This is a genomic window from Sulfitobacter sp. S190 (genome assembly GCF_025141935.1).
GTDB lineage: Bacteria > Pseudomonadota > Alphaproteobacteria > Rhodobacterales > Rhodobacteraceae > Sulfitobacter.
Map to the genome: position 1 here is coordinate 3,065,001 of NZ_CP081120.1, position 114,750 is coordinate 3,179,750.

Annotated in this window: 106 protein-coding genes and 1 riboswitch (1 of these 107 cut by a window edge); of the genes, 49 read left to right on the forward strand and 57 right to left on the reverse strand. The window is 59.9% G+C overall.

Annotated elements, in window-relative coordinates; all coding sequences use genetic code 11:
- Window positions 1–496 precede the first annotated feature (496 nt).
- The 10 genes from ubiG to K3756_RS15330 all read right to left on the reverse strand — a co-directional run bounded on the left by ubiG (window position 497) and on the right by K3756_RS15330 (window position 15,990).
- Entirely contained in the window at window positions 497–1,213 is a 717-nt protein-coding gene (gene ubiG, locus K3756_RS15285; protein WP_259988864.1) for a bifunctional 2-polyprenyl-6-hydroxyphenol methylase/3-demethylubiquinol 3-O-methyltransferase UbiG, read from the reverse strand.
- Between the two features lie 132 nt (window positions 1,214–1,345).
- The gene (gene gcvP, locus K3756_RS15290; protein WP_259988866.1) at window positions 1,346–4,189 is read right to left on the reverse strand and encodes an aminomethyl-transferring glycine dehydrogenase; all 2,844 of its coding nucleotides are present in this window, start codon (window positions 4,187–4,189) and stop codon (window positions 1,346–1,348) included.
- A gap of 15 nt (window positions 4,190–4,204) precedes the next feature.
- Window positions 4,205–4,564, reverse strand: coding sequence for a glycine cleavage system protein GcvH (gene gcvH, locus K3756_RS15295; RefSeq protein WP_259988868.1), 360 nt, complete (start codon window positions 4,562–4,564; stop codon window positions 4,205–4,207).
- 19 nt (window positions 4,565–4,583) lie between these two features.
- Complete coding sequence (gene gcvT, locus K3756_RS15300; protein ID WP_259988870.1) at window positions 4,584–5,705, reverse strand: glycine cleavage system aminomethyltransferase GcvT; 1,122 nt, start codon at window positions 5,703–5,705, stop codon at window positions 4,584–4,586.
- Between the two features lie 166 nt (window positions 5,706–5,871).
- Window positions 5,872–5,956, reverse strand: a riboswitch (glycine riboswitch).
- 65 nt (window positions 5,957–6,021) lie between these two features.
- Window positions 6,022–6,960 (reverse strand): MYG1 family protein, encoded by a 939-nt coding sequence (locus K3756_RS15305; protein WP_259988872.1) that lies wholly within the window; start codon window positions 6,958–6,960, stop codon window positions 6,022–6,024.
- Between the two features lie 102 nt (window positions 6,961–7,062).
- Window positions 7,063–7,371 (reverse strand): Dabb family protein, encoded by a 309-nt coding sequence (locus tag K3756_RS15310; protein WP_259988874.1) that lies wholly within the window; start codon window positions 7,369–7,371, stop codon window positions 7,063–7,065.
- 33 nt (window positions 7,372–7,404) lie between these two features.
- Window positions 7,405–8,091 carry a D-lyxose/D-mannose family sugar isomerase gene (locus K3756_RS15315; protein ID WP_259988876.1) on the reverse strand — a complete coding sequence of 229 codons (687 nt, stop codon included), beginning with the start codon at window positions 8,089–8,091 and terminating at the stop codon, window positions 7,405–7,407.
- Window positions 8,092–8,174: 83 nt separating this feature from the next.
- Window positions 8,175–13,118 (reverse strand): DUF4214 domain-containing protein, encoded by a 4,944-nt coding sequence (locus K3756_RS15320; RefSeq protein WP_259988878.1) that lies wholly within the window; start codon window positions 13,116–13,118, stop codon window positions 8,175–8,177.
- A gap of 366 nt (window positions 13,119–13,484) precedes the next feature.
- Window positions 13,485–14,378 (reverse strand): GTP-binding protein, encoded by an 894-nt coding sequence (locus K3756_RS15325; protein WP_259988880.1) that lies wholly within the window; start codon window positions 14,376–14,378, stop codon window positions 13,485–13,487.
- A gap of 10 nt (window positions 14,379–14,388) precedes the next feature.
- Entirely contained in the window at window positions 14,389–15,990 is a 1,602-nt protein-coding gene (locus K3756_RS15330; protein ID WP_259988882.1) for an amidohydrolase, read from the reverse strand.
- Window positions 15,991–16,176: 186 nt separating this feature from the next.
- Between K3756_RS15330 and K3756_RS15335 the strand changes: the two genes are divergently transcribed.
- The 5 genes from K3756_RS15335 to K3756_RS15355 all read left to right on the forward strand — a co-directional run bounded on the left by K3756_RS15335 (window position 16,177) and on the right by K3756_RS15355 (window position 21,672).
- A complete protein-coding gene (locus tag K3756_RS15335) occupies window positions 16,177–17,748 on the forward strand; it encodes an ABC transporter substrate-binding protein (RefSeq protein WP_259988884.1) in 1,572 nt (523 codons plus the stop codon).
- 74 nt (window positions 17,749–17,822) lie between these two features.
- Complete coding sequence (locus K3756_RS15340; RefSeq protein ID WP_259988886.1) at window positions 17,823–18,800, forward strand: ABC transporter permease; 978 nt, start codon at window positions 17,823–17,825, stop codon at window positions 18,798–18,800.
- A 9-nt stretch (window positions 18,801–18,809) separates the two neighbouring features.
- The gene (locus tag K3756_RS15345; RefSeq protein ID WP_259988889.1) at window positions 18,810–19,697 is read left to right on the forward strand and encodes an ABC transporter permease; all 888 of its coding nucleotides are present in this window, start codon (window positions 18,810–18,812) and stop codon (window positions 19,695–19,697) included.
- Window positions 19,697–20,692 carry an ABC transporter ATP-binding protein gene (locus tag K3756_RS15350; RefSeq protein WP_259988891.1) on the forward strand — a complete coding sequence of 332 codons (996 nt, stop codon included), beginning with the start codon at window positions 19,697–19,699 and terminating at the stop codon, window positions 20,690–20,692. The genes K3756_RS15345 and K3756_RS15350 overlap by 1 nt, the downstream gene beginning before the upstream one ends.
- Entirely contained in the window at window positions 20,689–21,672 is a 984-nt protein-coding gene (locus K3756_RS15355) for an ABC transporter ATP-binding protein (protein WP_259988893.1), read from the forward strand. The genes K3756_RS15350 and K3756_RS15355 overlap by 4 nt, the downstream gene beginning before the upstream one ends.
- A gap of 43 nt (window positions 21,673–21,715) precedes the next feature.
- On the opposite strand, the gene K3756_RS15360 is transcribed toward K3756_RS15355, so the two are convergent.
- Window positions 21,716–22,027, reverse strand: a complete 312-nt coding sequence (locus tag K3756_RS15360) for an ETC complex I subunit (RefSeq protein WP_259988895.1) — start codon at window positions 22,025–22,027, stop codon at window positions 21,716–21,718.
- Window positions 22,028–22,193: 166 nt separating this feature from the next.
- Between K3756_RS15360 and uvrB the strand changes: the two genes are divergently transcribed.
- The 3 genes from uvrB (at window position 22,194) to K3756_RS15375 (ending at window position 25,514) form a co-directional block, all read left to right on the forward strand.
- Window positions 22,194–24,398 carry an excinuclease ABC subunit UvrB gene (gene uvrB / locus K3756_RS15365; RefSeq protein WP_311201702.1) on the forward strand — a complete coding sequence of 735 codons (2,205 nt, stop codon included), beginning with the start codon at window positions 22,194–22,196 and terminating at the stop codon, window positions 24,396–24,398.
- Window positions 24,399–24,536: 138 nt separating this feature from the next.
- A complete protein-coding gene (locus K3756_RS15370; protein ID WP_259988897.1) occupies window positions 24,537–24,722 on the forward strand; it encodes a PLD nuclease N-terminal domain-containing protein in 186 nt (61 codons plus the stop codon).
- A gap of 120 nt (window positions 24,723–24,842) precedes the next feature.
- Window positions 24,843–25,514, forward strand: a complete 672-nt coding sequence (locus K3756_RS15375) for a hypothetical protein (protein WP_259988900.1) — start codon at window positions 24,843–24,845, stop codon at window positions 25,512–25,514.
- Between the two features lie 42 nt (window positions 25,515–25,556).
- Here the strand turns inward: K3756_RS15375 and K3756_RS15380 are convergent, their stop codons facing one another.
- From K3756_RS15380 to K3756_RS15390, 3 genes are all read right to left on the reverse strand, one after another.
- A complete protein-coding gene (locus K3756_RS15380; RefSeq protein ID WP_259988902.1) occupies window positions 25,557–27,851 on the reverse strand; it encodes a glycosyl hydrolase family 28-related protein in 2,295 nt (764 codons plus the stop codon).
- Window positions 27,852–27,958: 107 nt separating this feature from the next.
- The gene (locus K3756_RS15385) at window positions 27,959–28,360 is read right to left on the reverse strand and encodes a DUF4864 domain-containing protein (protein ID WP_259988904.1); all 402 of its coding nucleotides are present in this window, start codon (window positions 28,358–28,360) and stop codon (window positions 27,959–27,961) included.
- A 60-nt stretch (window positions 28,361–28,420) separates the two neighbouring features.
- On the reverse strand, window positions 28,421–30,001 hold the full coding sequence (locus K3756_RS15390) for a lysine--tRNA ligase (RefSeq protein ID WP_259988906.1): 1,581 nt from the start codon (window positions 29,999–30,001) through the stop codon (window positions 28,421–28,423).
- A gap of 123 nt (window positions 30,002–30,124) precedes the next feature.
- Here K3756_RS15390 and K3756_RS15395 point away from each other — a divergent pair, with 123 nt between their 5' ends.
- Window positions 30,125–30,547, forward strand: coding sequence for a tellurite resistance TerB family protein (locus K3756_RS15395; protein ID WP_259988908.1), 423 nt, complete (start codon window positions 30,125–30,127; stop codon window positions 30,545–30,547).
- A 12-nt stretch (window positions 30,548–30,559) separates the two neighbouring features.
- On the opposite strand, the gene dacB is transcribed toward K3756_RS15395, so the two are convergent.
- Window positions 30,560–32,065: a D-alanyl-D-alanine carboxypeptidase/D-alanyl-D-alanine-endopeptidase gene (dacB, locus tag K3756_RS15400; RefSeq protein WP_259988910.1), complete on the reverse strand. Its 1,506-nt coding sequence runs from the start codon at window positions 32,063–32,065 to the stop codon at window positions 30,560–30,562.
- Window positions 32,066–32,152: 87 nt separating this feature from the next.
- On the opposite strand from dacB, the gene K3756_RS15405 reads away from it, so the two are divergent.
- On the forward strand, window positions 32,153–32,977 hold the full coding sequence (locus tag K3756_RS15405; RefSeq protein WP_259988913.1) for a DMT family transporter: 825 nt from the start codon (window positions 32,153–32,155) through the stop codon (window positions 32,975–32,977).
- Here the strand turns inward: K3756_RS15405 and K3756_RS15410 are convergent.
- The 4 genes from K3756_RS15410 to K3756_RS15425 all read right to left on the reverse strand — a co-directional run bounded on the left by K3756_RS15410 (window position 32,960) and on the right by K3756_RS15425 (window position 37,124).
- A complete protein-coding gene (locus K3756_RS15410; protein WP_259988915.1) occupies window positions 32,960–33,571 on the reverse strand; it encodes a nicotinate-nucleotide adenylyltransferase in 612 nt (203 codons plus the stop codon). The genes K3756_RS15405 and K3756_RS15410 overlap by 18 nt on opposite strands.
- 68 nt (window positions 33,572–33,639) lie before the next feature.
- Entirely contained in the window at window positions 33,640–35,190 is a 1,551-nt protein-coding gene (locus K3756_RS15415; RefSeq protein ID WP_259988917.1) for a sodium:alanine symporter family protein, read from the reverse strand.
- Window positions 35,191–35,204: 14 nt separating this feature from the next.
- Window positions 35,205–35,645, reverse strand: coding sequence for a universal stress protein (locus tag K3756_RS15420; protein WP_259988919.1), 441 nt, complete (start codon window positions 35,643–35,645; stop codon window positions 35,205–35,207).
- A gap of 189 nt (window positions 35,646–35,834) precedes the next feature.
- Window positions 35,835–37,124: an alpha/beta hydrolase gene (locus tag K3756_RS15425; RefSeq protein WP_259988921.1), complete on the reverse strand. Its 1,290-nt coding sequence runs from the start codon at window positions 37,122–37,124 to the stop codon at window positions 35,835–35,837.
- Window positions 37,125–37,208: 84 nt separating this feature from the next.
- Here K3756_RS15425 and ettA point away from each other — a divergent pair, with 84 nt between their 5' ends.
- A complete protein-coding gene (ettA, locus tag K3756_RS15430; RefSeq protein WP_259988923.1) occupies window positions 37,209–38,864 on the forward strand; it encodes an energy-dependent translational throttle protein EttA in 1,656 nt (551 codons plus the stop codon).
- Window positions 38,865–38,979: 115 nt separating this feature from the next.
- The gene (locus K3756_RS15435) at window positions 38,980–39,384 is read left to right on the forward strand and encodes a twin-arginine translocation signal domain-containing protein (protein ID WP_259988925.1); all 405 of its coding nucleotides are present in this window, start codon (window positions 38,980–38,982) and stop codon (window positions 39,382–39,384) included.
- Here the strand turns inward: K3756_RS15435 and K3756_RS15440 are convergent.
- Together K3756_RS15440 and K3756_RS15445 are read right to left on the reverse strand one after the other, a co-directional pair.
- Window positions 39,381–40,352: a PleD family two-component system response regulator gene (locus K3756_RS15440; protein WP_259988927.1), complete on the reverse strand. Its 972-nt coding sequence runs from the start codon at window positions 40,350–40,352 to the stop codon at window positions 39,381–39,383. The genes K3756_RS15435 and K3756_RS15440 overlap by 4 nt on opposite strands.
- A gap of 154 nt (window positions 40,353–40,506) precedes the next feature.
- Complete coding sequence (locus tag K3756_RS15445; RefSeq protein WP_259988929.1) at window positions 40,507–41,484, reverse strand: aldose epimerase family protein; 978 nt, start codon at window positions 41,482–41,484, stop codon at window positions 40,507–40,509.
- A gap of 401 nt (window positions 41,485–41,885) precedes the next feature.
- Between K3756_RS15445 and K3756_RS15450 the strand changes: the two genes are divergently transcribed.
- Window positions 41,886–42,437 (forward strand): L,D-transpeptidase, encoded by a 552-nt coding sequence (locus tag K3756_RS15450; protein ID WP_259988931.1) that lies wholly within the window; start codon window positions 41,886–41,888, stop codon window positions 42,435–42,437.
- A gap of 63 nt (window positions 42,438–42,500) precedes the next feature.
- On the opposite strand, the gene K3756_RS15455 is transcribed toward K3756_RS15450, so the two are convergent.
- The gene (locus K3756_RS15455; RefSeq protein ID WP_259988932.1) at window positions 42,501–42,953 is read right to left on the reverse strand and encodes a MarR family winged helix-turn-helix transcriptional regulator; all 453 of its coding nucleotides are present in this window, start codon (window positions 42,951–42,953) and stop codon (window positions 42,501–42,503) included.
- 77 nt (window positions 42,954–43,030) lie between these two features.
- Between K3756_RS15455 and K3756_RS15460 the strand changes: the two genes are divergently transcribed.
- Entirely contained in the window at window positions 43,031–43,621 is a 591-nt protein-coding gene (locus K3756_RS15460; RefSeq protein WP_259988934.1) for an SRPBCC family protein, read from the forward strand.
- Window positions 43,622–43,679: 58 nt separating this feature from the next.
- Here the strand turns inward: K3756_RS15460 and K3756_RS15465 are convergent, their stop codons facing one another.
- The 6 genes from K3756_RS15465 to K3756_RS15490 all read right to left on the reverse strand — a co-directional run bounded on the left by K3756_RS15465 (window position 43,680) and on the right by K3756_RS15490 (window position 50,157).
- The gene (locus K3756_RS15465) at window positions 43,680–44,675 is read right to left on the reverse strand and encodes an ABC transporter substrate-binding protein (RefSeq protein ID WP_259993576.1); all 996 of its coding nucleotides are present in this window, start codon (window positions 44,673–44,675) and stop codon (window positions 43,680–43,682) included.
- Between the two features lie 58 nt (window positions 44,676–44,733).
- Window positions 44,734–45,576: an ABC transporter permease gene (locus K3756_RS15470; RefSeq protein WP_259988936.1), complete on the reverse strand. Its 843-nt coding sequence runs from the start codon at window positions 45,574–45,576 to the stop codon at window positions 44,734–44,736.
- The gene (locus K3756_RS15475; protein ID WP_259988937.1) at window positions 45,573–46,493 is read right to left on the reverse strand and encodes an ABC transporter permease; all 921 of its coding nucleotides are present in this window, start codon (window positions 46,491–46,493) and stop codon (window positions 45,573–45,575) included. Before K3756_RS15475 ends, K3756_RS15470 begins: the two co-directional genes overlap by 4 nt.
- 30 nt (window positions 46,494–46,523) lie before the next feature.
- Window positions 46,524–47,309 (reverse strand): ABC transporter ATP-binding protein, encoded by a 786-nt coding sequence (locus K3756_RS15480; protein WP_259988939.1) that lies wholly within the window; start codon window positions 47,307–47,309, stop codon window positions 46,524–46,526.
- A gap of 37 nt (window positions 47,310–47,346) precedes the next feature.
- A complete protein-coding gene (hydA, locus tag K3756_RS15485) occupies window positions 47,347–48,807 on the reverse strand; it encodes a dihydropyrimidinase (protein WP_259988940.1) in 1,461 nt (486 codons plus the stop codon).
- 99 nt (window positions 48,808–48,906) lie between these two features.
- Window positions 48,907–50,157 carry a Zn-dependent hydrolase gene (locus K3756_RS15490; RefSeq protein WP_259988942.1) on the reverse strand — a complete coding sequence of 417 codons (1,251 nt, stop codon included), beginning with the start codon at window positions 50,155–50,157 and terminating at the stop codon, window positions 48,907–48,909.
- A gap of 209 nt (window positions 50,158–50,366) precedes the next feature.
- On the opposite strand from K3756_RS15490, the gene K3756_RS15495 reads away from it, so the two are divergent.
- Both K3756_RS15495 and K3756_RS15500 read left to right on the forward strand, forming a co-directional pair.
- The gene (locus K3756_RS15495; RefSeq protein WP_259993578.1) at window positions 50,367–50,954 is read left to right on the forward strand and encodes a TetR/AcrR family transcriptional regulator; all 588 of its coding nucleotides are present in this window, start codon (window positions 50,367–50,369) and stop codon (window positions 50,952–50,954) included.
- A 102-nt stretch (window positions 50,955–51,056) separates the two neighbouring features.
- The gene (locus K3756_RS15500; RefSeq protein WP_259988944.1) at window positions 51,057–51,428 is read left to right on the forward strand and encodes a hypothetical protein; all 372 of its coding nucleotides are present in this window, start codon (window positions 51,057–51,059) and stop codon (window positions 51,426–51,428) included.
- 4 nt (window positions 51,429–51,432) lie between these two features.
- On the opposite strand, the gene preA is transcribed toward K3756_RS15500, so the two are convergent.
- The 4 genes from preA to K3756_RS15520 form a co-directional block, all read right to left on the reverse strand.
- Window positions 51,433–52,737, reverse strand: a complete 1,305-nt coding sequence (gene preA, locus K3756_RS15505) for an NAD-dependent dihydropyrimidine dehydrogenase subunit PreA (RefSeq protein WP_259988945.1) — start codon at window positions 52,735–52,737, stop codon at window positions 51,433–51,435.
- 30 nt (window positions 52,738–52,767) lie between these two features.
- Window positions 52,768–53,553: an Fpg/Nei family DNA glycosylase gene (locus K3756_RS15510; RefSeq protein WP_259988947.1), complete on the reverse strand. Its 786-nt coding sequence runs from the start codon at window positions 53,551–53,553 to the stop codon at window positions 52,768–52,770.
- Window positions 53,546–54,877 (reverse strand): NAD(P)-dependent oxidoreductase, encoded by a 1,332-nt coding sequence (locus tag K3756_RS15515; protein WP_259988949.1) that lies wholly within the window; start codon window positions 54,875–54,877, stop codon window positions 53,546–53,548. Before K3756_RS15515 ends, K3756_RS15510 begins: the two co-directional genes overlap by 8 nt.
- Window positions 54,878–55,005: 128 nt before the next feature.
- Window positions 55,006–55,650 carry an arylesterase gene (locus K3756_RS15520; protein WP_259988951.1) on the reverse strand — a complete coding sequence of 215 codons (645 nt, stop codon included), beginning with the start codon at window positions 55,648–55,650 and terminating at the stop codon, window positions 55,006–55,008.
- Between the two features lie 49 nt (window positions 55,651–55,699).
- Here K3756_RS15520 and K3756_RS15525 point away from each other — a divergent pair, with 49 nt between their 5' ends.
- Genes K3756_RS15525 through K3756_RS15535 form a run of 3 tightly spaced genes read left to right on the forward strand, consistent with a single transcriptional unit; the run spans window position 55,700 to window position 59,836 of the window.
- Window positions 55,700–56,368 (forward strand): ABC transporter ATP-binding protein, encoded by a 669-nt coding sequence (locus K3756_RS15525; RefSeq protein ID WP_259988953.1) that lies wholly within the window; start codon window positions 55,700–55,702, stop codon window positions 56,366–56,368.
- Window positions 56,365–58,881 (forward strand): ABC transporter permease, encoded by a 2,517-nt coding sequence (locus K3756_RS15530; RefSeq protein WP_259988955.1) that lies wholly within the window; start codon window positions 56,365–56,367, stop codon window positions 58,879–58,881. Before K3756_RS15525 ends, K3756_RS15530 begins: the two co-directional genes overlap by 4 nt.
- 58 nt (window positions 58,882–58,939) lie before the next feature.
- Complete coding sequence (locus K3756_RS15535) at window positions 58,940–59,836, forward strand: inositol monophosphatase (RefSeq protein ID WP_259988957.1); 897 nt, start codon at window positions 58,940–58,942, stop codon at window positions 59,834–59,836.
- Here K3756_RS15535 and K3756_RS15540 read toward each other — a convergent pair.
- On the reverse strand, window positions 59,833–60,198 hold the full coding sequence (locus K3756_RS15540; RefSeq protein ID WP_259988960.1) for a glycine cleavage system protein H: 366 nt from the start codon (window positions 60,196–60,198) through the stop codon (window positions 59,833–59,835). The two genes, K3756_RS15535 and K3756_RS15540, sit on opposite strands and share 4 nt — an antisense overlap.
- Window positions 60,199–60,326: 128 nt before the next feature.
- Here K3756_RS15540 and K3756_RS15545 point away from each other — a divergent pair, with 128 nt between their 5' ends.
- Complete coding sequence (locus K3756_RS15545) at window positions 60,327–60,881, forward strand: gamma-glutamylcyclotransferase family protein (RefSeq protein ID WP_259988962.1); 555 nt, start codon at window positions 60,327–60,329, stop codon at window positions 60,879–60,881.
- Between the two features lie 44 nt (window positions 60,882–60,925).
- Here the strand turns inward: K3756_RS15545 and gltX are convergent, their stop codons facing one another.
- Window positions 60,926–62,266 (reverse strand): glutamate--tRNA ligase, encoded by a 1,341-nt coding sequence (gene gltX, locus K3756_RS15550; protein WP_259988964.1) that lies wholly within the window; start codon window positions 62,264–62,266, stop codon window positions 60,926–60,928.
- Window positions 62,267–62,414: 148 nt separating this feature from the next.
- Between gltX and K3756_RS15555 the strand changes: the two genes are divergently transcribed.
- Window positions 62,415–63,341 carry an MBL fold metallo-hydrolase gene (locus K3756_RS15555; protein ID WP_259988966.1) on the forward strand — a complete coding sequence of 309 codons (927 nt, stop codon included), beginning with the start codon at window positions 62,415–62,417 and terminating at the stop codon, window positions 63,339–63,341.
- 19 nt (window positions 63,342–63,360) lie between these two features.
- Here K3756_RS15555 and K3756_RS15560 read toward each other — a convergent pair whose 3' ends face one another.
- Window positions 63,361–64,170, reverse strand: coding sequence for a PHB depolymerase family esterase (locus K3756_RS15560; protein WP_259988968.1), 810 nt, complete (start codon window positions 64,168–64,170; stop codon window positions 63,361–63,363).
- Between the two features lie 76 nt (window positions 64,171–64,246).
- On the reverse strand, window positions 64,247–65,905 hold the full coding sequence (locus tag K3756_RS15565; protein WP_259988970.1) for an NAD+ synthase: 1,659 nt from the start codon (window positions 65,903–65,905) through the stop codon (window positions 64,247–64,249).
- 170 nt (window positions 65,906–66,075) lie between these two features.
- Here K3756_RS15565 and K3756_RS15570 point away from each other — a divergent pair, with 170 nt between their 5' ends.
- Window positions 66,076–67,524, forward strand: coding sequence for an MORN repeat-containing protein (locus K3756_RS15570; RefSeq protein ID WP_259988972.1), 1,449 nt, complete (start codon window positions 66,076–66,078; stop codon window positions 67,522–67,524).
- Window positions 67,525–67,582: 58 nt separating this feature from the next.
- Window positions 67,583–68,770 carry an MFS transporter gene (locus K3756_RS15575; RefSeq protein WP_259988973.1) on the forward strand — a complete coding sequence of 396 codons (1,188 nt, stop codon included), beginning with the start codon at window positions 67,583–67,585 and terminating at the stop codon, window positions 68,768–68,770.
- Here K3756_RS15575 and K3756_RS15580 read toward each other — a convergent pair.
- Window positions 68,723–69,451 carry a helix-turn-helix transcriptional regulator gene (locus K3756_RS15580; protein ID WP_259988974.1) on the reverse strand — a complete coding sequence of 243 codons (729 nt, stop codon included), beginning with the start codon at window positions 69,449–69,451 and terminating at the stop codon, window positions 68,723–68,725. The genes K3756_RS15575 and K3756_RS15580 overlap by 48 nt on opposite strands.
- Window positions 69,452–69,530: 79 nt before the next feature.
- Between K3756_RS15580 and K3756_RS15585 the strand changes: the two genes are divergently transcribed.
- The 3 genes from K3756_RS15585 to K3756_RS15595 are packed head-to-tail and all read left to right on the forward strand — an operon-like array spanning window position 69,531 to window position 70,667.
- Window positions 69,531–69,854, forward strand: coding sequence for an NIPSNAP family protein (locus tag K3756_RS15585; RefSeq protein ID WP_259988976.1), 324 nt, complete (start codon window positions 69,531–69,533; stop codon window positions 69,852–69,854).
- On the forward strand, window positions 69,851–70,195 hold the full coding sequence (locus K3756_RS15590; protein ID WP_259988978.1) for an antibiotic biosynthesis monooxygenase: 345 nt from the start codon (window positions 69,851–69,853) through the stop codon (window positions 70,193–70,195). The genes K3756_RS15585 and K3756_RS15590 overlap by 4 nt, the downstream gene beginning before the upstream one ends.
- A 55-nt stretch (window positions 70,196–70,250) precedes the next feature.
- Window positions 70,251–70,667, forward strand: coding sequence for a thioesterase family protein (locus K3756_RS15595; protein WP_259988980.1), 417 nt, complete (start codon window positions 70,251–70,253; stop codon window positions 70,665–70,667).
- Window positions 70,668–70,687: 20 nt separating this feature from the next.
- On the opposite strand, the gene K3756_RS15600 is transcribed toward K3756_RS15595, so the two are convergent.
- Together K3756_RS15600 and K3756_RS15605 are read right to left on the reverse strand one after the other, a co-directional pair.
- Window positions 70,688–72,214 carry a cryptochrome/photolyase family protein gene (locus tag K3756_RS15600; protein ID WP_259988981.1) on the reverse strand — a complete coding sequence of 509 codons (1,527 nt, stop codon included), beginning with the start codon at window positions 72,212–72,214 and terminating at the stop codon, window positions 70,688–70,690.
- Window positions 72,211–72,876 carry an SDR family NAD(P)-dependent oxidoreductase gene (locus K3756_RS15605; RefSeq protein WP_259988983.1) on the reverse strand — a complete coding sequence of 222 codons (666 nt, stop codon included), beginning with the start codon at window positions 72,874–72,876 and terminating at the stop codon, window positions 72,211–72,213. Before K3756_RS15605 ends, K3756_RS15600 begins: the two co-directional genes overlap by 4 nt.
- A 328-nt stretch (window positions 72,877–73,204) precedes the next feature.
- Here K3756_RS15605 and K3756_RS15610 point away from each other — a divergent pair, with 328 nt between their 5' ends.
- Window positions 73,205–74,770, forward strand: a complete 1,566-nt coding sequence (locus K3756_RS15610; protein ID WP_259988984.1) for a 2-isopropylmalate synthase — start codon at window positions 73,205–73,207, stop codon at window positions 74,768–74,770.
- 42 nt (window positions 74,771–74,812) lie between these two features.
- Here the strand turns inward: K3756_RS15610 and K3756_RS15615 are convergent, their stop codons facing one another.
- Window positions 74,813–75,397: a VOC family protein gene (locus tag K3756_RS15615; RefSeq protein ID WP_259988986.1), complete on the reverse strand. Its 585-nt coding sequence runs from the start codon at window positions 75,395–75,397 to the stop codon at window positions 74,813–74,815.
- A gap of 182 nt (window positions 75,398–75,579) precedes the next feature.
- On the opposite strand from K3756_RS15615, the gene K3756_RS15620 reads away from it, so the two are divergent.
- From K3756_RS15620 to K3756_RS15645, 6 genes are read left to right on the forward strand one after another with little or no spacing between them, the layout of a single operon-like run.
- On the forward strand, window positions 75,580–76,626 hold the full coding sequence (locus K3756_RS15620) for a rod shape-determining protein (protein WP_259988988.1): 1,047 nt from the start codon (window positions 75,580–75,582) through the stop codon (window positions 76,624–76,626).
- 30 nt (window positions 76,627–76,656) lie between these two features.
- Complete coding sequence (gene mreC / locus K3756_RS15625) at window positions 76,657–77,559, forward strand: rod shape-determining protein MreC (RefSeq protein ID WP_259988991.1); 903 nt, start codon at window positions 76,657–76,659, stop codon at window positions 77,557–77,559.
- Window positions 77,556–78,095 (forward strand): rod shape-determining protein MreD, encoded by a 540-nt coding sequence (locus tag K3756_RS15630; RefSeq protein WP_259988993.1) that lies wholly within the window; start codon window positions 77,556–77,558, stop codon window positions 78,093–78,095. Before mreC ends, K3756_RS15630 begins: the two co-directional genes overlap by 4 nt.
- Before the next feature lie 16 nt (window positions 78,096–78,111).
- The gene (gene mrdA / locus K3756_RS15635) at window positions 78,112–80,040 is read left to right on the forward strand and encodes a penicillin-binding protein 2 (protein ID WP_259988995.1); all 1,929 of its coding nucleotides are present in this window, start codon (window positions 78,112–78,114) and stop codon (window positions 80,038–80,040) included.
- Window positions 80,037–81,176, forward strand: coding sequence for a rod shape-determining protein RodA (gene rodA / locus K3756_RS15640; RefSeq protein ID WP_259988996.1), 1,140 nt, complete (start codon window positions 80,037–80,039; stop codon window positions 81,174–81,176). The genes mrdA and rodA overlap by 4 nt, the downstream gene beginning before the upstream one ends.
- A 40-nt stretch (window positions 81,177–81,216) precedes the next feature.
- On the forward strand, window positions 81,217–82,146 hold the full coding sequence (locus tag K3756_RS15645; protein WP_259988998.1) for a glyoxylate/hydroxypyruvate reductase A: 930 nt from the start codon (window positions 81,217–81,219) through the stop codon (window positions 82,144–82,146).
- 6 nt (window positions 82,147–82,152) lie between these two features.
- Here the strand turns inward: K3756_RS15645 and K3756_RS15650 are convergent, their stop codons facing one another.
- The 6 genes from K3756_RS15650 to K3756_RS15675 form a co-directional block, all read right to left on the reverse strand.
- The gene (locus tag K3756_RS15650; protein WP_259989000.1) at window positions 82,153–84,168 is read right to left on the reverse strand and encodes a M3 family metallopeptidase; all 2,016 of its coding nucleotides are present in this window, start codon (window positions 84,166–84,168) and stop codon (window positions 82,153–82,155) included.
- Between the two features lie 54 nt (window positions 84,169–84,222).
- Window positions 84,223–85,272, reverse strand: a complete 1,050-nt coding sequence (locus tag K3756_RS15655) for a molybdopterin-synthase adenylyltransferase MoeB (protein WP_259989002.1) — start codon at window positions 85,270–85,272, stop codon at window positions 84,223–84,225.
- A gap of 2 nt (window positions 85,273–85,274) precedes the next feature.
- Complete coding sequence (gene dut / locus K3756_RS15660; protein WP_259989004.1) at window positions 85,275–85,733, reverse strand: dUTP diphosphatase; 459 nt, start codon at window positions 85,731–85,733, stop codon at window positions 85,275–85,277.
- Window positions 85,730–86,926, reverse strand: a complete 1,197-nt coding sequence (gene coaBC, locus K3756_RS15665; RefSeq protein ID WP_259989006.1) for a bifunctional phosphopantothenoylcysteine decarboxylase/phosphopantothenate--cysteine ligase CoaBC — start codon at window positions 86,924–86,926, stop codon at window positions 85,730–85,732. Before coaBC ends, dut begins: the two co-directional genes overlap by 4 nt.
- A 69-nt stretch (window positions 86,927–86,995) precedes the next feature.
- Window positions 86,996–87,751 carry a ChaN family lipoprotein gene (locus K3756_RS15670; RefSeq protein ID WP_409202444.1) on the reverse strand — a complete coding sequence of 252 codons (756 nt, stop codon included), beginning with the start codon at window positions 87,749–87,751 and terminating at the stop codon, window positions 86,996–86,998.
- A 53-nt stretch (window positions 87,752–87,804) separates the two neighbouring features.
- On the reverse strand, window positions 87,805–88,683 hold the full coding sequence (locus K3756_RS15675) for an RNA polymerase factor sigma-32 (protein WP_259989010.1): 879 nt from the start codon (window positions 88,681–88,683) through the stop codon (window positions 87,805–87,807).
- A gap of 145 nt (window positions 88,684–88,828) precedes the next feature.
- On the opposite strand from K3756_RS15675, the gene K3756_RS15680 reads away from it, so the two are divergent.
- From K3756_RS15680 to K3756_RS15695, 4 genes are all read left to right on the forward strand, one after another.
- Window positions 88,829–89,299 (forward strand): bifunctional adenosylcobinamide kinase/adenosylcobinamide-phosphate guanylyltransferase, encoded by a 471-nt coding sequence (locus K3756_RS15680; protein WP_409202405.1) that lies wholly within the window; start codon window positions 88,829–88,831, stop codon window positions 89,297–89,299.
- Window positions 89,296–89,874 (forward strand): histidine phosphatase family protein, encoded by a 579-nt coding sequence (locus tag K3756_RS15685; RefSeq protein WP_259989012.1) that lies wholly within the window; start codon window positions 89,296–89,298, stop codon window positions 89,872–89,874. The genes K3756_RS15680 and K3756_RS15685 overlap by 4 nt, the downstream gene beginning before the upstream one ends.
- A gap of 59 nt (window positions 89,875–89,933) precedes the next feature.
- Window positions 89,934–90,611, forward strand: a complete 678-nt coding sequence (locus tag K3756_RS15690; RefSeq protein ID WP_259989014.1) for a glutathione S-transferase — start codon at window positions 89,934–89,936, stop codon at window positions 90,609–90,611.
- An 81-nt stretch (window positions 90,612–90,692) separates the two neighbouring features.
- Window positions 90,693–92,207 carry a YifB family Mg chelatase-like AAA ATPase gene (locus K3756_RS15695; RefSeq protein WP_259989015.1) on the forward strand — a complete coding sequence of 505 codons (1,515 nt, stop codon included), beginning with the start codon at window positions 90,693–90,695 and terminating at the stop codon, window positions 92,205–92,207.
- Here the strand turns inward: K3756_RS15695 and K3756_RS15700 are convergent.
- From K3756_RS15700 to rsmI, 4 genes are read right to left on the reverse strand one after another with little or no spacing between them, the layout of a single operon-like run.
- Window positions 92,173–93,087, reverse strand: coding sequence for an alpha/beta hydrolase fold domain-containing protein (locus K3756_RS15700; RefSeq protein WP_259989017.1), 915 nt, complete (start codon window positions 93,085–93,087; stop codon window positions 92,173–92,175). The genes K3756_RS15695 and K3756_RS15700 overlap by 35 nt on opposite strands.
- Window positions 93,084–94,019 (reverse strand): glutathione synthase, encoded by a 936-nt coding sequence (gene gshB, locus K3756_RS15705; protein ID WP_259989018.1) that lies wholly within the window; start codon window positions 94,017–94,019, stop codon window positions 93,084–93,086. Before gshB ends, K3756_RS15700 begins: the two co-directional genes overlap by 4 nt.
- A 58-nt stretch (window positions 94,020–94,077) precedes the next feature.
- Window positions 94,078–94,452, reverse strand: coding sequence for a YraN family protein (locus K3756_RS15710; RefSeq protein ID WP_259989019.1), 375 nt, complete (start codon window positions 94,450–94,452; stop codon window positions 94,078–94,080).
- 3 nt (window positions 94,453–94,455) lie between these two features.
- The gene (rsmI, locus tag K3756_RS15715) at window positions 94,456–95,319 is read right to left on the reverse strand and encodes a 16S rRNA (cytidine(1402)-2'-O)-methyltransferase (protein ID WP_259989020.1); all 864 of its coding nucleotides are present in this window, start codon (window positions 95,317–95,319) and stop codon (window positions 94,456–94,458) included.
- 88 nt (window positions 95,320–95,407) lie between these two features.
- Between rsmI and K3756_RS15720 the strand changes: the two genes are divergently transcribed.
- From K3756_RS15720 to K3756_RS15730, 3 genes are all read left to right on the forward strand, one after another.
- A complete protein-coding gene (locus K3756_RS15720; RefSeq protein ID WP_259989022.1) occupies window positions 95,408–96,592 on the forward strand; it encodes a penicillin-binding protein activator in 1,185 nt (394 codons plus the stop codon).
- Between the two features lie 11 nt (window positions 96,593–96,603).
- Entirely contained in the window at window positions 96,604–99,369 is a 2,766-nt protein-coding gene (locus K3756_RS15725) for a [protein-PII] uridylyltransferase (protein WP_259989024.1), read from the forward strand.
- A gap of 66 nt (window positions 99,370–99,435) precedes the next feature.
- Window positions 99,436–100,644 (forward strand): MFS transporter, encoded by a 1,209-nt coding sequence (locus tag K3756_RS15730; RefSeq protein WP_259989026.1) that lies wholly within the window; start codon window positions 99,436–99,438, stop codon window positions 100,642–100,644.
- Here the strand turns inward: K3756_RS15730 and K3756_RS15735 are convergent.
- Complete coding sequence (locus K3756_RS15735; protein WP_259989028.1) at window positions 100,629–101,594, reverse strand: NAD(P)H-binding protein; 966 nt, start codon at window positions 101,592–101,594, stop codon at window positions 100,629–100,631. The genes K3756_RS15730 and K3756_RS15735 overlap by 16 nt on opposite strands.
- A 126-nt stretch (window positions 101,595–101,720) precedes the next feature.
- Between K3756_RS15735 and murJ the strand changes: the two genes are divergently transcribed.
- Window positions 101,721–103,265, forward strand: a complete 1,545-nt coding sequence (murJ, locus tag K3756_RS15740) for a murein biosynthesis integral membrane protein MurJ (protein WP_259989030.1) — start codon at window positions 101,721–101,723, stop codon at window positions 103,263–103,265.
- 3 nt (window positions 103,266–103,268) lie between these two features.
- On the opposite strand, the gene K3756_RS15745 is transcribed toward murJ, so the two are convergent.
- Window positions 103,269–103,958 carry a rhomboid family intramembrane serine protease gene (locus K3756_RS15745; RefSeq protein ID WP_259989032.1) on the reverse strand — a complete coding sequence of 230 codons (690 nt, stop codon included), beginning with the start codon at window positions 103,956–103,958 and terminating at the stop codon, window positions 103,269–103,271.
- A gap of 91 nt (window positions 103,959–104,049) precedes the next feature.
- On the opposite strand from K3756_RS15745, the gene trpS reads away from it, so the two are divergent.
- The 5 genes from trpS (at window position 104,050) to K3756_RS15770 (ending at window position 108,182) form a co-directional block, all read left to right on the forward strand.
- Complete coding sequence (gene trpS, locus K3756_RS15750) at window positions 104,050–105,069, forward strand: tryptophan--tRNA ligase (protein WP_259989034.1); 1,020 nt, start codon at window positions 104,050–104,052, stop codon at window positions 105,067–105,069.
- A gap of 157 nt (window positions 105,070–105,226) precedes the next feature.
- Entirely contained in the window at window positions 105,227–105,697 is a 471-nt protein-coding gene (locus K3756_RS15755) for a VOC family protein (protein WP_259989036.1), read from the forward strand.
- 74 nt (window positions 105,698–105,771) lie between these two features.
- Window positions 105,772–106,878 carry a class II histone deacetylase gene (locus K3756_RS15760; protein WP_259989038.1) on the forward strand — a complete coding sequence of 369 codons (1,107 nt, stop codon included), beginning with the start codon at window positions 105,772–105,774 and terminating at the stop codon, window positions 106,876–106,878.
- A 3-nt stretch (window positions 106,879–106,881) separates the two neighbouring features.
- Window positions 106,882–107,454 (forward strand): nitroreductase, encoded by a 573-nt coding sequence (locus K3756_RS15765; protein WP_259989040.1) that lies wholly within the window; start codon window positions 106,882–106,884, stop codon window positions 107,452–107,454.
- On the forward strand, window positions 107,445–108,182 hold the full coding sequence (locus tag K3756_RS15770; protein ID WP_259989042.1) for an EI24 domain-containing protein: 738 nt from the start codon (window positions 107,445–107,447) through the stop codon (window positions 108,180–108,182). The genes K3756_RS15765 and K3756_RS15770 overlap by 10 nt, the downstream gene beginning before the upstream one ends.
- Here the strand turns inward: K3756_RS15770 and K3756_RS15775 are convergent.
- Both K3756_RS15775 and mce read right to left on the reverse strand, forming a co-directional pair.
- Complete coding sequence (locus K3756_RS15775; RefSeq protein ID WP_259989044.1) at window positions 108,112–108,408, reverse strand: DUF1467 family protein; 297 nt, start codon at window positions 108,406–108,408, stop codon at window positions 108,112–108,114. The genes K3756_RS15770 and K3756_RS15775 overlap by 71 nt on opposite strands.
- A gap of 2 nt (window positions 108,409–108,410) precedes the next feature.
- On the reverse strand, window positions 108,411–108,815 hold the full coding sequence (mce, locus tag K3756_RS15780; RefSeq protein ID WP_259989046.1) for a methylmalonyl-CoA epimerase: 405 nt from the start codon (window positions 108,813–108,815) through the stop codon (window positions 108,411–108,413).
- Between the two features lie 133 nt (window positions 108,816–108,948).
- Here mce and K3756_RS15785 point away from each other — a divergent pair, with 133 nt between their 5' ends.
- Complete coding sequence (locus tag K3756_RS15785) at window positions 108,949–109,668, forward strand: response regulator (RefSeq protein ID WP_259989048.1); 720 nt, start codon at window positions 108,949–108,951, stop codon at window positions 109,666–109,668.
- A gap of 3 nt (window positions 109,669–109,671) precedes the next feature.
- Here K3756_RS15785 and K3756_RS15790 read toward each other — a convergent pair whose 3' ends face one another.
- Complete coding sequence (locus K3756_RS15790) at window positions 109,672–110,397, reverse strand: GNAT family N-acetyltransferase (RefSeq protein ID WP_259989051.1); 726 nt, start codon at window positions 110,395–110,397, stop codon at window positions 109,672–109,674.
- Window positions 110,398–110,549: 152 nt separating this feature from the next.
- Here K3756_RS15790 and K3756_RS15795 point away from each other — a divergent pair, with 152 nt between their 5' ends.
- Window positions 110,550–110,744 carry a hypothetical protein gene (locus K3756_RS15795; RefSeq protein WP_259989053.1) on the forward strand — a complete coding sequence of 65 codons (195 nt, stop codon included), beginning with the start codon at window positions 110,550–110,552 and terminating at the stop codon, window positions 110,742–110,744.
- A 59-nt stretch (window positions 110,745–110,803) separates the two neighbouring features.
- Window positions 110,804–111,280 carry a hemerythrin domain-containing protein gene (locus K3756_RS15800; protein WP_259989055.1) on the forward strand — a complete coding sequence of 159 codons (477 nt, stop codon included), beginning with the start codon at window positions 110,804–110,806 and terminating at the stop codon, window positions 111,278–111,280.
- 87 nt (window positions 111,281–111,367) lie between these two features.
- On the opposite strand, the gene aspS is transcribed toward K3756_RS15800, so the two are convergent.
- Together aspS and K3756_RS15810 are read right to left on the reverse strand one after the other, a co-directional pair.
- On the reverse strand, window positions 111,368–113,146 hold the full coding sequence (gene aspS / locus K3756_RS15805) for an aspartate--tRNA ligase (protein WP_259989057.1): 1,779 nt from the start codon (window positions 113,144–113,146) through the stop codon (window positions 111,368–111,370).
- A gap of 328 nt (window positions 113,147–113,474) precedes the next feature.
- A protein-coding gene (locus K3756_RS15810; RefSeq protein WP_311201710.1) for a DUF4214 domain-containing protein crosses the window boundary here: on the reverse strand, window positions 113,475–114,750 show its 3' portion. The gene runs 428 nt beyond the window's last position; 1,276 of the gene's 1,704 nt are visible here — the last part of the coding sequence; the start codon falls outside the window, past its right edge — the gene reads right to left on this strand; the stop codon is at window positions 113,475–113,477.

The following is a 114,750-nucleotide window of genomic DNA, read 5'->3' on the forward strand; positions in this document are numbered from 1 at the left end:
CTCTTACTCTGATATTCACCCCGAAGACACTCCGAAGCATCCGCTCCGTCCCGCCTCCGTGGCGCCCCGGTGCGCCTCAGCGCCGCCGGTGAAGGGGGTTCTAAGCCCAACAAACAAAACCCGCAAGCGCTTTTTTAATGGAAAATGACCAAAAGGTCGAAATTCCTCATCCGGCCCCGACGACTAAGCCCCAAACCCCATATTTATATAGGCTTATCGCCATTCAGGCACATGCTTTTGCATGCATAAAACTGCACAGGAAGCCGTCATTCGGGGCTTGGGCGCCTCTCGCAGCGCCTCAATCACGGCCCAAAAGGCTGCTGCCTGCCTGTCGTGCCTCTGAATCGGGATGAATCATCGTCGGAATCATCGGAATCGCGCCCCGTGATCTTTGGCGACTCGTTCCTTCGGGGCGAATCCGTTGGGCAACCCGGCTTTGCCTGCCTGTGGCCCGACTGTTCCCTTCTTCCGGGGAAGGCCACAGACTGCGCCGTCTTCAGCCTCCCGTGTTGCGCGTCGCAGTCCCCATGTAGATGATCCCCGTCATTGGCAGCCGACCGAATGTCAGGTCTCCGCGGCGGTTCACCCCGCGGGGTCCCAGACCGGTGAAGGTCTCGGGCGTGAAACCCGCAGCCCGCAGGCTTGCGCGCAGTTCGTCCGGTTTGATGAACATCTGCGGATCATGTGTCCCCTTGGGCAACAACCGCAGGACGTCTTCCGCCATGGTGATGGTGGCAAGGCGCGCCAGCGGATTGCGGTTGATGGTGTCAAAGAGGTATCGCCCCCCCGGCACCAGAACCCGAGCCACTTCGCGGTTGACCTGATCGAGGTCCTGCACGTGTTCCAGCACATCGACACAGACCACGGCATCAAAGCTGTCGTCATCATAGGGCAGTGCTTCGCCGACGCCGACATCATAGGTAATTGCATGGCCTTCGCTTGCGGCATGTGTTCGGGCGGCTTCGATCGCATCGCGGGCGGGATCAATACCCGTAACGGTAGCGCCGCGTTCGGCAAGCGCTTCGGCCATGAAGCCACCGGCGCATCCCAGATCGAGAACCCGTTTGCCGGCCCAGTCGATTTTCGTATCGAACCACGACAAACGGCCCGGCACCATGTTCTTGAGCGTGCGGACCCAGCGGATGTCGTCTGACCACCAGTTGGCGGCCACGTCGTCATAGATGTCGAGATTGTTGCGTGCGGTCTGTGCCATCGGGGTGCCTCGTCCTTGTGGTGCACTACAAGACCTAGGGCAAAGCCGCCGCAGAACGAGCGTGGCTGCTGCGACAAATCTGAGCAGAATGGCAGAGGCCCGGGGATCTGGTGATGCCCGGGCCTTGTCGTCTTATTCGGCGGCTTCCGCGTAGTCGGTCATGGGAGGACAGGTGCAGGTGAGGTTGCGGTCCCCCCATGCGTTGTCGACCCGGTTGACGGGCGGCCAGTATTTATCGACCCGGAACGCACCGGGCGGGAAGCATCCGGTTTCGCGGTCGTAGGGGCGGTCCCACTCCTTGACCAGATCCTCCATCGTGTGCGGCGCGTTCTTGAGAGGATTGTTGTCGGCGTCGATCTTGCCCTCTTCGATCTGCGCAATCTCGGCCCGAATGGCGAGCATGGCGTCACAGAAACGGTCAAGCTCGGCCTTGGTCTCCGACTCCGTGGGTTCGATCATCAGCGTCCCCGCAACAGGCCAGCTCATCGTGGGGGCGTGGAAGCCGCAGTCGATCAGCCGCTTGGCAATGTCGTCGACGGTCACATGGGCACTGTCGGCGAAGGGCCGGGTGTCAATGATGCACTCATGCGCCACGCGACCGGAAGTCCCGCGGTAAAGAACGTCGAATGCCCCCTCCAGCCGTTTGGCGATGTAGTTCGCGTTAAGTATGGCGACGCGTGTTGCCTGCGTCAGACCCTCGCCGCCCATCATCAGGCAATAGGCCCATGAAATCGGCAGCAGCGACGGCGATCCGTAGGGTGCGGCAGACACGGCCCCTTCCCCGGTGTTGGGATCGCCGGGCAGATGCGGGATCAGGTGATCCTTGACGCCGATGGGGCCCATACCGGGACCACCCCCGCCGTGCGGGATGCAGAACGTCTTGTGCAGGTTGAGGTGGCTGACGTCACCGCCCAGATCGCCGGGACGCGACAGACCCACCATCGCGTTCATGTTGGCCCCGTCGATGTAAACCTGCCCGCCCGCGTCATGGATGATCTGGCACACCTCGATCACGGTTTCTTCGAACACGCCGTGGGTGGAGGGATAAGTGATCATGCAGCCTGCGAGGTTGTCGCGGTGCTGGTCCACCTTGCTACGGAAATCATCAAGGTCGATATCACCGCGATCGTCGGATTTGACCGGCACGACTTTCCAGCCGACCATTTGCGCAGATGCGGGATTGGTGCCGTGGGCGTTCATCGGAATGAGGCAGATGTTGCGGTGCCCTTCGCCGTTGGCGCGGTGGTAGCCCGCGATGGTCAGCAGACCCGCATATTCGCCCTGCGCCCCAGAATTGGGCTGCATGGATATCGCGTCATAGCCGGTCACGTCGCACAGTTTGTCCGACAGATCGGCAATCATCTCGTGGTAGCCCTCGGCCTGATCGCGCGGCACGAAGGGATGCAGCAGGGAAAACTCGTCCCATGACACCGGCATCATCTCTGCGGCGGAGTTCAGCTTCATCGTGCACGACCCCAAGGGGATCATCGCGCGGTCGAGCGCCAGATCACGGTCCGCGAGGCGGCGCATGTAGCGCATCATCTCGGTCTCGGCCCGGTTCATGTGGAATACCGGATGGGTCAGGAAATCAGAGGTGCGGATCAGCTTTTCGGGCATGTGGTAATGCGGGGTGTAGTCCTTGTCCGCACGGTCGATGCCGAAGGCGCGCCAGACCGCTTCGATGGTTGCGGGGCGGGTACGTTCATCGAGCGTGATGCCGACCTGCGTGTCGCCCACGGCACGCAGATTGATGCCTTCGTCGACGGCGGATTTCATCACGGCCTGCTGCAAGGGCCCCACATCGACGGTGATCGTGTCGAAGAAGGCGGCGGGCCGGACATCGAACCCGCCCATTTTCAGACCTTCGGCCAGTCGGGCGGTTTTGCGGTGTATCCGCTGAGCGATGGCGCGCAGGCCCTGAGGCCCGTGGAAAACGGCGTAGAAGCCCGCCATGACCGCCAGAAGCGCCTGCGCGGTGCAGACATTCGATGTCGCCTTTTCGCGCCGGATATGCTGTTCGCGCGTTTGCAGCGACAAACGGTAGGCCCGGTTGCCGTGACTGTCGATGGACACCCCCACGATCCGGCCTGGCATGTTGCGCGCATAGCTCTGGCGCGTCGCCATGTAGGCCGCGTGCGGACCGCCGTAGCCGACCGGCACGCCGAACCGCTGGGTCGTGCCCACGGCAATGTCGGCGCCCATGGCACCGGGTTCCTTGAGCAACGTCAAAGACAGCGGATCCGCCGCAATGATGCCGATGGCCTTGGCCGAATGCAGCGCGTCGATCTGGGGTGTGAAATCGCGCAGATGCCCGTGGGTGCCGGGGAACTGAAAGATCGCGCCGAACACCGTTTCGGCATCCAGATCATTGGGGCTGCCCACAGTGATTTCGATGCCGAGCGGTGCCGCGCGGGTTTTCATCACGGCGATGTTCTGCGGGTGGCAGTTTTCGTCGACGAAAAAGCCCTTGAGTTTGGATTTGGACACCCGTTGCGCCATGGTCATCGCCTCGGCGCAGGCGGTCGCCTCGTCCAGCAGCGAGGCATTGGCGATTTCCAGACCGGTCAGATCGGAGACCATGGTCTGGAAATTCAAGAGCGCCTCGAGCCGGCCCTGAGAGATTTCGGGCTGGTAGGGGGTGTAGGCGGTATACCACGCGGGGTTTTCGAAAATATTGCGCTGGATCGCGGGGGGCGTGACCGTCCCGTGATACCCCTGCCCGATGAGCGAGGTCAGCACCTTGTTCTTGGCTGCCGTCACCTTCATGTGGTGCAGCAGTTCGCGTTCGGATTTCGGCTTGCCAAAATCGAGCGGTTCTTTCTGACGAATGGCCGGTGGCAGCGTATCGTCGATGAGCGCGTCGAGATCTTTCGCCCCCACCGTATCGAGCATCTGCGCCATCTCATCGGGTGATGGACCGATGTGCCGACGGTTGGCAAAGTCGTAGGGAAGATAGTCGGTGGGGGTAAATGTCATCTGGTGGCCCTCAGCTTAACCAATCATTGCCTTGTAGGCGTCTTCGTCCATGTAATCGTCCATCTGGGACGGATCGGACGGCTTGATCTTGAAAAACCAGCCTTCGCCGGTGGCGTCTTCGTTGGCCAGCGCGGGGTTGTCGCCCAAGGCTTCATTCACAGCGGTGATTTCACCGTCGAGCGGGGCCATGATGTCAGACGCGGCCTTCACGGATTCAATGACGACGATTTCGTCATCCTTTTCCACGGTCGTGCCGACGTCGGGCAATTCGACAAAAACGATGTCGCCCAGCTGTTCGGTGGCGTGGGCGGTGATGCCCACCACGATCACATCGCCTTCGGTGCGCAGCCATTCGTGTTCTTCTGTGTATTTCATGGTCGTGTCTCTCTGTTGGTTATCGTTTGAAGTTCGCGGGCGTGAAGGGCATGGCGACCACGCGCAGCGGCAGGCGTCTGCCGCGCAGATCGCCATAGACCGTTGTGCCGATTTCGGCGTGACCAAGGTCAACGTAACCCATCGCAACCGGCCCCCCTACCGTCGGACCAAAGCCGCCGGACGTAATCTGGCCGATGGGATCTGCCGCGGTGTCATCGGCATAGAGCGCAACGCCTTCGCGCATCGGTGCGCGGCCCTCGGGCAACAGGCCCACGCGTTTGCGCCCCGCGCCCCCCTGCATCTGGGCAAAGATGTATTCGGCACCGGGAAAGCCACCTGCCCGCGCGCCATCCGGGCGGCGCACCTTCTGGACGGCCCAGGTCAGCGCGGCTTCGACCGGGGTGGTTTCGGTGTCGATGTCGTGACCGTAGAGGCATAGCCCCGCCTCCAGCCGCAGCGAATCCCGTGCGCCAAGGCCGATCGGTTCGACATCGGGATGCGCCAGAAGCGTTCTGGCCAGCGCCACCGCGTCTGTGGCGGGGACCGAAATCTCGTAGCCGTCCTCACCGGTGTAGCCCGAGCGCGAAACCCAGCAGTCGGACCCGTCAAGCGTCAGGGTGGCCACATCCATGAAACGCATCTGCGCGGCGGCGGGATCAAGCTGCGACAGGACGGCCTGCGCGGACGGTCCCTGCAAAGCCAAGAGCGCGCGGTCGGTCACCTCTGTCACCTCGATGCCCGGCATGGCGCCGGCCATATGCGCGATGTCATCGGATTTGCACGCGGCATTCACCACGACAAAGACGTGGTCGCCCCGGTTGGCCAGCATCAGGTCGTCGGTGATGCCGCCCGCGTCATTGGTAAAAAAACCATACCGCTGGCGGTTTTCGCCCAGACCCAGCACATCGACCGGCACAAGGGCCTCGAGCGCCGTGGCAGCCTGTTCGTAGTCACGGCCCTTCACGATGACCTGCCCCATGTGGCTGACATCGAACAAACCGGCCTTGGTGCGGGTGTGATTGTGTTCTTTCATCACGCCAAGGGGATATTGCACCGGCATCGCGTAGCCTGCGAAGGGCACCATTTTCGCGCCGAGTTCCACGTGCAGATCGTGCAGCGGCGTTTCCAGCAAATCAGACATCTTGTGCCTTTCGTCTTTTGCCGGGTCGATCAGGAAAATCGGTCGGCACCACAGGATGCAAAGGCGTTTGGCCCTTGCTGCGATGCCTCCTCTGTCTTTGCGCCGTTGGCGCGCCTGAGATTGCTATCCCTTCGGCGGGTGCGGCTGCACCACTCTCCAGAGTTTTGGTTCAATGTCGGTCCTGTGGCCTGAGAGTTTCCGAGGCAGTTGCTCCTTCGGCACCAGTAAACTGGTTCTCCCGACATCGTTCTTATGGGCGCTATTTGCGGCGCTTTGTGCGGCGCTGTCAACCGTTATGCTGCGCGGTGGGGCGCGATCAGGAAGCGGTGTCTGCCTCGGCAGTATGCAGCGCGCGCGCGGCCATCGCCACGATTGCATCGCGGTCGCGGGCGACGGCGATGAAGCGGCCATTGTGACAGAACCGCGCGCCCTCGACGCCGCTCGCCGCTTCGAGAGCCGCATCGGTCAGGCCGGCCCACGCGGCGGGAAGATCGGCGCGGGTGTCGAATGTATCGTCCCCAGTGCGGATCGTGGTCAGCGCCCAATCTCCCCCGTCGCGTGGATGAATGACGAACAGAAGGTGATCGGCACCCGCTTCTTCGATTCCGGCGCGGAACGGCATGCCCATCGGCAGTTCGAGCACACGCGCATCGCCCGCCTGCGCGATGGCCTGCGCCACGATTTCCTGTGCACGCAGTTTCGCGGCCTTGCGGCGCACGGACGCTTCGACAAATGCACGCGCCACCGGCAGGGCCTGTGCAAAGGCGGTGTCATCGGCACCCGGCTCGCGCGCATCGAACACGGGTTTGAGTGTTTCCAGCAACACAGGCAGGGTAAGGCCCGTAAATAGGGGACCGGCCTCGGACGCATCAACCGCGCCATTGTCGATCAGATCGACCGGCAGCACGAACTGCGCGTCAAAGCTGGCGAGCACCGTCTCGATGTCGGCATCGGGTACGTCCATGGCGCGCAGGTAGTCACGGCCGAAGTGCGCCCAGATCAGCCCAAACGCGCTATAGGGCTGGCCGGTGTCGCGCAGCGGATTGGGGCGTTGGTGATGGTCGAAGATCATCGCAGCCGCATCGAAATCGCGGCCCACGTCGTAGATGATCTTGCCCTCGCCCGGTGTGATCCAGTCCGCATCCCGGCTTCGGATCAGCGCCGCATCGGGATAGAGCCGGGCCAGAATGACCGTCGACAGCAATTCATCGGCATGAAAGCCGCCCGAATGGGTCACGAGATGTGTAATGGTCATGGTCTGGCCCCCGCAGGAAAGGTGCAATGTCGCGATGCTTTTGCGCGTCTAGGGGAAAACTGCGTTGCCGTACAAGCCCTTTCGGCGCGGTGGCAGCGGTGGTCACACGTCGATATCGAGCACAAGCAGCCCGTCGATGCCGCCTTTGGCATGCTCGACCAGTTGCGCGCCAAGCGCCTTGTGTCGCGGATGGTCGGCGTATTGTTGCAGGGCTTCCCAGTCGTCAAAATCAATGACAAAGCCGTGGTTGTATCCGCGCTCGATCTGCTCGGGGCTTTGGGAACGACCACCAGTGAACCCCTGCGCCCCCGGCATATCGCTCACCAACTGCGAGAGATCACCGTAAATCTGCGCAATTGCGCTTTCGGGTACGTCAGGTTTGAATTTGGTCAGTACGATATGACGGATCATGGGACGGTCCTGTGGCAAATGCCGGGGTACCGGTCAGTCAAGGTGGGTCGCGTAATCGCTGACAAGCAGATGGAGCGGGTCCACGTCCTCTTCGATCTGCGCGAAACGTCCGATCGGATCCTTGAAGATGTTGTCGGTTTCATCGTCATTGACGGTCGATACCTCGCCGATCAGCACATCGCCCCCTTCCCCCCAGAACGCGTGCCAGTCTCCGGGGCGCAGGGTGACACTCTGGCCGGGCGCCAGCACCAGCTTTTCGCCCGGCGCATAGGGCATTACCACTCCGTCGCACATCACGGTGCCGCCACGGTCCTGCGCAAAGTTGCCATCGTCGTCGGAGCCGAAAAGTTCGACCACAAGATCGGCGCCGCCCCGGTTGATGATATCTTCGGCCTTGATCACATGGGTGTGCATCGGCGAAAGCTGATCGCGCCGCGAGATCAACAGCTTTTCGGCGTAACACATGCCGCCTCCGGCCCGCAGATCGGACAGGATGCCGTTGCGCAGGGTGAACAGGAAAAGCCCCATCCGGTCAAAATCGCCAGCGCCATAATCGGTGATATCCCAACCGCACCGCGCGTCGATGACATGCCGCGCGGCAGTTGCGTTCTGGCGAAACTCGGCTGGCGTCCAATAGGCGAACGGCGGCAGCACCTGACCGAAGCTGCGCATCATGTCGTCAGCTTCGGTCAGGATCTTGTTGATGTCGGATCGCTTCACGGCGCGTGCCCTCCTGCGCAAGGTCTGCGCGACGCTTGCGCAAAAGGGCGTGAGCCGTCAAGCGGAGCCGTGAGCGCGGATGATCAGATCAGGATCATATCGTCCGAAATCTGCGCCAGATTGGTGTCATGGAACACCACAGATACGTTGTCATGGGCAAAGATCACCTTGTCGCCCGCTTGGGCCATTGCATCTTTCGCATCTGTAATGCTGTCAAAGTCAAAGGCCTGCAGATCGATCGTATCCCACGCTTCGAGGTCCACCACCGTGTTCATGCTTGCCGCATCAGTGGGCCGGAATACAAAGATGTCCGACCCCTTGCCGCCCACTAGGATGTTGGTGCCCGCTCCTGCGTCGAGCCGGTCATCAACGCCCTGTGCGCGCATCCAAGCAGCAAGGTCATCGGCGCTTTCGCGGATGAACTCGAGGCTTTGTGAAAACGCTTCGACGACCGCCTCGCGGCTCCAGCTGTCGCTGGCCAATCTGGCGGTCCAGCCATCGAGGCCCTGCGCATCGGGGCTGCGGTCCAGCACGTTTTGGTAAAGCAGCGTCACGAATTCGGCGTCGGTCGTATCGGAATAGGTCTGCTGGAACTCGCGGCTGCCGGTAAAGCCCGCGACGGCATCGCCCATCGCCATGCCTTCGGCCAGTTTACCGCTCCATCCGTCAAAACCGGCAGCGTCCGGTGCGCGCCCCAGTGTCGCCTGATACAGGCGGAACACATCGTCGCTGAAGCTCGCTTGCAGCAGGGGTTCGCTGACCCCCATCGCATCGATTTCGGTCTTCTGGATGAACTCGGGACTTTGCGCCATGCCCAATACGATGTCTGCGCGGCTCGCCTGCCCGCTATCAAGCGCCTGCGTCCAGCCGGCGAACCCTGCCGCATCCGGTTCCCGGCCCAGCACATTGTTGTAAAGCAAGCTGACAAATTCGCCCGTATCGAGGGGCCCGTAGCGGTTAGAGAACTCCGGCGAGGCGGTGATGAGGCCCGCGAGATCGATGAGATCGCGGTCGCCCGATGTCAGCTGATCCACCCAGTCGCGCAGGCCGACGACATCGGGTTCGCGCCCCAGTGTGGCCTGATAAAGCCGGTAAAGCTGTGCGGCCGCCGTATCGAAAGCGGTATCTGTCTGCTCTGCAATGAGGACGTCATCGCCGTCGGTGCCGATCATCACGTCGGCAGAGGCCGTACCGGTCATCAGGCCTTCGGGCATTGTTTCCGCAGCAGGTGCGCCGCCGCGACCAAGCTGTCCCGCGTCGCCGGTGCCGAAACCCGCGGCGCGCTGGTCTGCCGCGCTGATCACGCTGTCGAAGATGACAAAATCGCTGATCGTTCCGTTGAAATGGCTGTGGATACGGTCGGCACTGCCCGAGATATTGTTTGCGCCACTGCCGCCGACAATCAGATACTCTTTGTTGTTGAGCATGTTGTAGGACACGTCGGGCTTATAGGCGACGCGCGCGCCGTCGAGCATGACTTCGACGCCCGCGGGCCCGAATGTCACGGCCAGATCATAGGCCACGCCCGCCTCGATCAGACCCTGCGCCTCGAGATAGTAGGACTTCTCCGCGTCCTGCACCCGCAGTTGCAACGTGCCCACATTATTCAACGACGCGATAATGTGCCCGCCGTTGCCCTTGTCGGTGGCGTCCTTGGAAAAGAGCACCTGATAGTCCGTCAGCGCGTCGGCCACGAAATTCATGGCGATGGTGCCGCTGTCGAGGGCCAGCGCGTCGGCATGGGCGAAGGTCAAAGGCGCCCGCGCATCGGTCGTAAAGCTGTGGCTGCCGCCCGCGGCAAAGACCGGCGCGGGCAAACCGTCGATGCTCAGGTCCGCCGCGCGCATCACCCCACTAGGGGGGGCCTGGTTGGGGGCGTTTGTGCCGTTTGTTTGTGGGCTGAGGGCTTCTTGCAGGTCGTCGATGGTGTGCACGATGCCGTAGGCGGGGGCGGCGGTGTGTTCGATGTCGCTGAGTTTGACGAGATCGCCGTAAACCGTGATCTGGCCCAGCTGGTCGTCGTTATGCGCGCCGCCGTTCTTGCCCTGATCGGAGTAGAGCGCGATCACCGAGTGGTCCATCACACCATCGCCGTTCACGTCGCCGTAGGTGATCGAGGCGATCTGCGTCGTGTGGCCCTCGATCACCAGCCGGTCGCCGTCGGCGCGGCTGAAGTCGGTGACCATGTCGTTGCCGATCACGTCAACCCAGTGGTCGTGCAGCTTGTCGTTTTCGCCCGCCACGCCGTGCCAGTTGATCGTGCCATCGTCGCGCGTGTGCTTTTCGATGTAGCGTTCCTTGGCGTTGATCAGCGTCTGGAAGTAGAAAATATCCGCCCCCGCGCCGCCCGTCAGCACGTCATCCGCCGGGATCGGCTGATCGGGGTAGAGCTTGCCGTTGGTCAGCTCGCCCAGCGGGTCGCCTTCGTCGCGGTCGGGATCGTAGAAGATCGCGCCCTCGCGGCCGTCCGCACGGCTGATCAGCAGATCGTCGCCCGCGCCGCCGTTCAACCGGTCCTCGCCGTGCCCGCCATCCAGAATGTCGCGCCCGGTGCCGCCGTTGAGCGTGTCGTTGCCGTAGTCGCCCTGCAGGATGTCATCGCCGCCCGCGCCGACCAGCCGGTCGTTGCCGCCGCCCCCGTTCAGCCCGTCCGCACCGGTCGTGCCGTCCAGCGTGCCGGCTTGCCCGCCGTCCACCTGTAGCGCGGGCATCCGGGTCATATGGCCATGATGGGTCGCACCATAGGACATCATGATCGCCTTGAGCGTGTCGGATGCGTGATGCACATCGCCCAGCACCGGCAGCAGATCCTCCATCATCGCGGCCATGCGCGCGGGATCGTCCAGCGCCGGATCGACCGCCTGCGCCAGCGCGAGAATCTGCTGCTCGCCCAGCTGCTGGCCAAAGATCATGACGTTGCCGATGTCGCCCTCGAACAGGCTGTGCGCGTCGCGGTCATCGGTTTCGTGCCAGGCGCGGCTGCCGCCGATCACCAGCGCGCGGTCGTTGGCCGAAATGCCCATCTTGAACTGCGGCTCGGCGGCGACAAGCTCACCGTCCAGCCAGATCTTGAGCCCCTCCGTGCCGAAGGTCACCGCAAGCTGGTAGGTCTGCTGCGCGCTCAGCACCAGATCTGGCACCTTGAGCCACTCCGTCTCGCCCGCGCTTTCCTGTGTCACCACCAGCGTGCCGTCCTGCACCCAGACCGTCAGATGCCCGCCGTCCTCGCGGCCCCGACCGTCCTTGGACAAAACCGCATGCATCCCCGGCAGGTTGTCGAGCGAAAAACTCAACGAAACCGTCCCGCCCCCAAGCTCCAGACTGCGCTGATGACCAACGTCCATATAATCACCGGCCGCGCCGGAAAATGTATGCGTGCCCTCGATCGCGAAGGCCGGTGTCGGCACACCGGCAACCCTGACGTCGCCAAGCTGTGGCACCCCGTTCGGGGGGGCCTGGTTCGGGGCGTTTGTGCCGTTTGTTTGCGGGCTGAGGGCTTCTTGCAGGTCGTCGATGGTGTGCACGATGCCGTAGGCGGGGGCGGCGGTGTGTTCGATGTCGCTGAGTTTGACGAGATCGCCGTAAACCGTGATCTGGCCCAGCTGGTCGTCGTTATGCGCGCCGCCGTTCTTGCCCTGATCGGAGTAGAGCGCGATCACCGAGTGGTCCATCACGCCATCGCCGTTCACGTCACCGTAGGTGATCGAGGCGATCTGCGTCGTGTGGCCCTCGATCACCAGCCGGTCGCCGTCGGCGCGGCTGAAGTCGGTGACCATGTCGTTGCCGATCACGTCGACCCAGTGGTCGTGCAGCTTGTCGTTTTCGCCCGCCACGCCGTGCCAGTTGATCGTGCCATCGTCGCGCGTGTGCTTTTCGATGTAGCGTTCCTTGGCGTTGATCAGCGTCTGGAAGTAGAAAATATCCGCCCCCGCGCCGCCCGTCAGCACGTCATCCGCCGGGATCGGCTGATCGGGGTAGAGCTTGCCGTTGGTCAGCTCGCCCAGCGGGTCGCCTTCGTCGCGGTCGGGATCGTAGAAGATCGCGCCCTCGCGGCCGTCCGCACGGCTGATCAGCAGATCGTCGCCCGCGCCGCCGTTCAACCGGTCCTCGCCGTGCCCGCCGTCCAGAATATCGCGCCCGGTGCCGCCGTTGAGCGTGTCGTTGCCGTAGTCGCCCTGCAGGATGTCATCGCCGCCCGCGCCGACCAGCCGGTCGTTGCCGCCGCCCCCGTTCAGCCCGTCCGCACCGGTCGTGCCGTCCAGCGTGCCGGCTTGCCCGCCGTCCACCTGCAGCGCGGGCATCCGGGTCATATGGCCGTGATGGGTCGCACCGTAGGACATCATGATCGCCTTGAGCGTGTCGGATGCGTGGTGCACATCGCCCAGCACCGGCAGCAGATCCTCCATCATCGCGGCCATGCGCGCGGGATCGTCCAGCGCCGGATCGACCGCCTGCGCCAGCGCGAGAATCTGCTGCTCGCCCAGCTGCTGGCCAAAGATCATGACGTTGCCGATGTCGCCCTCGAACAGGCTGTGCGCGTCGCGGTCATCGGTTTCGTGCCAGGCGCGGCTGCCGCCGATCACCAGCGCACGGTCGTTGGCCGAAATGCCCATCTTGAACTGCGGCTCGGCGGCGACAAGCTCACCGTCCAGCCAGATCTTGAGCCCCTCCGTGCCGAAGGTCACCGCAAGCTGGTAGGTCTGCTGCGCGCTCAGCACCAGATCGGGCACCTTGAGCCACTCCGTCTCGCCCGCGCTTTCCTGCGTCACAACCAGCGTGCCGTCCTGCACCCAGACCGTCAGATGCCCGCCGTCCTCGCGGCCCCGACCGTCCTTGGACAAAACCGCATGCATCCCCGGCAGGTTGTCGAGCGAAAAACTCAGCGAAACCGTCCCGCCCCCAAGCTCCAGACTGTGCTGATGACCAACGTCCATATAATCTCCGGCAGCGCCGGAATAGCTGCGGGTTTCGAGATCTTCGTATACGGGCGTGAGGGACAGCGGGTTTTGCGGAGCGGTCTGGGCCATCGGGGATCCTTGAGTTTGTCAGCGTGGTAATGGCATAGCCATTGAATCTGGATAGAATGCGGCAGAAGTGTTAATAAAAAGGGGGTCGCGGCCCATACGGCGGGAGTTCGCCAATGGGGGTCTAAAAAATTGTAATCAAATGGTTTTTATTATTCCGGCGCACCGAAGATCACAGCGCAAAGCAATTTTTTGCCACTAAATAGTCGGAATTGCGTTAATCCGCCGACCAATTGCGGCAACGTAATTCGCCGAATTGCCCGATGCTGAATGAATTATGTAAATATTGTGCGGTTTATGCCAGCCCGCATTCTCGCCCCAAAAGGTTAATGATCGAATTGCGGATTTGCGCCGGTTGTATATGCCGCCCTATTCCGCGGCGACCCAACGGGATGCCACGGCGGACAGATCCGCGCCCCACTTCTGGGCGATGATCACTACGCCGGGGGTGGCGCCTGCGGGGGCGTCCGAGACAGCCCAGCGCCGCCCGACCGTGTGAATGGCCCGCATGCCTTCGGGCGTCGGGACGAACCCTTTTGCGCGGACCAGATTTTGCTCGGGCGCGGCGAGAAATCTTGCCACTGCCTCGACGTCGCAGTCGGTGTCGAAGCCTATGATACGGCTTTGAAACGCGTCGGCGTGCGGATGGAAATCGGTCAAGGCTTCTCCATCATGGCTTTCGTGGCGCTGCAATACGACCGGATTTGGCACCTTTGCATGGTGGGCTTTCACGACGGTCGCGTTCGGGGCCTTTTCGCCCAGCCAGTTTTGCAGCGCGCCGACGCCGTCCTGTGCGACGAGATCGCATTTGTTCAGAAGCACGAGATCGGCGTCAGACAACTGCCGTTCGATCGTGTCGCCGATATACGCATCGCTTACCTGTGTGCGGATCGTTTCGGCATCCGCGAGCACGACGATCCCGTCTACAGCAAGCCCATCCATGATCGATACGGACGCCGCGATTGCACCGGGCATCGCAACGCCGCTGGCTTCGATGAGAATATGGTCCGGGGTCTGCTCCAGTGCCGACAGATCGAGCATCGCCTGAATGAGGTCATTGCCGTAGCTGCAGCACACGCAGCCGCCCGCGATTGAAATCATCGTCTCGTCCTGCGCCTCGATCAGGTCCGCATCAATCGGCAATGAACCGAATTCATTGACCAGCACGGCGAGCTTCGTTCCGTCCGCGTGGCGCAAAAGGTGGTTCACCAGCGTTGTCTTTCCCGCCCCGAGGTAGCCTCCGATCACCGTTACCGGCAGCATAGCGCGGGCCTCAGACGTCGGCGGCCGCAAACACGCGGCCCGCCTGTACCGTGCCCCAGACACGCACGTCCTTGATGCTGTCGGCCGTGGCTTCGGTCGGGTCGTCCTCGAGCACGGCGAAATCGGCGCGTTTGCCGGCCTCGATGGACCCGATCTCTCCGTCGAGCTTGAGCGTATAGGCCGCGCCCAGCGTGATGGCATGCAGGGCTTCGGGGATGGTGATGCGTTCACTTTCACCCAGAACGCGGCCGGATGCCGTGAGGCGGTTCACGGCACACCACGCGGTAAAGAGCGGACCAAGCGGTGTGATGGGCGCATCGGAGTGGATTCCCATCGGGATCGCGTTGTCGAGAGCCGTTCGGCAGGCGTTCATGCGTTCGGCCCGCTCCGGCCCGACGGTCAGGGCGTAGTGTTCATCCCCCCAATAGAAGTGGTGATTGGCGAACAGATTGACGCACATCCCAAGCTTGGCCATCTGGCGGAATTGCGCGGCATCGGCCAGCTGGCAATGCTGCAGCGTAAAGCGGTGATCGCGGGCCGGATGTTTCTGAAGCGCCTTTTCAAGCGTCTCCAGTGCCAGCTGTGTCGCCTGATCCCCATTGGTATGGGTGTGGACCAGCAAGCCGTGTTCTAGCGCCTTTTCGTAGATGGTCAGCATGTGTTCGGGGGTGATGTACCACAGTCCGTTCGGCGCACCGTTGTAGTAGCCCGGCGCACGCATGCGGGCGGAGAATCCCTGAATGGAGCCGTCTGCCACCACTTTGATCGCGCCGAGCCGGAGCCGGTCCGTGGAGCGATTGCGCAGGGATATCGCATGCTCGATCAGCTCTTCCGTAGTCAGCCCGTGGAAAAAGCGCAGCGCCATCACGCGGGCGGGAAACTTTGGCTCGCCGGTGACCTTGATCATCATGTCTGCCACGTCATCGGACATTCTCGCGGCGAGATCGGTAACCGTGGTCACGCCTGCGCGCACGCACAGCCGGCCGAAGTCGCGCAGGCCGCGTTCGTCACAGGCCAGCATGTCGCGGTTGAACCCCACGTGCGCACCCACCGGTGTCATGATGTCGGGGCCTTTCAGTTCGCCAGTGGGCAGACCGTCATCGCCCAGCGGCACGCCGGGGTGGTTCACGCCGGGCTTGAGCAGTCCCGCCAGTTCGAGTGCCTTTGAATTGACGTTCATGATGTGCCCGGAGGCGTGCAGCACGCCCACGGGGCGGGTTGTCGAGACCTGATCAAGATCGGCGCGGGTCACGCGTTCGTTGTTGAAGTAGATCGGATCGAGCTGCCAGCCGGGCAAGGGAGCATCGGGGTCTTCCCGCGATTGCTCAGCGGCCTTGAGGCGCGCGAGCACGGCATCCTTGTTCTTGAGCCCGTCCCAGACCTTTCCGTCCGGATCCATGCGGTCGAAATAGCCGCAAAAGGTATAGCGCCACAGGGTGCCTTCCATTGTGTGCGCGTGCCCTTCGACAAGTCCGGGCATCAGAACCTTCTGGGCAAACTGTGTATCGAGGGTGTAGTCCCCCCAGCCTTCGAGCTCTTCCAGTGTGCCCGCGCCGATGATCTGGCCGTCCTGCACCGCGACATGGGTGACCGCGGGGCGCGCGGGATTCATGGTTATGATTTTGCGCGCTTGCTAGATCGTGATCACAGATCGGCCCCCATATCTGAGTGTTTTCTTCGCAAAACGTAGAAGGTTTTCGATGAACCGCACGAGATCAGGGCCGAGGTAAATTTTTAAGTGATGGTGCAACCCTGTTCTAGGCTCGGCGCAATAACAGACCAAAGGGAGTGAAATTTTATGAAGCGAATGCTCAGCACACTGGCGACATCCGTCGCGGCAGCCGCCGTCCTGGCGACCTCTGCGATCGCCGAGGATCCAAAGCGTGGCGGCCCGCTGACAATGGCCTTGCAACAAACTCCGCGGCACCTGAACCCCGCAGTCCAGTCTGGCACCGCAACGGGCCAGCCGGGCACACAGCTGTTTGCGTCGCTCCTGCGCTACGACGAGGGATGGGATCCGCAACCCTATTTGGCCGAGACTTGGGAAGTGGCCGAAGACGGCCTGTCCGTGACGATCAATCTGGTCAAGGGAGCCACGTTCCACGACGGGCAGCCGATCACGTCGGAGGATGTTGCGTTCTCCATCGACACCGTCAAGGCGAACCACCCCTTCAAATCGATGTTCGCCCCGGTGACCGAAGTCGAAACACCCGATGCGCATACGGCCGTTATCAAACTGTCCAAGCCGCATCCTGCATTGCTGCTTGCCATGTCGTCACAGCTGCTGTCGATCATCCCCAAGCACGTCTATGGTGACGGACAGGACCCCAAGGCGCACCCTGCCAATTCCAACGATGTTGTCGGTTCGGGGCCGTTCAAGCTGGTCGAATTCAAACCCGGCGAACACGTCATTCTTGAGCGGAACGAAGACTATTTCATCGATGGGCTGCCCTATCTCGACCGTATCGTGATGCGCATTCTTCCCGATGAAACGACGCGCACAATCGCCCTGGAAAGCGGTGAGCTGTTGCTGTCCGGTTTTGAGCAGAACCCGCGCAATATCGTGCGTCTGCAAAAGAACGATGGATTGACGGTAAACGCCGACGGCTATGCCGCGATCGGGCCGGTAAACTGGCTGGCGTTCAACACCAAGGGCGAGAAAACATCCGACCACAAGGTACGTCAGGCGATCGCGTATGCCGTCGATCGCAATTTCATCAACAAGGCGCTGAACCTCGGCACGGCGCCCGACGCGCTCACCGGTATTCACCCCGGCAGCCCGTTCTACGACGCCACGGTCGAGGCCTATGATGTCGATCTGGACAAGGCGAACGCCTTGCTCGATGAGGCGGGTTACGAAAAAGGGTCTGACGGGATGCGTTTTGCGCTGACTGTCGATTACGGCTGGCCGGGCATGAAGCCCTATGCCGAATACATGAAACCCCAGCTGAAAAAGATCGGTATCGATGTTGCGGTGCGCTCTTCTGCGGATTTCCCGACATGGGCCAAGCGCATCTCGACGTGGGATTTCGACATGACGATGGACAACGTGTTCAACTGGGGTGACCCGGTGATCGGCGTGCACCGGACATACTCGTCGGACAACATCAAGGAGGGCGTCATCTGGTCCAATACGCAGCAATACTCCAACGCGCGCGTGGACGAGTTGATGGAAGCTGCCGGCGCGACCAACGACACGGAAGAGCGTAAGAAACTCTATGCCGAGTTCCAGCAGATCATCGCTGATGAGCTGCCGCTGTATCCTTTGTGGGCCTCGCCCTACCACACGATTTCCGCAAGCTCGGTCGGGAATGCGCCGGTCAGCGTCTGGGGCACGTCCAGCCCGCTGGACCGTGTGTATCTGAAGTAGGTTCCTTGCGGACACGCGCCCGGACCGCAGTCGCGGACCGGGCGTTTTCAATTCTCTGAGCAGTGGAATTTCCGATGGGCCTCGGGCAGATTTTGACGAAACGCATCGGCTATGGCGTGCTGTTGCTGATCGCGGTGGTGGTGTTGAACTTTACGCTGATCACAATCGCGCCCGGCGATGTCGCGGATTCAATCGCGGGCGACATGGGCGGTGCAGATGCAGAGGTTCTGGCGGAAATCCGGACCCGCTATGGTCTGGACCAACCTTTTGTGGTGCAGCTGTGGCGTTATGTCAGTAAGGTTGCCGTGCTGGACCTAGGGTATTCCTATTTCTACAACCAGCCGGTCACGGACCTGATCCTGCAACGCCTGCCTGCCACGCTTTTGCTGGTGTTTGCCTCGCAGTTTCTGGCGATCACCGTGGGGTTGCTTTTGGGGGTGATGGCGGCGCGCAGGCCAAACAGTGTGCCGAACCTGCTGGTCACGTTCCTGTCCCTCTTCGGGTTCGCCGCGCCGGTTTTCTGGACGGGTATCCTGCTGATCATCCTGTTTGTCTCAGTCTTTCCGATTTTTCCGGTCGGCGGCATGATGAGCGCCTCCCTGATCGGGGCGCCGTTCTTAGAGCGTGCGGTCAATGTCGCCTATCACCTCGTCTTGCCGATGGTGACGCTGGCCTCGATCTATCTTGCGCTGTATTCGCGGCTGACCCGCGCCTCCCTGCAGGAAGTGCTGGGCAGCGATTACGTGCGCACCGCCCGCGCCAAAGGGTTGGCCGAGAACAAGGTGTTTTACAAACACGCACTGAAGAACTCGCTCGGCCCTCTGGTGACGGTCGCGGGCCTACAGTTCTCGGCGGTGATTTCCGGCGCCGTGGTGGTCGAGGCGGTGTTCAGCTGGCCCGGTCTGGGCACGCTCGCCCTGCAATCGATCCTCGCCCGCGACACACCGACAATCATGGGCATTCTGTTCTTTTCATCCTTGGTTGTGATCGTCGTGAACATCATTACCGATCTGGTGTTGCGGGCGATTGATCCGCGCATCCGTGCCGATTAGGAGCGCGTCATGAGCGATACCACTTCGCAGCCTTCTGGCGAACCGGAGCTTCGGATCACCAGCCCGTGGCGCGAGATGACAACGATGTTCTTTCGCAACTATGCGGCCGTTGCGGGACTGATCCTGCTGATCGCGATTTTGCTTTTCGTGTTTGTCGGACCGCTTGTCCACACCACCGACCCGTTCGAGATGGTTTGGGCGCCCTTCACACTGCCGATGCAGGAAGGGTTCATTCTGGGCACTGATTATCTGGGCCGCGACATCCTGTCGGCGATGATGGCCGGGGGGCAGGTATCGCTCGCCATCGGGCTTGCGGCGGCGCTTGTGTCGGTCATCATCGGCGTGTCGGTCGGTGCCTTCGCGGGATACTACGGCGGACTGGTGGAAGAACTGCTCATGCGGTTCACGGAGTTTTTTCAGGTGCTGCCGACGCTATTGTTTTCCATGGTCATTGTTGCGCTTTTCGGCGCATCCTTGTTGACGGTTACGCTTGCCATCGGGGTGGTGAGCTGGACCGCGGTGGCACGTGTGACCCGGTCCGAGTTTTTGCGCATCCGCGAGATGGAGTATGTCGCGGCGGCACGGTCCGGCTCGGCACGGGATCTGTATCTCATTTTCAAGGTGATCCTGCCAAATGCCCTGCCCCCGATCGTCGTGCAGGCGAACCTCATGGTCGGCTCCGCCATCCTGTTCGAAGCCGCGCTGAGCTTTTTGGGATTGAGTGATCCCAATGTGATGAGCTGGGGACAGGTCATAGGCTCAAACCGTCCCTATATTCTGGATGCAGGGTTTGCGGTTGCGATCCCCGGTTTTGCGATCTTTCTGACCGTGCTGGCGATTTCGCTCGTCGGCGACGGATTGAACGATGCCCTCAACCCCAAACTGAGGCAGCGTTGATGTCCGACCCGTTGCTTTGCGTCTCAGACCTTGTTGTCGATTTCAAAACCCGGGCGGGCAATGCCCGTGTGCTAGATCACATTTCACTTTCGGTCAACAAGGGCGAAATTCTCGGTATCGTGGGCGAATCCGGTTGCGGCAAGTCCATGACGGCCCTGTCCATCATGGGGCTCATCCCCGATCCCCCCGGCAAGATCACCTCCGGCTCGATCAAGCTGGGTGATCAGGAATTGGTGGGCATGGGTGTTGATGATTTGTGCCGCATCAGGGGCAAGGAAATCGGGATGATCTTTCAGGAGCCGATGACCTCGCTCAACCCTGTGTTCACCGTCGGGGAGCAAATTGCCGAAAGCGTGCGCTTGCACGAAGGGGCCACGGCCAAGGCGGCGCATGCACGGGCGGTAGAGATGCTGGAGGCCGTCGAAATACCCGAGGCCGCCGCCCGCGCCCACGCCTATCCCCATCAATTGTCGGGGGGGATGCGTCAGCGGGTCATGATCGCGATGGCGCTGGCCTGCCGCCCCCGCGTTCTGATCGCGGATGAACCGACGACCGCGCTGGATACGACAGTGCAGGCGCAGATCTTCGATTTGTTGCAAAACCTGCAGGATGAAATGGGCACTGCAATCATCATGATTACCCATGACATGGGCGCGATTGCCGAACTCGCGGACACTGTGGCCGTGATGTACGCGGGACGCATCGTCAAGAAGGGAAAGGTCGACACGGTGCTTTCACACCCCGATCATCCCTATACGCGGGGCCTGATCGCCTGTGTGCCGCATTTGTCAGCCACGCCCGGTCCGGTCCGTGAACGTCTGATGGAGATCGAAGGGGTGGTGCCAGCGTTGACCGATCTGGGCAAGGGCTGCGCCTTTGCGCCGCGCTGTCCCCTGGTGATGGACAAGTGCCGTTCGCAAAAGCCGCATCTCTTAGCCACGCAGGAGGACCATCTGGCGGCCTGCTGGGCGGTCGAGCCGGAGGTAGCGCAATGAGCGGGTCTGACATTGCCCTCAAGGTGACGGACCTGAAGGTCCATTTCGGTGGCAAGCGCGGTCTTCTGGGCGGCGAAGGCACCACCGTACATGCGGTCGACGGCGTCAGCTTTGACGTGCCCGCAGGCACAACATTCGGCATCGTGGGCGAGAGCGGATCCGGCAAATCGACCACGGCGTTGGCGATCATGCGACTGGTGCATATCACCGATGGCAAGGTCACGTTGCGCGACACGGCGCTGAGCGATTTGGAAGGTGCTGCGCTGCGCGATGCCAGATCCCGGTTCCAGATTGTCTTTCAGGATCCCTATTCATCGCTGAACCCGCGCAAACGGGCGGGCGCGCTGGTGCGCGAACCGCTGGACCTGATGCGCATCGGAACGCCGCAGGAGCGCGAGGCGAAGGTGGCGGAACTCTTCAGGCAGGTGGGCCTGCGTCCCGAACAACAGGCGCTTTTTCCGCATCAGTTTTCGGGCGGGCAGCGTCAGCGTCTGGGGCTCGCGCGTGCGCTTTCAACACGTCCGGAGCTGATTGTCTGTGACGAACCCGTGTCGGCGCTTGATGTGGCGATACAGGCCCAGATCCTAAATCTGATGGGCGACTTCCAGAAAGAACTGGGCCTGACGTATCTGTTCATTTCTCACGATTTGGGAGTGGTGCAGCACATCTGTGACACGGTCGCGGTGATGTATCTGGGCCAGATTGTCGAGCTTGCCGATCGGGTCAGCCTGTTTACCAACCCGCGCCATCCCTACACCAAGGCGTTGCTGAGCGCGGTGCCGTCGGTGCACGGAAACAGCCGTGACAGGCGCAACCGGACCCGACTGAAGGGCGATCCGCCCAGCCCTATCAATCTGCCGAAAGGCTGCCGTTTTGCGTCAAGGTGCCCGATTGCAGAAGACCGGTGCCGTGTGGCCCCACCCCCGCTCGAGACGCGGGCGGACGGGCATCAGGTGGCGTGCTATCTCGCAGGCGGGTGAAACTGGACCGTTCGTGCGGCAGGCTGCGCCCGCAAACTGCAGATCAGTGTGTCCAGGCACCGCGGCGGGATGTGGCAAAGTTCTCGCCGTAACCACCCGCGCGGATGTTGGGTTTGCGCCGCTTGGGGTCCTGCACCTGCACCTCGATGCTGTGCTCTTCGGCGTATTCGAGGGCGTCTTCCTTGGTGGCGAACTCAAGCCGGACCTGACTTTGCGTATCGGATGACGATGTCCAGCCCATCAGCGGGTCGACTTCGCGGGCTTCTGTCGGCGCAAATTCCAGAACCCACTTGTGGGTCTTTGCGGTGCCCGAGGACATTGCGGTTCGGGCTGGCTGATAGATTCTCGCGCGCATGTGTCATCTCCGTTCGGCTTGCTGTGGATATGGCATGGCGCAGGGGGCCGCGCAAGTGTAGCGGCGCGCTGCGACATCATGCCAGTTTCTGTCAGCAAAGCGGTCGCGCACCTTGAACATATGGTGAAAGATGACACCTATAGCGCATTCCCAAGAAGAGACGCTCATGCCCTACGCTCATTCCGACGGTTCACAAGCCACTGCGATCCTGTCAAATCCCGCGCCAGATGTCCGCAACCGGCCCAAGCTGGAAGGCGGCCAACAGTTCATGCTGTCGACCGAATTCGAACCGGCCGGGGATCAGCCGACGGCGATTGCAGAGCTTTCGGAAGGCGTGAAGTCAGGCGAGCGCGATCAGGTGCTGTTGGGGGCCACCGGCACCGGCAAGACGTTTACGATGGCCAAGGTCATCGAGCAGACGCAGCGCCCCGCCATCATTCTCGCCCCGAACAAGACGCTGGCGGCACAGTTGTACGGCGAATTCAAAGGCTTCTTTCCCGACAACGCCGTTGAATATTTCGTCAGCTACTACGACTACTACCAGCCCGAGGCTTATGTCGCCCGGTCCGACACCTTCATCGAGAAGGAAAGCCAGATCAACGAACAGATCGACCGCATGCGCCACTCGGCCACGCGGGCGCTGCTGGAGCGGGACGATGTGATCATCGTCGCGTCGGTGTCGTGCATCTATGGTATCGGATCGGTCGAGACCTACGGCGCGATGACACAGGATCTGAAAACCGGCAGCACCTACGACCAGCGACAGGTGATCGCCGACCTGGTGGCGCAGCAGTACCGCCGCAACGACGCATCATTCCAGCGCGGCTCTTTCCGGGTGCGCGGCGACAGTCTCGAGATTTTTCCCGCGCACCTCGACGATCGCGCCTGGAAACTGTCGTTCTTTGGCGAAGAGTTGGAAAGCATCACCGAGTTTGATCCGCTGACCGGAGAAAAGACCGGCACGATGGACCAGATCCGGGTCTATGCAAACAGCCACTATGTCACGCCGAAGCCCACGATGAATCAGGCGATCATCGGGATCAAGAAAGAGCTGCGCATGCGGCTCGACCAATTGGTCGCGGAAGGAAAATTGCTGGAAGCGCAGCGTCTGGAACAGCGTACGAATTTCGATCTTGAGATGCTCGAGGCGACGGGTGTTTGCAACGGTATCGAAAACTACTCTCGCTACCTCACGGGCCGCGCCCCGGGCGAGCCGCCCCCCACCCTGTTTGAGTTCATCCCCGACAACGCCATTGTCTTTGCCGACGAGTCCCACGTTTCGGTGCCCCAGATCGGTGGCATGTACAAAGGCGACTATCGGCGTAAATTCACGCTGGCCGAACACGGCTTCCGCCTGCCGTCGTGCATGGATAACCGTCCGCTCAAGTTCGAGGAATGGGACGCGATGCGCCCGCAATCGGTTTTCGTGTCGGCAACGCCCGCCGCTTGGGAAATCGAGCAATCTGGCGGTGTCTTCACGGAGCAGATCATTCGACCGACGGGTCTTCTGGATCCGAAGGTCGAGATCAGGCCCGTTGATATGCAGGTGGACGATCTGCTTGATGAAGTGCGCAAGGTTGCCGCCGATGGCTTCAGAACCCTGTGTACGACGCTGACCAAACGGATGGCCGAGGATCTGACCGAGTACATGCATGAGCAGGGCATCCGCGTGCGCTACATGCACTCCGATATCGACACGATCGAACGCATCGAGATTCTGCGCGACCTGCGGCTGGGCGCTTTCGATGTGCTGATCGGGATCAACCTGCTGCGGGAGGGGCTCGATATCCCCGAGTGCGGTTTGGTGGCTATTCTGGATGCTGATAAAGAAGGTTTCCTGCGCTCCGAAACGTCGCTCGTCCAGACCATCGGGCGTGCTGCGCGTAATGCCGAAGGGCGTGTGATCATGTACGCGGACCGCATAACAGGGTCGATGGAGCGGGCGATGGGCGAAACCGAACGCCGCCGTGCCAAGCAGATGGCCTATAACGAAGAACACGGCATCACGCCCTCCACCGTCAAAAAGAACGTCGAGGATATTCTTGCCGGTCTGTACAAGGGCGATACCGACCAATCGCGCGTCACGGCGAAGGTCGACAAGCAGATGGCCGGTGGCAATCTGCAAACGGTTCTGGACGGATTGAGGGCAGACATGCGCAAGGCGGCTGAAAATCTGGAGTTCGAAGAGGCCGCGCGCCTGCGCGATGAGGTCAAGCGGCTCGAAGCGGTTGATCTGGCGGTGGCGGATGATCCGATGGCGCGTCAATACGCTGTCGACAAGGCCGTTGACGCGGCGCAAGCAGCTTCGGGCAGATCGACGATGGGTCGCGGTGGAATGCGGGGAGGCGTGAAACGGCGCAAAGGGCGATAAGGGCCGCGCGAGCAACACAGCTGCAGCGTCGCTCTGAGCGGTCCCGCGATCCTATCACGCCGGTCATGGTGGAACCTTTTGCCGCAGTCACCCGTTATTCTATCAATCAATGAGTTTGACAGAATACGGAGACATACAATGGAACTGGGTATACTTGGACTGATTATCCTAATCGCAGACATCTATGCGATTTATCAGATTTTCACATCGCGCGCGTCGGGTCTGGGCAAACTGCTCTGGATCCTTGGTGTGCTGATCTTCCCTGTCGTCGGCTTTATCGTTTGGCTGCTGGCGGGTCCGCGCGGCAACGCAGTTCGCGCCTGATACCGGATAAACCTGAACTAAGCGAAAGCCCGGCATGTGCCGGGCTTTCGTTGTTTCAGGGTGACGGTAACTGTTTGTTAACGCTCGTTAACCAAAATCGCGGTTCGGGAAGGAGACCCTGTGCCGCAACGACTGTCCATTGTTCTGATACTGCTGATGTGCTGGACGTTGCCCGCATGCGCCGGCGCGTGGTTGAAAGAAAAAGGTTCGGGGTTCGCGTCAGTATCGCTGAGCGGGAATTACTATCTGGACACCGCAAACTCGACTTACATCGAATATGGCCTCTACCATAACTTGACGGTGGGCGCCGACATCACGCTGCTGCGCAGCAGATACGGTGTGCAAAGTGGCTTTGCGACCTTTTTCATGCGGCGCCCGATCGGGCCGACCGATGGCAACACGCGGTGGGCCTACGAACTGGGTCTGGGGGCGGGATGGGTCGAGGGCCGGGTATCGCCACTGGTCAAGACCGGCCTGAGCTATGGACGCGGTATTACACTGTTCGACAAGAACGGATGGTTGAGCGTAGACAGCTCAGTCACATGGGATGTGAGCTACGGCTATCATCTGAGCAAGGTCGAGACGACCGCGGGCCTCAACTTTTCCGACCAACTTGCCGGTATGATGCAACTGTATGTCGGGGAGTTTTCGGGCAGCGGGTTTGTGGTGATTGCACCTTCGATCATCATCAAACCAAAGAAAACCAAACTTCAATTTCAGGTCGGAGCCGAAACCGAGTGGGGAAATACGGACAACTCGGCGTTAAAGATCGGTCTGTGGCGCAGCTTCTGAGATGCCCCGACGCAGTGTATCTGCACCGGGGCGGGCTTTGGATCAGGTGACGTAATTGTCCATGCGGACAGTCATACTGATTTTTCCCTGTACCGCTTCGGACCACACAATTGCGACCTGATCGCGGTTGCTGCCTTGCTGGGTCCGCACAAAAGGCATTGTAAATACGAGACCACCCCCGCCGTCGCGCACACCCCCGCGCACTGTCACAGCATCGACATTGACCGCCCGCGAGTCGAACGGCAGGCCATTGCCGACGCCCACCACCCAGGTTTGCTGGGCCGAGTTTTCCTGATGCTCCAACCGAAGCGGATTTTCGACAGGTGTGTTGACGCCGTGGAACGAATTGCCTTGCCAGTTGATATTTTGCATCCGGCTGTAATTGAGGTCCGCGAATGTCGTGTCCACCCGCTCGACCTGATTGATGTTCCCGTTGATGCTGCGGAAACGGTTGCCGCTGACATTCATGCCGTTGATGAAATGGCCGGGGCCGTATGGCTGAACCACGATATAGTTGAAAAACGGCGACACTTCACCCGACAGGAATACGTTGCTCGTGATGTCGAGTGAGCTGAACGAAAACCCCGATGTATAGGACGGATCGGAATCACGCTCGTTGTTCCATTCGATAAAACAGTTATCGCAATAGTTCTCCGAAATGATCGCCGAGGCATATTTTTCGGCCAAGACGATCCCGGCAGACCGGAAGCCATCCTCGACGGTGTCACCCTGAAAGAAATGGTTGCCCGCAATGATGTGATTTTGCCCGGACACCACGGCAAAATGTCGGAACCGCGTTGCACGGTTGTTGCGGATTTTTGCGTCATTCGCGTTGATGTTCAGGGCGATCGTGCTGCGGTTTGGAACGGTCAGCGCGTCTTCGCCCGAAAGGAATTGGCATCCCTCGATGAAAATCCCCTGACAGCCCCCCCCGATCGAGGTAACACCGCGGTCCTTCGGGGTGGTCACGAAACAATCGCGCAGGGTGAATACGGGGCCTGCCGGGGCCAGCATGATCCCGCTGGACCGGTTTGAGCATTGGAATTCGATATGCTGCAGACCGAACTTACTCAGCGCATCGAAGCCCGAGAAATCAAGCAGGTATTTGAACCGCTGAAACGTGAAATTCTGGGTGCCCGCTGCATCGTAGAGCGGTGCGTTCATGGTGATTTCGCCCGTGGCGACATTTTTCGAGCGCACGTAAATCTCACGACCGACACCGGGTCCGCTGATGTGCGATCCGACTGCGATGTTCGCGATATTCTGAACGTTGCTGAGCGTGCGCGACTGGTTCGGATTATACGTCGCCTGCCCCGTCACCGTGTCTGTGGCCCATGCAGGGCTGTCGATGGCCAAAAGCTGCCCGTTCTTGATGATCCGGCGCGTGGCGTAGCGAGTGCGATCCGGGACTGTCGCCTGCATGTCCACAGGGCCCGATAGGGAGACTTTGCGCCCACCCAGATCCAGCGATTCATGGTCAGAGTTGTTGATCAGCGCCTGGAACGCCTTGCGGAACGCCAATTCCTCGTTTCCGAACGCCTCGATATAATTGGGCAAATCGTAGTTGCGACGCAGCAGCAGGACCGCTTCCGTGGGCATGCTCACGGTGCCTTCAAATTTTGTCGGCGCGTCAAAGGTTACATTGCCATTCAGACGGAATGATCCCGCAGGGATCAGAACGGTACGACCGTTTGCGGCCGAATTTGCCGCTTCAAAGGCGGCTGTGTCGTCGGTAGACCCGTCGCCCACCGCACCAAAGTCGCGGACATCCACTGTCGCCACGACATCGGACAAGAATACCGAGGAGATATCCGAAATCTCGATATCGTCGATACGTGTCACGCCGCCATTCTGGCCGATAAGGTCGATACCGAAATGGCCGTATGCCGCTTCCGTACCCCAAACCATGTCGACGCCCTGTCGGTTACCGATGCCAACGATCGCACTGACCTCGACCACCTGGCCATAGGTTGTCAACGCGGCGGTCGCCGCTTCGTCTGTCACGTTCGAAATCCGGCTGCCGTTCGCGCGGGCGGCATATGCGGCGATCCGAACGGAGGGCAAGCTGCCACTGACCGCCTTGATACGCACTTTGACCTGCAAATAGCATCCCGGCAGGATCGGCGTTTCACCCTTGAAGCGGAGCCGTTGCGTGCTTTGTGTTTTCAGCAACTCCAGCGCACCGCCAAAATCCTGATCCGCCGGGACGAAAGAGGCGTCAGCGGTGCTGGCGTATGTAGGAGACCCCGGCGTACCATCGCCGCGTGAGTATTGGTCCAGCCCGTCTGCAAATGGTGCAGGCATCAGTTCGATGCCATCGGTAATCGCCTTGTTCATCTGTAACCCTTTCGCGCTTTCCCGGCGCAGATGCCGGACAAGGGAAGGGAAATATCAACAAGGTGTTAATCGTGCGCTAGACGACCGAACGGCGTTACCGCAACAGGTCAGACCGACGCCCCCGGTGCATCGAGGATTTGCACACCGCTGATGCGCCACCCGTTTTCCGTTTGCTGCATACGATACTCAAGCACATGTAGGCCACCGGACTGATCGGTAATCATGACCTTCTGAAAAAAGACGCCAACATCCTCGCGCAGCTCGAGGTATTGGACTTGCGCAGGGCGCCAGACCATCGGGTAGCCTTGGGTGACCATGCGGCCAAAGTTCTGCGGCGTCTGAAACAGACGCTGAAGCGTCGGGCTGGCGAATGTAAATGCTGTTTCGAAATCGTCCGTCTTGAACGCCTCGAACTGGCTGTTGATCGTTCCTTTGATTGCGCTCTGATCCGCGACTGCGGGCGTGAAAGACAGGGGCAGTATCGCCAATGCGCCAAGAATGGTTTTCATGAAATCTCTCCCTGTGATCGATGGCCTAATGGTAAAGCACATCGATCACAGGGCAAGAATTCAGTCCTCAGCCAGCTTTCCGGCCAAGGCATCATCAATCAGATCGATTGTCTCCTGAACGCCGTAAAGTGCTATGAACCCACCGAAACGTGGCCCTTGGCTCGCGCCGAGCAGTACCTCGTAGAGCGCAGTGAACCATTGGCGCAAGGGGTCGAAACGATCACGACCACAGGCGAAAACTTCCGATTGCAACGCCTCGGCATCAAGACCGCCCTCCCACGCGACCAAGCGCGCCCGCAGGTCTTCGAGCGCTTCGCGTTCCAGATCGGACGGCGCGCGGAACACTTTCGTCGGTTTCACGAAATCGTTGTAGTAGCGCACAGCGTATCCCGCGGCGGCGTCCATGCCGGGATGCGTCTCGGGCGTGGCTTCTGGGGCATAGCGCTGGATGAAGCCCCACATCTGCGACTTGTCCTCCGCGCTCGACACAGACGCGAGGTTCAGAAGCATGGAAAACGGGACGACCATATCGGATTTAGGAACATCACCGCCATGGATATGCCAAACCGGATTGTTCAGTTGCGCCTTGATGTCCTGTGTCTCGAACGCGCGCAGCTGTTGATGATATTCATCCATCGCTTTCGGAATGACGTCGAAATACATCCGTTTTGCGGTCTTCGGCTTGAGATACATGAAGTAAGACAGCGATTCCGTGCTCGCGTAGGTCAGCCATTCATCGATGGTCAGCCCGTTGCCCGACGACTTCGAGATTTTCTGACCATTCTCATCGAGAAAGAGCTCGTAAGTGAAATGCTCCGGCGCCTTTTCACCGAGAATACGGCAGATTTTGTCGTAGATCGGGGTATTGGTAGAGTGGTCCTTGCCGTACATCTCGAAGTCCACGCCCAGCGCGGCCCAGCGGGCACCGAAATCCGGCTTCCATTGCAGCTTTACATTCCCGCCCGTCAAGGGCAGCGTCATTTCGGTGCCGTCTTCGTCGTCGAACGTAACGGTCCCGTCTTTTGCATTCACTTCCTTCATCGGGACGTACATCACGCGGCCCGTTTGGGGGTGGATGGGCAGGAAAATGGAATAGGTCTGCCGACGCTCCTCACGCAGCGACTTGAGCATGACCTCCATGATTTCATCGTATTTTTCCGCTGCGCGTAGCAGGATTTCGTCAAACTTGCCGCTGCCGTAAAACTCTGTCGCCGAATAAAATTCGTACTCGAAGCCAAACGTGTCGAGAAAACGACGCAGCATCGCGTTGTTGTGGTCGCCAAAACTGTCATGCGTGCCGAATGGATCGGGCACTGAGGTCAACGGCTTCTGAAGATGCTCTGCCAACGCCTCGGGGTCAGGCACATTTGCGGGCACCTTGCGCATGCCATCCAGATCGTCCGAAAAACAGATAAGGCGCGTCGGAATATCGCACAGCTGTTCGAACGCGCGGCGGATCATCGTGGTGCGTGCCACCTCGCCGAACGTTCCGATATGGGGCAGTCCCGACGGGCCGTATCCCGTCTCGAAAAGCACATGGCCCTTTTCCGGCGGCTTGTTCTGATAGCGTTTGAGCACCCGGCGGGCCTCTTCAAAAGGCCACGCTTTGCTCTGCAGTGCTGCTTCGCGCATCTCAGACATATCAATCTTCCCAGAAAATTATCGGTTCGCACCCGTCGTGCGAACTGGGCCATCATCTATTGCGTCACCCCTTGCGCGTCAATATTCTGCACTGCAACAGCAACCCGCTCGGAAAGTACCTCCATGACCAGCAACCCTTCGCTCGCCCTCAGCGCCCAAGACTGCCTGGTCGCACTCATGGTGGCGGTCTCGGCCTCCGACGAAGACATCGGCACCACCGAACTGATCAAGATTCAGGCCGCCGTCAACTTGCTGCCAATCTTTGCCGAGTATGACGTTGACCGGATCAAGGTGGTCAGCCAGATGGTTTTCGATCTGTTCGAGCAGGAGGACGGTCTGGACGCCCTGTTCGGCCTCGTAAGGGAAGCCCTGCCGGAGCGTTTGCACGAAACAGCTTATGCGCTTGCTTGCGACGTCGCTGCGGCGGATGGAACGCTCGAAGAAACGGAGCTGCGCTTGCTCGAAGAGATGCGGTATGAGTTGACCATCGACCGGCTGCACGCTGCTGCGATTGAACGTGGTGCGCGGGCACGTCACATGACCTGACCGCAGACCACGTCACTTGCCGTAGAGCACGCCCCAGCGTTCGATAAGCTGCTGCTGCATCCGTTTCGCGCGCCTGTTCCAACTGCGCCCACCTGCGGGGCCTTCGCGGTCCTCACGGGCAATGGTGGCACGGATATCCTCATCGGCGGCAAGGATCGCAAAAGCCATCTCCGTCCCGTCCGGCCCTGTCAGATACCCCGCCAAAGTGGAGACGAAATTCAACGTTCCCGTTTTGGCATCCACTTTTACAGGGTGATCCTTGATGGCGCGGCGTTGGTCGTCCAGCATCGCAATAGGCTTGAGAATGTCGCGGAAAGAGGCACTGCGCGCTTCCACCAGCGCGGCGACCATGTCACGGGCCGTAAGCCGGCTGTCATCCCCCAGACCGGAGTGATCGACCAGCGCCACAGATTGCATCGCCAACGTCTCTTTGGCCCAATCGTTCATCGCCGCCGCAGAAGCCTTGAGCGTATCGGGACGCGGCCCGCGCGCAGCCGTTGCCGCGAGACCCACCATTTCGGCCGTCAGGTTGTTGGAGAATTTCAACATGCCGCGCAAGATGGAATTCAGATCCGCGCTCGCGTGCCGTACGCAAATCTCGCCATCGGGCAATGCATCAATGAGTTGCGGAGAGCCGAGCCTGATGCCGTGGCTGCCTGCCATCACCGCCATCACTTCGCCGGCGTACAAACCCGGTTTGCGCACCGGCAACCATCGTGCGCCCCCCCTGCCCAACGCAGGGCGCGCAACGGTCCAGACATCCCGGTCCGCCTCGTTTGCATAGGTGTAGATCGGCGTCTGACGATCTCGAAGCTGCATCGTCGCCATCCCTACGGCAGGGCGATATTTTGCAGAGCGCCCTTCCATCGTGACCGCATATCCGTTGCTACTGCGCTTCCATTCAAAGTGGACCCGGTTGTAGTTCAAAGCGATGCCCGACACGCCGGGATTATAGCCGACCTGATCGGGCTGCTTGGGATCGATCCGGTCAAGGCGCGGAAGCGCGGCGTCATACACTTTGAAACCACCGCGCACACCGATGATACCCTGTGACTTCAACTCGGCGGCCATCGCTGCAAGCGTATCGGTATCCAACGTCGGGTCGCAGCCCCCGACAAGAACCAGATCGCCGAGAATTTCGCCATTCTCGATCCCGCCGGTCGCCATCAGCTGCGTTTCAAACCGGTGCAGGGGGCCAAGCGCATCCAGCGCGTAGAGCGCCGTCAGCGCCTTGGCGACACTGGCCGGGGGGCGGGCGGTCACAGGCTCTTGCATCTCGAGACCTGCGCCCGTTTTCGCATTGGCAACGGCAAAGGACACTTTGCCTTCAAGCCGGGCGGCCGCAATAATTTCCTCGGCCGGACGGGCGGCGCGTTTGAAAAAATCCTCTCCCCGCATGACGGGCCGTAAGGATGCTGTCGGCGGTGCCGCCGACACGGGAAGTCCCAAAGCGCTGGCGGCAGTCCCGCAGGCCAGAAACCAACGGCGACTGACGGAGAATTTGACAGGTGCAGACATACCCCATGCCTAGCCCATTGCCCGCGCGGACCACAAGCCATGTCAAAAGACATTTCCCCTCACATTCTCGCGTGATAGCGCAGCTACATGCAACGCGCCGTGCTCATCATGTTCATTGCCATGTCGCTGATCCCCGCAGGGGACAGCGCCGGTAAGCTGCTGACCACGACTGGGATGGCAGAACCCGCCTTCATCGCATGGTCCCGCTTTGCGATCGGGGCACTGGCGGTCCTGCCCTTTATCAAGCGCAATACGTGGGGGTTGCTTGCCGATTGGCGTATCTGGATGCGCGCCGCGACCTTGGCGTGCGGCATCAGTCTGATCCAGATGTCGCTACAGACAGAACCCATCGCAACCGTTTTCGCCGCCTTCTTCGTCGGTCCGCTGGTCAGCTACATACTCGCCGCCATCTTCTTGCGCGAAGCGGTTACCCCTTTGCGGTCTGCGCTGATCGTCCTGGGCTTTGTTGGCGTGCTCATCGTCGTACGACCGGGACTGGGCGCTTCGACGGGCCTGCTCTGGGCCGTTCTGGCCGGGTTTTGCTACGGGGCTTTTCTGGCGCAGTCCCGATGGTTGCGCGATACCGGATCGCCTTTGGCGCTCATCTTTTCACAGCTCTTCATCGCTGCCTTGCTCACCGCGCCTTTCGGCCTTCTCAACCTGCCGGCATTCGACGCCCGGGTTGTAATCCTGACCACGACATCGGCCCTCTGCTCAATGGCGGGCAATCTGTTGCTGCTTTACGCCAACCAGTTGGCCCCCGCGAGCAGGCTTGCGCCCTTGGTCTATTTCCAACTGGTCGCAGCCATAGGACTTGGATGGACCGTCTTTGGCGAACTCCCAGATGCCTGGACCTGGACGGGATTGGTCGTGATTATCGGCGCGGGGCTTGCGTCATCCCGTGCGCGCTGACCAAGCGCCCGAAGCGCGGATCGCGGTAGAAGACAGATCGACCATCGGAACATTTACGAAGCACCACGCCGGTGCCTCTGCCTGCGCCAAAAGCTGACTGTACCGCCCCGGTATCCGGTAGGGCGCATAGAGTGCGGCAGCCCGGCTCATCCGCGCAGAGATGCGGTCTCCGGGCCGGGCCAGAACGCCCACCGGGACCGACTGCATGATGCCGCGCCAGTCCTGCCACAGATGAAACTGCGCAAGATTGTCGGCGCCCATCAGCCATACAAATCTGACACCTTGATACTTGGCCTGCAAAGCCGCGAGGGTCTGCGCCGTGTACCGTGTGCCCAGATGCGCTTCGGCATCGGTTACCTTGACCCGCGGATGGCGCATCACGTCACGCGCCCGTGCAAGCCGGTCTGCCATTGGGGCCGGGCCACGGACTTTGAGCGGGTTGCCGGGACTGACAAGCCACCATACCTGATCGAGGCCAAACCGCTTGAGCGCCTCGCGCGTAATATGCGCATGACCTGCGTGCGCGGGATCGAAAGATCCGCCCAATAGGCCAATCACCTGCCCTGTCCGCGCATATGGAAACTGATGGCGCAAAGAAAACGGCCCCCGAGTGAACTCAGGGGCCGAAAGGACGGGATGGCCCGCCAATTGTCAATCGCCGATCAGTCCGCGAATTTGCGGATCTCGCCTGTTTTCAGCCGGTCGAAATAGCTGTGCATCTCACGCTTGACGATTGGCATGAGGAAATACAGCGCCGTGATGTTGACGACCGCCATGGCAAAGATCATCGCATCGGAGAAGTCGATGACAGCACCCAGCTGCGCCGCCGCGCCGACGATGATGAAGAAGCAGAAGATCAATTTAAAGATCAGCTCCGTCACCTTGCCTTCGCCAAACAGGTACGTCCATGCTTTCAGCCCGTAGTAGGACCAGCTGATCATGGTCGAGAACGCAAACAGGATCACCGCAAGTGCGAGAATGTACGGGAACCAGCTGAACCCGCTCGCGAATGCGGCAGAGGTCAGGGCCACGCCCGAAACGCCATCAACGGTCTGGATTGCGCTACCGGCTTCGTTCAGAACGAAATTGCCTGACGCCGGATCCATGACAAGAACGCCGGAGATGGTGATGACAAGCGCCGTCATGGTGCAGATTACAACCGTATCGATGAAAGGCTCGAGCAAAGACACGACGCCTTCGGTGATCGGCTCTTTCGTGCGCACCGCCGAGTGGGCAATCGCGGCAGAGCCCACGCCCGCTTCGTTGGAGAAAGCGGCCCGTTTGAAGCCCTGGATCAACGCACCGACAAAGCCGCCTGCCACGCCAAGACCCGTAAACGCGCCTTCAAAAATCTGGCCAAACGCCCAACTGATTTGATCCGCATTCACGATCAGGATGACCAAGGCCGCCAGAACGTAGAGGATCCCCATGAAGGGCACGATCTTCTCCGTCACCTTGGCGATGGACTTGATCCCGCCGACGATGACCAGAAACACGACTGCCGCAAAAATTGCGCCGGTGATCAGACCCGAGAAATCGCCTGTAATCTGTGTGATCTGTGCGTGTGCCTGGTTGGCCTGAAACATGTTCCCGCCGCCCAGGGCACCACCGATGGTAAAGATCGCAAAAACAACCGCCAGCACGCGCCCGCCGGGCAGACCGCGCTCCTTGAACCCTTTGGTCATGTAATACATCGGACCACCGGACACAGACCCGTCAGGGTATTCGTTACGGTATTTCACCCCGAGCGTACATTCGGTGAACTTCGATGCCATCCCGAGCAGGCCGGCGAGGATCATCCAGAAAGTTGCGCCCGGCCCCCCGATCCCGACCGCCACGGCGACACCGGCAATATTGCCCAAGCCGACAGTACCGGAAAGCGCAGTTGCCAAAGCCTGAAAGTGGCTCACTTCGCCTGCATCATCAGGGTCGGAATAGTCCCCTTTGACAAGGCTGATGGCGTGCGCGAAGGCACGTACCTGAATAAAGCTGAAATAGATGGTGAAAATCGACGCCGCGACGACCAGCCACAGAACGATCCATGGAAAGTTGGTCCCCGGCAGGTTCATGAAGATCAGGTTGACGAACCACCCCGTCGAGCTTGCAAAGATGTCGTTGACGCGCTGATCAAAATTCGCAGCCTCTTGGGCCGCCGCCAACGTAGGAAGGACAGTGGCCGCAGCCGCCAGTCCGGGAAGCGTAAATCGTTTCATATCAATGTCCTCGTTTACGGAATAACTGTGATCGGAACGCTTGACGCCGTAACCAGACGACCGGTCACATTGCCAAAAATGCGATCCTTCACGCTTTGCTGGCCAACACGTCCCACGATCAACTGGGCGGCCTGACGGTTCTTGGACTGCTTTTCGAGGATTTCGGCCACATCACCGTGCCGCACAACGCCTTCGACCGCGTAGCCTTCGGCTTCGGTCGCTTTCACGGCAGGGTCGAGCACACGGTCGTGCGCGAGCTTGAGCTCTTCTTCGCGCCGCTGGTGGCGCTTTTCGTTTTCTTCCTTGGTCTGGAAACTGAAGGGCGACCATTCAATTACAAATACGAGCACAATCAGGCAGTCGCCGATGCGCGTGGCCTGAGCCTTGGCGAAATCCAGCGCGCGATTGCCCGCATCAGACCCGTCCAGACCCACGATAAGTGTGGTTTGAGACATTCGAGAGTTCCCCGTTGAGGGGCCGCCTTGGCGCAGCGGCCGGTTGATCGGTTGACCGTTGCAATAAACAGCCGACCGATTCATCCAAACTATCACCACAAACTGCGACAAAATGACCGAAATTCGGGCAGTGAGCATGTTTTCGCCCGAAAACGCGGCCGAATGCAGCCAAATTGCCTGTGAAACCCGCTATCTCGTGTTTTCGTAGATAATCTCGGGCAGGCGTTCGAGGGGGTAATTGGGCTGCAAGACCCATACGCCATCCGCATCTTGTTCGAGGGGTCGCAGCGTCCCGCCGGGGAAAGCGCGCGTACGCAGAGCAAGCACGATATCGGACAGGACGGCAGGATTGCTGCGAAAGTAGGAGTGGCTATCCGATCCGATTGCTCCTTCGACGCGAATGAAATGGATCAACCCTTCTTTCGCCAGACGCCGCAACTCTGACGCAGAAAAATCGTCCTGTTTCAGCGCGCCAATCCGCGGTGAATTTGTGACAAAGGAGGACAGACGCAACGCGTTGTCGTCGGGATTCACATAGATGTTCACCTGCTCGAAGGCTTCCGAAAACTGCTCCGCCAGCAATCTTTGGCGCACGATCCCCGTGTCGAGATCCGCCGCCGCAAGGATCAGCGTTCCGGTCTTGAGACCCAGCTTGGGCGCGACGCCACGCCCGCGCTGGAAGATAAGCAGCTCCCGCAGCGCTTGGGTCATCACTCCGCTGCCGCGGGAATGTGCCACGATATCGATGTCTGACACCTCCGGCATCTCTGCGAGAAGGCGCAACAGTTCTTTTGCGTGAAATACGCTGAAGTCGCCCGAGGCCCGATCCCGGAAATAGCCAAGCGGCCCGCGATTGCCCGCAGGCCAACTGAACGCCACTGGGATAGAGTTGCGGCCCGCGAAGTGCCACAGATTCGCGAGTGTGGTCAGGCTCTGGTCGAATTCGTTTCTCACGCCATGCACGTAAACCAGCACGGTCCGATTGCCGGTTCGGGCAATTTCAGCACGGATATGTTTCTTGAACGCGTCGCCTTGGGCATCGTAGGCGGCCTGCGCATCGCGGTCGATGCGCAGTTCCCCGTCGTCACGCCTGTCAGGGAGGGGCGCCTGATCAAACTGGACAAGCTGGTCGATCTGCATGACTTCCAGCCGGTTGATGCTGCCGCCCCGGTCAACGTGGGTGCGCGCAACAAGATCCTGCCAATCGCTCGCGCCAAAACGCACCTGCGCCGCCCCGAACGCCATCGCCTGCGACCGGTTGCGCGAATAGGAATACACCGTGCCATCCTGCTTCAGGCCCGCGCGATCGGTGAGGTAGAAGATCGTGGGATCGACGCTGCGCAAGGCGACCGGCACCTGCTGTGAGGGGTAGTTTTTATTATCGAGGTAGAGATTGGGCGGCGCGGCCAGTTGTGCGCCGACACTGCATCCAGCCAACAACACGAGCAACAGCGCCCGCAATTTCCAACGTCCAATCATACAGGCACCATCCTTGCGCCGTTGATCTTGCCCGTCGCGAGCGATATTGCAATCCAAACCTCAGTTGCCGCAAGGATTCCCGCCATGGCCGCCTATCAGTTTGTCTATCACATGCAGGGTGTTTCCAAGACCTATCCGGGTGGAAAGAAATGCTTCGAGAATATCCACTTAAACTTCCTGCCCGGTGTGAAAATCGGCGTGGTCGGTGTCAACGGCGCCGGTAAATCCACGCTGATGAAGATCATGGCCGGTCTCGACAAGGACTATACCGGTGAAGCCTGGGTCGCCGAGGGCGCCAAGGTCGGCTACCTGCCGCAGGAACCCAAGCTCGACCCGGCACTGAGCGTGCGCGAAAACGTCATGCTCGGTGTAGCCGAGAAGAAGGCAATTCTCGACCGGTACAACGAATTGGCGATGAATTACTCTGACGAGACAGCAGACGAGATGGCCGCCCTGCAAGACCAGATCGACGCGGAGAACCTGTGGGATCTCGACAGCCAGATCGATGTGTCGATGGAGGCGCTGCGTTGCCCACCCGATGATGCGGATGTGACAAAGCTGTCGGGTGGTGAAGCCCGCCGCGTCGCCCTGTGCAAACTGTTGCTCGAAGCGCCCGAAATGCTGCTGCTTGACGAACCGACCAACCACCTCGATGCGGAAACCATCGCGTGGCTGCAACAGCACCTGATCGATTACAAAGGCACGATCCTGATCGTCACGCACGACCGTTATTTCCTCGATGACATTACCGGCTGGATACTTGAGTTGGACCGTGGCCGCGGTATTCCCTACGAAGGCAATTATTCGGACTGGCTTGAGCAGAAGGCAAAGCGGCTGTCGCAAGAGGCCCGCGAGGACAAGTCCCGCCAGAAAACGCTGGAACGCGAACTGGAATGGATGCGGCAAGGTGCGAAGGCACGGCAGGCAAAATCCAAGGCCCGGATCAACGCCTACAACGAAATGGCCGATCAGTCCGAGCGCGAAAAGCTGTCACGTGCCCAGATCGTCATTCCGAACGGCCAGCGACTTGGCTCCAAGGTCATCGAAGTTGAGAACCTGACCAAGGCGATGGGTGACAAACTGCTGGTCGAAAATCTCGACTTTTCGCTACCGCCCGGTGGTATCGTCGGGGTCATCGGGCCAAACGGCGCCGGTAAATCCACCCTTTTCAAGATGCTGACGGGTCAGGAGCAACCCGACAGCGGTACCGTTGAAATCGGTGACACGGTCGATCTGTCCTATGTCGATCAATCCCGCGACGATCTAAAGTCGGATGATACCGTTTGGCAGGCGATCTCGGGCGGGGCCGAATTGATCCAGCTGGGCGATGCCGAAGTGAATTCGCGCGCCTATTGTTCGTCGTTCAATTTTAAAGGCGGCGATCAGCAAAAGAAAGTCGGCCTCCTGTCGGGGGGTGAACGCAACCGTGTGCATATGGCGCGCCTTCTGAAGTCCGGTGGCAACGTGCTGCTGCTCGATGAACCGACGAACGATCTCGACGTCGAAACGCTGCGCGCGCTCGAAGATGCGCTTGTCGATTTTGCCGGCTGCGCGGTCGTCATTTCGCACGACCGGTTTTTCCTCGACCGTATTTGCACGCATATTCTTGCGTTTGAAGGCGAAGCACATGTCGAGTGGTTCGAAGGCAACTTCGAAGACTACGAAGAAGACAAGAAACGCCGTCTGGGCGCCGACGCGCTCGAGCCCAAGCGTCTGAAACACAAAAAATTCGTCCGCTGACGCGTCATAGATCCAGAACCAGAAAGGCGGTCCGACAGGGCCGCCTTTTTTGAAGGGGATGGTTGACCCGGCTTTCCCCTATCCGCCGCGCATGGTCCGGCCCTAGGATAGGCACATGAACAGAAGACACTTCATCTCAACGTCGGCTGCCGTGATTGGCGCCGCGGGGCTGACCCCGTCCTCGGCACCTGCGATCAGCCCCCGGATGCTCGCCAACGCGCGCATTTTCGCGACATCACACAATCGGTGCACCCCCGATCTTCTTGTCCGTCACTTGCGCGTATCGCCCGAAATGGCAGGCCACATCCAACGACAATTGGTCCGGCGGGGTATCATCACTGCGCCCGTTGCCGGTGCGTCGGTCGCGGTGAACCCCGCGAATACCTACTGCATCCCGAACGAAGCCCTCAAGCCGAACAATATTGCGCAAAAGATTTGCGACTTACGAGCGCACGCAAGGCGTCTGCTTGAGCAGCTTGATCAGGACGAAGATCAAATCAGCATGCCAGACGCCGTTTAACTGGCAATTTTCTGGGACAGTCGCGAAAACAGTGTTTCGGTTTCTTCGGGCTCACGGGCCCGACGCAGATCAGCACGACCGTGGAAATTACGCATCGCAAGAGCCGCCGAATGACCCGACCACAACCGTTTGTCATCAAGCGCATCGAGAACCACCATCGGAGCATCGCTTAATCCAGTTGCCTCGCTGTCCCAGTTTTCTGCCAAGGTAAGGTTCAGCTGATCTTCCAAGGCTTGCAAGTCCTGACGCGCCCGATCTTGGACAACAACGACGAATGCACCCCGCCCCGCATGGGCAAACCTCGTGGTGTCATTGTCGCTGATGCTGCTGAGCGTGCGGGCGATGGCGGAGAGTGTCATGCGGTATCCGCCGGGCGTTACACTCCGAAAAAGGGCAAGCGCATCCTCGATCTGCATGCTGAACAAGGTCATCGCGTAAAGCGCATCGCCTTTGCGCAGCAACTCGTTTTCCAGCGCGAGGAAACCGTTCACGCCGGGCCCGTCCGGCAGATCAGATCTTTCGTCGAATGATATGGCCGTAAGGCGTGCCAGTTCCTGAGCGGACTCGGTGTTTGCTTTCTCTCGTCGCAGGCTGTCGCTCAACGTGGCCGCGAGATTGATCCGTGTTCCCAATTCCAGTCCATCGAAAGGCTTTGTTACATAATCGGTGGCACCGGCGTCGAACGCTTGCGCCATGATCGCATGATCGCGGCTGGCGGTAATCATGATAATGGGTGCCAGTTGATACGCGTCTTTCTGACGGATCAGGCGGCACATTTCCGTCCCGCTGATGCCCGGCATCATGATGTCGAGCAGGAAAGTATCAAAGGGCTTGTCCGACTGCGAAATCAGATTCAGTGCCTCATCGGCCGTCGATGCGTAGGTGACGCTGCCGAAGCCACTTTTTTCCAGAGAAGATCCAAGCAGCCCCAGCGCGATAGGGTCGTCGTCTACCGCCAGAATACGCATATCATCATCCTCATATCGATGGCTGCCGCATGCGAACTACACGCGAAACGTAAATTCATCGATAATCTGGGCGATGATGTTGGTCAGATTGCGGCACCTTTCCGGCGTGGTTGTGCCGTATCTACATTGGGGGCCCACAGCCGGAATGCCGCTTCTAACCGAACGCATACCTGACGGTTTGCGTGTACCGTTGCCCCGCCTTCAACGTGATGGACGGAAAATGCGGGTTGTTTGGCGCGTCCGGCCAGCCTTGCGCTTCGAGAGCGAGCGCCGCTCGCGGGCCCAACCGCCTGCCCGTCACATCGCGCAACCCCTCCGGTATGCCCTCGCCATCGTAGATGTGCAGCGCCGCCTGCGTGCTTTCGATCGTCATTGTCGGACCACCGGTCGCTGATAGGGTCGCCACATGGCGCAAAGGGCTCACGGCTGTGCGGTTCAGGCACAGGCTGTTGTCGAAAGAGTGCGGTCCAACTGCGCGCGGGCTGCGGAAATCGAACGGGGTGTACGACACGTCGGCGATTTCGCCTGTGGGTACCGCATCCTTCGTCGCAGGCAGATAGGTTCCGGCGGACGGAACATGCAGTTGGTGATTGTCGATTGTCGCGCTGCCGTCGAGATTGAAATACGGGTGATGGCACATGTTGAGTATTGTATCGGCATCGGCCACGGCATCGAATTGGAGATCAAGGGCCGGACCCGGCAACACGCGATAGGTGGCACGTGCCTGCACAGCAGCGGGGTACCCCTCTTCCCCGGCGGGGCTTTGGTAAAGCAGGGTTACAAAGTCAGAAGCGCGATCTTCGACCGTCCACACACGATGGGCAAAGGTGCCCGCCCCGCCGTGCAGGTGATGTCCGCCCACGTTGACCGGGAGATTAAGCGTCCCGCCGTCCCACGGCAGGGACCCGCCGGCAATACGCCCCGCAACACGCCCGACGACTGCACCTGCATAGATCATCGGAAACTCCCTGTAGGCATCCGGCGGCAGGGCAAGGATCAAAGGGTGATCGATACCCGCCAGCCGCAAATCCTGTAGCGTTGCGCCAAACGGTAGAACTGATGCATGCAGGCCGTGACCGGACACCGTGATTGCCCCAAGACCCGACGCCGACAGATCGTTCACAGTATTCATACGACCACCAATTTGCAGGCCGGATCGCCGAACGCAGAATAACTTTCACCGTATGGCATAGGGCCGACATATTCCGTTTTGTGCACCGTCACCTTCATGCTGTCTCCTGTTTTGACTTTGAAAACATCGGTATCAGATCGTTCGCAAAATACTATCGCCTGCGCAAACAGGAGCGGGCGAGGCGCGCATCTTTGTTAATGCTCCCACCCCATTTAACGGCACCGACAGATGTCCCGAAAACAGCATCGTTTGCGCGGCTTCTTGCCGGCATTTACGGGATCACACGTCATTGTGACCGGCTATTCTGCAACGGATCTTCCCTTTTTTCTTTGGGGGCTTGATCCACCCCCCTATCGTGGGACAGTTAATGCCGGTTTATTTAGCTGCAAAAGGGACTGAAAATGCTCCGCCGAACATTTATCGCGGGCGCTGCCGCTGCCACCGCTCTGCCAAAGGTCGCCACCGCCCAATCAATCGCATTTGATCCGACGCCACAGATGGTGCGAATCCGTAAGAACTACCAACCCGGAGAGCTGCTGATCCTGCCACGCAGCTACTACCTCTATTTCGTGACCGCCCCCGGCGAGGCCCGCCGGTACGGTGTGGGCGTCGGCCGCGCAGGTCTTGAATTCACCGGATCGGCTGTCATCCAGGTGAAGAAAGAATGGCCGACGTGGCGTCCGACGGACGAGATGATCGAGCGTGACCCCGCTGCCTATTCGCGCTTCATCGGCAACACCGAAGCGCAGCCGGGCGGTCCGGACAATCCTCTGGGCGCGCGTGCGCTGTACCTCTTCCAGAATGGCAAGGATACATATTTCCGCATCCACGGCACCACAGCGCCGAAATCAATCGGGCGGTCGGTGTCCAACGGCTGCATCCGGATGCTGAATGAACACGTCAAAGACCTGTACGAGCGTGTGCCCGTCGGAACAAAAGTGACCGTTCTCTAAAAGACTGAACGCCTGAGCGTAAGTCGCATAAAGCCGATGCCACCGCGCATCGGCTTTTTCTTTTCAACTGTCCGCCTTGCCACTCGCTGCATGTGCGACTTTCCCCATCGCGCTGACGAACGCGTCACGTTCCGGTTTGGACAAAACCGACAACATCGCACCGGCGTTGCGTTTGTCCTGCCGGATTATTGAACTCAAAACCTCCACACCTTCCTCGCTGAGGCCTAGGGCAATTGCTCTTTTGTCTGTCTCGTCCGCTTCGACGACTACCAGCCCCCGCCCCTTCAGCGCACGGACTGCCGTAGATACGGTCGTGCGCGGGACATGCAGGATGTCCGCGATCTGGGACGGGCGCATCGCGGATCGCTCTCCCAACAAACGCAACATGTTGAAATATAGCGGATTGAAGGGCAGCTTTCCCTCTGCTGGCGCACCCGCGCGACCTGCAACCAGAAAGCCGCGGATGATCAGGTTGATGTGACCGGCAAGCGCATCGATCTGCGGATCGTCATTCATTGAGACCCACCACTTGAATTGGTACGTACCTCGCACCACTTGATACGGCATACGTATCAAAAATCAGGGAATCAAACATGTTCAGATCTTTCATCGCTCTTTCCTTCGCCGGATTGCTCGCCGCTTGTGGCCAGCCAGCCCCGCCAAGTTCTCCTCCCGAGGCTACCACGCCACCGCCCTTGGCAACCAGCGGCTTCCTGACCGCGTATGTGGAAGAGGATTTCCCCATGACAGTGCCGGAGCTGCGCGATTTTCTTGCGACGGAAAATCTGATTGATCAGTTCGAGCCGGTGGGAAAAATCTCGACGCCTGTGGCGACCGAAATCCTATCCGGTACGTGGCCGGAGCCTGACGCGGTGCGGCGCGTTGAACTGGCGGATGGTCACTACGTGATCGAACGGATTACCGCGAATGAACCGGATTTTTTCCAGTATCAGATCTTTCTTTTCACCAACGCTACGGGTCGCGGTGTCGAGCAAATCGTGGGCGAGCAACGATTTGTTCCCACGGATGACGGAACGCGGTTCGAATGGACCTATAATGTGTTGCCCCACAATACGTTCGTCGGATTATTCGTAAGAAGCCAGATGGACGATATCGAGACCTACATCAGCAACGGACTGTCCAGATACGCGCAGCTCGCCCGCGCGCGGGTCAACGGTTCGTAAAATGCAAAAGGGCCGGCGCAGTAACGCGTCGGCCCTTTCAGGATTACGCAAAATTTACTCAGTTCAGCGCTTTGTCAGTGATGGCATGTGTCCAAGCGCCTTCGGGCTGCGCAGAGATGACCGGATCAGACCCACCGGCAAGAAGCGTGTCGACCGTACGCTGGAAATCAGCCTCGACCAGCGCCCCGTCGGACCCGGCCGTCAACTTGGCGATCTCGTTCATCATACGCACCTGTGCTTCTTCCGACTGGGCACCTGTTTCATCATTGTCGAGGACGATGCTCGCCGCTTCTTCGACGTTTTCTTCCGCATATTTCCAGCCCTTCATCGAAGCGCGTACAAAGCGGACCATCTTATCCTCGAACACAGGGTCGGAGAGGTTATCCTCAAGCACGTAGATGCCATCTTCGAGCGTGGCCACGCCTTGTTCTTCATACTTGAAGGTGATCAGTTCGTCAGGGTTAACGCCTGCATCCAAGACCTGACCGTATTCATTGTAGGTCATCGTCGAAATGCAATCTGCCTCACGCTGCAGCAACGGATCGACGTTGAAACCCTGCTTGAGCACAGTCACGCCATCTTCGCCACCGTCGGTCGAAATGCCCTCTTGGCTCATCCACGACAGGAAGGGATATTCGTTGCCAAAGAACCAGACACCGATGGTTTTGCCTTTAAAATCCTGCGGGCCGGTGATGCCGGTGTCTTTCCAGCAGGTCAGCATCAGACCGGATGTCTTGAACGGTTGCGCGATGTTGACGACCGGCAGACCTTTCTCACGCGCGGCAAGCGCCGAAGGCATCCAGTTCAGCATTGCATCGGCGCCCCCGCCTGCCAGAACCTGCGGCGGCGCGATATCGGGACCACCCGCCAGAATGGTCACATCAAGACCCTCTTCCTCGTAGAAGCCTTTGTCGAGCGCCACGTAGTAGCCCGCAAACTGCGCCTGTGTGACCCACTGAAGCTGCAGGGTAACGGTGTTCGCATGCCCGTCCGCAAAGGCAGGCGCACCGGTCATTCCAGCGGCGCAGGCTGCTGCCATCATCATCTTTTTCATCATCGTTCGACCTCCAAGTCGGTTTTGGTTTAAATGTCCCGATTTTACGGGATCGTGGTTATCGTTGTGACGGATGCCAAAAGGTGATCCGTTTTTCGATCAATGTCATGAGCCCATAAAACGCGCTTCCCGCGACGGCTGCCACAAAAATTTCTGCCCATACGAGGTCAAGCGCAAGCTGTCCGAAGCTGGTGGAGATCCGAAATCCCATACCCACTGTCGGAGAGCCGAAAAATTCGGCAACGATCGCACCAATCAGCGCAAGCGTGGTCCCGATCTTGAGCCCGTTGAAGATGAACGGCATGGCGGCGGGCAGACGAAGTTTGAACAAACTGCCCCAATATCCCGCCCCGTAGGTCCGCATCAGATCCCGCTGCATGCCCGTTGTGTCTTTCAGTCCGGCCACCGTGTTCACGAGGATCGGGAAAAATACCATGACAGCCACCACCGCAGCTTTAGATTCCCAGTCGCTGCCCAGCCATTTCACAAAGATCGGTGCCGTGCCAACAATCGGAAGGGCCGCCATAAAGCTGCCCACAGGCAGTATGCCACGTGTCAGAAAATCAGACCTGTCGGCGATCACGGCGACCCCGAAGGCCGCAAAAGCACCGATGACATACCCACTCAACGCGCCCTTCAGGATCGTCTGCCGGAAATCGGCCCAAAGGATGGGCCCCGCAGTGGCAAGCCGTTCTATGACCGACGAGGGTGCGGGCAAGATGACAGGGTTGATCTCCAGCGCCCGCACGAGCAATTCCCACACCACCAGAACCGTCAACCCGAAGATCGCAGGGATCAGTATCTTAATCGCGGTGTTGTCACTTGCCGCACCATTGGCCAGCCTGACATTGACCCACCAGCCCAGCGCCCAGACGATAAATGCTGCAATTACCATCATCATGCCGCCTGCATCCCCATCCGCCTGAGGGTGAAACGTTCAATCAGACCGAAAAGCGCGACCAGCCCGGCTGCGGTGAGCGCTGCTGCAAACAAGGCCGCCCAGCTTACCAGCGGCTGCCCGTATTGATCCCCTACCAGCATTCGGGCACCAAAACCGGCGCGTGCGCCCGTGGGCAATTCCGCGACAATGGTGCCGACCAAAGACGCCGATATGCCGATTTTCAGCGATGCAAACAGATAGGGCGTCGAGGCGGGCAACCGAAGGGACCAGAACCCCTGCGATTTTGACGCGTTGTAGGTCCGCAAAAGATCAAGCTGCATTGCATCAGGACTGCGCAAGCCTTTGACCATCCCGACAACGACCGGAAAAAAGGACAGATACGCGGCAATGATTGATTTTGGAAACAACCCCTGCACTCCCATGGAGCCCAGCACCACAATGATCATCGGTGCCAGCGCAAGGATTGGAATGGTCTGGCTCACAATGGCCCAGGGCATGACAGACCGATCCATGACGCGGCTGTAGACGATGCCGACCGCGAGAAGAACGCCCATCCCCGTACCGATCGCAAACCCCAACAACGTCGGCGCCAGTGTTACCCATCCATGATAGACTAACGATCGTTTAGAAGTGATGCGCTTGTCGATGATGGTGTCGTACATCTCGACGGCAACCTGTTGAGGGCTGGGCAGTCTTGGTCGCTTGAAGCTGTAAGTCGCCGGTATCAGGTCCGGATTGGCAAAGCTCAGGGCGATGCCACTCAATTCCTGTCTTTCCGCCGGGGTTGACGGTGTGACCTCCACGCCGTCACGCTGCGCCTGATCCGCCACAAGGTGCATGTTCATCGGGATCACGGCGAGCAACCAGAAACCGATGATACCGGCAACTATTGTCAGAACAGGAACGAGCGACCGCATCAGCTGCTAACCCTCATAGTGCGCATGGCATCAGTCATCTGAATGCCCCGCTCGCAGCCCTTCACGCACGCGGTGGGCAATCTCCAGAAACTCCGGTGTGTCACGGATATCGAGCGGGCGTTCGCGGGGCAACGGGCTTTCAATGACATCGGTAATGCGGCCCGGTCGCGGGGACATCACAACGATACGGGTACTCAGATAAACAGCCTCCGGGATGGAGTGGGTGACAAAGGCGATGGTCTTGCCAGTGCGGTCCCACAGCTTCAGCAACTGCTCGTTCAGATGGTCGCGTACAATTTCGTCGAGAGCCCCGAATGGCTCGTCCATCAGAAGAATATCCGCATTGAACGACAGCGCCCGCGCAATGCTCGCACGTTGCTGCATTCCCCCGGACAACTGCCAGGGAAACTTCTTTTCAAACCCTGCAAGCTCGACCAGTTCCAGGACACGCGCAACACGCTCGGCATGTTCGGATTTGGGCACACCCATTATTTCGAGCGGGAGCCGGATATTGCCTCCGATCGTGCGCCACGGATAAAGGCCTGCCGCCTGAAAAACATAGCCATACGCCCGCGCCTGACGCGCTTCTGCAGCGCTTACACCATTGACGGTGATCTCTCCGCCGGTCGGGGTCTCGAGATCGGCCATGCACCGCAGAAACGTCGTCTTTCCACAGCCTGATGGCCCGATGAAGCTGACGAAATCACCCTTGCCGATCTCCAGATTCACACCTTTGAGCGCGTGCACCGGGCCGTCATTCGTCCGGAACGTCAAATCCAGATCGCGCGCGCTGATCACGCTATCGCTGTTGCTCACGTATTGCTTCCTTGCACTTGGCACCGGGTCCCTTCGCTCAGATCCCGGCCGGAATGTTCAGCGGGTCGCGCTTGATCATCTTGGGCGCGCTCAGCTCCTTCCACTTGCTCAACGCAACGTTGGCAGACGGGAACGCTGGCCGCGGGATGAATTTGCCCCGGCCGGGGGACGGTTGGCTGTTTTGCCCCCAGGCCCAGATGACCTCGCCACGGCTCAGCGTGAACCGGCTTTGGGCTTTCACCTCGAACCCTTCAAAAACATTGTAATCCAGAACCGAATGGTGGTTCGAGGCCGATATTGTCTTTGTGATCTTGGGGTCCCACACCACGATATCGGCGTCCGCCCCTTCGACAATCGCCCCTTTGCGCGGGTAGATATTGAGAATTTTCGCCACATTTGTCGACGTCGCCGCCACGAATTCGTTGGGCGTAAGGCGACCCGTTTCAACGCCCTCCGTCCAGAGAACCGACAAACGCTCCTCGAGCCCGTTTGACCCGTTGGGAATGATGCGGAAATCATCGCGTCCGGCGCGTTTCTGTTCGGTGCTGAAAGCGGCGTGATCAGTCGCGACAACCTGCAGGCTTCCGGCCTGCAATCCCGCCCAAAGACTGTCTTGATGATCCTTGCTGCGGAAAGGTGGCGACATGACCCGGCGTGCCGCGTGATCCCAATCCTTGTTGAAGTACTCACTCTCGTCGAGCGTCAGGAACTGGATCAACGGCTCTCCATAGACCCGCATCCCTTTCTGGCGCGCACGGCGGATCGCCTCGTGGGTCTGCTCACAACTCACATGCACGATATACAGCGGCACGCCCGCGGTATCGGCAATTGTAATGGCGCGGTTTGCCGCTTCTCCCTCAAGTTCGGGCGGACGGGAGTATGCGTGCCCTTCGGGGCCGGAGATCCCCTGATCAAAGTACTTTTGCTGTAGCTCGGCAACCAGATCGCCGTTCTCGGCATGTACCATCGGCAACGCACCCAATTCGGCACACCGTTTGAAAGAGGCAAACATTTCGTCATCCTCGATCATCAACGCACCCTTGTAAGCCATGAAGTGCTTGAAGGAGTTGACGCCCATGTCCACGGCGTCCTTCATTTCATTGAATACACCCTCGTTCCAGCCGGTGATCGCCATGTGGTAACCCACATCCGAGCAGATTTGCGGCGCGCTTTTGCGATGCCACTCGTTGATCGCGTTCTTGATCGACCCATCCGCGCCCGGCAGACAGAAATCGACAATCATGGTGGTTCCGCCACAGGCGGCAGCCCATGTGCCGCTCTCGAATGTTTCGGCCGCTGTTGTCCCCATGAAAGGCATCTCGAGATGGGTATGCGGATCAATCCCGCCGGGAATCACATAGGCTCCTTCCGCATCGATGTAGTCGTCGCCTCTCAGATCTTCGCCAATGCGAACGATCTTCTCTCCCTCGATCAGCACATCCGCCTTCCACGTGCGGTCCGCAGTGCAAACCGTTCCGCCTTTGATAACCTTACTCATCTCATCCCTCCGCGTTGCGGCTTTGATGAAGCCTGCATCTCATTTGGCCCTAAATACTCCGGGGTCCGGGGCTGGCCCCGGTCCGACCCGGCACTCAAATCAACCCACGACCTGCGCCGTCTCCACCACAGCATGCATCAACACGTCAGCACCCGCCATGGCCCATTCCTTGGTGATCTCTTCTGCCTCATTATGGCTCAGCCCGTCCACGCACGGACACATCACCATCGCCGTGGGGGCCACACGGTTGATCCAGCAGGCATCGTGCCCGGCGCCGGAAATCAGGTTCATATGTGAATACCCCAACCGCTCGGCCGCGGCGCGTACCGCTGTCACACATCCTTCGTCGAATGCCACGGGGTCGAACCCGCCCACCTTCTCGAACGCAATGTCGAGGCCCATATCGTCGGCGATTTTCTGACCCTCGACACGCAATCGGGCTTCCATGTCCTCGATCACGCTCAGTTCGGGCGACCGGAAATCAACGGTGAATACCACCTTGCCAGGAATCACATTACGTGAATTCGGGTAGACATCGATATGCCCCGCGGCCCCGACCGCATGAGGTTTATGAGACCACGCGATTTCGTCCACTTTTTCCAGTATCCGCGCCATGCCAAGCCCGGCATTCCGGCGCATCGGCATGGGTGTCGACCCCGTATGCGCATCCTTGCCGGTTACCGTCACTTGCGTCCAGGACAGCCCCTGACCGTGGGTCACCACACCAATATCCTTGCCCTCGGCCTCCAGGATCGGGCCCTGTTCGATGTGCAACTCGAAAAAAGCGTGCATTTTGCGGGCACCGACTTCTTCTTCCCCACGCCAGCCTATGCGCGAAAGCTCGTCGCCGAAAGTTTTGCCTGCCGCGTCTTCTCGCGCATAGGCCCAGTCCTGGCTGTGGACACCCGCAAAAACCCCGGATGAAAGCATCGCCGGCGCATACCGCGTACCTTCTTCATTGGTGAAATTCGTCACGACGACGGGGTGTTTGGTCTTGATGCCCAAATCATTCATTGTGCGCAGAATTTCCAGCCCCCCCAAAACGCCCAGCACGCCGTCGTATTTACCGCCCGTGGGCTGGGTATCGAGATGTGATCCGACATAAACCGGCAATGCGTCCGGGTCCGTTCCCTCGCGACGGGCAAACATGTTGCCCATCTGGTCGAGACCCATTGTGCATCCGGCCTCTTCGCACCACCGCTGGAAAAGGGCGCGTCCTTCCGCATCTTCATCGGTCAGGGTTTGACGATTGTTTCCGCCCGCAACGCCCGGCCCGATCTTGGCCATCTCCATCAAGCTGTCCCACAGTCTGTCGGGGTTGATCTTGAGGTTCTGTCCCGGTGCTGGCATCCGCTGGCTCCCTATCTCCGCGCAGGCCCGCGTGCGGACCAATATTTTTACCGTTTGGTAAATTCACGATTGCGGCTCGTTTGGTTTCTGTCAAGAACTGCTTTAAAAAGATATGCGCCGCCATGGGCACCCTGCCTTATTTGCGGGCATCTTCGCCAAAGGAAATTGACGTGGCCGACCAGAAACCCCGCAAGCCCAGCCGCATTCAGATGCGCAATCGCCGCTTGATCCTCGATGCCGCACTCGATGTCTTTTCCAAAGACGGGTTCGGCGGCGCGACGCTGGATGCGATTGCAAAGGGTGCGGGCTTGTCAAAACCCAATGTCCTTTACTACTTCGAAGGCAAATCGGAGATATACGTCACCCTGCTCAGCCAGCTTATGGAGACGTGGCTCGATCCGCTGATCGAATTGAATAAACGCGGCGATCCGGTCGAAGAGTTGCTGGATTACGTGCAGCGCAAGCTCGATATGTCCCGTGATATGCCGTCAGAAAGCAAGCTGTTTGCGGGTGAAATCATTCAGGGTGCCCCCCACATGGGGCCGCATCTGCGCGGTGAACTCAAACCGTTGTTCGATGAGAAATGCGCCGTTATCCTTACGTGGATCAAGGAGGGGCGTCTCGCGCCCGTAGATCCTGCGCATCTGATCTTTTCGATATGGTCGACCACCCAGCATTACGCCGACTTCGAAGCACAGATCGGGACGTTGCTTACGCCCGACAGCGCCATGCACGATGCCGCTGCTGCGCATCTCGAGCAGATGTTCCGCCAACTCCTGACGCCTACAAAGAGTTAACCAAGTCAGCAGTTGGTAGCACCTCTTAACCGGTCATTAGGACTCTGGCGATTAAGGTGATGTTCGGGTGGCGGGCTTTCTTTGGAAAGAGAAGGTGCGCAGATGCAAATGATACAGACCTCCACAACCTCACCGGCAATCGCCGTGCAGGCGCAGACGGCGACCATCAGGCAAACCGAACTTCCCCTTACAAAAAGCGTGCCCGCCTTGAACAACGCATCCGCGTCGCGGTCTGGCTACGGCACGAACGGCGGTGATGACAGCATGTCGCAGAAAGCCGCGGCAATCCGTTCGCGCATCGCCGATACGCTCGGGCAACCCAGTCTCGCCACGCCTGCATCGATCATCGGTGCCAAGGTGCACGAATCTGCCACGCCATCGCAGACCGAACTCAAACGCTTCGACCGCGATGTACCACCGGATCCGCTGCCTACGGCACCTATCCTGAAACACTTCGCCGAAATAAACCGCTAACGGCCTACTCCGCCGCTGTGGCCGAAGGGTTGTTCGGATGCGTTGTCCAGTCGCCAAACTCGGCCGGGACCACATTGCCGGTGCGGGCATCGACCTGTCCCGGTTGGACCCTCACCATGGTGATGCAATTGTCGACCGGACAGACCTCAACGCAAAGATTGCAGGCGACGCATTCATCGTCCTTAACGGTAAATGTGCGGTCTTCGGACATGGCAATCGCCTGATGTGACGTGTCTTCGCACGCAGCGTAACACCGACCACATTTAATGCAGTCGTCTTGGCTGATCGCGGCCTTCGTGACGTAATTCAGATTGAGATACTGCCAGTCGGTCACATTGGGCACGGCCATTCCGATGAAATCCGACGTGGAGGTGTACCCTTTGTCGTCCATCCATTCGCTGAGGCCGCTGATCATTTCCTGTACGACTTTGAAGCCGTACGTCATCGCGGCAGTGCAGACTTGGACGTTGCCACACCCGAGTGCCATGAACTCTGCGGCATCGCGCCATGTGGTGACGCCACCGATGCCTGAAATCGGCAATCCGTGCGTTTCGGGCGCGCGGGCAATCTCGGCCACCATATTCATCGCGATCGGTTTGACCGCCGGGCCGCAGTACCCGCCGTGGGTCCCCTTGCCGTCAATCGTCGGCTCCGGCGCCATATTGTCCAGATCCACGGATATGATGGAATTGATGGTATTGATCAGGCTGACCGCATCAGCACCCCCACGCTTGGCCGCCTCAGCCGGTTTGCGAATATCGGTGATGTTGGGGGTAAGTTTCACAATCACCGGCTTGGAGTAGTATTTTTTGCACCAGCGGGTCACCATCTCGATGTATTCCGGCACCTGACCCACAGCCGATCCCATTCCGCGCTCGGCCATGCCGTGCGGGCACCCGAAATTCAGCTCGATCCCGTCCGCTCCGGTGGCTTCGACCTTCGGCAGAATATCTTTCCACGCCTCCTCTTCACACGGCACCATGATCGACACAATCATCGCACGGTCAGGGTAATCCGCCTTGACCCTTTTGATTTCGTCAAGATTGGTCTGCAGGTCCCGGTCGGTAATCAATTCAATGTTGTTGAGCCCCAGAACCCGCCTGTCCGCACCGTGAATGACGCCGTATCGCGGCCCGTTGACGTTCACCACCGGAGGTCCCTCCGAACCCAGCGTTTTCCAGACGACACCGCCCCACCCCGCCTCAAACGCGCGGCGGACGTTATATTCCTTGTCCGTTGGCGGCGCCGAGGCCAGCCAGAACGGGTTTGGTGCAGAAATGCCCAAGAATTCGGTTGTCAGATCAGCCATGTCAGCTCTCCCTAATCGGTGGTGGCCGCCCTACGCGGTCTTTTGGTGGTTCGGGCAAAAATACGATGTTCTGCCCCCTACTGTCTTCTTGTCTATCGTGCCGTCACAAATGGTGCAGGCGTCGCCTGCTTCGCGGTGATGGATGAGCCACTCCTGCGGCAGCTTTTCGTAACTTGCGCCCGTGTCCACAACGGCCTGTAGCGTTTCCAGAACAGCCTTGTGCAGGTTACGCACACGGTCCGGCGAAAGGTCGACCGCCCGCGCATCCGGCGCGATGCCGCTGCGGTACAGCGCCTCGTCCGCCCAGAGATTGCCCACCCCCGCCAGTTTTTTCTGGCTGAGCAGCGCAGATTTTACGGCACCCTTCGTTGCGCCGACAGACTGCGAAAACGCATTATCCCCGATTGTCAGTGCATCAGGTCCGAGACCCTTTTCAGAGACGAAGTCATCCACATCTTCGATGAGTTCAATATGCCCGAACTTCCTCGGATCGCGAAAGTGCAACACGCTACCCCCCTCGAAGTGGACCGAGAAGCGGACGTAGTCAGGCAGATCCTGCGACGCATCAAGCACACGAATGGATCCGGCCATGCCCAGATGAATATGTAGCCAAGGCCCGTCTTTTGACCCCGCAAAAATGTATTTCCCATGCCTGTGCGTGCGGGTGAATTGCGTCCCGATCAGCCGCGCGCGGTCATCTTCATCGGGCAGGTCCATGTGGCTGACCTCCCCGAGAGTGATTTCCTCGATTGTGCGGTTCAGCGCGCCCCGCTCTATCCGTTGGCGCGCCGCTTCCGCTTCGGGAAGCTCAGGCATTGCCGGCGACCAGCGCCGCATGAATGTCCATGGCTGCATCGCGCCCTTCGGCAACAGCCGTCACCGTCAGGTCATCTCCCCCCGATGCGCAATCACCGCCTGCCCACACACCGTCAACGCTTGTACGGCCCCGTGCATCCACCCTGATCTTTCGGTGCTTGAGCGCGGGAAGATCATCGCCTTCCAGTGTCTGACCGATGGCCCGAAGCACCTGATCCGCTGCCAGACGCAATGTCTGGCCGGTTGGAGCCATATCTTCACCGACGTAGTCGAATTCGATCTCGCGCACTGCGCCATTGCCGTGAACGGCCTTCGGCTGTGCACGGGTTACAATCCGCACGCCCTTCGATGCCGCAAGATCTTGCTCGAACACGCTTGCGTTCATGCGGTCGCGGCCACGGCGATACACCAAGGTCACGTTCAACGCTCCCAGCAACTTGGACTGTACCGCTGCATCAATTGCCGTCATCCCGCCGCCGATCACCACGACATCGCGGCCCACCGGCACGGATTTCAGGTCATCTGCCTGACGCAGGTCGGAAATGAAATCCACCGCGTCGAGCACGCCGTCCTTGTCGGCACCTTCCACGCCCAAACCATTGACGCCGCCCAGCCCCATGCCAAGGAAAACGGCATCGTGATCCGCCTTCAACTGGTCCAAGGTGATATGCTCGCCCAGCGCCTTGCCTGTCTCGATGGTGATCCCGCCGATCTTGAGCAACCAGTCAACCTCGGCTTGGGCAAAATCATGCGGTGTCTTGTATGCCGCGATGCCGTACTCGTTCAGCCCACCGGCCTTCTGGCGCGCATCATAGACAACGACCGCATGGCCGTGCATCGCCAGCCGGTGCGCACAGGAAAGACCGGCAGGTCCCGCTCCGACAACAGCAACAGTCTTGCCCGTAGGAGCCGCCCGCGTGAAGGGATGTGTGCCCTCGGCTTGCAGATGGTCCGTGGCGTAGCGCTGCAACTGGCCGATCAAGACCGGCTTGCCCTCGGCCACCTCGCGGACACAGACTTCTTCACAAAGCTGCTCTGTTGGACAGACCCGCGCGCACATACCGCCCAGAATGTTTTGGCTCAGGATCGTCTTCGCCGCTGCGTCCGGTGTACCGGTAGCAATTTGCCGAATGAAAAGCGGGATATCGATGTCGGTGGGGCATGCGGTTATGCATGGTGCATCGTGGCAGAAGTAGCATCTATCGGCAGCGACGACTGCTTCGTGAGCGTCGAGCGGCGGATGCAGGTCGGAGAAATGATCTGCATAGCTTTGTGCGTCCAATCGTCCTGCCTGTACGCCCGGTTCAAATACCTTCTCAGCCATTCTTCATCCTCTGCCTAGCAAGTCTGGGTTGAGAAACGCTGGCACAGGATAATTTTTTTATCAACTGGTAAAATTTGGTGAGCCGGATTTTATCCGCTCGGACGCACAGGATTTGGGCATTTGCGGGCTCAGGTATCGCGGGCTGCGGCCACAAGCGCGAGGACCTTCGGGCCAAGTGCATCAACGATTAGTGCGACACCTTCTGCATTCGGGTGGATCCCGTCAGGCTGAAACCACGATCGCAATTGCGCAGGCGCATCAGTGCCCGCAACCGCAATCAGGCCCTCGAAGAAATTGCGCATCAAAAGCGTGCCGTACTGGGCTGCCAGATCGGGGTAGAGAGCATCGAAGCTAGTCTTGTAGCTTTCCCCGAAGTTTCCGGGCGCCTCCATCCCCACCAAAAGCACCTCGACATCGGCGGTCTGGGCAGCTTGCAGAATGCCGTCGACATTGGCGCGGGCTTGCTCCGGCGGCAGTCCGCGGAGCAGATCATTGCCGCCAAGCGCGACGATCATTGCGTCGACCTGTGGCGTGAGGGTCCAACCCACACGCGCCAATCCACCCGCAGTCGTATCACCGGACACACCTGCGTTGATCAGTGTCACCTCGGCATTCCTGTCATCGAGCCAGCGCTGCAATTGCGGAACCAGACCCTGTTCAGCAGGGAGCCCGTACCCTTGGGTCAGGCTGTCGCCCAATGCGGCGATCACGATCTCCTCGGCTGTGGCGGGTGTGGCCATCAACAGCATAATCAGACCCCAAACCTTGCGCATCCGACTTTCTCCTCCATATCCCAAGGGGCAGTGCAGATCAGAGGCCCCGATGACCGAACCAATCTTTTCACTCAAAGATGCAGCGTTGCGGCTGAATGGCAATGCCGGACCGGTCGACATCCTGCACGGCATAACGCTCGACATCAATCAGGGCGAAAGCGTCGGGCTGATCGGGCCATCCGGATCGGGCAAGTCTTCGTTGTTGATGATTATGGGCGGGCTGGAGCAGGCCAGCGGTGGCAGCGTTCATGCGATGGGCGCCGATCTGACAGCGATGGACGAAGATGCGCTCGCGCGATTTCGGCGTGACCGCATGGGTATCGTGTTTCAGAGTTTTCATCTGATCCCGACAATGACCGCACTGGAGAACGTGGCCACCCCGCTCGAAATTGCGGGGCATACAGATGCCTTTGACCGCGCGTCCGAGGCCTTGGCCGCTGTCGGGCTGGCATCGCGTGCGGGCCACTATCCGGCCCAGCTTTCCGGCGGCGAGCAGCAACGCGTGGCACTCGCTCGCGCCACGGCCCCACGGCCCTCAATCCTTTTGGCAGACGAGCCGACAGGCAATCTGGACAGTGCCAACGGAACCGCCATCATGGATTTGTTGTTCGACCTGCGGGATCGCCACGGCTCGACCCTTGTTCTGGTAACACACGCGGATGACCTTGCCGCCCGGTGTGATCGCGTCATCGCCCTGCGCGACGGCCAGATCGCATGAGTGTCAGACTTGCGTCTCGTCTGGCTTGGCGTGAACTACGCGGCGGTTTGCGTGGCTTTCGGCTCTTTCTGGCGTGCCTCGCTCTCGGCGTCGCGGCGATCGCCGCCGTCGGGTCGGTAAGATCGGGAATCGAGGCGGGGCTTGCCCGCGAGGGCGCGGCGTTGCTGGGTGGGGATGCGGAAATTGAATTTACCTACCGTTTCGCGACCGAACCTGAACGCGCATGGATGCGTGACAAAGCCGAGGCCGTTTCAGAGGTCGCCGAATTCCGGTCGATGGCAACGGTGGGCGAAGATCGCGCCCTGACGCAGGTCAAGGCAATCGATGCCCGGTATCCGCTGGTTGGCGACGTCGTCCTTCAACCCGACATTCCGTTGAGCGACGCGTTGTCTGTGGTCGACGGCATACCGGGCGCCGCGATGGAAACCGCACTGATCGACCGTTTGGGCCTGACGGTTGGCGAACCCTTTTCGCTGGGAACACAGACGTATCAACTGCGCGCGGTGCTTGTGCGCGAACCCGATAGTGCCGCCGCGGGCTTTGCGCTCGGTCCGCGTACACTCGTCACCCGCGATAGTCTTGAAGTCTCCGGTCTGCTTGCCCCAGGCACCCTTTTCAACAGCAAATACCGTCTGGCCCTGCCGGATACTGCATCTTTGGACGACATGGAAGCGGAGCTCAAATCCACCTTCGAAAACAGTGGTCTGCGCTGGCGCGACGCCCGCAACGGCGCGCCGGGCGTCGCCCAATTCGTTAACAGGCTCAGCGCATTCCTGATCCTTGTCGGACTGTCGGGCCTTGCCGTTGGCGGGGTCGGCGTATCAGCCGCCGTGCGCAGCTATCTGGGCCGCAAAGTGGCCGTCATTGCGACCTTGCGCGCCCTTGGCGCCGACCGCGCGACAATTTTCCAGACATACTTTTTCCAGATCGGCGGCCTGTCTTTGCTGGGGGTTACAATCGGTGTCATTCTCGGCGCGACAGCACCGCTTTTGCTGGCCCCCCTGCTTGAATCGAGACTACCGGTTCCCGCCGCCTTCGCAGTGTTCCCCGCGCCTCTTATCGAAGCAGCTCTCTACGGGATACTGACGGCTTTCGTTTTCACGCTCTGGCCCTTGGCACGCACCGAACAGATACGCGCGGCAACATTGTTTCGTGACGCATGGGCCGGTGCGGCGCGGTGGCCGTCGTGGCCTTTCATTGCGGCGACTTTGGCATGTGTCGCGTTGCTCGTGACCTTGGCCGGTTGGTTCAACGGGAGCTGGTGGATCACCCTGTGGACATTGGGCGGGATAGCGGGCGCACTCTTTCTGCTGATGCTGACTGCGGCCGCGATAAGGTTTGGGGCACGCCGCCTTGTCCGTTTTGCGCGGGGCCGCCCGCGCCTGCGGTGGGCAATGGCCGCAATTGGCGGCAACGGGGAAGGTGCCACGGCTGTGGTCCTTTCGCTTGGTCTTGGGCTTTCTGTTTTGGCAGCGGTGGGCCAGATCGATGGTAATTTGAGACAGGCGATTTCCGGCAATCTGCCAGAGGTCGCGCCCAGCTATTTCTTTGTCGACATCCAGCAGGCGCAAATGGCCGGCTATACACAGCGGCTCGAAACAGACCCCGCAGTCAGCCGCATCGACAGCGCGCCAATGTTGCGCGGCATCATCACGCAGATCAACGGAAAGCCTGCCGCCGGGACCGCGGGCGATCACTGGGTGCTGGAAGGAGACCGCGGCGTGACCTATGCCGCAGCGCCCGGCGACAAGGCCAACATCACCCGCGGAGACTGGTGGCCCGAGGACTACGACGGCCCCCCGCTGATAAGTTTTGCCGCAGAAGAAGCCGAAGAAATGGGACTGGAACTGGGCGACACGCTCACGGTTAATATTCTGGGGCGCGACATCACCGGCACCATCGCAAATTTTCAGGAGGTCGATTTCTCTACAGCAGGCATCGGGTTTATCCTCACGATGAACCCAGCAGCACTCGCAGGGGCGCCGCACACTTTCATTTCCACCGTCTACGCCGAACCCGAGGCGGAAGCGGCGATACTGCGCGATCTTGCGTCGGCCTATCCGAATATTACCGCGATCCGCGTACGCGATGCGATTGACCGTGTGGCGGACGTGCTGGCGGGGCTCGCCGCGGCAACGTCCTACGGCGCGGCAGCGACATTGCTCACGGGCTTTCTGGTCTTGATCGGTGCAGCGGCGGCTGGTGCCGATGCCCGGACCTTCGAAGCTGCCGTTTTGAAAACACTAGGCGCATCACGGCGCACGATTGCGGCAAGTTTCATCCTGCGCGCGGCCCTCCTTGGTCTGGCCGCAGGATCGGTGGCCCTGCTGGCCGGAATACTGGGCGGTTGGGCGGTCAGCCGGTTCGTGATGGAAACGGACTATACCGTCATCTGGTCGTCGGCGGTTCTGATTATTTCCGGAGGTATCATTGCGACCGTCTTGGCCGGGCTCGGCTTTGCGCGCAGGGCGCTTGTGGCACGTCCCGCGCAGGTTTTGCGAGCGAGCGAGTAAGCCGCGCCCCTTGCCCTGCGAGCCGCGCCCGTTACAACAGACCTGCAAGGAGCCCTCAATGACCAACAGCCTGCCCGCCCCACTCGCACCTGCCCTTAGTCCAGCGCAGCGGCGCCAGATCATCAATGTGGTCCGCCGTGCCGCGCGCGCTGAAATCCTGCCGCGCTTTCGCAAACTCGCGGCTGGCGACATCCGTACAAAGGCGGATGACGCGGATCTCGTGACAGATGCGGACATAGCGGCAGAGGCAATGATCGCGCGCGCTTTGCAGATTGCGTTCCCGCACGCGCTGGTCATCGGGGAAGAGGCCGCAACAGACAAACCTGAAATTCTGGATCAGATCGGCCAGGCCCAGCTTGCCTTCCATATCGATCCTGTCGACGGCACCTGGAACTTTGCCAAGGGCTTGCACACTTTTGGCGTGATCATCGCAGCCACGCGATATGGCCAACCGGTTTTCGGTCTGATCTACGATCCTGTCTCTGATGATTGGGCAATTGCATCCGAGGAAACGGAGGCCCAGTTACAACGCCCGATCGGCCCCGCCGAAACGCTTAAGGTATCGATGGGCAAACCGCTCGAAGACTTGACGGGGTTGCTGCCACTTTGGTTGTTCCCCAAGGACAAGCAGGCACAGATCGCTGCGACACTGCCGGGATTTGCCAGCGTCACGTCGCTGCGGTGTTCGGCGCATGAATACCGCATGGTCGCGCAGGGGCATGTCGATTTCACCCTGTCCGCCAGCCTGAATTCCTGGGATCACGCCGCAGGTGCGCTGATCTGCGCACAGGCCGGCGCCCATGTCGAAATGCTCGACGGGGGTGACTACAGCGCCGCGCGCCAGCACGGGTATCTGCTTGTCGCACCGGACAAAATCACCTGGAACAAATTGCGCAAGACTTTCGCGTTCCTGCTTGCCGAAACCGACGGCGGCGCAGATATGGCGTCGTCCTAGCGGGCGAACTTCTGGTAGGCACCTTCGTCCATCAGATCGTCGAGCGCGGAGATGTCCTCAAGCGCCATGCGGAACAGCCATCCTTCGCCCTGCGGATCGTCACTCAATACGTCGAGATCGTCCAGCAATCGGGTGTTCACCTCGACGACTTCGCCATCCAGAGGGGCAAGAATATCGACCGTATCGTCGCTGCCTTCGATCACCACAACCGGATCGTCGGCGGACAGGGTGTCACCTTCTTCGGGCAACTCGATGAACGTCGCTTCGCCCAATTCGGCCATCGCATGCGATGACAGGCCAACCGTGACTTCGTCGCCGTCCTCTTCCTGACGCAACCAGATGTGTTCTTCGGTGAATTTCATGTGCACCCCCGTCCGTTTCTTTCGTACTGACAAACTGCAGCGCCGTTGACAACAGGTTGCCGCGGACTTGTCCCCGCGTGAGCAGAATGATTATCTCCGGCCAATGGTTCCAAGGGCAAAGGACGGCCATGCATCCCTATTTTTTCGGCTATGGCAGCTTGGTCAACCGCGCGACGCAGCAGTATCCCGATGCGCAGACCGCGCAGCTTCATGGTTGGCGGCGCGAATGGGTCCGCACGGATTTGCGCGATGTCGTCTTTCTCAGCGTCAAACCAGCGCCGGGCTGCGTGATTGACGGATTGATCGCGGCGGTCCCGGGCGCGGATTGGCACGCGCTCGATGCGCGCGAAACGGGATACGGTCGTGTCCAGAGCGGCAGCGCCGTCGCCCATGCCATCACACCCGCACCTCAGATCGCGCATTATTGCATCCCCGCGCAGAGCCAAAGACGCGGTGGTGACCACAAGATTTTGCTGAGCTATCTGGATGTGGTCGTACAGGGGTTCTTGCGCGAATTCGGGTCTCAGGGTGTCGCTCAATTCTTTGCAACGACTGACGGTTGGGACACGCCGGTGCTGAATGATCGTGCCAATCCGATCTACCCGCGCGCACAGATGCTCAGCGCTGATGAAATGCGTTTGGTGGACACGCATCTGGCCGCCATTGGCAAGCAGCCGGACTGAAAATGCGCGGCACTAAAGATGCCGCGCATTCAACTATCTCCGGATCAGGCTGACCCGCGGGCCTTTACGACCTGCAACAGCGGCATGACCTGGCTCATATCGGGGCCGTGCTGCTGTCCTGTCAGCGCCTTGCGCAACGGCATGAAAAGCGCTTTGCCTTTGCGGCCTGTCTTTTCTTTCACCGCGGCTGTCCAGTTGCCCCACGTGTTGTCATCGAACGGCGCTTGCGGGAGCAACTCCAGCGCTTCGGCAACAAAATCGCGGTCTTCGTCGTCGATGACGGGCTCAGCGCCTTCGCTGAACATCGCCCACCATCCGGCCAGGTCATGCAGCGTCGTGACGTTTTCGCGTGTCACGTCCCAGAACCGCGTGGCCTGTGCATCAGGAACGCCCGCCGCCCGAACGGCATCCGCGACCTCGGCCAGAGACAGCGTTTGCAGATAGCGCGCGGTCAGCGGTTTGAGATCTTCCGCGTCAAACTTGGTCGGTGCGGAACCGAACCGTGATATATCGAAACCGTCGATCAGTGTTTGCATATCGGTGCGCAGTTCGACCGGATCGCTGGATCCCAGACGTGACATCAGGCTCAACAGCGCCTGCGGTGCTATGCCCTGCGCACGCAAGTCTTTCAGCGCAAGGGTACCAAGACGTTTGGACAGCGCCTCACCCTGCGGACCGGTCAGCAACGAGTGATGCGCGAACTGTGGCACTTCACCGCCAAGCGCCTGCATGATCTGGATTTGCGTGCCGGTGTTGGTCACGTGATCCGAACCCCGAACCACATGTGTAACGCCCATTTCGGTGTCGTCGACAACGGATGCCAGCGTATACAGGATTTGCCCGTCGCCGCGGATCAGAACCGGGTCGGAAACGGATGCGCCGTCGATCGACACGTCCCCAAGGATGCCATCATTCCAAACGATGCGTTCCTGAAGCAGTTTGAACCGCCAGACACCATCGCCGCGTTCGGCGCGCAACGCCTCCTTTTCAGCCTCATCCAGTGACAATGCCGCGCGGTCGTATACGGGCGGCTTGCCCATATTCAGCTGCTTCTTGCGCTTGAGGTCGAGCTCCGTCGGTGTCTCGAACGCTTCATAGAAACGGTCCATATCGCGCAGTTGCTGCGCGGCCGCTTCGTATTTTTCCAGCCTCGACGACTGGCGTTCCACACGGTCCCAATGCAGCCCGAGCCAATCGAGATCGCGTTTGATCCCGTCGACGTATTCCTCTTTCGATCTGTTCGGATCGGTATCATCGATGCGCAGGATGAACTCGCCTCCCGCCTTGCGGGCGATAAGGTAATTCATGAGCGCCGTGCGCAGATTGCCTACGTGAATCCAGCCGGTGGGCGAGGGCGCGAAACGTGTAATGGTCTTTGCGGACATATGTGCCTCCTGTTGGTGGCTGACTGTCATAGCAATCCCCGTTTGTCCAGTTATCCGCCCAGCCACGCATCCGTGAACGGCCAATCACGGGACATACGGCGCAGTCGCTCTAGGTTTGAAAGCGTCCTATATCAAACGGAGGTAAGAAATGTCCCGATCCCCCATCCTGTCCCGCCGCGCCGCCCTTGTGGGTGCTGCCGCAGTGCCATTGGCCGCGGCAAGCGGCACAATCGCGCGCGCCAAAGCCCCCATGATGGAGGCAGGCAGTGCCCCTTACCAACGCGTGAAGCTGGGCCAGTTCGACGTCACCACTCTGCTCGCCGGCAGCCGCGCAGTCGAAGGGCCGCACAATATTTTCGGCATGAACGTCGATAAGGAAACATTCGAAGAAGTTTCGGCCCAGGCGAACCTGCCGACCGACGCCGCGCAGTTTTTCTTTACGCCGACTGTCATCAACACCGGAAACGAGTTGATCCTTTTCGACACCGGGCTTTCCGGCGCCGGGACCACAGCGGCGCTTGAAGCTGCGGGCTACACCGCAGATCAGGTCGATGTGGTCGTCTTGACCCACATGCATGGCGATCACATTGGCGGCCTGAGCACCGACGGAACAAAGACCTTCGCGAATGCCCGGTATGTCACCGGCAGCGCGGAATTCGACGCGTGGTCCAAGGCCGACAACGAAGGGTTCGACACCAAGGTCAAACCGCTGGCCGAAGAAATGACAATGCTGGACGATGGCGGCAGTGTTGCCTCTGGCGTGACCGCAATGGCGGCGTTCGGGCACACGCCCGGGCATATGGCATATCGCATTGAGTCGGACGGTAACCAGTTGGTCCTCGGCGCCGATTTTGCCAATCACTACGTCTGGTCGCTGGCGCATCCCGATTGGGAAGTGAAATTCGATATGGACAAAGCCGCCGCCGCGCAGACCCGGCGCAAAATGCTCGACATGATGGCAGCAGACGCGATCCCCTTCGTGGGCTATCACATGCCGTGGCCCGCGTTTGGCTACGTCGAGAAGAGCGGCGAGAACTACGCCTATGTGCCGCACACCTATCAGCTGTTGCTGTAAGGCTTCCGGCAGGGCTGCGTCAAAGCTGCCCTGCCGCCCTGAGCCGGTCGATACCGTGGCCGAGGTATTCGGTTCTGAACGAATGGCCCCCCTCGAACAGGCAGAAATCCAGAATAGCGCCTGTTGCGTTTGATCTTTCCTCGCAACGCAACATTGCAGTCGTGTCTTTCGCGGGCTCCGCAAATTTCCCGTGGGTCGCATAGCTCGCGAGCGCTTCGCTCACTTCGCCCTGCTTTGTTTCTCCGATCCGACGGCCATCCAGCGGTACAGTTGAATCGTCATCGCCGTGGATGTGCACAATGCTCGCCACGGGCATGGCGCATGTCTCCGGCGGCTTGAGCCAATACGTCCCCGAGATCGGAACGAACCCCGCAAACGTCTCAGGCCGCGCGCAGGCAAGGTTCCAGACCATCATCCCGCCCGCGCTGAAACCGGAGGCGACCAGATGGTCCGCATCGATGTTGAAACGCGCGACTGCGTCCGCGATGACGGCATCGTAGTAGGCGAATTCCTCGGCACCGGTGCTGTCCATGGTGCCCGGCCCGTTAGGCAGGTTCCATGAACCGTCAATTCCCTGCATGCCGATCAGGGCAAGCCCTTGGTCATGCACCATCTTGCGCAGGCTGCCGTTGCGCATCACGCCTTCGGCGGACCCGCGGTATCCGTGCGACCACAGGACCGCGCCGATGGGGTCGCCTGCGTTGTGACCTTCGGGCAGGGAAATGCGGTAGATACGGTCCCCAACGCGGCAGTCGGTGTCCTGGCCGCACGCTACGACGGGCGCGGCAAACACACTGGCAAGAACGGCAATCAACGATGCAAGGCGCATGGCAACAAACTCCTGTATGACTTCCCTAGATGTGACGCGGTGGCGGCCAAAGGGCAAATCACGCAGCCGTTACGCGTCAGCTCGGGTCACGCCAGCGATTGACGATGGGATAACGCCGGTCGAGCCAGAACGCGCCTTTGGTCAGCCGCGCACCCGGCGCCGACTGGAACCGCTTATACTCCGATATGTAGATCAGGTGTTCCACCTTCTTGGCGGTTTCACGATCAAACCCTTCCGCCACACAATCGGCGATCGATCCGTCCTCATCCACGAGGATTTCCAGAATGCGGTCGAGAACAGGGTAGTCCGGCAAGCTGTCGCTGTCTTTTTGATCATCGCGCAATTCGGCTGACGGTGCCTTTGTGATGATATTATCCGGAATGACCTGCCCTGCCGGACCCATCATCCAGTCGTGGTGATTGGCGTTGCGCCAGCGGCAGGTCTCGAACACCCGCATCTTGTAGAGATCCTTGATCGGATTGTATCCGCCGGACATATCTCCGTAGATCGTGGCATAGCCCACTGCGACCTCGGACTTATTGCCGGTTGTCAGCAGCATCTCACCAAACTTGTTGCTGAGGGCCATCAGCAGAAGCCCCCGCAAGCGAGATTGGATATTCTCTTCGGTCAGCCCTTCGTCGGTGCCTTCGAACAAAGGTGCGAGTGTGGCCGTGATCGCGTCGCGGCCCTGTTTGATCGGCACAAAGTCATAGCGCACGCCCAGCGCCTGCACACAGGCTTCGGCGTCATCCAAAGACGCCTGACTCGTATATTCAGACGGCAGCATGACGCAGCGCACGTTTTCGGAGCCCAGAGCATCGGTCGCGATGGTCGCGACAAGCGCCGAGTCAATGCCGCCCGACATGCCCAGCAGAACCTTCTTGAACCCCGTCTTGCGCATGTAATCGCGCAGCGCCTGCACCATTACACGGTAATCCTGTGTCCATTCATCCGGCTGGCTGATCTTTTCGCCGTCGACAATCCGCCAACCTTCGGGCCGCCGCTCCAGATCCACATGGGTAATGGCGCTGTCAAACGTCGGCATCTGGAACGCCAGTTGGCCGCCGGGATTAAGCCCGAAGCTCGCCCCGTCAAAAACCTGATCGTCCTGCCCTCCCACCATATTCAGATAGATGAGCGGTATTTCCGTTTCCACGACACGCGCCACCATATGGTTCAGCCGCATCTCGAATTTACCGCGGTAATAGGGCGACCCGTTGGGCACCAGCAGGAATTCGGCACCCGTTTCGGCAAGTGTTTCGGCGACATCCTCATGCCAAGCGTCTTCACAAATCGGACTGCCGATACGCGTGTTGCCGACGGAGTAAGGGCCCCCCAGAGGCCCGCTGTCGAACACCCTTACCTCGTCAAAGACCGTTTCATTCGGCAGATGATGCTTGAGCGTTCTGCTCGCAATCTTGCCCCCCTTGAGAATGACATAGGCATTGAAAAGTTCGGCACCTTCCGTCCAGGGCGCACCGATGGCGAGCGCGGGCCCGTCGGCGCAATCCGCCGCCAAAGTCTCGAGATGTGTCATCACATCCAGCTGGAACGCGCGTTTCATCACCAGATCCTGCGCATTGTATCCGGCAAGAAACATTTCGGGCAGCGCGACCATGTCGGCCCCTGCGGCGCGGCCTGCTTCCCACGCTTCACGCGCGAGCGCGGCGTTCCCCGCCAGATCGCCGACGGTCGGGTTCAACTGCCCCAGTGTGATGCGAAACCGCTCTGCCATGTGACGCCCTCTCATATGCTTTGAAAGTTGAAATAGCAGATCACCGCGCAAGGGAAAGCCCAAGCACCGCCCCTACACCAAAAGGACATTGCCCCCTTCGGCACGGCTCAGTAGGCTAAACCCAATCGTGGGCGCGGCATCGCACCCGGTATCAAGTCAACAGGACCGCCATGACATTTCGCTCTCTGATCCTTGCCTCGGCCCTCGTTTCGCTGTCGCTATCCCCTGCGTTGGCACAAAATACGCAGGTCCTGTCCAAACAGTACGAAGACGGCGGGGTATACGAGGGAACCTTCAAGGACGGGCTTCAGCATGGCGTGGGCACCTATACCCTGCCCAATGGATACCAGTACTCCGGGGAATGGGTCGAAGGGGAAATTCGCGGTCAGGGCATCGCACGTTTTCCCAACGGCTCCACCTACGAAGGTAGTTTCGCCAAAGGCAAACCCGATGGGATTGGCAAGATCACAACGGCGGATGGCGGCACCTACGAAGGTGAGTGGTCCGATGGTGCCATTCAGGGTGAAGGCGTTTCGATTCACGCCAATGGCGATCGCTACGAAGGAACGTTCCGTAATGGCAAACGCAACGGCAAAGGCGTTCTGCTGACCCCTTCGGGGTACGAATACAAGGGTGATTGGGTCGACGGGGCCGCCACGGGCGTTGCCGTTATCAAAGACGCAGAGGGCGCGATCTATGAAGGCGATGTCAAAGATGGCGTAAGACAGGGTCAGGGCAAACTGACCCATCCCGAAGGCTTCGTTCTCGAAGGAACGTGGGCCGACGGGCAGCTCAATGGATCGGGCAAGATCACACAAGCCAACGGCGACACGTACGAAGGCGATTTGGTCAACGGCCGCCGCGAAGGCAACGGGCGCTCTGTTTCATCCTCCGGTGAAATCTATGAGGGCGCCTATGTCGCGGACCAGCGTGAGGGCCAAGGCACGTTTACCGGCACAGATGGCTATACATACACAGGTGAATGGGTCGCAGGCCAAGCCGAAGGGACCGGCACCGTGACCTATCCCGACGGGTCCGTACAAACCGGCATCTTCAAGGACAACATCGCCGATGGGGAGGGCAAAATTACCTATCCTGACGGGTCGACGTATGAAGGCAACTGGGTTGCTGGCGTGATCGAAGGACAGGGCCGCGCCACCTATCCCAACGGAATGGTGTACGAAGGTAATTTCAAAGACGCGCGCAACGATGGCCAAGGCAAGCTGACGTATCCGGACGGCCGCATCTACGAGGGCAACTGGAAAGACGGTCTGCGTCATGGCCAAGGCCGCGCCACCTATCCCGATGGCAGCGTCTACGAGGGCAACTTCGAGAACGGCAAACGCAGCGGGACAGGCAAAATCACGATGGCCAGCGGATTTGTGTATGAAGGTCAGTGGGCAGATGGGGACATCGAAGGTACCGGCACCGCCACCTATGCGAACGGCGACGTTTACGAAGGCAGCTTTGTGGATGGACAACGCCAGGGTCCGGGCACGATGCGCTATGCCACCGGCGAAGAGGCTACCGGCGCGTGGGAAAACGGAGCATTGGCCGATCCGGATGCAACCAATCCTGCAACAGAAACAACCGGCGACACGACCGAGACAGATGGCTAGGGTTGCGTTTGCGCGACAGTAGCCTCGCATTTTGCGCCAGTTTCATGCCGGTCGCACCGTGATCCCCCTCCGCACACCCGCAGCCCGTGGCACGCTTTTGTTGCTGCTGACCGGCATGCTGGCAACAGCATCGCTGATCCCTTTCATGGGCGTCTATATCGTGCAGGAGCTTGGCCAAGAGCCCCTGATGATCAGCGTCTACGCAGTCACGACGCTGACACTGACATTGCTGGTCAACCGCAACTTTGGCGAGCGGATTGATCGCGGTGACAGGATTGCCCCGCTTCTGATGACATCGATGGGGGCTTTTTCGATTGGTCTGTGCGTCATGCTGATGACCCGGAATTTCTGGGTTCTGCCGATTGTCTGCAGCCCGCTTTTCGCACTCGCAAACGGCGCGGTTTCGACCATGTACAGCTTTGGACGCCTTTCAGCGGAGCGATACGGCTGGGACATTGCGCAGTTCAACAGCTATCTGCGCGCCACGGCTTCACTCGCGTGGATGATCGCGCCGGCTTTTGCATTCTCCGTGGCGGGCGGGCTCGGCAATCGCGCCGTGCCGGTCGTTGCGTTGGTCATGGCGGGGGTTTGGGCATTGCTGTTCTGGCGTGTGATGCCGATGGACTTTGCCAAAGCCCTTGATCCGGTTGACGACACCGGTGCCGCCATTGCCAAGCCCGATCCCTTGCCGGCAATATGGCTGGCTGCTGCTGTCTGTCTGCTTTTCGCGCTGGCCCACAGTGCGACCTCCATGGCTCTCCCGCTTTTTTTCCTCGAAGAGGTCGGGTTGCCCAAATTCGCCCCCGGGCTGGCGTTCTCGGTCAAGACGGGGGTCGAGATTGTCGCGATTCTGTCGACACCAATGCTCATGCGTGTGTTTGGCATCCGGCGCTGTCTCATGATGGCCGGGGCGGTTGCGCTGTTGGCCTTTGTCACGCTGGCACAGACGCGGGGTTTGCCTGGGTTGGTCATCGGCGCCGCGTTGGAGGGGCTTTACTACGGCACCTTTGCCGCGGTGGGTCTGCTCTTTGTCCAGGGGTTTGCGAACGGACGCATGGGGCGTGCGACGTCCTTATATATGAACAGCCTGTTTCTGGGCGGTTTGATCGCAAGCCCCATGATGGGAGCGATTGCCCAGTTCCTGAGTTTTCAGGCCGTGATTTACTCATCAATCGTCTGGGCGCTCGGCGCGCTCGCTTTATTGTTTGCGATGCGGAGCCACAAGATCGCCGCGGTCGAGGGGTAGCCCCCCACCAAAAGTTGCGTCAAACGCTTTGCCACCCTGTTCCGTGAAAGAAATGACGCGGCTTTGCGGCATTCGTCTGGCCCATCCCAGTTCCTCGATCCGTGTCAGCATGGCGCGTCCCAACCCGCCTGCAAGATGGGTGCGGCGTGCACTCCAATCCAGACACGCACGGCATACAGGTGCCCGGGCTTTTTGCAGGGCGGGCAGATCAACGCCGAACGCGACGACAAAGGAATTTCCTTTTTCCGTCAGCGATACATCAGCGGCATCCACGGTCAGATACCCCTCGCGCACCATTGCATCGAACAGGGCGATGCCACGGTTGCCCGCAAGGTGGTTGTAGCAGACCCGCGCCTCGCGCAGCGCGGCATCGCGAGGGCCTGTCCGCGTGCGCAAGTGCCCCTGCCCCGCGGCCAACCCCATCAATGCTTCCAGAACAGCCGCGACCTGCGGCCCCGCCAGCGAGACATATCTGTGCCTGCCCGATTTTTGCACGCGGGTAAGCCCGCCCGCTTCGAGCTTGGCCAGATGGGCGCTTGCAGTCTGCGCGCTGACGCCCGCCTCGGCGGCAAGTTCGGTCGCGGTAAGCGCCTTGCCACTCATCAGCGCGCCCAGAATGTTGGCACGCGCAGGATCACCAATCAGCGCGGCGATACGTGAAATGTCGGGGCCGCCCTTCATACTTCGACAGTAACTGAAACGTTAACGCACATCAATCCGGTACGCTGTCTGCGGAACCTCCGACACACAAGGAAACAAAATGCTGACCTGCATCATCCGCTACCAGATCGATCCGACCAAAAAGGCCGCTTTTGAACAATACGCCCGCAACTGGGGTCAGGCCATTCCCCGCTGTGGCGCAAATCTCATCGGCTACTACGCACCGCACGAAGGATCATCGACCCTTGCCTACGGAATCTACGATATCCCAAGCCTTGCAGCCTATGAAAGCTATCGCGAAAGGCTGGCCGCTGATCCTTTGGGGCGCGAGAATTATGACTTTGCCCAGCGCGAGAAATTTCTGCTACGCGAGGACAGAACATTTCTCAAACTGGCCTCGGCCCCACACGGAGACCCGAAATGATTGCCGTCATCTTTGAAGTCATGCCCCACCCCCACCGCAAGCAGAACTATCTCGATATGGCCGCGGAAATGCGCCCGCTTGTCGAAGAAATTGACGGTTTCATCTCTGTCGAGCGCTTCCAGAGCCTGACCAATCCGGAAAAGCTGTTGTCGCTGTCCTTCTTTCGGGATGAAAAAGCACTCGACGACTGGCGCAAACTGTCAAAACACCGCAGCGCGCAACGTGCCGGACGAAACGATTTTTTCTCGGACTATCACCTGCGGATTGCCCACGTCATGCGAGACTATGGCATGTTCGAGCGTGCCGAGGCCCCACAGGACAGCAAAGACCTGCACGGCTGACCCTTGCGCGACGGCGGGGTCAGGTTAAGCTGACGCTCTCAGCAAAGGATCGACTATGGCCAAGACTTTCATCACCGACCGCGAATTGCGCTTCGGCGACTGCGACATCTCGGGAACCGCCTATTTCCCGTCGTATCTCAACCTGTTGAACGGCGTGAACGAAGAATTCTGGGCGCATATCGGCTATCCATGGCACGAGATCATCTGGAAAGAACGGTGGGGCACGCCGACGGTCCACCTTACCTGCGATTTTTCCATCCCGTCGCTGTTCGGGCAAACACTGACGTTTGAACTACGCGTCGTGCGGGTTGGTCGGTCATCGGTCACCTTCAAACACGACATCAGTTGCGCGGGCGAAAAACGCTGGAACAGCACACAGGTGTTGGCTGCGTCCGATCTGGACAAACATACCTCAATCCCCTGGCCGGACGCGGTCCGCGCAACGCTCGAGGGCTATCTGGAACCGCAATAACGCGGCACCACGATACGCTGTCAGACGATCTCGCCCGCGTCGAGTTTGTCAAGCACGGCCTGACCATCCTGCAGGACCGTTTTGCGACGGTCCTCGTCCATACGGTCCCACGTGCGGTACATGTTTCCCATGCGGGCATTGTTGGAAAACCGCTCGCGGTGTCGGTCCAGAAAATGCCAGTACAGGGTGTTGAACGGACAGGCGCCATCGCCGGTCTTCTTGCTGACGCTATAGTCGCAGCCTTTGCAATAATTCGACATCCGGTTGATGTAGGCCCCTGAAGAGACATAGGGCTTTGACGCAATCACACCGCCATCCGCAAACTGGCTCATACCTACGACATTCGGCGCCTCCACCCACTCGAACGCATCGGCGTAGACCTCCAGATACCACTGCGCCACCTGTTGCGGGTCCAATCCGGCCACGAGCGCAAAGTTGCCCGTGACCATCAAGCGCTGGATATGGTGGGCATAAGCCTCTTCGCGGGTCTGACCGACGGCTGCTGACATACAGGCCATTTTCGTCTCACCGCCCCAGTACATCGCCGGTAGATCGCGCGACTGGCCAAGCCGATTGCGGCTCGCATAGTCCGGCCCTTCGAGGAAGTAGATACCGCGCACATATTCGCGCCAGCCGATAATCTGGCGGATGAACCCTTCCACCGCATTCAGGGGCGCATCCCCTTTTTCATACGCTTCTTGCGCCGCCTCACAGACCTCTAGCGGTCCGAGCAAACCGATGTTGATATAGGGTGACAGGATCGCGTGAAACATGAAGCTTTCGCCCGATACCATCGCATCCTGAAAGTCACCGAATGTTGGCAGGGAATGGGTGATGAAGTGGTCAAGCGCGTCGAGCGCCTGCGCTCGTGTGGTGGCAAACCAGAACCCGTCAAGCGTGCCGAAGTGATCGGAGAACTCTGCTTCGACCAACCCCAGCACGTCACCCACGATGTTGTCCGGCTCGAACTTCAGCGGTCCTTTTGGCGCGATATCACCGGGCGCAGGCTTGCGGTTATCGTGGTCATAATTCCATTGCCCGCCCTCGGGGTTCTCCCCATCCATCAGCAAGCCGGTTTTCCGCCGCATGTCGCGGTAGAAATATTCCATCCGCAATGCCTTGCGCCCCTCGGCCCAGGCCTCGAATTCCGCATGGCTGGCCAAGAAACGATCGTCGTTCAGGATCTCTGTCTTGATCGGCGCATACTGCAGCTTGTTGATCAGCCTCCATTCTCCGGGTTCCGTGCAAACAACGCTTTGCGCACCGGTCTGCTCGGCGCGGCGCAGCAGCTCGCCCACGATAGATCCCGAGTTCTCCGTGTCGTCGAGTTGCGAATAGGCGACCGTCCACCCCTCCTCCTCGAGATGCGCCGCAAACTTTCGCATCGCCGCAAAAATCAACGCAATCTTCTTGGGGTGGTGGCGCACGTAATTGGCCTCATCGCGCACCTCTGCCATGACCACAGTGTCCTGCGCCTTGTCGCCGGCCCGCAACGCGCTCAACCCGAAAGACAGCTGGTCGCCAAGAACCAAAATCAAGCGGTTCACCACGCGACCTCCTTACCGGCCCAGTCAAAAAATCCACCCGTTTGCTCCGGTGTCAGCGCAGCCATGACATCAATAAGATGCGTCGCGGCTTCTTCCGGCAACACGGATTTGTGGCGGCCGAGATATTTCTGCGTGAACGCTGTCGCGACGGTGCCGGGATGCAGGGCAACGCAGACGCATGACTTATGGGTCCGCGCAAGCTCTATCGATGTGGTCCGTACAATCTGGTTTGCCGCAGCTTTCGCGGCACGGTAGCTCGTCCAACCACCGATGCGATTGTCCCCGATGGAACCCACCCGCGCCGTGAGGACCGCACAAACCGAACGCTCCGACCGCGCCAGCAGGCGCGGCGCATGCCGCAAGATCAGCGCAGGCCCGATTGCGTTGACGGCAAACTGATCCGCCATTGCTTGCGCAGTAACGGCCTTGATCGTCTTTTCCGGCGCAGCACCCTCAATTTCCAACGCACCACTTGCAACAATCAGCCCGTCAAACGGCCCTTCCAGCGCGTCAAGATGGTGATCAACGGACACTTCATCGGTCACATCCAACCCGTCAACAGACCGCGACAGTCCTATCACTTCGGCACCAGCAGACCGCAGCCCTGCCGACAATGCCGCGCCGATACCGCCGGATGCACCTACAATTAAAACTCTTTTCATGACGAAGGTACCTAGATCACGCAGGGTCCGCTTCAACGTGCACCCACTGCTTCATCTTGCCTTTAAACTCATCTGCACCGCCCGCTGGCAACAGGCTGCAAGGCGCGTGATAATTTCCCTTCCCATCTGAAAGCACGTGGTTATAACTGAGCCTATGTTGACCGCAGCCCATAAAAACCCTTTCGCGCAATCCCATGCGCCAGCGCTGCGTGCCCTCCTGCTGCTGCTAGCCCGCCTCTGAGCGTGCCCTTCGGCGCGCCCGCTCAGAGGGAACGTGCCGCGCGCCAGACCGGATAGACAGCAACAGCAAAGACAGAAAGCCAATGACATGACAGACACAAAACAAGATCGCGTCTTGATCTTCGACACGACATTGCGTGACGGGGAACAATCGCCCGGGGCCACGATGACCCACGCCGAAAAGCTCGAAATCGCGGGTCTGCTCGACGAAATGGGCGTCGACATCATCGAAGCGGGTTTTCCCATCGCGTCCGAGGGCGACTTCGCTGCCGTCTCCGAAATCGCGCGGCAGTCTCGAAACGCGCAGATCTGCGGTCTGGCCCGTGCCCAACTGCCGGATATCGACCGCTGCTGGGAAGCCGTCAAACACGCGCAAAAGCCGCGCATCCATACCTTCATCGGCACCTCACCGCTGCACCGCGCCATCCCGAACCTTGATCAGGACCAGATGGCAGAGCGTATCCACGACACCGTCACACATGCCCGTAATTTATGCGAAAACGTGCAATGGTCACCGATGGATGCGACCCGCACCGAAGAGGACTACCTGTGCCGCGTCGTCGAAATCGCGATCAAGGCAGGCGCCACAACCATCAACATTCCCGATACCGTCGGCTACACGGCACCGCGCGAAAGCGCCGAGTTGATCCGCATGCTGATCGAGAAAGTGCCCGGCGCAGACGACATCATCTTTGCCACCCACTGCCACAACGATCTGGGCATGGCGACCGCAAACAGTCTGGCCGCGGTCGAGGCTGGCGCCCGACAGGTCGAATGCACGATCAATGGACTGGGGGAAAGAGCGGGTAATACGGCACTCGAAGAGGTCGTGATGGCGCTCAAGGTGCGCAACGACATCATGCCGTTCAAAACGGGCGTGGACAGCACCAAGATCATGAACATCTCCCGGCGTGTGGCGGCGGTGTCCGGGTTTGCCGTTCAATTCAACAAAGCGATCGTCGGCAAGAATGCATTTGCCCACGAATCCGGCATCCATCAGGATGGCATGCTCAAGAACGCCGAGACCTTCGAGATCATGCGTCCCGAGGACGTGGGCCTGACCGAAACCAATATCGTCATGGGCAAACACTCCGGCCGTGCCGCGCTGCGGTCCAAACTGGAAAACCTCGGATTTGAGCTGGGCGACAACCAGCTCAAGGACGTCTTCGTGCGGTTCAAGGAACTCGCGGATCGCAAGAAGGAAATTTATGACGAGGACCTGATTGCCCTGATGCGCACGGCAACGGACCCCGAGGCGGACCGGATCAAGCTGAAATCGATGCACGTTGTTTGCGGAACCGATGGCCCCAACGAAGCGAAGATGGTGCTTGAAATCGATGGCGAAGAACACCGCACAGAGCAGTCGGGGGATGGTCCGGTAGACGCCTCTTTCAATTGCATCAAGGTCTTGCTGCCGCACACGGCACGTCTTCAGCTTTATCAGGTTGCCGCGGTAACCGAAGGCACCGACGCACAAGCGACGGTCTCGGTGCGCATGGAAGAGGACGGGCGTATCGTCACGGGGCAATCCGCCGACACGGATACGGTAGTGGCCTCTGCCCGCGCCTACATCCACGCGCTCAACCGGTTGCTGGTGCGGCGTGAAAAGGGCGGCACGGACAAACGTGAAGTCAGCTACAAAGACGTAAGCTAAAGCGAAATGAACCTGACGGGCGGTGGATCATCCTGTCGCCCGTCAGCGGTAAGGGTTACACGCAGAACGGTCCGTGCTCAACGACGCTTGGCTGCGCTCGACGATCATCACCGATGCATCGGCAAGATGGCTACGCTCGATCGCTTTGTCGCCGCGCGCCACTCTCAACTTATGCGCTTCAAGCATGACCTCTGCATGGCTGCTCCCCCGCGGTGGAATGAACGTGTAGCAAGCCAACTCTATCAGCAGTCCGAGCGGATCCTTGAAATAGATCGAATGCATGAAGCCGCGGTCCTTCACGCCGGAGTTGTCGACACCGCGCGCCTCGAGCCGGGATAGGACCTGATCGAACATGGCGCGGTCCACCTCAAAGGCGATGTGATGTACACAGCCCGGGTCCATCGGTGTGCGGTCCGGGCTGCCGCGCCGGTTTTCATTGGTGAAGATCGTAATCAGCCGGCCATCGCCGGGGTCGAAATACAGGTGGCCTTCGTCCGGATCGTCCAGATTGGGCTGATCAAAGAGGAACGGCATGCCAAGCGTCCCTTCCCAAAAGTCGATCGAGCTTTGCCGATCGGCACCGGTCAGCGTGATGTGGTGCACCCCGAGGGTCTGGATTTTCTGCATGTCCGGCTCTCCTTCTAGCTGAGTATTTAGTGAAGATAATGCCTTAGCAGAAGACGGCAACATCACGCCGAACGCCCGCCCGAAACCCCTTTTATCATGGCGCGCACCTGCCTATAAGAACGCTCAGCCCGCGCTCAGGGAGTCGCGGGCCAAATTGATATTGAGTAAGGTGTTCCCCTATTATGTCGATCTTTGGAAACATGCGCGGCCTGTTCTCGTCGGATATGGCGATCGACCTGGGCACCGCGAACACGCTCGTCTACGTCAAGGGACGCGGGATCATCCTGTCGGAGCCATCCGTGGTTGCCTATCACGCCAAGGACGGCGTGAAGAAAGTGCTTGCTGTCGGCGAGGACGCCAAGCTGATGCTGGGTCGTACGCCCGGCAGTATCGAGGCGATCCGCCCGATGCGCGAAGGTGTTATCGCTGATTTCGACACCGCCGAAGAGATGATCAAACACTTCATCCGCAAAGTGCACAAACGGTCGACGTTCTCGAAGCCCAAGATCATCGTCTGCGTTCCGCACGGTGCTACCCCAGTCGAAAAACGCGCGATCCGCGAGAGTGTTCTGCGCGCTGGTGCGCGCCGGGCGGGTCTGATCGCAGAACCCATCGCCGCCGCAATCGGTGCGGGCATGCCGATCACGGATCCGACGGGCAACATGGTCGTCGATATCGGCGGCGGGACAACCGAAGTCGCGGTGCTGAGCCTTGGCGACATCGTCTACGCACGCTCCGTCAGGGTCGGGGGTGACCGCATGGACGAAGCCATCGTCAGCTATCTGCGTCGCCAGCAGAACCTTCTGGTCGGGGACACCACTGCCGAACGGATCAAGACATCGATCGGAACCGCGCGTATGCCCGACGACGGGCGCGGCACCTCGATGCAAATTCGCGGCCGCGACCTGCTCAACGGTGTGCCCAAGGAAATCGAAGTGACGCAAGCACAGATCGCCGAAGCGCTTGCCGAACCCGTTCAGCAAATCTGCGAAGCGGTGATGACGGCGCTCGAAACGACACCGCCCGATCTCGCGGCGGATATCGTCGATCGCGGCGTTATGCTGACGGGCGGCGGTGCGCTGCTGGGCGATCTGGATCTCGCGCTGCGTGAACAGACAGGGCTTGCCGTCTCGATCGCGGATGAATCGCTCAATTGCGTGGCGTTGGGCACAGGCAAGGCGCTTGAGTACGAAAAGCAGTTGCGCCACGCTATCGACTACGACAGCTAACCGTTCGCGCGAGGGAGGGAGCCTGCCGCCATGGCCAGAGACCGATCTCAGTCGAGCGATTACACCGGACCGTTGCGCCGTCTGCTGATGACGGTCCTGATCCTGTTTCTGGGTGCTGTTTTCGTCGTCTGGCGCATCGACAGCCCGCGTGTGGAACGGTTCCGCGCCCAGATCACGGACCAGATTGTCCCGAATTTCGATTGGGCGATGGCCCCCATCACGGGCACGATCAATCTGCTGCGAGATTTCCAAAGCTACAGCCAGCTTGCCGAACAGAATCAGGAATTGCGCTCCGAATTGCGCCAGATGGAAGCGTGGAAAGAGGCCGCCTTGCAGCTCGAGCAGGAAAATGCCCGGCTGCTGGATCTCAACAACGTCCGCCTTGATCCGCGGCTGACGTACATCACCGGTGTGGTTCTCGCCGACAGCGGCTCCCCGTTCCGGCAATCGGTGCTGCTGAACGTCGGCGCGCGCGATGGCATCGTCGAAGGATGGGCAACAATGGACGGCATCGGTCTGGTCGGGCGCATCTCTGGCGTCGGCGAAAACACGGCCCGCGTCATTTTGCTCACCGATGCCTCGAGCCGCATACCCGCAACCATTCAACCCTCGGGCCAACGCGCCATTGTAGCGGGCGACAACACCGCCGCACCGCCGGTTGATTTTCTCGAGAACCCGGACCTTGTGAGACCCGGTGACCGTGTGATCAGTTCGGGCGACGGGGGTGTATTTCCGGCAGGGTTGCTCATCGGGCAGGTCGCTGCGGACCCCGGTGGCCGCCTGCGCGTGCGCCTTGCCGCCGATTACGAACGGCTCGAGTTCTTGCGCGTGTTGCGCCATTACGGCACTGCGCCTGTGGGCGACACCACCTCGGTCATCACGTCGCAAGGGCCGGTTCTGCCGACACCAGAGCAATCCGCGAGCGAGCCATGAACGATCTGTCACCCTTGCGGCTATGGGTGATGCGCCTGGCATTCGTGCTTCTCGCGCTTGTGAATCTGTTCTTCCACCTTTTGCCGCTCGAAACCACGCCACGCAGCTGGGCGTCACCCGATTTGTTGCTGGGGTTTGCCTTGGCATGGTCGATGCGGCGGCCCGAATATGTCCCCGCGATCAGTCTGACACTTGTGTTTCTGCTGACCGACCTGTTGCTGCAACGGCCTCCGGGGCTTTGGGCGTTGCTGGCATTGGTCGCTTGCGAGAACCTCAAATCGCGCAGCAGATCCATACGTGACGCAACTTTTGGCGCGGAGTGGATCGCCGTGGCAACACGTCTCATCGCGATCATGCTGGGCTATAGAATAGTGCTGGGCCTTACGCTCGTTGCGCCGCCCCCGTGGCAGCTGAGCCTGATAGAAACCGGTATGACGATCCTGTTCTACCCGTTGATCGTGGTGACAACCCATGCTCTGATGGGTGTAAGAAAAGCCGCTCCCGGCGAGCTGGACGCACTGGGCCAACGCGCATGACGAAAGGCACCGTGACATGAGACGCAATCGTGCTGACAAAGACGCAAGCCATGCCAAGCTGAGCCGTCGCGCCGCCCTTCTGGGAGGTGCGCAACTGCTCTTTGTCGGCGGTTTGGCGGCGCGGATGCGATACCTACAGGTTGACCAGGCGGACCAGTTTCGTCTGCTGGCCGAAGAAAACCGTATCAACATCCGTCTGATCCCCCCGAAACGTGGCGAAATCTTTGACCGCAACGGCATCCAGCTGGCCGAGAACAAACCCAGCTACCGGATCGTGATAGTGCGCGAGGATGCGGGCGACGTCGAAGCGGTGCTGGACCGGCTTGCCTTGATCATCGACCTGAGCGATGAGCAGCGTGAGAGCACACTGGCAGAACTGAAGCGCTCTGCCCCGTTTTTACCCGTGACGATCGCGGAAAACGTGAGCTGGGATGCGGTGAGCGCCGTATCGGTAAACGCGCCTGCCCTGCCCGGTGTTTCGCCCGAAGTCGGTTCGACCCGTGTCTACCCGCGCGGATCGGATTTCGCGCATGTGGTCGGCCGCGTCGGGCGTGTCAGCCAGAAAGACCTTGATGCGCTTGACGATCCCGATGCCGTTCTGCGCATTCCACGGTTTCAGATCGGCAAGATCAATGTCGAGGCACGGCAGGAATCGCTCCTGCGCGGTACGGCTGGCACCAAGCAGGTCGAGGTAAACGCCACCGGTCGCGTGATGCGCGAACTCGATCGGCGCGAAGGCCAATCGGGTGCAGACCTGCAATTGACGCTTGATGCCAACTTGCAAAACTACGTGCAGGCCCGCCTCAGCGGCGAAAGCGCCGCGGTCGTCATGATCGATTGCGAAAAAGGCGATATTCTCGCCAATGCGTCTGCGCCTTCGTATGACCCGAACCTCTTTATCGGCGGTATCTCCAGCAAGGACTACGATCCGCTGCTCAATTCGAAGTACCGGCCGCTGGTAAACAAGACTGTGCAGGGCGCGTACCCTCCCGGATCCACGTTCAAAATGATGACAGCAATGGCCGCAATCGAAGCGGGCATCGTCGGGCCGCAAGAAACGGTCTATTGCCCCGGCCACCTCGAGGTGGGGGGACGGCGCTTTCATTGCTGGAAACGGGCCGGTCACGGATGGGTCGATCTCGAGACATCGCTGAAGCGGTCGTGTGACGTGTATTACTACGATCTGGCACTGAAGGTCGGCATCGAAAAGATTTCGGCGATGGCACAGCGGTTCGGATTGGGCATCCGCCATGATCTGGCGCTCAGCTCTGTCAATTCCGGTCTGACACCGACCAAGGAATGGAAACGCAGCGCGCGGGGCGAGTCCTGGGTGATCGGTGACACTGTGAACGCATCGATCGGTCAGGGGTTCATGCTTGCATCCCCGATGCAATTGGCCGTGATGACGGCACGGCTCGCCACGGGGCGCGAAATCATGCCAAGACTGGTAAAGACCGTCGACGGCGTCGAGCAGCCCGTGACGGGCGGTGCCTCGCTTGGAATGAAGGAAAACAACCTGCGCAAGATGCGCAAATCCATGTATTCGGTCGTCAATGACCGTCGTGGCACAGCCTACCGTAGCCGTATCATCGCAGACGGCATGCGCATGGCCGGCAAAACAGGCACAAGCCAGGTGCGGTCAGCCGTGGTCAACAACAACGAGGTTCCGTGGGAACAGCGCGATCACGCGCTTTTTGTCAGTTTCGCGCCCTACGACAATCCGCGGTTCGCCTGCGCGGTGCTGGTCGAACATGGCGGCGGTGGATCAAAGGCCGCGGCGCCCATCGCGCGCGATGTCATGCTGCAGGCCCTCTACAACGGCGAACCGCCGCTCGAGGCATATCCGACGGCCGTACGGGGCCAGATCGAAGAACAGCAGCTGCGTCTGCGCGATGTGCGCCCCGAAGCCCGCATTAACAAAAGTGCCGTCGGGGATCAGGCATGAGCTATCTTGAGTCTACGGTCAAATCCGTTCCGACTGGATTGCGCAAGATATTGTACCTGAACTGGCCGCTGGCCGTTTTGTTGACTGCTGTCGCGGGCACCGGGTTTTTGATGCTCTATTCGGTTGCCGGCGGCGGCTTCAGCCCGTGGGCAGAGCCACAGATGAAACGGTTCGGCCTGGGGCTTGTTCTGATGCTTTTCGTGGGGCTGGTGCCGATCTGGCTTTGGCGCAATCTCGCGGGGCTTGCCTATGCGGTATCGGTCATGTTGCTTGTGGCGGTCGAGTTTTTCGGGGCTGTGGGCATGGGTGCCCAGCGCTGGATCGATCTGGGCTTTTTCCGGCTTCAACCATCCGAGCTCACCAAAATCACCTTGGTGATGTTCCTCGCAGCCTACTACGACTGGTTGCCCGCCAAGAAAACATCCAGACCTTTGTGGGTCATCTTGCCCGTTCTTATCATCCTGCTGCCGACGGCGCTGGTGCTGAACCAGCCCGATCTGGGGACCTCGATCCTGTTGCTGACCGCCGGCGGCGGGCTGATGTTTCTGGCAGGGGTCCATTGGGCATATTTCGCCGCTGTTATCGCGGCCGGTGTAGGTCTGGTTACTGCCGTGTTCCAATCGCGCGGGACACCGTGGCAGCTTCTGAAAGACTACCAGTTCCGCCGCATCGATACCTTCCTTGACCCCAGCACAGACCCGCTGGGCGCCGGATACCATATCACCCAGTCCAAGATCGCATTGGGATCGGGCGGCTGGACCGGCCGTGGCTTTATGCAAGGCACGCAATCGCGGCTGAACTTCCTGCCAGAAAAGCACACGGATTTTATCTTTACGACATTGGCCGAAGAGTTCGGTTTTGTCGGGGGGATTTCGCTGCTGGCGCTTTATGCGTTGGTCATCATCTTTTGCGTCGCGTCCGCCGTCATGAACAAGGACAGGTTTGCCGCACTTCTCACATTGGGTATCGCGCTGAACTTCTTTCTGTTCTTTGCCGTGAACATGTCGATGGTCATGGGGCTCGCCCCGGTGGTCGGTGTTCCGCTGCCCTTAGTGAGCTATGGTGGATCTGCGATGCTTGTCTTGATGCTGGCATTCGGGCTGGTGCAGTCTGCGCATATCCACCGCCCCAGATGAAATGAACCTATATGCCTGACCCAAGCGAGGCGTTCGCGGTATGAAAAATGTTCTGTTTGCGGCCGGTGAAAAGCGGTGGGCGCTCTACTTTGATCCACTGACCAAGGCGTTGGAGAGCGAAGGGGTCGCGGCGCACCTGTCGCAAGACATTCCGCCTCAGAGCGTGGACTACATCGTCTACGCCCCGGACAGCAGTCTGCAGGATTTTCGCCCCTATACGCGCGCCAAGGCCGTCTTGAACCTTTGGGCGGGGGTCGAAAAAATTGTCGGCAATGAAACGCTGTCCATACCCTTGGCCCGCATGGTCGACCCCGGCCTGTCAAAAGGTATGACGGAATGGGTGGTGGGGCACGTGCTGCGACACCACCTTGGCATGGACCGGCACATCGTGAATCCGGACAATGAATGGCGCCCCGCGGTTCCGCCGCTCGCGTTCGAACGAACGGTGGTTATTTTCGGGCTCGGCGCACTGGGCACCGCCTGTGCTATGGCGCTGGTGGCGCTGGGCTTCAATGTGGTGGGATGGTCCCGTAGCCCCAAGTCGGTTGAGGGTGTGACCTGCCTGCACGGCGAGGCGGGTCTTTCAGCGGCGTTGGCGCAGGCGGATATTGCCGTAATGCTACTGCCCGACACTCCGGCGACAACCAATCTGATGAATGCCGAAACACTGGGCCAGATGCCACAGGGTGCCTATCTCATCAATCCGGGCCGGGGGCCCTTGATTGATGACGACGCGCTTCTTGGCGCATTGGAAACAGGGCAGATCGCACACGCGACACTGGATGTGTTTCGTACCGAACCGCTGCCGCGCGTCCATCCGTTTTGGGATCATCCGAACGTCACGGTGACACCGCACATTGCCGCAGACACCCGCCCCGCCACTGCGGCACAGATGGTTGCACGCAACATCGCGCGCAGCGAGGCGGGACTTCCTTTGCTCAACCTCGTAGACCGGTCGCTCGGATACTGAGGCAGATCAGGCCGCGTCCAACCCGCGGCCTTTGAGCAGAGCCTCGACCCCCGGCAACCGCCCCCGGAAGGCGACATATAATTCGGCGGCATCGCGGCTGCCTCCGGTCGAGAGAATGTGTTGCTCAAGTGCGCTGGCGCGGTCGCGGTCAAACGGACCACCGGCTTCTTCGAACGCTGCGAAAGCATCCGCGTCCATCACTTCGGACCACATGTAACTATAGTAACCGCTCGAATATCCATCCCCTGCAAAGACGTGTGCAAAATGCGGGGTTGCGTGCCGCATTGTAATGGCGTCTGGCATGCCCAATTCCGACAGAACTTCGGCCTGCCGTGCCATTGGATCGGACGGCGCAGGTCCGTCGTGAAAGGCCAGATCAACCAGCGCCGACGCCACATATTCGACAGTCTGGAAACCCATATCGAACGTCGCGGCACCCAATACCTTGTCGAGCATTTCCTCGGGCATCGCATGTCCCGTGTCCGCATGGATCGCGAATTCACTAAGGACTTCGGGCACGTCCAGCCAGTGTTCATAAAGCTGGCTTGGCAGTTCCACGAAATCGCGGGCCACAGAGGTGCCAGAGATAGATTCGTAGGTCACATCGGAGAGCATCTGGTGCAGGGCGTGGCCAAATTCATGGAACAATGTGCGGGCATCATCGTAGCTGAGCAATGCCGGATCGCCCTTTGCGAAATTGCACACGTTGATCACAATCGGGGTCTGCGGTTGGGGGAATTTGGCTTGGCTGCGCATGGCCGAGCACCACGCACCCGACCTTTTGGAGCCACGTGCAAAATAGTCACCGATAAAGACCGCGACATGCTCACCATTGCGGGTCACGTTCCACGCCCGGCAATCGGGATGGTAGAGCGGCACATCCAATGGCGCAAAGGACAGCCCGAAAAGCCGGTTCGCACAGGAAAATGACGCCTCGATCATGCAGTCGAGTTGAAAGTACGGTTTGAGCGCCTCTTCATCGAGATCGTGCTCGATCGCGCGACGCTTCTCCGCGTAGTAGCGCCAATCCCACGCGGCCAATTCCCCGTTCACGCCGTCAGCGTGCATCATGTCTTGCAGGATTTTCGCATCGGCATTTGCTTGCGCCTTTGCGGGTTCCCAAACCGCCATCAGCAATTTGCGCACGGCATCCGGCGTCTTGGCCATTTCGGTCTCTAGCTTGTAGTCGGCAAAGCTATCGTATCCCAGAAGCTTCGCCCGCTCTTCGCGCAACGCCAGGATTTCAGCGGCGATGTCGCGGTTGTCCGTCTTACCCCCGTTTGCCCCCCGCGCGGCCCACGCCGCAAAGGCGCGTTCACGCAAATCGCGACGCGGGGAAAATTGCAAAAAGGGCGTTATCAGCGACCTCGAGAGGGTCACGACGGGTCCGTCCGCCTCTTTTTCACGGCCCGCGGCACGGGCAGCATCCACAACGAACGCGGGCAAACCATCCAGATCATCTTCGCCCAACGGCATGAACCAGTCCCGTTCATCCGCAAGCAGGTTTTGCGTAAATTCGGTTCCCAGAACGGCAAGACGGTTCTTGATCTCCTTCATTCGGGTTTCGTCAGCCCCTGTCAGCGCCGCACCCGACCGCACGAAACCCCGATGGGTCAGCATCAGCACGCGCTGCTGTTCCTCCGTCAGGGTAAGGCTTTCGCGCTTTTCCCACACGGAGGCAATGCGCTCAAAAAGCTGCGAGTTGGCGGAAATGTCAGCGAAATGTGCCGACAACAGCGGCGAGAATTCCCGCTGCAAGGCTTCGCGATCAGGATTGCTGTCTGCGCCTGAAACGGTGAAGAAAACGCTCAACACTTTGTCGAGGTCCCGGCCAGCGGCTTCCATCGCCTCGACCGTGTTTGCGAAATCCGGCGCATCGGGATTAGACGCGATTGCCTCTATCTCTGCCTTGTGACGCGATAGGGCAGTATCAAGCGCCGGTGCAAAATCAGAATCGCTGATTGTGTCAAACGGGGCGATTGCAAAAGGTGTGTCCCAGTCCTGCAGCAATGGGTTTGTCATCGCGATTTCCTTTGTTATGCGGTCCCGGTATCCGGGAGAGCGCCGTGTTCATATCTAAGCATGCAATGCACCGCACGTTGGGCAATCGGCACGACGCTTGACGCCGATTGTGCGGTTTTCGCCGTATAGCGCATCGTAAATCATCAGCTGATTGCGCAGCGGGGTCCCCGCTCCGGTGATCAGTTTGACCGCCTCGAGCGCCATCATCGCACCAACCACCCCTGGGAGCGGCCCGATAACGCCGGCCTGCGCACAACTGGGAGCCAACTCGGACGCCGGCGCTTGCGCAAAAACGCATTGGTAGCACGGTGCGCCCGACGCAGGATCAAAAACGCTTAGCTGACCTTCCCATTGGCTCAACGCGCCAGAAACAAGCGGTTTGCCTGCCGTCACGCAGGCCGCATTCACGAGGTAGCGGGTATCGAAATTGTCGGTTCCGTCGAGCACCAGATCGTAGTCCGCAACCAGATCATCAACAATCTCACCGGTCAGCCTGCGGTGATACGGCCGGACGGAGACGAACGGATTCTGCGCGAGCATTTCCGCCTGAGCGGAGAAAACCTTCGGCATGCCGATAGAGGCATCTTTGTGAATGACCTGTCGGTGCAGATTGGTGTTTTCTACTGTGTCGTCATCAATCACACCGATCGTCCCGACACCTGCGGCGGCAAGATACTGCAACGCGGGTGCGCCAAGTCCCCCGGCGCCAACAACGAGCACCTTCGCATTTTTCAGCGCCTTTTGCCCTGCGCCGCCAACCTCGCGCAGAACGATATGGCGGGCATAGCGGTTCAGTTCGGTATCCGAAAAGCTTCCCTGCGCGACAGGTACCTGCGGTGCGGTCGCATCCACACCTGTCCGCAAACGCAACTGGCCAATGCCCTTCGAATAGACCCAGACAAGCGCACCGATGCCCAACACGATGAGCCAAGGCGCAGCGCTGCCCCCTGTAGCGTCACGGACAGGGTGCGTATCGGGCAGGACCAGTTGCAGCGCGATCACCACAACCATGAGCAAGCCCAGCATGATCGAACGGGCGTTCCGCGGGGTGCCCATCCACATGCCAAGCCCCCAGATCAGCGCGGCCAATATCAGTACAAGCATGCCTACTCCGTTCCGGTCGATCCGAAACCACCGCCCCCGCGGGGCGTATCCTCCAGATCGTCAACAACGCGAAATCTAGCCTGCACGACGGGCGCGACAACCATCTGCGCAATCCGCATACCGTGGGTGATGACAAAGGGTTCAGCACCTGCATTCAGCAAGATCACGCCCAACGGGCCGCGATAATCCGCGTCAATCGTGCCCGGCGCGTTCGGCAGCGTGATCCCGTATTTCAGCGCCAAACCGGACCGCGGCCGCATCTGCACTTCGTATCCGGGCGGCACCGCGACACGCAGACCGGTCGGAACCAGAACCAGCTGTCCCGGCGCGATCGTGATGTCCGATTTGTCGGGAAAATTGGCCCTGATATCCGCGCCCGCTGCGCCATCTGTCTCATACCGCGGCAGACCAAGCGTTTGATCTGCGTCCGCGAGCCACGCGAAATCGACATCAACTGTCATTGCGCCAACGCATCCGCGATCCGCGCTGCCAGATTTCGGGCGACTGCGGTCTTGTCCATGCGGGGCCACACCTCTGATCCGTCGGCCGTTATCAGGGTAACGGCGTTTTCCGACCCACCCATGATCTCCGTTTCCGGTGACACATCATTTGCCACGATCCAATCGCACCCCTTGCGTTGTCGCTTGGCCGTGGCGTTGGCAAAGACGTCATCGGTCTCGGCGGCGAAGCCCACGACAAGCTTTGGCCGATCTGCCCCCATTCCGCTGACCGTTTTGAGAATATCGGGGTTTTCCGCGAATGAAAGCGACGGCAGGCCATCTTTTGTTTTCTTCAGCTTGCGGTCGCTTGCCCCTTCAACACGCCAATCCGCAACAGCAGCAGCAAAGACAGCGGCGTCCGCTGGCAGGGATTGCGTCACTGCGTCAAGCATCTGCGCAGCGGTTTGTACGCGCACAACGGTCACTCCCGCGGGCGGCGGTGTATCTGCAGGACCGGTCACAAAGGTCACCTGCGCTCCCATTGCCGCAAGGGACGCCGCGATTGCCTTGCCTTGCGCCCCCGACGACCGGTTCGCGATATACCGAACCGGGTCAATCGGCTCATGCGTCGGGCCAGAGGTCACAAGCACACGTTTGCCGGACAGCGGACCATCAACAAGCCGCTCCTCGACCGCTGCAACGATTTCCATCGGCTCGGCCATCCGTCCGGGTCCGTATTCACCGCATGCCATGTCGCCCTCGTTCGGGCCGACAACGGAAATACCGTCCTGACGCAGTGTCGCCAGATTGCGTTGCGTGGCCGCGTGCTCCCACATGCGTACATTCATTGCGGGCGCGATCATAACGGGCGTATCCGTTGCCAGCAAAAGCGTGGACGCAAGATCATTTGCCAGACCTACGGCCATCTTTGCCATCAAATCCGCAGTCGCCGGTGCCACCAGCACAAGATCGGCAACGCGGCTGAGTTGGATATGACCCATTTCGGCCTCGTCACCCAGATCGAAAAGGTCACGGTAGACCTTGCTGCCTGCCAGTGCAGAAACCGACAACGGTGTTACAAACTCCTCACCGGCGCGCGTCAGGACCGGCGTCACCAAGGCACCGCGCTCACGCAACCGACGTATCAGATCAAGCGCTTTGAATGCAGCGATGCCGCCACCGATTATGAGCAGAATGTGTTTGCCTGCCAACATCCTATGTCCCCCGAAAGGCCAAGTATTGGCTGCACCATAGGCGCGCTGGCAACGGGGCGCCAGCCCCGGCTATTTGCGAAAGGCCGCGCAAGGATCACCGCGTGGCGGGGCATCCGCATCCGTCATGGCAGCGAAACCGCCATCCGGCATGTTGCCACCCTCGCCCTGGCCCAGCGCGAAAACCTTCAGATCAGGTCTCGCCTGCCGCAAAAGCGCAGGGACTCCCCAATCCTCACGTGCGTGGCCGTTGCCTGTTATCACGACGACCGGTCCACCTGTCAAATCGTGGGCCTGCACAGCGGCATCGGCCAACGCCATGTCGCGCAGGCGCTGCGCATCTACCATCATCGGCAACATCTCTGCCGGCAAAGCATTACAGTGTGCTTCCGCCTGCAGCGCCTCGCGGGCAGCCTGCTGATCCGGGTCTGCGGCTTTGTCGAGACCGTATTTCCGCGCAAGCGGGTGCGATACGATGGGCTTTTCCAGCTGTGCATCAATCTCGTCGCGAAGCACCTGCGCACCGAAGATCACGGCCTCGGGCGCCGCAGCAAATATCGGATAATACATCGCGAAATCGGGCCAGGGCCCAGCGGACCAACCCAGCGCCGCGTCGAGTGTATCGATATCATCCCGAACGTTCGGTGTCGCGCGTGCGGCCTGCTGCGGGGTGAGCATTTCGAAGACTATTGCCGCCGGCCCGATCGCACCGGTCCAATCTGACTGCACCCTGTGATGTGCCGGGTTGTCGTGCTGTTCACCCAAGACAATGACGTCGGCGACCAACGCGGCCGCGGGAGGAGCGTCGCAATACCCCCGCAACGGCAAAAGCGCGACCAGAAAGGCCGCGCTTGCGTAAGAAAGAGCTTTGTAAACGAGCATCAGGTCAGGAAGTGGAATACTTCTTGGGACTGCATCTCAAGCGATTTGCGCATTTTTGTGAACGCAGCCGCTTCAAGCTGGCGAACCCGTTCTTTGCTGAGGCTGAGTTCTTGGCCGAGACTTTCCAGCGTTCTCGCCGTGTCCCGCAGTTTGCGTTCGCGGACAATGAACTGCTCGCGGTCGTTCAACGCACCCATCGCGGTGATCAGCCAGTCACGCAGCTGTGCCGTATCGTGGCTGTCTTCGACACGCTCTGCGGCTTGCGCGCTGTCGTCCTCGAGCGCATCAATCCACTCGCGTCCTTCGTCGTCCGCCGATTGTGTCGCATTGAGGGAATAGTCGGAACCGCTCAGACGTCCTTCCATCATCTCGACGTCGTGGAGCGGAACACCTATCTCCGTGCTGATCATCTGGCGCAGCTGGTGGCGGTCGAGTGTTTCACCCTGTGCCGCCGCTTCACGCTCCAACCGCGCCTGAACGCGACGCATGTTGAAAAACAGCGATTTCTGGGAAGAGGTGGACCCTGTACGGACCATAGACCAGTTGCGCATCACGTGATCTTGGATAGAGGCTTTGATCCACCAGACCGCATAGGTCGAAAAACGAACCCCGCGGTCGGGGTCAAATTTATCCGCAGCCTTCATGAGACCCAAACCCGCTTCCTGAATCAAATCATTCATCGGCGCGCCGTAACGCTTGAATTTCGCTGCCATGGAAATGGCGAGCCGCATGTAGGCGTTGATCAGTCGGTGCAGCGATTGTTCGCACCGTTCGTCACGCCACGCATATGCAAGTCTAAGCTCGGTATCGGCATCCAACAGTTCCGCTTTCATCGCGGTACGGGTGAGTGAAAAGTCATGCGCGGTTGCTGTCGCCATGCGGAACGTCTCCCAGTCTGTTTCCTGCCTTGTGGCGGGTTTTCATAATGATTACGCATGAAAGGGGTGTTTGGTTCACACAAGGTTGCAAAAAATGTTGCCTCGACGATCTTTTATTCTAGGGGGCGCCGCGTCGGGGAAATCTTTGTACGCCGAAAGCCTTTTACTTTCCAGCGCGTTGAAGCTGAACTACCTCGCGACCGGGCAAGTTGAAGACGCCGAAATAAAATTGAAAGTAAAAATCCATCAGGATCGCAGGGATGCGCGCTGGACCACGTTCGAAGAGCCGTTGGACCTTGGCGAATGCCTGCGCGCGATGGATCCCGCCACACCGGTTTTGATCGACTGTGCAACCATGTGGCTCAGCAATCACATGATGGCCGGAAGCGATCTTGTCATTGCTACTGAAAAACTCCTCGACGACATTGACCGTTGCCCCGCGCCGAGCGTGATCGTCTCCAACGAAGTGGGTCACGGCATAGTACCCGACAACCGGCTCGCCCGACAGTTTCGTGAGGCCCAAGGCAAGCTCAACATTGCCTTGGCGGCACAGGCCGATCTGGCGGTCATGGTCGTCGCCGGGCTTCCACAGGTTCTGAAGGGAGAGCTGCCATGACGGTTTGGCACTGGGTGCGCCACGGGCCGACCCACGAAAAAACGTTCGTCGGCTGGCGCGATGTTCCTGCCGATCTTACCGATTGCGCCCAGATTGCGCGCCTCACAGACCACTTGCCGGACAACGCCAAGCTTGTTTCCTCCGACCTCATTCGCGCGTCGGCGACGGCGGACGCGCTCACGGGGCCGGGACATCACCGCTTGGCCCACGAGCCCGATTTGCGCGAAATCAATTTCGGCGTCTGGGATGGCATGCCGTTCGATGCGGTTGCGGCCCGTGACCCGCAACTTAGCCGCGCGTTTTGGGAAACCCCCGGGAGCCCGCGTGCGCCCGAGGGTGAAAGCTGGAACGAAACTGCGGCCCGCGTGGACGCCGCCGTTGACCGCTTGTCCCATCTTCATCCGGACCAGCATATTATCGCAGTCGCTCATTTTGGCGTTATCCTGACACAGGTTCAGCGGGCGATGCGTGTGTCGGCCTACGCCGCGATGGCGCACAAGATCGACAATCTGTCCGTTACCACCATCCAGACACAGCCCGATTGGCACATTCATCAGATCAATCACCTGCCGTGATTTGATGTCGCACAAAATTGCATTTGATCCGCGGCCTCGGCCCGGATTACCCCTGTCGCATGACATATGATCTCTACATCGGTGACCGGACATTTTCGAGCTGGTCTTTGCGCGGCTGGCTCATGCTGCAGAAATTCAATCTGCCCTTCCAAACTCATTTGGTGGGTCTCTATTCAGGCAAAATGGCCCAGGATCTTGCCCCGCTTGCGCCGGCCAAACTGGTGCCAGCATTACGCACCGCGGAGGGTCAGGTCGTCGGCGAAACGCTTGCGATCGCCGAGACCCTTGCAGAGCGTCATCCGGATGCCGGCATGTGGCCAAGCGACCCGGACGCCCGAGCCGCAGCGCGGTGGCTTTGTGCGGCGATGGCGACCGGATTTAGCGCATTGCGTGGCGATTGTCCGATGCAATTGGTGCATGTCGACGCTACATTTTCGCCGTCCAGTGCCGTGCTTGCTGATCTGGCGAGGATCGAAACGCTTTGGCAACACGCGCGACAATACGCAACGGACGGACCGTGGCTCTTTGGCGCGTACAGTCTTGCGGATGCTTTTTACGCACCAGTCTGCGCTCGGATGGTCGGGTATGATCTGCCGCGATCGGAGTTTGCGCGATCCTATTGCAGCACGACAATCGAGGATCAGGATTTTCGCCTTTGGCGTGCCGAAGGGCTCATGACAAGCTACGATCCTTTCCCTTACCCCCCGGTAGGCGCCACGCAACCGTGGCCTGCCTGATCTGACCGCGCCATGAAGCATTAACCATTCTTAAACCATGGGCGCGTAACTCTTGTTTTGGTCAACCATCGGGAGGACGCAATGGTTTCTCGTGCCTACAGCGTGGCCTTTCAGGGGGTCGAGGCCCGGATGGTCGAAGTGCAATGTGCCGTGACCCCCGGGCTGCCTGCGTTTTCGGTGGTGGGACTGCCCGACAAAGCCGTTAGTGAAGCACGCGACCGTGTGCGCACTGCACTCAGCTCGATGGCAATAGCGCTTCCTTCCAAACGGATCACAATCAATCTGAGCCCTGCCGATTTGCCCAAGGAGGGCAGCCATTTCGATCTGCCCATCGCGCTGGCGCTTCTTGCTGCGCTCGACATCCTGCCAAATGATGTGGTGCAGAATGTCGTGGCGTTGGGTGAATTGTCTCTGGACGGATCGCTCGTCCCTGTCGTGGGGGCCTTGCCCGCAGCAATGGCCGCGGCACAGGAAGAACGCAGCCTGTTGTGCCCTGCCGGATCGGGAGCGGAGGCCGCGTGGGTGGATGCGTGCCAGGTCATTGCACCGGCCACACTTGGTGACGTGGTGCGCCATTATACCGGCCAGGCGGTCCTGCCTCCGGCAGATCCGGGTGAAGTCATCCCCCCTGTATTGGGCCGTGATCTGCGTGACGTCAAAGGTCAGGAACGGGCAAAGCGGGCATTGGAAATCGCGGCCGCGGGACGCCACCATTTAATGCTGGTTGGCACACCGGGCTCGGGCAAATCGATGCTCGCAGCGCGACTTCCGGGCATCCTGCCTCCTCTCTCCGCGACAGAGGCACTCGAGACATCAATGATACACTCGCTCGCGGGCCTTCTGGACGACGGAGGTATATCGCGCAGCCGCCCGTTTCGTGAGCCGCACCACACTGCGTCGATGGCTGCGATCATCGGGGGTGGACGACAGGCGAAACCCGGCGAAGTCTCTCTCGCGCATAACGGCGTGCTGTTTATGGACGAATTTCCCGAATTCGCCCGCACCGTACTGGAAACCCTGCGCCAACCGATTGAGACGGGCGAAGTTACGATCGCGCGGGCCAACGCACACGTCAGATACCGTTGTAAGTTCATGCTGGTGGCCGCAGCAAACCCCTGCAAATGCGGCTATTTGCCGGACCCTGCCCGCGCCTGCGCACGCGTCCCGCATTGCGGAGAGGATTATATGGGCAAGATTTCCGGCCCCTTGATGGACCGGTTCGACCTGCGTGTCGATGTCCCACCCGTCAGCTTTCACGATCTCGACCTGCCCCCGGCGGGTGAAGGATCGCGCGAAGTTGCGGAACGGGTCAGTGCGGCACGCACCGTCCAACAGGCCCGCTTTGCGGGAAAGCCTGACATGCTGTGTAATGCCGATGCCGAAGGGGATGTTCTGGAACAGATCGCAACACCGGACACCGAAGGCCGCGATATTCTGATGCGGGCGGCGGAACGCTTCGGGCTATCGGCACGCGGCTATCACCGGGTGTTGCGCGTGGCACGCACCATAGCGGATCTCGATTGTTCCGACACGGTGCGCAAACCCCATGTTGCCGAAGCCATCAGCTTTCGTTTGCCCAGCCTTGCTGTCGCCTGATCCAAGCGGCCAACTCGTCCAGCGTTTCGCGCGCCTCGGGCAGGAAGTTGTGAAGGATTGGCCAGACATGCGGCAAATCGTGCTTTTCGCGAAATTCTACCTCCGCGCCATCCCGGCGTAATGCAGCGGCCAGCCGACGGGCATCGTCGAGCAGTATTTCCGTGTCACCAACGGTGATCCATGCAGGCGGCGCATCCGGGAAAGTACCCTTGCATGGGCTCACTCGCGGATCGTCAGCCGGTGCCCCGCCCAGAAACATCTGCGCAAGTTCGGGCGCGCGCGCTCCGGGCAGGATCGCATCGCGCGGAGCGTTTCGCAAAACGCTGTCGCTCTCATAGGCCAGATCCGCCAGTGGCGAAAAACCGAATACTGCGCCGGGCAAGGGCGCGCCATCGGCACATAGTGACGCGAGCAATCCGAAGGCAAGTGCTCCGCCTGCGCTGTCGCCCCCAAGGACCACCGTGCCGGGGTCAACACCTTGCGCCATCAGGCCATCCCACGCATGCCGCACATCCTCCGGTGCGGCAGGATAGGTTTGTTCAGGCGCCAAGCGGTATCGCGGCAAGACAGCGGGTGCCTGCAGGCGTCGCGCAAGTTGCGCTGCCAGCGCCGCGTGCGTCTCGGGACTGCCGAACAGAAAACCGCCACCGTGAATGTAGAACAACAAGCGGTTTTTTTGAACGATCCGCGGCAGCACCCTGATCGCATCTATGTTACCCAAAAGTGTTGCGGCGTGACTTGTCCCGCGCGGACTGTGAAAGAAGTACCGCGCCTGACGCTCAAGGGACCGTCGCAACTGTACCGGATCATTTGCGCGCTCGAGTTTCGGGCGCTCGATATGACGCAGCCAGATATTCAGGACGCGGGCACGCAGGCTCATGCGCGGCGTGCCTCAATCGCCTCCCAGACCTTGGCTGCGATATTCACGCCGTCGAAACGTTCAAGTTCCTGTATGCCGGTCGGTGACGTCACATTGATTTCTGTAAGGTAGTCGCCGATCACGTCGATCCCGACGAAAATCTGGCCCTTTTCCTTCAAAAGCGGTCCGATACGGGCGCAAATCTCAAGGTCGCGATCCGTCAGGCCAACCTTTTCGGGCCGTCCGCCCACATGCATGTTGGACCTCGTTTCACCGGCGGCGGGGACGCGATTGATGGCGCCCACCGCTTCGCCCTCGACAAGGATCACACGCTTGTCGCCTTTGGACACATCGGGCAGGAATTGCTGAACGATCAATGGCTCGCGCGAAAATCCGGTGAACAGTTCGTGCAGAGAGCTGAGGTTGCTATCGTTCTGGGTCAGCTTGAAGACACCGGCGCCGCCATTGCCGTAGAGCGGTTTCAGGATCACATCGCCGTGCTTGTCCTTGAACGCCCTGATGGTTTCCAGATCACGCGCAATGGTCGTTGCGGGCATCAGATCGGGAAAATCGAGCACCAGCAATTTTTCGGGAAAATTGCGCACCCAGAATGGATCGTTGACGACCAAAGTTAAGTCGCTCACCCGATCCAGCAAGTGGGTACTGGTGATGTAATGCATGTCGAAAGGCGGGTCTTGTCGCAGCCAGATGACATCGAATTCTGACAGGTCGACTTCGCGCATTTGCCCGAGAACCGCCGGGTTCCCTTCAACACGCTGCACCTTCATGTCCTGACCGCGCGCCGTGACGCGGCCCTCCTGGTATGCAAGTTGATCGGGGGAATAATAGAATAGACTGTGCCCACGCGCCTGTGCTTCTTCTGCCAGACGGAAACTGCTGTCGGCATTGATGTCTACGTTCCCGATCGGGTCCATCTGAAAGGCGATTTTCATGGGCATCTTCCTTGCTGTTGCCCATTAAATGGCGCAGCAAACCCGCTCTTGCAATGGGTCAGCCGTGACCAAAGGCGTTTTCGATCACCCTGCATTGCCCATGCGCGTCCAGCAAAGCCACGTCAAAACGGCATTCCGTCAGGGCACCTGCGGGGGTTTTACCGAGGTATTCTTCGGCAGCGGCATAGATGCGTCCCATTTGCCGCGCTGTGATCCGCTGTGCTGCCCGCGAAAAGCTGCGGCTTTTCTTCACTTCCACGAAGATCAGCGAAGACCCGTCTGCAACGATCAGATCAATCTCGCCCGCGCAGCCCCGCCACCGTGTTTCGGCAATGGTATATCCGCGGCGACAATAGTCGGAGGCAACGCTGTCTTCTGCAGCAAGTCCCGCGTGATAGGCCATCTCACCGGTTGACCTGTCGCGCAGATCCATCCCTCAATCCTTTTTCTGCGTCAGGGCCAATGCCGCCTGATAAACCTGCCTGCGAGGCATGTTTGCGGCCTGCGCCACCATGTCGACCGCATCCCGCATCGACATGTCCGCCAAAGCGCTGCGCAGGCTTTGTTCTAGATCGTCTTCACTAACAGACGGTAAATTTCCCCGGTCGATCAAAACGACAACTTCACCCTTCGTCTTGGCGGTTGCGTAGTGTTCGGCCAGCGTCTCCAATGTGCCGGCCCGGGTCTCCTCGAACTTCTTCGTCAGCTCACGGCAGACACGGGCCTCTCTGTCACCCCCCAGTACCGTCGCGGCATCCCTGAGCATCGCGCCCAGCCGTTTGGGAGATTCGTAGAAAACCAGTGTCGCGCGGATCGGTGCCAGCGTCTCGAACGCCGAGCACCGTGCGGATTTCGCATTTGGCAAGAAGCCGGCAAAGTGGAACGCATCAGTCGGCAAACCGCCCAGCACCAGCGCGGTCAGGATGGCTGATGGTCCGGGCGCGCAGGTCACCGCGACGTCCGCCTCTCGCGCGGCGCGCGCCAGCTCAAAGCCCGGATCGGCAATAAGTGGCATACCGGCCTCGGACGCATAGACCACCGATTTGCCACCCGCTGCCGCCTCGACCAGCCCCCGCACGGTCCCGTCGCCGCTGTGGTCATGCAGCGCAACGATGCGCCTTCCGTCGAGCGGAATTGCGTGAATATCCATTAACTTGCGCAGGCTGCGGGTGTCTTCTGCGGCAAGGATATCGGCGCTGGCGAGTGTGTCGAGGGCTCGCAAGGTGATGTCGCGGGCCGTTCCTATAGGTACTCCGACAAAGGTAATGCCGTCGGGCAACCGGACCTTTTGGTAATTCAACGCTGGACCCGCCTTTTGCACAGTCTATGATCAGAGCCAATTGGACGCAGCACATGTTCTGCGTTACCGGCTGGGGAGTACCGTTACCATGTTTGCCATCTTCGACACCATCAGAAAGCCACTGCGCCTGTTGGCCATGCCCGTTGTGGCAATGGCGCTTGCCGCCTGTGATCCGGCGGCCCTTGGCGGATTGGGTGGCAACAGCGGACCGCGCATCGATGCCGCACAGCCTGTGCCCGTGGCACTGCTGGTGCCCCGCGGTGGCAGCGCTTCGGACAACCTTCTGGCCAAGAATATCGAGAACGCCGCGCGGATGGCGATGCGTGATCTTGACGGTGTCGAAATCGACCTGCGCGTTTACGGCACTGCCGGGCAGGCAAGCACCGCCGCAACCGCAGCCGCACAAGCCGTGAACGACGGGGCCAAGATCATTCTCGGGCCTGTATATGGTGCGGCCGCGAATGCCGTCGGCGTCGCTGTGGCCGACGCGGGTGTTAACGTGCTGTCGTTCTCCAACAACACGACGATCGCGGGCGGGAATGTTTTTGTCATGGGGCCGACCTTTGACAACACGGCAAACCGGCTGGTCAACTACGCCAAGCGCGCAGGAAAGGACCGCATCGTGGTCCTGCACGCCGATGACGTTGCCGGGCAGCTTGGCCGCAATGCGATCCAGCAGGCGATTGCACGCAATCGCGCGACACTCGCGGGAACGGTTGGTTACCCTCTGAGCCAGGAAGGCGTGCGCGCTGCAGTTCCGCAGGTCAAAGCCGCAATGGCAAATGGCAATGCCAATGCCCTTTTCCTCACCACCAGTTCCGCGACAGCGCTGCCGCTGTTTTCCACGCTTCTGCCCGAAGCCGGGATCAGCACGACGGCCAATCAGTACATTGGTCTGACGCGCTGGGATATCCCTGCGCAAACGCTCTCCCTGCCCGGCGTGCAAAACGGCTGGTTCGCTTTGCCTGATCCCGGTGCGACAAATGCCTTCCGCAGCCGCTATAACGCGGCCTACGGTGAGCAGCCGCTTGATATTGCCGGTCTGGGCTTTGACGGGATCGCAGCGGTGGGCACTTTGATCAAAACACGCAAAGGAAACGCGCTGACCACCTCCGCCCTGACGCAAGGCGCAGGGTTCAAGGGCGCCTCGGGTATTTTCCGCCTGTTGCCGGACGGCACGAATGACCGCGGCCTTGCTGTTGCAACCATTCGCAACCAGCAGGTCGTGATCCTGGAAGGAGCGCCGCAGTCCTTCAGCGGTGCCGGGTTCTGAGCGACCCGAACGTGCCCGCCAAGACAGACACCCGATCAGGCGCAGCCCATGCGCCGCGCCTGATCGCGCCTCCCGCAGATATCTTCGACGGCGCGGCTGTAGCGGCTGCAATCTCCGCCGCCGATCCCTCGGATCGGCAAGCTTTGCGCACCGCGGCCACAGACGCGTTGCGGGCCGCCCAGAAAACGGGGCGCGAGACGATTGCCGCCGCCTTTGCCGCCGCGCCTTTTGATGCCGCGACGATGACGGTCAGCTATACCTTCCTGACAGATCAGATGGTCAAGACAACGCTGGATGTTGCGACGCGTCTGATGTTCCCTACGCCCCCCGGCGAACGGCTCAGCGTGATTGGGGTCGGCGGATACGGGCGGGGTGAAATGGCACCGTTTTCCGACGTCGATCTGCTGTTCCTGACGCCTGCCAAGATCACGCCCTGGGCCGAGCAGGTCATCGAGGCGATGCTCTATATCCTGTGGGACCTCAAGCTCAAGGTTGGCCACTCCAGCCGGACCATCCGAGACTGTGTCCGGTTGGGCAGCGAGGATTTCACGATCCAGACCGCTCTTTTGGAACACCGGTATGTCGGAGGGGACACGCGGCTGGCCATCGAGCTTGACGAGGCGCTCAAGAAAGATCTCTTTTCGGGATCGGGGCGCGAATTCATTGAAGCAAAGCTGAACGAGCGCGACTCGCGCCATCTGAAGCAGGGTCAGCGATACGTCGTGGAACCCAACGTCAAAGAGGGCAAAGGCGGGCTGCGTGACCTTCAATCCCTGTTCTGGATCGCGAAATACATTCACGGCGTGGAGCACAGCGCCGATCTGGTGCGCGAAGGCGTCTTTCGCGCAGAGGAATACGATACCTTCAACGCCGCAGAGAATTTCCTGTGGGCCGTGCGCGGGCATCTGCATCTTTTGACGCGGCGGGCCACCGAACAGCTGACCTTCGACATGCAGGTGCAGGTCGCCGAGGCGATGGGCTACGAAGACCGCGACGGGCGTCGCGCCGTCGAAGTCTTCATGCAGGCGTATTTCCGGCACGCCACTGCCGTGGGTGACATCACCCGCATTTTCCTGACCAAGCTCGAGGATATGCACGTCAAATCCGAACCGCTTCTGGAGCGGATTTTCCGCCGCAGACCGCGCATCAAACAGGGCTACGAGGTCGTTCACAATCGTATTTCGATCAAGGACGACACCGCGTTCCTGTCCGAGCCACTGAACCTGTTGCGCCTGTTCGAGGAAGCCCTGCGCACGGGGATGCTGATCCACCCCGATGCCATGCGCACCGTCAAGGCGAACCTGCATCTGATTGATGATGATCTGCGCAACAACGCCGAGGCGCAGCGCCTGTTTCTCGATCTTCTGCTGAAGCACGGCAATCCGGAACGCGCCTTGCGGCGGATGAACGAACTGGGCGTACTGTCAGCGTTCATTCCGGAGTTCGAGCCGATCGTCGCGATGATGCAGTTCAACATGTACCATAGCTATACCGTCGACGAGCATACGATCCAGACCATTGCCAACCTTGCGATGATCGAGAAGTCCGAGCTGGAAGAAGAGCTGCCTGTGGCCTCCTCGATCCTGCAAAAAGGTGTAAACCGGAAGGTTCTTTATGTCGCCTTGCTGCTGCACGACATCGGCAAGGGCCGCCGCGAGGACCACTCGATCCTTGGTGCGCAAATCGCCCGCAAGGTTGCGCCGCGTTTAGGATTGAAACAGGACGAGGTCGATACCGTTGAATGGCTGGTGCGCTACCACTTGCTGATGTCGGATATGGCGCAAAAACGCGATATTGCAGACCCCCGCACGGTGCGCGATTTCGCCAAGGCTGTGCAGACGGTCAAGCGATTGGACCTGCTGTGCGTCCTTACCGTATGCGACATTCGCGGGGTTGGTCCGAATACGTGGAACAACTGGAAAGCCGTGTTGATCCGGGCGCTTTATCGCCAGACCGAGCGGGCGCTTGAAACGGGACTGGAGGATCTCAACCGGCAGAACCGTGGCGCAGAAGCCAAGACGACACTGCGCAAGGCTTTGGCGGATTGGCCCCAAAAGGCCCTCAAAATTGAAACGGCGCGTCATTATGATCCCTATTGGCAGGGCCTGCACGTCACCGCGCATGTGACATTCGCCAACCTGCTGCGTGATATCGAACAGGGCGATATACGGATTGACCTGCATCCGGACGAAGATCGCGATGCCACGCGCGCGTGCTTTGTGATGGAAGATCACCCCGGCATCTTTACGCGCCTTACGGGTGCGCTGGCGCTGGTTGGCGCCAATGTCGTCGACGCCCGCAGCTATACCACCAAGGACGGATACGTCACCGACGCGTTCTGGATACAAGATTCCGAGGGCAACGCCTATGAGGCAAGCAAGCTGCCACGCCTGCGCCAGATGATTGAAAAGATCCTGCGCGGCGAAGTCATCGCCCGCGAAGCGCTGAAATCCCGCGACAAGGTGAAGAAACGGGAAAAAGCGTTCCGCGTGCCGACATCGATCACCTTCGACAATGACGGGTCCGAAATCTATACCATCATCGAGGTCGATACCCGGGATCGCCCCGGCCTGCTCTATGATCTGGCGCGGGCCCTTGCGGCATCCAACGTCTACATCGCCAATGCCGTAATCGCGACATACGGCGAGCAGGTCGTCGATACCTTCTACGTCAAGGACATGTTCGGGCTGAAGTACCACAGCGCCTCGAAACAGCGTACTTTGGAAAAGCGGTTGCGTCAGGCGATCAGCGAAGGTGTCGAACGCGCCGACGTTTGACCCCTATGCCGCTGCGCCGTTTCGCCCTACGTTTGGCGGAACACCAGCCAAAGGCGCGTCCCCCCTGTGAGCCTCAGCCGTAACATCGCACTCTATCCGTGGCTCAAGTTCTGTCACAGTTTGCTGTTCTGGCAGGCGATCTGGTTTTTATATTTTCAGGACACCCTGTCAGGCGCCCAGGCCATCGCGCTCTACGCCGTCTACGATATTGCAACCACGGTGCTCGAGGTGCCTTCCGGCTACATGTCCGACAGACTGGGCCGCAGGGTTACGATCATTGCGGGGTCAATTGCGGGGCTGGTCGGTGCCGCACTTATCGGATTTGCCGATGTGTTCTGGCTCTTTGTCGTCGCACAGTGTTGTATCGGCGCATCCAGTGCCTTCATGTCCGGCACGGACAGCGCGCTTCTTTACGAATCTCTTGAGGCAGACGGTCGCAATGCCGAGGTGGAAGCGCAGGAGTTGCGGGCGTGGCGGTTTACCTTCAGCGGCTTTGCGTTGTCGGGGATAACCGGCGGAGCGATGGCGCTTTGGGCACCCACCCTGCCGTTCTTCGCCACAACGCTGGCTTTTGTCGCCGCTACCGCCATCGCACTGCAACTGCGCGAGCCCCCAAGGTCGGCCCCCGTGTCCGAAGCGGCACGGCTGCAGACGCTCAAGCGCGCCTTGGTACATCCAGTCCTGCTGTGGTTTCTGGCACTGGCGATGCTCATGTACGGGTTCAGCCACCTGCCCTTTGTGTTTGGCCAGCCTTTCATTCTCACCGCTCTCGATCAGGTGGGGCTCGGGGCCGAGGCCCCGCTTGTCAGCGGCGCCGTCTCGAGTGCGATGATGTTGGTGTCCGTGGCCGTATCGTTGGTAGCTGTCCGGCTGAAAGAACGCGTGGGGATCCGGACCATGCTTCTGGGAGCCTTCGCGCTACAGGTGGCACTGGTCGGTGCATTGACCGTGACCACATCAGCGCTGGCAATCGCCGTCCTTTTGTTGCGCATGGTGCCCAACGCGCTGAGCCAGCCATTCATTCTGGCACGTATCCAACCGTTGCTGCACGGAGAAAGCCGCGCCACGTATTTGTCACTGCAATCGCTGGCGGGAAAGCTCTTGTTCGCGGCGACCCTCTTCGCGGCGGCGGGCACCGCGGCGGATGCGGGCGCCCTGCCCAGCGCGGACTTGCAACGCATACTGGGCTGGTACGCCATTGCCGGTATGATCTGCTTGCTGTTGCTCGCCATTGGCGCGCGGCGCGTAACGCTCGACGTTCAAAAAACGGAGTGATCGCCCCGCGCGTCGCTGTGCCCACTTTCGATCAGGCGTCGGTAGTGGTCAACGAGCGTATCTGCACCGAATTCGGGAGTGGCGTCTGCATCGTAGCGACCGGCCTCGGCGTCCCAGACAAGCATGGATTCCGAAGCATAGTAGCGTCCGATCCGCGCAAGCGCCGCCTTGTTCGCGGCAACGCGGCTGAACGGCGCCGCCAGAGACAAGGCGCCCCCCACAACGTCGAATAACCGAAGCGATACCTGTCGAAATGCGGGGGTTTTACCCAATAGATCAAACAGAGCCTCAGCCTGCGCGCGGGGGGTCAACGCCGGCCCCGGCCCGCCCACGGGCAGAACGCGGTTGTGCATGTCGGGATCAACAACGCACCGCGCGATAAAAGCACCAAGATCCCGGTCGCTGATCGGTTTGCAGGCTGTCAAAGTGCCGTTCCCGAACAACAGGTACGGCTTGCCCGCACGCACGCGGTCAATCTGTCCGGAAAGGCTTTTGAAAAAGGCGGTGGGCCGCACGATGACATATGTCATTCCCGACGCAATCAATGCGGCCTCGAAGGCCAGCTTGGCATGCTGAAAGGCCAGCTGCGGCTTTTGCACACAGATGGCGGAAAGCAGGACAAAACGGTCGATACCCGCCGCTTGAGCCGCTTCAAGCACCGACGTCTGCGCGGCATGATCTATGGCCCAGGCATCTGTCGGCGTTCCGCTGCGCGACGCCAGACAGGACACCACACAATCGAATGCCTCGCCACGGATCCCGTCCGCCGCGATGCTGGTAGTCTGTGTGACATCGGCCTCGCGCATTATTGCGCCATCGATATTCAATCGCCGCCCCTTGCGCACCAAGCACACAACATCATGACCCGCGGCAACCAACGCCCGTGTTGTCGCGCGGCCCGCGGTGCCCGTCGCGCCAATCATCAATATACGCTGACCACTGTCGTTCATGTCCGCACAGTGCGCTCAAGCACGATCGCCACACAAGCCCGAAACAGACGCGCTTTGGCAAAAGGCAATTGCGCGGTGACCGTGCAATCGCTAGGCCCAAGTCAGCGCATCACCAAAGGTTGCTTCATGAAACCCATCCGCCTCATGTCCGGCTTTTTCACCGTCGGTGTCTGGACGCTGCTGAGCCGTGTTCTGGGGTTTGTGCGCGAGGTGATGATCCTGTCGCTGATCGGTCCGGGCCCCTTGATGGATGCCTTTGTGGCGGCTTTCCGGCTGCCCAACATGTTCCGCCGTTTCTTCGCCGAAGGGGCGTTCAACGCAGCCTTTGTGCCGATGTTCGCCAAGCGGCTCGAAGGAGACGAAGGTGCTGCGCGTTTTGCCCGCGACGCTTTCAACGGATTGGGATTGGTCGTTCTGGTCCTTACGGCACTCGGCATGATTTTCATGCCGGGGCTGGTCTGGGCCACCGCAGAAGGGTTTGCCGGGGACGCGCGGTTCGATCTTACCGTCGGTTTCGGGCGCATCGTCTTTCCCTATATTCTGTTTATGTCTCTGGCCGCCCTGTTCTCTGGCATTTTGAACGCAACCGGTCGTTTTGCCGTGGCCGCTGCGGCACCTGTGCTGCTCAACATCTTTGTTATCGGGGCCCTGACCATTGGTGCGCTCAGCGGCGGCGCAGTCATCAATTGGCTGATTTGGGCGATCCCTCTGGCTGGCGTCGCGCAATTGGCGTTGACCTGGTACGCCGCAGCGCAGGCTGGGTTCAAGCTGGTCCCCGGCAGACCCCGCTGGACCCCCGAAATGCGCGATATGGTCCGCATTGCCCTGCCCGCAGCACTGGCGTCCGGGGTGATGCAAATCAATCTCGTCGTAGGCCAGCTTGTGGCCTCTCAATACGACAATGCCGTCAGCTGGCTTTTTGCGGCGGACCGGCTCTATCAGCTGCCGCTCGGTGTCGTCGGGATCGCCGTGGGCATCGTTCTGCTGCCCGATCTGTCGCGCCGTCTGCGCGCCGGTGACGACGCCGGCGCGCGCACCGCTTTGAGCCGCGCAGCAGAAGTGTCGCTGTCACTTACCATTCCATCGGCCATTGCGCTCATCGTCATCCCCCTGACGCTGGTCAGCGTTCTGTTCGAGCGGGGCGCATCGACGGTCGACGACAGCGCCGCCATTGCCACTGCCGTGACCATTTACGGTCTCGGCCTGCCTGCCTTTGTCCTTCAGAAAATCCTGCAACCGCTGTATTTCGCGCGTGAGGACACCAAGCGGCCATTCTATTTCGCGGTGGTTGCCATGGTCGTAAATGCCGCGCTGGCCGTGGGGCTCGCCCCTGTTGTGGGGTGGCTGGCCCCCGCTATTGCAGCGACGGTGGCGGGCTGGGCGATGGTGGCACTTCTGGCCCTTGGTGCGCGGCGCTACGGTGATGCAGCAAAATTCGATGACCGCTTCCACAAGCGGATTTGGCGCATTGTTGGCGCGTCTCTGATCATGGGTGCGGCGCTGTGGTTCGTGAATTTGCAGCTGACAGACCTGCTGGCGCTCGCGTGGTGGCGTGGTCTAGGCCTGCTGTTGCTGCTTTCGGTCGGGGCAGCGGTCTATTTCGGTGCCGGACAGGCCATGGGCGCGTTCCGTCTCGCCGATTTCCGCAAAGCGGTCAGGCGCGGCGGCTGATCCTTAACCGCGCTGGCGCAACCGCGCCACGATGCGCCGCCATTCGCCCGGCGCTAGCAAAAAGCACATCGCGAAGCCACCGAAAAAACCGGCCAGATCAGCAACCCAGCCGTTGCCGATGGAGGCAAACAGGCTCCAGATCAGTTGCAGCCCCATAAGCATCGCGATCAGCGAAAACGCTCTGAGCTGCTGCTCACCGGCCGCGCCGAGCGTGCGCCACATCACATAGCTATAGGCGCCAATCAATCCATAGGCATTCGGATAGGCCCCCGCCAGCCAGACCGGATCATTCAACAAGAGCGCGTAGAAAAATGCGCCGATGACGCCGGACAGCAGCCATACCGCAAGCATCACCGCCTGCCCCATCACCTCGGCAACCATCTTGCCCAGCGCAAGTGTCAACACGATCGCGAAAATCGAATGCGAAAAGCTCAGATGGATGAAAGGATAGGTCACGAACCGTAGAAGGTGATCAACGCTCCACCGGCCCGTATCCCACATCGCATCGAAGATTTCGCCCGAGAACCCGAAATCACGCACAAGACCCAAGCGCCACCCGATCGCGCCGGGACCGCCAATGATGCCGGCCTCTGCGAAGCTCAGACCGGCTTCCACGCCGATCATCGCAACGCACAGCAGAACCACTGCACCGGGCAGTTTGTTGATCGGAGATTCGAATGATGGATCGGACATGGTGTGTTCTCTTGCGGGGTTGCTTGACGGGTGGCTGAGCCATGGGTAAGCCCAACCCACACGCAATGCCAGCCCCAACCGGAGCCCCGCCATGACCGAGACCCATTTCACACCCCGTGTTTTCTCCGGCATCCAGCCGTCGGGGGGGCTGACGCTGGGCAACTATCTCGGTGCGATAAAACGGTTTGTTGACATGCAGAACCAAGGCGACTTCGAGACCGTCTATTGCATGGTCGACCTGCACGCGATCACCGTCTGGCAGGACCCGGCCAAACTGCGTCACAATACCCGTGAACTTGCGGCAGGCTTCATTGCGTCGGGGATCAGTCCGGAAAAATCGATACTGATCAACCAGTCAGCTGTCCCTGAGCACGCGCAACTTGGTTGGATTTTCAACTGTGTGGCGCGCATGGGCTGGATGGGCCGCATGACACAGTGGAAGGACAAGGCGGGCAAGAACGCCGAAGCGGCCTCTCTTGGCTTGTTTGGCTATCCCGCCTTGATGGCGGCCGACATCCTTGTCTATCACGCCACTCACGTGCCCGTCGGCGAGGACCAGAAACAGCATCTGGAACTTACCCGCGATATCGCCGCGAAGTTCAATCATGATTACGGCGTCGATTTCTTCCCGCTGACCGAACCGGTGATCGAAGGGGCCGCGACCCGCGTGATGTCCCTGCGCGACGGCTCCAAGAAAATGTCCAAATCCGATCCGTCGGATGCCAGCCGGATCAACATGACCGATGATGCCGACACGATTGCCAAGAAGATCCGCAAAGCGAAGACCGATCCGGACGCCCTGCCGTCTGAACTCGGCGGCCTGACAGACCGGCCCGAAGCCCGCAATCTGGTGAATATCTATGCGGCCCTGAACGGACAAAGCGTCGAAGAAGCCCTGCGCGATGTCGGTGGTCAGCAGTTCGGCACTTTCAAACCCGCGCTTGCGGAACTGGCTGTGTCGAAACTGGCGCCGATCTCTACTGAAATGGGGCGGCTGATGGACGACACGGCCGAGATCGACCGACTGCTCGCACGCGGCGCGGAACAAGCCCGCGAGATCACCGCTCCGATCCTGAAAAAGACCTACGAAATTGTAGGCATGGTCGGTTAGAACTGCCCGCCGCCGCAGTTTTCTTGAGGGCCACCCGCTTCGGGTGGCCTTTTGCATTGCGCGTTCCTGCACATGACCCGTTCGCACATGCGCCTGCAAACCGGCCCGCAGATTTGCCATATTGGCAGCTGAGCGATTAAACGCAGGAGCATCCGTAATGACATCCCATCCCACCGTTGGTCACGTGCATCTAAGGGTTGCCGATCTGGATCGGGCCATTGCATTTTACCGCGACATTCTTGGCTTTGATGTGACGCAGCAGTCTGCAACGGCGGCTTTTCTTGGCGCAGGCGGCTATCACCACCACATTGGCCTGAACACCTGGGACAGCCTGAACGCATCTCCGCCGCCTGCGGGTCACACCGGTCTGTACCACAGTGCCTTTCTCTATCCTGATCGCGCCAGCCTTGGCACCGTCCTTTGCCGCGTGGCCGCTGCTGGCATCACGCTCGACGGTGCTGCGGATCACGGTGTCAGCGAAGCCGTTTACCTGCGCGATCCTGATGGCAACGGCGTAGAGCTTTACCGCGACAAGCCACAGGCAGAATGGCCGCGAAACCCCGACGGCAAGCTCGCCATGATTAACGCGCGCCTCGATGTGCAGGCAATCATGGACGAAGCCCCCTAGCCGTCTCATCTACGGTGGACAACCACGCAGGCTTGCCCCACCTTTTGACGCAGACAGATCAAGAGGAACGCGCGGTGGGCACAGGTTTTTTCTGGGATGAGCGGACATTCTGGCATGCGGGGGGCGACTATGCCTTTACGCTGCCATTGGGCGGCCTCGTGCAGCCGCAGGCGGCAGGCGGATTGCCCGAAAGCCCGGAGACGAAACGCCGTTTGCGCAATTTGATTGAAGTCACCGGTCTTGCGGCAGAGTTGGATATGCGCACGGCAGACCCTGCCAAGACGGAGGATTTGCTGCGCGTCCATCCGCAGAGTTATCTGACGAAGTTCAAGGAGATGTCAGACGCGGGAGGGGGCGAATTGGGCTATCACGCGCCCTTCGGCCAGGGCGGATATGAAATCGCGCAGCTCTCTGCCGGTCTGTCGATAGCGGCCGTCAATGCAGTATCGTCCGGCACGCTAGACAATGCCTATGCACTGTCACGCCCCCCCGGTCATCACTGTTTACCCGATTTGCCGAACGGCTTTTGCCTTTTGGCCAATATTGCCATCGCCGTTGAAGCCGCGCAGGCAAAGGGATTGGCCCGGCGCGTTGTAATCCTTGATTGGGACGTACACCACGGAAACGGCTCCGAGGCCATTTACTACGACCGGGACGATGTCCTGACGATCTCTTTGCATCAGGATGGCAACTACCCTCTAGATACGGGCGGGTTGTCTGATCGGGGGCGCGGTGCCGGGGTTGGGTTCAATCTCAATCTACCCCTGCCGGCAGGATCCGGGCACGCGGCCTACCTGCATGCAATGGAACGTGTGGTCCTGCCACAAATCGAAGCTTTTGACCCTGACATCATCATTGTCGCCTGCGGATATGACGCGGCCTGTTCCGACCCGCTCAGCTCCATGCTTGCCACGGCAGAAACCTTTGCCGCGATGACCCGCGCGATCAAGGAGATTGCGGCCAAAACCTGTGAGGGTAAGTTCGTGCTGGTACACGAAGGTGGCTATTCGGAGGTCTATGTTCCGTTCTGTGGTCACGCCGTTCTCGAAGTCATGGCGGACGCTGTTGCATCTGCGCCCGATCCGATGAAAAAAGGGTTCGACAACCGCCAGCCCAACGCCCGCATCGTGTCATTCCAAAAAGAATATATCAACGAGATGGCCGAAAGCATCGGAGTTTGACCCATGCCAACACCTAATCCTGACGCCTATGCGTTCTTGCGCACCCGCAGGTCACGACCTGCCAAAACCCTCACCACGCCGGTCCCGGACCGCGACACATTGATGGCGCTTCTGACGCTTGCGTCCCGCACGCCCGATCACGGAAAGCTGGAGCCGTGGCGGTTTATCGTGATCGAACATCACGCTATGGGCGCGCTTGCCGATCTCGCGGCCTCGCGCGCGCAGGCACTTGGCCTTGACCCAGAACAGGCAACAAAAGGGCGCACGCAATTTGATCAGGGGCATCTGGCTGTCGCTGTCATCGAGGTACAGAAGCCTTCCCCGAAAATACCGGCGATCGAGCAGACCTACGCAGCCGGCTGCGTATGCCTTTCGTTGGTCAATGCCGCACTCGCCGCAGGTTGGGGCGCCAATTGGCTCAGCGGCTGGCCCAGCCACGACCGTGAATTTGTGCGGCAGGCTTTCGTGCTCACAGACGCAGAACGCGTCGCGGGGATCATTCACATCGGCACCGAAACATCTACGCCACCGGAACGCCCCCGCCCCGATATCGAGGCGCTGACAACGTGGCTCTAGCTCCGATCCTGCGGGCCTTTGGGCTTACCATCGGCCAGATCGGCGATCCGCGGTTCACGCGGGTTTTGGTGCTCGGGATTGCCCTAACGCTGGCGCTTTTGGTCGGGGCGTCAATCGGATTTGTCTGGCTCATCGACTGGTTCACCGGCGACACCGTTTCGATCCCGTTTATCGGTGAGGTCCGCTGGCTAGACGATCTGTTCAGTTGGGGTGCGGCTGTGCTGCTTCTGGTGCTGTCGGTCTTTTTGATGATCCCCGTTGCATCTGCAATCACGTCGCTGTTTCTCGACGACGTCGCGGATGCGGTGGAGGCCGTGCACTACCCGCACCTCGATCAAGGGCCGCGCACGCCATTCTGGGAAGCCTTGCGCGACACCATCAGCTTTCTTGGCGTGATCGTTGCCGTGAACCTTGTGGCGCTGATCCTCTACATCGCCTTTGCACCCATTGCGATTTTCATCTTCTGGGCGGTCAACGGATTGTTGCTGGGCCGGGAGTATTTCACACTTGCCGCGATGCGCCGCGTTGGCCGGCAAAGAGCGAAAGAGCTGCGCCGCAAACACCGCCTGAAAATCTGGACAGCCGGCACGCTGATGGCCATTCCGCTCAGCGTGCCGCTATTGAACCTTCTGGTGCCAATACTCGGGGCGGCAACCTTTACTCACCTGTACCACTTCTTGACGAAGGGACACCGCGACCGATCCAGTTTTCGAGATCATCGACACTGATCACCCCCGACAGGATAATCGACGCAAACACAGCCCACAGAGCCGCCGCAATCAGCGTGGTCCAGATGGCTTTTTTCTTGAGGTGATGGTGCTCCGGCGCGCCGGCGTGCGTGCCCGGCACGACATCCTTCAGGTCACCTTGCGTTTGCACACGAATGGGCAAAACGACCAGAAAAGTCATGAACCATACAACCGCGTAAAGAACCAATCCTGACGTAACACCCATGGCTACACCTGCTCCAGTTCAACAAGCGCCCCGTTGAAATCCTTGGGGTGCAGGAACAACACCGGCTTGCCATGGGCGCCTATCTTGGGCTCACCGGTGCCCAGAACGCGTGCGCCGGTCGACTTCAGGTGATCGCGGGCGGCGATGATGTCATCGACTTCGTAGCAGATGTGGTGGATCCCTCCCGCCGGGTTCTTGTCGAGAAACCCCTGAATCGGAGAGTTCTCACCCAGCGGATACAACAGCTCGATCTTTGTGTTCGGCAATTCGATGAAAATGACCGTGACCCCGTGGTCTGGCTCGTCTTGCGGCGGGCCGACCTGCGCGCCCAGCGCGTTGCGGTATTGCTCGGCCGCGGCATCAAGGTCGGGAACGGCGATCGCCACGTGGTTGAGACGTCCAATCATCACAGGCATCCTTCTGATCTGTATCGTTTGCGCCCTTATGGGGCGCGGCGACGGCAATCGCAATGCGACGCGTTAACCGCCCGTTAGCTATGGGTGCGTACCGTTAGGGAATACCATGGAATCGGAGACAGATATGGAACCGACTGACGCATTCGCACCCCAATTGCCAACCCCGACGGTTACGCGGCCACTTCTGGGCCTGACGATCCTCGTGGTCGAAGACAGCCGCTTCGCTTCGGAGGCGATGCGCCTTTTGTGTCTGCGATCCGGTGCACGTATCCGGCGGGCGGACTGTCTGCGCTCCGCGCGTCGGCACCTGCAGGTCTATCGCCCCTCCGTCATTGTCGTCGATCTCGGCCTCCCAGACGGGGACGGCGCGGACCTGATCCGCGAACTCGCCGCAATGGACCCCCGTGAAAGCATCATTATCGGAACGTCCGGCGACCCAGAGAAAGAAGCGGAGGCAATGGCATGCGGTGCCGAAGCGTTTATCGCCAAGCCGATCACGTCTCTCGCAGTGTTCCAGCAGGCCATTCTTGCCACTCTTCCGGCAGAACGGCGTCCGTCGGGCTTGCGGGTCGTCAACGATGAAGAAATTGCGCCTGATGAAATTGCCTATCACGATGACATGACGCATGTGGCGGATGTGTTGGGCGATCTGCCAAGCGACCGGACACTCGATTACGTCGCGCAGTTCCTTGGCGGTGTTGCGCGCAGCGCCAAGGATGACCGAATGGCCGATGCAGTTCAGGCGCTCGCCGACAAGCGCGCGTCAGGCGCTCCTGCCGCATCCGAAACCGCCCGGCTGGCTGGCCTGATACAAAAGCGGCTGATGAGGAAGATTGCGATATAGGCGTCAAAGGGTCGGGTCATTTGCGGCCCGGACAAGGCCGGTCATATCGCCCAAGCGTTCGATCTGCCGACCTTCCGCATCGAAATTGCCTGGGTCCAGCCACACGCTGTAGGCTTCCTTGAGCGCGGGCCACTCGGCGTCAATAGCGGCAAACCAGGCGGTATCGCGGTTGCGCCCCTTCACGACCGCGGCCTGACGAAAGACACCCTCGTAGCTAAAGCCGAGACGCTGCGCCGCCCGCCGCGAACCGACATTCAGCGCGTTGCACTTCCATTCATACCGCCGAAAGCCAGCATCAAAGGCCCACTGCATCATCAGGTACATCGCCTCAGTCGCCGCGCGCGTCTTTTGCAGCGCCGGGCTGTAGTTGATGTGCCCTACCTCAATCGAGCCTGCTTCGGGCGAAATGCGCAGAAAAGACGCAACACCTTCAAACCGATCGCTTTCCAAATTCTTGATCGCGTAGAAAAGCGGATCGGTCTGGCCAGCTTGCTCTTTGACCCAACGATGGTACTGTGACGCAGAGGAAAACGGCCCGTAGGGAAGATATTCCCAAACGGTGTCATTGCCTTCGTATGTCCGAAACAAGAGAGCCGCGTGGGCGTCTGCATCAAGCCGTTCAAGCCGCGCGTAGCGACCGTGCAGGCTCTCCCCCACGGGTGCCGCAGGCGGGGTCCAGTGCTCTACTGGTGCGCCTACGAGGGGCGCCGATAGGGTGTCTTTTTCCATGCAAAAACTGATAGGCACAGCCAACGATGAAACCAAGCCCTATATGTCGCGAGGATTTCGCTAAATTGCGAAATTCATTCACTTGCGATCGCCGCAATCGCGCCACAAACCGCCCCTAGATCGTCACATGGGGGCCGTAAAAGGATATGGCTATGAAGGCGACGATACAGACATTTGCGCAGAGCGAAGATGGTGCGGTCACGGTGGACTGGGTGGTTCTGACCGCGGCCGTGGTTGGATTGGGATATGTCGCTGCATCATCTATCAACGGCGGCACGACAAGCGTTGGCGACAACGTACAAACCTATCTTCAAAACGACGCACCGGTGCTGGGTAGAACACCGTAGAGGAACAAAAACAGGGCGCTATGCGTTAGGGGGCATTGTATCTTCGAAAGGACGCGACGATGCCCTCTATCTACGACGCCATCAAGGCCGACCATGACAACCACCGCGATCTGTTGGAAAAAATAGCCAACACGACGGGTGACAGCGCTGAACGCCAAGAGCATTGGAATGCCTTTTACCGGGACGTCAAATCGCATGCTGCAGCAGAGGAAGAGACATTTTATTCCAAGCTGATTTCAGAAACCTGGGGTCAGGATGCGGCACGGCATTCTGTACACGAGCATCAACAGCTTGATGACCTGATGGAAGAGCTCAACGATGCTGACATGTCGTCATCCGGCTGGCTGAACCGGTTCAAGACGTTGCAGCACGATTATAACCATCACATGGAAGAAGAAGAAAACGAGGTCTTCGAGCGCGCCCGCAAGGTGATCGGCGAAGAACAAAATGACGGTTTCGGAAAGCGGTTCGAAGAACGCAAACAAGAAGAGCTCGGGCTGATAGAAGCCAAGAAGGAAGACAGCCTCGAGGACTAGTTTCTCGCAAAAACAAAAAATGGCGCGCCCATCCCGGACGCGCCTCTTTTTATTCATGTGCAAGCAGTTGCATGGCTGACGGACGGCCTACTCCTGCGGGATGACCCGCAGGCCGAGTTGCATCAGCTGATCGGACGTTGGATCGTTAGGCGCGTTCATCATCAAATCTTCGGCGCGCTGGTTCATCGGGAACAGAATAACCTCGCGGATGTTCTGTTCTTCGGCCAGCAACATCACGATACGGTCGATCCCTGCGGCACACCCACCGTGCGGCGGCGCACCGTATTGGAACGCGTTGACCATGCCGCCAAAACGCTTGCGCACCTCTTCTTCACCATAGCCGGCGATTTCAAACGCTTTGAACATGATCTCGGGCTTGTGGTTACGGATCGCGCCCGAAACAAGCTCGTAACCGTTGCAGGCCAGGTCATATTGATACCCCAGAACCTCGAGAGGATCACCGTTGAGGGCATCCATTCCACCCTGTGGCATGGAAAACGGGTTGTGTTCGAAATCGATTTTTCCGCTTTCCTCGTCTTTTTCGTAAATCGGGAAGTCGACGATCCAGGCAAATGCAAAGCGGTCCATGTCTGTCAGGCCAAGTTCTTCGCCTATGACATTGCGGGCCTTGCCTGCCACGGCTTCGAACGCCTTTGGTTTGCCGCCGAGGAAGAATGCCGCATCACCGACACCCAGACCAAGCTGCTGGCGGATCGCTTCGGTGCGTTCGGGCCCAATGTTTTTTGCAAGCGGACCGGCTGCTTCCATGCCCTCGCCCTGATCGCGCCAGAAGATATACCCCATGCCGGGCAGGCCTTCCTTCTGCGCGAAAGCATTCATGCGATCGCAGAACTTGCGGCTACCGCCGGTGGGTGCGGGGATCGCCCGAATTTCGGTGCCCTCCTGCTCCAGAAGTTTTGCAAAGATCGCAAAACCGGAACCCGCAAAATGCTCCGATACGATTTCCATCTTGATCGGGTTGCGCAAGTCGGGCTTGTCACTGCCGTACCAAAGTGCCGCGTCCTTATAGGAAATCTGCGCCCACTCCTGATCAACCTCGCGACCGCCTCCGAACTCCTCGAACACCCCTGTCAGAACGGGTTGGATGGCGTCGAAAACATCCTGCTGCTCAACGAAAGACATCTCGATATCGAGCTGGTAAAAATCGGTCGGTGACCGATCCGCCCGAGGATCTTCATCGCGGAAACACGGGGCGATCTGAAAATACTTGTCGAAGCCCGAAACCATCAAGAGCTGCTTGAACTGTTGTGGTGCCTGCGGAAGCGCATAGAATTTGCCGGGGTGCAAACGGGACGGCACCAGAAAGTCGCGCGCGCCCTCGGGCGACGACGCGGTGATGATCGGCGTCTGGAACTCCCGGAATTCACGGTCCCACATGCGTTTGCGGATAGAAGCCACCACATCCGAACGCAGCACCATGTTACGCTGCATTTTATCGCGGCGCAGATCCAGATAACGATACCGCAAACGGGTTTCTTCAGGATACTCCTGATCGCCGAAAACTTGCAGTGGCAGTTCACCGTTGACCTGGCCCAGCACTTCGATGTCGCGGATGAACACTTCGATTTCGCCAGTCGGAATTTTGGGGTTCACCAACTCGGGCGCGCGTGCTTTGACCTCGCCATCAATGCGGATACACCATTCGGCGCGCACCTTCTCAACTTCGGAGAACGCGGCAGAGTCCGGATCGCAAATCAGCTGTGTCATGCCATAGTGGTCGCGCAGATCGATAAAGAGCACGCCGCCGTGGTCCCGCACCCGGTGGACCCAACCCGAAAGGCGAATATTATCGCCAACATTCGAGGCGTTGAGATCGGCGCAGGTTTGGCTTCTGTAGGCGTGCATGACGCTCCCTTTCAATGGGCTGTGTTGGAAGGGACGTACACCTTTCGCGGGGGGTGAAGTCAAGTGCTTCGGGCAACAATCGTGGAGCTGAGGGCACTGCGACACAGAAGGGAAGGCCGCACCCTAAGGCATGGCCTTTCAGACCAGGAAAGGGTGCATCCGGCAGAAGCTACCAGTCACGTCGACGGGGCATATTAACGGGGCGCAACAGATTTTCGCAGTCAAGCGCAGTTGAACGTATGAAGGCTCACGTCAGACGGGGAAAAACGAAGGTTCGGGATAGACCCTTAGTGGGAAAGAGGAGCACCAAACGGCACCTTCGGGACCTTCAGAGCAACAGCAATCCGCCATCAAAGTCACTCAGAACGGCTCCGCGGAAAACAGCTTCGACTTCGCCCGATGTGAACACCACATCGGCACCATCCTGCGTAAATGCCGCCTGCGCTGCTGCCAAAGTGGCAAACCCGAAATCGCTGAGATCAACGTAATCCCATGCCTCCAGATCAACCACGTCATCGCGGCCTGCATCTGCCTGACGGAATACGAAGATATCCGATCCGAACCCGCCAGCCATGACATCGTCGCCTGCCCCACCAGAGAGTTCGTCGCCCGCGAAATTGTCGCGCATCCATTCTTGCAAGCCATCGGCGGTACTGTTGCGAAATTCATTCGATTGGGCAAAGCCGCGTACAACTGCGGTACGTGGCGCACCATCCTCGAGGTCGCCGACCCATCCCGCCAGACCGGGTTCATCGGCACTGCGCTTCAACACGTTCTGATACATGAGTTTGACAAAATCTGTGTTGTCGAGCTCATCTCCGAAACGGTTCTTAAACTCTCGCGAGTCCACAAATCCGTTCACGGCATCAAGGTATTCCGTGCCCGAGCCCAAGCGTTCGGACCAGTTAAACATGCCGTCGACGTCGGGTGCTCGATCCAGCGTGGCCTGATACAGCCGGAACACATCGGCGGTCCAAGTCTGTTGCGTATTTGCCTGCCCGTACTGCGCGGCCTCGGTGGCGGTCTTGTTCTGGAATTCCGGGCTGTCGGAAAATCCAAGCACGACCTGAGCACGCGACAGACCGCCCTCAAGCTCGCCGCTCCAGTTGGACCGACCGGCGGCATCCGCATTGCGATCCAGCACGTTCTGATACAGCCGATTGATGAAGTCCTCAGTGTCGGAGGAACCGTATGTGGTATTGAATTCGGTTGAATTCACGAAGCCGTCCGCCGCCTCAACCAAGGTCAAGTCGCCGGTGGCCAAACGGGTAGTCCAGTCTTGATGGCCCGCGGCATCCGGCGCCCGGCCCAATGTCGCCAGATACAGGCGGTATACAGACGCGGACGTATCGGCAAAGTAGTGAACTGGCAGATTGTCCCCGAACACCATGTCATTTCCGGCTTCGCCGTAAAGCTGATCGGCACCATCGTCACCGTACAGGACATCAACATTGCTGCCCCCGCGCAGATCATCATCGTCAGGACCGCCAAACAGGGTATCTATCCCGTCGCCTCCCTGCAGAAAATCATCACCCGCACCGCCATTCAGCACGTTTGTAGCTGTGGCCAGATCATCGAAACCCCCGGCATAAAGCCAATCGTTT

Bases quoted from the DNA above. Each gene is read 5' to 3' on its own strand.
- K3756_RS15720 (WP_259989022.1), top strand. From the start codon at position 95,408: ATGTTTGCCATCTTCGACACCATCAGAAAGCCACTGCGCCTGTTGGCC.
- K3756_RS15785 (WP_259989048.1), top strand. From the start codon at position 108,949: ATGGAACCGACTGACGCATTCGCACCCCAATTGCCAACCCCGACGGTT.
- K3756_RS15350 (WP_259988891.1), top strand. From the start codon at position 19,697: ATGTCCGACCCGTTGCTTTGCGTCTCAGACCTTGTTGTCGATTTCAAA.
- K3756_RS15425 (WP_259988921.1), bottom strand. From the start codon at position 37,124: ATGATTGGACGTTGGAAATTGCGGGCGCTGTTGCTCGTGTTGTTGGCT.
- K3756_RS15465 (WP_259993576.1), bottom strand. From the start codon at position 44,675: ATGAAAAAGATGATGATGGCAGCAGCCTGCGCCGCTGGAATGACCGGT.
- K3756_RS15555 (WP_259988966.1), top strand. From the start codon at position 62,415: ATGTCCCGATCCCCCATCCTGTCCCGCCGCGCCGCCCTTGTGGGTGCT.
- K3756_RS15540 (WP_259988960.1), bottom strand. From the start codon at position 60,198: ATGAAATTCACCGAAGAACACATCTGGTTGCGTCAGGAAGAGGACGGC.
- K3756_RS15310 (WP_259988874.1), bottom strand. From the start codon at position 7,371: ATGATCCGTCATATCGTACTGACCAAATTCAAACCTGACGTACCCGAA.
- K3756_RS15470 (WP_259988936.1), bottom strand. From the start codon at position 45,576: ATGATGATGGTAATTGCAGCATTTATCGTCTGGGCGCTGGGCTGGTGG.
- K3756_RS15580 (WP_259988974.1), bottom strand. From the start codon at position 69,451: ATGAAGGGCGGCCCCGACATTTCACGTATCGCCGCGCTGATTGGTGAT.
- K3756_RS15455 (WP_259988932.1), bottom strand. From the start codon at position 42,953: ATGAATGACGATCCGCAGATCGATGCGCTTGCCGGTCACATCAACCTG.
- K3756_RS15775 (WP_259989044.1), bottom strand. From the start codon at position 108,408: ATGGGTGTTACGTCAGGATTGGTTCTTTACGCGGTTGTATGGTTCATG.
- K3756_RS15620 (WP_259988988.1), top strand. From the start codon at position 75,580: ATGTCGATCTTTGGAAACATGCGCGGCCTGTTCTCGTCGGATATGGCG.
- K3756_RS15675 (WP_259989010.1), bottom strand. From the start codon at position 88,683: ATGGCGACAGCAACCGCGCATGACTTTTCACTCACCCGTACCGCGATG.
- K3756_RS15395 (WP_259988908.1), top strand. From the start codon at position 30,125: ATGACCAGCAACCCTTCGCTCGCCCTCAGCGCCCAAGACTGCCTGGTC.
- K3756_RS15655 (WP_259989002.1), bottom strand. From the start codon at position 85,272: ATGCTTGTACTGATATTGGCCGCGCTGATCTGGGGGCTTGGCATGTGG.
- K3756_RS15335 (WP_259988884.1), top strand. From the start codon at position 16,177: ATGAAGCGAATGCTCAGCACACTGGCGACATCCGTCGCGGCAGCCGCC.
- K3756_RS15790 (WP_259989051.1), bottom strand. From the start codon at position 110,397: ATGGAAAAAGACACCCTATCGGCGCCCCTCGTAGGCGCACCAGTAGAG.
- K3756_RS15645 (WP_259988998.1), top strand. From the start codon at position 81,217: ATGAAAAATGTTCTGTTTGCGGCCGGTGAAAAGCGGTGGGCGCTCTAC.
- ettA (WP_259988923.1), top strand. From the start codon at position 37,209: ATGGCCGCCTATCAGTTTGTCTATCACATGCAGGGTGTTTCCAAGACC.
- K3756_RS15545 (WP_259988962.1), top strand. From the start codon at position 60,327: ATGCATCCCTATTTTTTCGGCTATGGCAGCTTGGTCAACCGCGCGACG.
- K3756_RS15360 (WP_259988895.1), bottom strand. From the start codon at position 22,027: ATGCGCGCGAGAATCTATCAGCCAGCCCGAACCGCAATGTCCTCGGGC.
- gltX (WP_259988964.1), bottom strand. From the start codon at position 62,266: ATGTCCGCAAAGACCATTACACGTTTCGCGCCCTCGCCCACCGGCTGG.
- K3756_RS15795 (WP_259989053.1), top strand. From the start codon at position 110,550: ATGAAGGCGACGATACAGACATTTGCGCAGAGCGAAGATGGTGCGGTC.
- K3756_RS15415 (WP_259988917.1), bottom strand. From the start codon at position 35,190: ATGAAACGATTTACGCTTCCCGGACTGGCGGCTGCGGCCACTGTCCTT.
- K3756_RS15390 (WP_259988906.1), bottom strand. From the start codon at position 30,001: ATGTCTGAGATGCGCGAAGCAGCACTGCAGAGCAAAGCGTGGCCTTTT.
- gshB (WP_259989018.1), bottom strand. From the start codon at position 94,019: ATGAAAATCGCCTTTCAGATGGACCCGATCGGGAACGTAGACATCAAT.
- K3756_RS15380 (WP_259988902.1), bottom strand. From the start codon at position 27,851: ATGAACAAGGCGATTACCGATGGCATCGAACTGATGCCTGCACCATTT.
- K3756_RS15385 (WP_259988904.1), bottom strand. From the start codon at position 28,360: ATGAAAACCATTCTTGGCGCATTGGCGATACTGCCCCTGTCTTTCACG.
- preA (WP_259988945.1), bottom strand. From the start codon at position 52,737: ATGGCTGATCTGACAACCGAATTCTTGGGCATTTCTGCACCAAACCCG.
- K3756_RS15370 (WP_259988897.1), top strand. From the start codon at position 24,537: ATGGAACTGGGTATACTTGGACTGATTATCCTAATCGCAGACATCTAT.
- K3756_RS15325 (WP_259988880.1), bottom strand. From the start codon at position 14,378: ATGCTGCCGGTAACGGTGATCGGAGGCTACCTCGGGGCGGGAAAGACA.
- K3756_RS15345 (WP_259988889.1), top strand. From the start codon at position 18,810: ATGAGCGATACCACTTCGCAGCCTTCTGGCGAACCGGAGCTTCGGATC.
- K3756_RS15650 (WP_259989000.1), bottom strand. From the start codon at position 84,168: ATGACAAACCCATTGCTGCAGGACTGGGACACACCTTTTGCAATCGCC.
- K3756_RS15355 (WP_259988893.1), top strand. From the start codon at position 20,689: ATGAGCGGGTCTGACATTGCCCTCAAGGTGACGGACCTGAAGGTCCAT.
- K3756_RS15605 (WP_259988983.1), bottom strand. From the start codon at position 72,876: ATGAAAAGAGTTTTAATTGTAGGTGCATCCGGCGGTATCGGCGCGGCA.
- K3756_RS15630 (WP_259988993.1), top strand. From the start codon at position 77,556: ATGAACGATCTGTCACCCTTGCGGCTATGGGTGATGCGCCTGGCATTC.
- K3756_RS15520 (WP_259988951.1), bottom strand. From the start codon at position 55,650: ATGCGCAAGGTTTGGGGTCTGATTATGCTGTTGATGGCCACACCCGCC.
- K3756_RS15610 (WP_259988984.1), top strand. From the start codon at position 73,205: ATGACAGACACAAAACAAGATCGCGTCTTGATCTTCGACACGACATTG.
- K3756_RS15570 (WP_259988972.1), top strand. From the start codon at position 66,076: ATGACATTTCGCTCTCTGATCCTTGCCTCGGCCCTCGTTTCGCTGTCG.
- K3756_RS15765 (WP_259989040.1), top strand. From the start codon at position 106,882: ATGCCAACACCTAATCCTGACGCCTATGCGTTCTTGCGCACCCGCAGG.
- K3756_RS15435 (WP_259988925.1), top strand. From the start codon at position 38,980: ATGAACAGAAGACACTTCATCTCAACGTCGGCTGCCGTGATTGGCGCC.
- K3756_RS15735 (WP_259989028.1), bottom strand. From the start codon at position 101,594: ATGAACGACAGTGGTCAGCGTATATTGATGATTGGCGCGACGGGCACC.
- K3756_RS15710 (WP_259989019.1), bottom strand. From the start codon at position 94,452: ATGGATCTGCGCGACAGGTCAACCGGTGAGATGGCCTATCACGCGGGA.
- gcvT (WP_259988870.1), bottom strand. From the start codon at position 5,705: ATGTCTGATTTGCTGGAAACGCCGCTGCACGATCTGCACGTGGAACTC.
- K3756_RS15695 (WP_259989015.1), top strand. From the start codon at position 90,693: ATGGTTTCTCGTGCCTACAGCGTGGCCTTTCAGGGGGTCGAGGCCCGG.
- K3756_RS15530 (WP_259988955.1), top strand. From the start codon at position 56,365: ATGAGTGTCAGACTTGCGTCTCGTCTGGCTTGGCGTGAACTACGCGGC.
- K3756_RS15745 (WP_259989032.1), bottom strand. From the start codon at position 103,958: ATGTCCGATCCATCATTCGAATCTCCGATCAACAAACTGCCCGGTGCA.
- K3756_RS15535 (WP_259988957.1), top strand. From the start codon at position 58,940: ATGACCAACAGCCTGCCCGCCCCACTCGCACCTGCCCTTAGTCCAGCG.
- murJ (WP_259989030.1), top strand. From the start codon at position 101,721: ATGAAACCCATCCGCCTCATGTCCGGCTTTTTCACCGTCGGTGTCTGG.
- mce (WP_259989046.1), bottom strand. From the start codon at position 108,815: ATGATTGGACGTCTCAACCACGTGGCGATCGCCGTTCCCGACCTTGAT.
- hydA (WP_259988940.1), bottom strand. From the start codon at position 48,807: ATGAGTAAGGTTATCAAAGGCGGAACGGTTTGCACTGCGGACCGCACG.
- K3756_RS15755 (WP_259989036.1), top strand. From the start codon at position 105,227: ATGACATCCCATCCCACCGTTGGTCACGTGCATCTAAGGGTTGCCGAT.
- K3756_RS15460 (WP_259988934.1), top strand. From the start codon at position 43,031: ATGTTCAGATCTTTCATCGCTCTTTCCTTCGCCGGATTGCTCGCCGCT.
- K3756_RS15330 (WP_259988882.1), bottom strand. From the start codon at position 15,990: ATGAATCCCGCGCGCCCCGCGGTCACCCATGTCGCGGTGCAGGACGGC.
- K3756_RS15590 (WP_259988978.1), top strand. From the start codon at position 69,851: ATGATTGCCGTCATCTTTGAAGTCATGCCCCACCCCCACCGCAAGCAG.
- K3756_RS15340 (WP_259988886.1), top strand. From the start codon at position 17,823: ATGGGCCTCGGGCAGATTTTGACGAAACGCATCGGCTATGGCGTGCTG.
- K3756_RS15800 (WP_259989055.1), top strand. From the start codon at position 110,804: ATGCCCTCTATCTACGACGCCATCAAGGCCGACCATGACAACCACCGC.
- K3756_RS15445 (WP_259988929.1), bottom strand. From the start codon at position 41,484: ATGAATACTGTGAACGATCTGTCGGCGTCGGGTCTTGGGGCAATCACG.
- K3756_RS15495 (WP_259993578.1), top strand. From the start codon at position 50,367: ATGCGCAATCGCCGCTTGATCCTCGATGCCGCACTCGATGTCTTTTCC.
- K3756_RS15475 (WP_259988937.1), bottom strand. From the start codon at position 46,493: ATGCGGTCGCTCGTTCCTGTTCTGACAATAGTTGCCGGTATCATCGGT.
- K3756_RS15585 (WP_259988976.1), top strand. From the start codon at position 69,531: ATGCTGACCTGCATCATCCGCTACCAGATCGATCCGACCAAAAAGGCC.
- mrdA (WP_259988995.1), top strand. From the start codon at position 78,112: ATGAGACGCAATCGTGCTGACAAAGACGCAAGCCATGCCAAGCTGAGC.
- K3756_RS15685 (WP_259989012.1), top strand. From the start codon at position 89,296: ATGACGGTTTGGCACTGGGTGCGCCACGGGCCGACCCACGAAAAAACG.
- uvrB (WP_311201702.1), top strand. From the start codon at position 22,194: ATGCCCTACGCTCATTCCGACGGTTCACAAGCCACTGCGATCCTGTCA.
- gcvP (WP_259988866.1), bottom strand. From the start codon at position 4,189: ATGACATTTACCCCCACCGACTATCTTCCCTACGACTTTGCCAACCGT.
- K3756_RS15440 (WP_259988927.1), bottom strand. From the start codon at position 40,352: ATGCGTATTCTGGCGGTAGACGACGACCCTATCGCGCTGGGGCTGCTT.
- trpS (WP_259989034.1), top strand. From the start codon at position 104,050: ATGACCGAGACCCATTTCACACCCCGTGTTTTCTCCGGCATCCAGCCG.
- K3756_RS15490 (WP_259988942.1), bottom strand. From the start codon at position 50,157: ATGCCAGCACCGGGACAGAACCTCAAGATCAACCCCGACAGACTGTGG.
- aspS (WP_259989057.1), bottom strand. From the start codon at position 113,146: ATGCACGCCTACAGAAGCCAAACCTGCGCCGATCTCAACGCCTCGAAT.
- K3756_RS15305 (WP_259988872.1), bottom strand. From the start codon at position 6,960: ATGACCATTACACATCTCGTGACCCATTCGGGCGGCTTTCATGCCGAT.
- K3756_RS15450 (WP_259988931.1), top strand. From the start codon at position 41,886: ATGCTCCGCCGAACATTTATCGCGGGCGCTGCCGCTGCCACCGCTCTG.
- gcvH (WP_259988868.1), bottom strand. From the start codon at position 4,564: ATGAAATACACAGAAGAACACGAATGGCTGCGCACCGAAGGCGATGTG.
- mreC (WP_259988991.1), top strand. From the start codon at position 76,657: ATGGCCAGAGACCGATCTCAGTCGAGCGATTACACCGGACCGTTGCGC.
- coaBC (WP_259989006.1), bottom strand. From the start codon at position 86,926: ATGTTGGCAGGCAAACACATTCTGCTCATAATCGGTGGCGGCATCGCT.
- K3756_RS15510 (WP_259988947.1), bottom strand. From the start codon at position 53,553: ATGCCTGAGCTTCCCGAAGCGGAAGCGGCGCGCCAACGGATAGAGCGG.
- K3756_RS15565 (WP_259988970.1), bottom strand. From the start codon at position 65,905: ATGGCAGAGCGGTTTCGCATCACACTGGGGCAGTTGAACCCGACCGTC.
- K3756_RS15405 (WP_259988913.1), top strand. From the start codon at position 32,153: ATGCAACGCGCCGTGCTCATCATGTTCATTGCCATGTCGCTGATCCCC.
- K3756_RS15525 (WP_259988953.1), top strand. From the start codon at position 55,700: ATGACCGAACCAATCTTTTCACTCAAAGATGCAGCGTTGCGGCTGAAT.
- K3756_RS15500 (WP_259988944.1), top strand. From the start codon at position 51,057: ATGCAAATGATACAGACCTCCACAACCTCACCGGCAATCGCCGTGCAG.
- ubiG (WP_259988864.1), bottom strand. From the start codon at position 1,213: ATGGCACAGACCGCACGCAACAATCTCGACATCTATGACGACGTGGCC.
- K3756_RS15420 (WP_259988919.1), bottom strand. From the start codon at position 35,645: ATGTCTCAAACCACACTTATCGTGGGTCTGGACGGGTCTGATGCGGGC.
- K3756_RS15560 (WP_259988968.1), bottom strand. From the start codon at position 64,170: ATGCGCCTTGCATCGTTGATTGCCGTTCTTGCCAGTGTGTTTGCCGCG.
- K3756_RS15320 (WP_259988878.1), bottom strand. From the start codon at position 13,118: ATGGCCCAGACCGCTCCGCAAAACCCGCTGTCCCTCACGCCCGTATAC.
- K3756_RS15595 (WP_259988980.1), top strand. From the start codon at position 70,251: ATGGCCAAGACTTTCATCACCGACCGCGAATTGCGCTTCGGCGACTGC.
- K3756_RS15700 (WP_259989017.1), bottom strand. From the start codon at position 93,087: ATGAGCCTGCGTGCCCGCGTCCTGAATATCTGGCTGCGTCATATCGAG.
- dut (WP_259989004.1), bottom strand. From the start codon at position 85,733: ATGACAGTTGATGTCGATTTCGCGTGGCTCGCGGACGCAGATCAAACG.
- dacB (WP_259988910.1), bottom strand. From the start codon at position 32,065: ATGTCTGCACCTGTCAAATTCTCCGTCAGTCGCCGTTGGTTTCTGGCC.
- rodA (WP_259988996.1), top strand. From the start codon at position 80,037: ATGAGCTATCTTGAGTCTACGGTCAAATCCGTTCCGACTGGATTGCGC.
- K3756_RS15515 (WP_259988949.1), bottom strand. From the start codon at position 54,877: ATGGCTGAGAAGGTATTTGAACCGGGCGTACAGGCAGGACGATTGGAC.
- K3756_RS15690 (WP_259989014.1), top strand. From the start codon at position 89,934: ATGACATATGATCTCTACATCGGTGACCGGACATTTTCGAGCTGGTCT.
- K3756_RS15615 (WP_259988986.1), bottom strand. From the start codon at position 75,397: ATGCAGAAAATCCAGACCCTCGGGGTGCACCACATCACGCTGACCGGT.